The following is a 115,343-nucleotide window of genomic DNA, read 5'->3' on the forward strand; positions in this document are numbered from 1 at the left end:
GGCTGGCCAGCAGGTAATGGACCAGCCGGCCCACGGTATGACGGCGGCTGCCCACGGCCTGTGAGCCTGCGTCTACGCTCAAGTCCTTGGCCATCTACTCGGCCCTCCCCTCGTCAATGCTGAGCTCTTCCACGTCGGGACCCTGCCCGCCCTGGGACTGGACGATCTCCTGGTAGGTGGGGCAGTCCTCCATGAGCTGGTCGTGGGTGCCCCGGCCGACGATGCGGCCCCGGTCAAGGACCAGAATCTGGTCGGCCTGGCGGATGGACGCCGCCCTCTGGGCCACAACGATCTGGGTGGCCTGGCGGGTGACCGGCACCAGGGCCTCATGCAGGGCGCGGTCGGTGGTCATGTCCAGGGCGGAGAAGGAGTCGTCGAAGGTGTAGATGCAGGGGTTGCGCAGGATGGCCCTGGCCATGCAGAGCCGCTGCTTCTGTCCACCGGAGAAGTTGGTGCCGCCCTCGGCCACGCGGGCATCCAGGCCTTCGGGGATCTCACGGACGAAGTCCTCGGCCTGGGCGATGCGCAGGGCCTGCCAGATGCGGTCGTCGTCAGCTTCGGGGTCCCCGTAGTGCATGTTGTCGCGGATGGTGCCGGTGAAGAGGGTGGCCTTCTGCGGGACCGGCCCGAAAATCAGAGCCAGCTGGTCGGGGTCGTACTCGCGCACGTCGTGGCCATCCACCAGGACCTGGCCGTCGGTGACGTCGAACATGCGGTTGGCCAGCCGAATGATGGTGGACTTGCCGGATCCCGTGGCTCCGATGATGGCCGTCGTGGTCCCCGGCCGGGCGGTGAATGAGATGTCCGAAAGAACCGGATCCTGGGCGCCCGGGTAGCTGAAGTCCACGTGTTTGAACTCCAGCAGGCCCTGGGGGTGCTCGTTGCGGTAGGGGCGTTCGGGAGCGGCGATCTCGCTGGTGGCCTCCAGGACCTCGTTGATCCTTCGGGCGGCCACAGCGGCCCTGGGCAGCATGACCGACATCATGGCGGCCATCATCAGACCCGACAGGATGATCATCAGGTACTGGATGAAGGCCTGCAGGGCGCCGATCTGCATGGCTCCGGAGTCGATGCGGCGGCCGCCGAACCACATGATGGCCACATTGGACATGTTCAGCAGGAACCACATGAGCGGCACCATCATGCTCATCAGCCGGCCGGTGGAGATCAGGACGCCGTAGACGTCGCGGTTGGCCTTGTCGAAGCGTGCGGCCTCGGTCTTCTCGCGGACGAAGGCGCGGATGACCCGCACGCCGGAGATCTGCTCGCGGACCAGACGGTTGACGGAGTCCAGCATGTTCTGCAGGCGGGTGAACAGGGGTCCCATCCTGCCCATGAGCACCAGGGCCACCAGAAGGATCAGAGGGACGATGACCGCCAGGGACCAGGTCAGGGGGCCGTCCTGGCGCAGGGCCAGAATCAGCCCGCCGATCAGCATGACCGGGGCCTGCAGGATGATCATCAGGGTCTGCATGGTGGTCATCTGCATCTGCTGGACGTCATTGGTAGTGCGGGTGATCAGGGAACCTGCCGAGAAGCGCTCGATCTCGTTGAGGCTGAAGCCCTCCACCGAGGCGAACAGGTCCCTGCGCAGCTCGTAGCCCATCCTCATGGCCAGCCGGGTGGCGCAGTAGACGGCGACCACGTTGGCCACGATCTGGATGGCGGTGATGCCCATCATCTGCCAGCCGATCCTGTAGATGGCATCCTGGTCGCCTACGGCCACGCCCTTGTCGATGATGTCCGCCTGCAGGTTGGGCAGGTAGAGGTTCAAGGCCGTCTGCGCCACCTGAAAGAGCACCAGAACGGCCACCTGAAGCCAGTATGGCCGCAGGTAGCGAGTCCATATCTTGATCACGTCAACATCCTTCACGCATACAAGTCCGCCGCGGTCCCCGGGCAGACAAACCACCACAGTCTATACCCGTGCCCTGGTGAACGAATCGCTATTCCTTGAGCTGATACGGGCGTGTCAGAACGTGTCCGCAGGCAGTGGCGTTCAGACGGCGAAGGCACCCCAGCGTCCGTCACGGTGGACCACGGTCAGATCCAGGCCGAAGAGCTCGCTCAGGCGCGGACCGGTCAGTCCACCCTCCAAGGGGCCCTGGTAGACGATGGTGCCCGGATCCGGGTCGCCGGTGTCTGCGGTGTCGGCAGGACGCCGGCCCATCATGGCTATCCGATCGAAGCCCAGAGGAATCTCCTCAAGCCGGTGGGTGACCAGGATGACCGTGCGGTCCTTGTCCCCCCTGCCGATGTCGCTCAAGGCCCTGAGCACCAGCTCCCGGCCGCCCAGATCCAGCCCGGTGGTCGGCTCGTCCAGGATGAGCAGGTCAGGATTGGCCATCAGCGCCCGGCAAATCAGCACCCGGCCGCGCTCCCCCTCGGAGAGCCGGTACATGCGCTTGCCCTTGAGGTAGGCGATGCCGAACCGGTCCATCAGGGCCAGGGTGGCCTCTTCCTGTTCGGCCGTAAAGGTCTCCCTCCAGCGACCGGTGGTATCGCTGAAAGCTGTCAGCACCACGTCGTAGGGATCCTCCTGGGGGCTGATGGTCTTGGCCAGGCCGGCCGAGGCCAGCCCTATCCGATGCCGGTAGGAGAAGACGTTCACCTTGCCCAGCCGGTTGCCCAAGATCTCCACGCTGCCGGTGCTGGGGAAGCCCCTGGTGCTCATCATGGCCACCAGGGTGGATTTGCCCACGCCGTTGGGCCCGAAGAGCACCCACTTCTGCCCCTGGCCCACTTCAAGGTTGACATCGTTCAGTATGACCCGGCCCTGACGGCGGAATCCCACGTGCTGCATGAGCACGGCCTGCTGTTCTGCCACGCTTTCGGTCATGGTCACAGGGCCGTTCCGTAGGAGTCCAGGCGTGGATTGTCCCGGTTGCCGCCGACCAGGAAAAGCCCCAGCACGCCCAGGCAGAAGACCGCCGCGATGGCGATGGTGGCCCAGATGGGAACGTGGGGCAGCCACATGCAGACCAGGAAGGCCAGGCCGGAACAAATGATCAGGGCCCAAACCAGAATCCGCAGCCACTGGCGCACGCCGCTGGGAGTCCTCAGCAGACGGGGGTTGCGGTCGTTGGGATCCACGGAGTCCTTCTGCACCAGGTCATCGGTGTGCCCGGTGGGCTTCCACTCGGCGCTCTGGCCTGCCTCCAGCCGACGGGAGCGCTCCTGCAAGGCCCGCTCGTCCATCACTCCGGCCCTGCCCTTGGCCGCCATCCTCCGGTCGTCGCTGCCGCCACGGCGGCTCCGCTTGGCCTGCGCCCTACGTTCAGCGCGGTTGGTCATATCCCACTGCCTCCATCCCTTCGATCGGCACCATACTTTTTCATATTAGCGTGGGCGCTGGTCGCCCGCAGGCAGGGTCATGGCGCGCTCATCGGCCCGGATGGGAGCAGGCAGTTCGGTGGCGCCGGTCAGATACCGGTCCACGGCCGCTGCGCAGGAACGGCCCTCGGCCAGGGCCCAGACCACCAGGGACTGGCCACGCCCGGCATCGCCGCAGACGAAGATGCCGTCATGATCGGTGGCATAGTCGGCATCCCGGGCCACGTTCCCGCGTCCGTCCAGCCCTACGCCGGTCTGTCCGGTCAGAGTGGCCGTCTCGGGATGGGCAAAGCCAATGCTGATCAGCACCAGGTCGGCAGGCAGGACCCGCTCGGTGTCGGGATGGGGAATGATTCGGTCCTGATCGTCACGGCTGACGTCCACCACGCGAACCCCGCGCACCCCTCCCTCACGGTCCCGGTCGAAGCCGGTGGGGGCGCTGGTCTGGTCCAGGCTGATCCGGTCATCGGAATCGTCGCCCAGGTATTCCAGGCTGTCCACCGCGTACTCGTAGTGGCCGCCCTCCTCCATGGAAGAGGTGGGATTGTAGAGCCGGGCGTAGGTTGGCCAAGGCCGGTTATCGGGCCTGGATGAGGGCTCTTTGGGCCGGATCTGGAGGACGGTGACCGACTTGGCGCCCTCTCGCAGGGCCGTGCCCAGGCAGTCCGACCCAGTGTCGCCGCCGCCGATGATGATGACGTCCTTGCCGGCGGCATCGATCTTGTTGATGGGCTCGCGGCCCATGAGTTTGCGGGTGGGGTCGGGCAGGAAGTCCATGGCGTAGTGGATGCCCTTGAGCTCCCGTCCGGGCAGGTCCACCCGCCGGGGTTCGGTCGAACCGATGGCCACCACCAGGGCGTCGTAACGGGCCCGCAGCTGATCCCAGCCCAGGTCTCGGCCGATTTCGACGCCGGTGCGGAATCGGGTCCCCTCGGCCTCCATCTGCTCCAGCCGGCGGTCCAGCAGAGACTTCTCCAGCTTGAAGGCGGGAATGCCGTAGCGCAGGAGCCCACCAATGGCATCTGCACGCTCGTAGACCACCACCGTATGACCGGCCCGGGTCAGCTGCTGGGCGCAGGCCAGCCCTGCGGGACCGGACCCGACCACGGCCACGGTCATGTCGGTCAGCCGCTGCGGCGGCCGGGGCTTGACCAAGCCCAGGGACCAGGCCTGGTCGATGATGGTCTGCTCGTCCAGCTTGATGGTGGTGGCCGGCTGATGGATGGAGAGCACGCAGGAGGACTCGCAGGGAGCCGGGCAGATCCGTCCGGTGAACTCGGGGAAGTTGTTGGTCAGGCTCAGCCGTTCGTAGGCCTCCTCCCAGCGGCCCCGGGACAGCAGGTCGTTGAACTCGGGGATCAGGTTGCCCAGGGGGCAGCCGGTCATGCAGAAGGGGGTGCCGCAGTCCATGCAGCGCGCGGCCTGCTCGGCGGTCCAGGGCCCGGGGCCAGTGGATTGATGCACGTCGCGCCAGTCCTTCAGGCGTTCAGCGACCGGTCGCTCGGCGAGCTCGTGCCGGGTGCGTACCTTGAGGAATCCTTTGGGGTCGACCATATCAGTGCGCTCCTTCCATGACCTGGGCGTAGGTGGCGTCCCAGACGCCGGGCGCGTTGAAGTCCACCTGCTCGCGTTCGGCCTCTTCCATGGCCTGCTTCATGGCCAGATAACGGCGGGGGACCAGATGGGTGAACCGGGTCAGCGCGCTCGGCCAGTCCTCCAGCAGGGCGGCCGCAGCCTGAGATCCGGTCAATCGGACATGCTCCCCTATGAGTTCCTTGAGCATGGCCGCCTGGTCCTGGTCGGGCTCCAGGGCCAGCAAGGAGCCGTCATTCCAGGCTTCAGGATTGAGCCGGGAGGCATCCATGTCCAGCAGGTAGGCATCCCCTCCCGAGAAGCCGGCGCCGAAGTTGCGCCCTGTGGGCCCCAAAACCACCACCAGGCCGCCGGTCATGTACTCGCAGCCGTGGTCGCCCAGGCCCTCGACCACGAAGCGACCGCCCCCGTTGCGCACGGCAAAGCGCTCCCCGGCCCGGCCCGCCACGAACATGTCGCCCGAGGTGGCGCCGAATCCGGCTACGTTGCCGCAGATGACGGTCTGGTGCGGATCGAACCTGACGCCCTGGGCGGCGTGGAGAACCAGACGACCACCGGACAGGCCCTTGCCTGCATAGTCGTTGGCCTCGCCGATCACCCGGATGGTCTCGCCCCTGGGGATGAATGCACCAAGGGATTGACCGGCAGAACCGGTCAGCGTGATGTCCACGGTGTCCACAGGCAGGCCGGCTGCGCCGTATTGGCGGGTGATCCTGTAGCCCAGCATGGTGCCTACGCTGCGATTGACGTTGCGTACGGTTGTCTTGATGGCCACCGGCCGACCCTCGTCCAAGGCATCGACGGCCCGGTTGATCAGGTCCACATCCAGGGACTTGTCCAGTTCGTGATCCTGGGCCTGCGTGTGGTGCAGCACCGTGCCCGGGGTGGGGCCAGGCTTGCGCAGGATGGCATCCAGGTCGATGCCCTGGCTCTTCCAGGTGCGCACGGAGGGGTCCCTGCGCAGGCACTCCACGTGGCCGACCGCCTCCTCGAGGCTGGCGAATCCCAGGGAGGCCAGGATCTCCCGCACCTGACGGGCCATGAACATGAAGAAGTTGACCAGGTCCTCGGGCCGACCGGTGAAGCGCGAGCGCAGCTCCGGATCCTGGGTGGCTATGCCCTGGGGGCAGGTGTTCTTATGGCAGGCCCGCATCATGACGCAGCCCTCCACCTGCAGCGCCGTGGTGGCGAAGCCGAACTCCTCGGCCCCCAGCAAGGCGGCTATGACCACATCGCGGCCGGTCTTGAGCTCCCCGTCGCACTGGACCACGATCCGCGAGCGCAGGTCGTTCATGACCAGGGTCTGCTGGGTCTCGGCCAGGCCCAGCTCCCAGGGGGTTCCCGCGTGCTTGATGGCGTTGAGCGGGGCCGCCCCCGTGCCGCCGTCCTGGCCGGAGATGAGGACCACGTCGGCATGACATTTGGCCACGCCTGCGGCCACGGTTCCCACCCCGTGCTCGGAAACCAGCTTGACGTGGATACGAGCCCTGGGGTTGGCCATCTTCAGGTCGTGGATGAGCTGCTTCAAGTCCTCGATGGAGTAGATGTCGTGGTGGGGCGGAGGCGAGATGAGCTCGACCCCGGGTGTGGACCGTCTGACCTGGGCGATCCATGGCGGGACCTTGGCGCCGGGAAGGTGACCGCCCTCCCCCGGCTTGGCTCCCTGGGCCAGCTTGATCTGCAGGTCGGTGGCCGAGACCAGGTAGTCGCTGGTCACCCCGAACCGGGCCGAGGCCACCTGCTTGATGCGGCTGGTCCGAGCCGGGTCTGCAATCCGGTCCGGGGATTCGCCGCCCTCGCCGGAGTTGGACCGGGCTCCCAGCCGATTCATGGCCAGGGCCAAGGTCTCATGGGCCTCCTGGGAGATGGATCCATAGCTCATAGCGCCGGTGGAGAAGCGGGTGACGATGGACTCGGCGGGCTCCACCTGGTCTAGGGGTATGGGTGCCCTGTCGGAGTGCAGCTCCATGAGGCCGCGCAGGGTCATGCCCTGCTTGGCCGCCGCGTTCACATGGTCGGTGTAGGCCCGGAACAGCCCGTAGTCCCCTCGCTTGGTGGACTGCTGGAGCAGGAAGATGGATTCGGGGTCGTTCAGGTGGTCCTCGCCGGTGCGCCGCCAGTGGTAGTTGCCGCCGGTCTCCAGGTCATGCCCCGATCCTGCGGTCCACTCAATGGGGTAGGCCACCCGATGGCGCTGGGCCACCTCGGCGGCGATCTCCTCCAGGCCAATGCCGCCCACCAGGGAGGTGGTGCCGGTGAACCAGCGGTCGATGACCTCCTGGCTCAGCCCGACGGCCTCGAAGAGCTGTGAGCCGCGATAGGACATGATGGTGCTCACGCCCATCTTGCTCATGATCTTCAGGACCCCGGTGCTCAGGGCCCGGACCAGGTTGGCGGAGGCCTTTTCGGCGCTCACATGCAGGTCGCCGCTGTTGGCCAGGTTCTCCACCGACTCCAGGGCCAGGTAGGGGTTGACGCAGGCGGCGCCGTAGGCGATCAGCAGGGCCACATGGTGGACCTCGCGCACATCGCCGGCCTCCACTGCCAGGGAGACCTGGGTACGGGTGTGCCGACGAAGCAGGTGGTGCTGGACGGCCCCGGTCAGCAGCAGGGAGGGTATGGGTCCCCAGATGTGGTTGGAATCCCGGTCAGAGAGGACAAGCACATTGCAGCCCTCCTCGATGGCCTGGTCCACCTCCCCTTCAATGGCCTCCAGACGTTCCTCAAGGGCCTTGCCACCGCCGGCCACCTGGTAGAGGCCGCGGATCAGACGGGGGCGGAAACGGCCTTCCAGGACCGGTGCCCGGTCCAGTCGCTTGATCTGCGCCATCTGGACGGAGTCCACCACAGGCAGGTCGATGTGGATCTTCCAGGCGTGCTCGGGGGTGTCCTCCAGCAGGTTGGGCTCGGGGCCGATGGCCGAGGCGATGCTGGTGACCAGCTCCTCGCGCTCCCAGTCCAGGGGCGGGTTGGTGACCTGGGCGAACTTCTGGGTGAAGTAGTCGAAGAGCATGCGCGAGCGGCGCGAGAGCACGGCGATGGGCGCGTCATTGCCCATGGACCCGATGGGCTCGCTGCCGGTTTCGGCCATGGGCCCCAGCAGCATGGTCAGGTCCTCCCGGGTGTAGCCGAAGGCCTGCTGCCGGCGATGGACCGAGATGCGCGAGTAATTGACATGCTCGCGCTCGGGCAGGTCGTCCAGGCGGACGGTCCGTTCGGCGACCCACTTCCTGTAGGGGTGCAGACCGGCCAGCTGGCGCTTGATCTCGCTGTCGGGCACGATCCGGCCCTCTTTGGTGTCGGCCAGAAACATGCGTCCCGGCTCCAGCCTGCCCTTGGCGACGATGGACTCCTGGGGCGTATCCTCCAGGACGCCGGCCTCGGAGGCCAGGACCAGGTGGCCGTCCTCGGTCAGCTGCCAGCGGCCTGGGCGCAGGCCATTGCGGTCCAGCTGGGCGCCCACCAGGGTTCCGTCGGTGAAGACGATGGCCGCCGGGCCGTCCCAGGGCTCGATCAGGGCGTCGTTGTACTGATAGAAGGCCCTCAGGTCGGGATCCATGTCCGGATCCTGCTGCCAGGCCGGAGGCATCATCATGGAGACGGCGTGGGGCAGGGACCGCCCGGCCAGGTGGAGCAGCTCCAGGGTCTCGTCGAAGGTGCCCGAGTCCGAGGCTCCAGGGGTGTTGACCGGCAGCAGCGGGGCCATGTCCCCCAACAGCTCCGAGCTCAGCTTTCCCTCGCGGGCCGACATCCAGTTGCGGTTGCCCTGGATGGTGTTGATCTCCCCGTTGTGGGCGATCATCCTGAAGGGCTGGGCCAGGGGCCAGGAGGGGAAGGTGTTGGTGGAGAAGCGGGAGTGGACGATGGCCAGGCGCGCCTTCATGGCCGGATCGCCCAGATCGAGGAAGAAGCCCTGCAGCTGCTTGGTGGTCAGCATGCCCTTGTAGGTGATGGTCCGGCAGGACAGGGAGGCGAAGTAGACGCCCAGCTCGTGCTCGGCCCGCTTGCGGACCCGGTAGCCCAGCCGCTCCAGATCCAGTCCTCCGCGGCTATCCGGCCCGGCGTCACACAGGATGGGCATGAGGAATCTGGGCATGGAGGCCAGGGCCTGCAGACCCAGTCCGTCCGGGTCGGTGGGCACTGCCCGCCAGGCCAGGACACGCAGACCCTCCTGGCCGGCGATCGAGGCGATGGCCTCCTCCTGGCTGGCAGCCTGTGCCGGGTCCCTGTCCAGGAAGGCCATGCCCGCCAGATAGTGGCCGGTTTCAGGCAGATCCCGGCAGACCCGGGTGCGCATGAACTCGTCAGGCATGGAGAGCATGATTCCGGCCCCGTCGCCGGTGTTGGGCTCGGCTCCCACGGCCCCTCGGTGGTCCAGGTTGACCAGGACGCGGATGCCCTGTTCGACGATCAGCCTTTCATCCCGTCGGTTCAGGGTGGCCACCATGCCGAAACCGCAGGCATCGTGTTCCGTATCAGGGTCGTAGAGCCCTTGCGGGCCGTGGACATGCAGATCGAGAGGGGCCGTGAATGACACCGCAATCACCTCATTCGTGGACGCGGGCGGGGCCGGCATGCTCCACCCTTGAAGAGCCTGGTCATTGGTGAATCAACAGAATAATGCATCCACAGGTGACATCCGTGTAACGTTCCGCGGTGTCTAACGAATTCCTACCGCCTCCAGGACCTGGTCGATGACCAGATCGTTGAGCAGGCGGCCCCGGCGGGTCACCTGGATTCGGTCACGCACGGGCCGCAGGAGCCCCTGATCGACCAGATCCTCGAGGATCTTCGGATCGGCCGGACGACCCGCCTGCCTGGTCAGCCGGTCCAGCCCCAGGCCTTCCGGCAGGCGCAGGGCCAGCATGACCGTCTCCTCCAGGTCCTGCCTGAAGCCCAGAAGCTCCGCATCCTGCCAGGGCACATGTCCGGCATCCATGGCGGCGGCCCAGTCCCTGGGGTGGGCGATGTCCCAGGAGCGAATGGCCCTGGCTCGCCGCTCCCCCAGGCCAGGCTCCGGCGAAAGCCACCAGTGCGCCCCGGAATCGGCCTCCTGCGCTGCCGCTGTTCCTGTGGCCCTGAACCCAGGCGAGACGGTGGACATGGGCTTCTGTTCCCGGGCCTCTTCTGCCGGTACCATGCCTGTGTCCTGGCCTTCCAGAGCACGATAGTGGGAGTGGGCGCCTGGCCCGATGCCAGCCCAGTCCACGTTGTGCCAGTAGCCCAGGTTGTGGCGGCTCTCCTGGCCGGGTCGGGCCCAGTTGGAGATCTCGTACCAGTAGAGGCCTGCCTGGGAAAGCATGTCGTCGGCCATCTCGTACTTGGCCGCTTCGTCATCGTCGTCAGGGGCGGGCAGCTGGCCCCGGCGCACGGCTCGGCCCATCTTGGTGGTGGGTTCCAGGGTCAGGGCATAGGCGGAGACATGGTCCACGCCCAGGTCCAAGGCCGCCTGCAGGCTGGTCCGCCAATCCTCGAGCCGCTCCCCCGGCGTTCCGTAGATCAGGTCCACACTGGCCCTGAGCCCCAAATCCTGGGCAGCGGCCACATCAGTGGTCACATTGGCCGGAGTGTGGGTGCGGTCCAGGGTGGCCAGGACGCTGGGCACCGCTGACTGCATGCCGAAGGACACCCGGTTGATGCCGCCCTTGAGCAGCTGCTCCAGGTAGGCCCGATCCACGGTGTCGGGGTTGGCCTCGGTGGTGACCTCGGCCCCAGGGGACAGCCCCCAAAGGTCGGCCACGGCCTCGACCATGCGCACCAGATCCTGGGCAGGCAGAATGGTGGGTGTGCCTCCGCCGAAGAAGATGGTGGACACGGGCGGCTCTATCAGACCTCGGGAGGTCTGCCAGTCGCGGACCATGCGCATCTCCTGGATGGCCAGGTCGGCGTAGTGCTCCCGGCTGGCGCCCCCGCCCAGGTCCCGGGCCGTGTAGGTGTTGAAGTCGCAGTAGCCGCAGCGGCGCATGCAGAAGGGCACATGGATGTAGACCTGGTAGGATCCCACCCGTTCAGCCCTCCTTCTTGGCGGCGGCCCGGATCTTGTCCTTGGTGTCCCGATCCTGGGTCTGGCCAGTGCTCAGGGCTGCGATGAAGGCCTCCTGGGGCACCTCGACATGTCCCAGCATCTTCATGCGCTTCTTGCCGGCCTTCTGCTTCTCCAGCAGTTTGCGCTTGCGGGTGATGTCGCCCCCGTAGCACTTGGCCAGCACGTCCTTGCGCAGGGCGCTGATGGTCTCCCGGGCGATGATGCGCGACCCTATGGCCGCCTGGATGGGGATCTCGAACTGCTGGCGCGGGATCAGTTTGCGCAGCTTCTTGGTCATCATCACCCCGTAGGCGTAGGCCTTGTCCTTGTGGACGATGGCTGAGAAGGCGTCGATCTTCTCCCCCTGGATGAGGATGTCCACCTTGACCAGGTCGGCGGACTGGGTGCCGTCGGGCTGGTAGTCCAGGCTGGCGTAGCCCTTGGTCCGGCTCTTCAGCTGGTCGAAGAAGTCGAAGACGATCTCGGCCAGGGGCATCTTGTAGTGCATCTCGACGCGCTCGGGGCTCAGGTACTCCATGGTCCCCATCTGCCCGCGATGGTCCTGGCAGAGCTCCATGACCGGTCCGATGAACTCCTTGGGGGTGATGATGTCGGCGCTGACCACGGGTTCCAGAATCCGGCGAACCTTGCCGTCGGGGAACTCGCTGGGGTTGGTCACCGTGTGCTCGCTGCCGTCCTCCATGGTCACCTGATAGGTGACGTTGGGGGCCGTGGCGATCAGGTCCATGCCGAACTCCCTGCTCAGGCGCTCGGTGACGATCTCCATGTGCAGCAGCCCCAGGAAGCCGCAGCGGAAGCCGAAGCCCAGGGCCACCGAGGTCTCCGGCTCGTAGACCAGGGCGGCATCGTTGAGCTTGAGCTTGTCCAGGGCGTCGCGCAGCTCGGGGAACTGGGCGTTGTCGATGGGGAAAAGCCCGGAATAGACCATGGGCTGGGGGTCCTGATAGCCGGGCAGGGGCTCCTTGGCCGGGTTGGCCTCGGTGGTGACCGTGTCGCCCACCTTGGACTGGCTGACGTCCTTGACGCCGGTGATCACGTAGCCGACTTCACCGGCACCCAGGGCCTTGGTGGGGGTCATGTCCGGGCTGATCACCCCCAGCTCGATGGGGTCGTGTACGGTCGCCCGGCCCATCATGCGGATTTTCTGCCGCGCCTTGAGCTCGCCGTCCACCATCCGGATATAGGTGACGATCCCCCGGTAGGAGTCATAGACCGAGTCGAAGATCAGAGCCCGGGCCGGGGCCTTGGGATCCCCCTTGGGGGCCGGCACCTGGTCCACGATGCGGTCCACCAGCTCACGGATCCCCTGGCCGGTCTTGCCCGACACCCGGAGCACCTCGTCCGTGGAGCAGCCGATCAGGTTGGCGATCTCCTCGGCGTGCTTGTCCGGCTCGGCCGAAGGCAGGTCGATCTTGTTGAGGACGGGGATGATGGTCAGGTCATCCTCCAGGGCCATATAGAGGTTGGAGAGGGTCTGCGCCTCGATGCCCTGGGTGGCGTCCACCAGCAGAACCGCGCCCTCGCAGGCCTCCAGGGCACGGGATACCTCGTAGGTGAAGTCCACGTGGCCCGGGGTGTCGATCATGCCCAGGGTGTATTCGACGCCGTCCTTGACCCAGGGCAGGCGAACGGCCTGGGACTTGATGGTGATGCCGCGCTCCTGCTCGATGTCCATCCTGTCCAGGAACCGGTCGTGCATCTCACGCTTGGGCACGATCCCGCTCAGCTGCAGGATCCGGTCGGCCACCGTGGATTTGCCGTGATCGATGTGGGCGATGATGCAGAAGTTGCGGATCAGCGATTGGTCGGTGAATCCTGGTTGGTTCTTGGCTTCCTGCACCGGTCTGCTCTCCTCACGTACGTCTGGTCTAACGATTCTAGACGATGCCCTGGGCCGAAGCGCCCGCCTCTGGCGGATTCTTCTCCCGGTCGGGTGCTACTATGGTGGGTTGTCTGTACAGATACATTCATCGTTTGGAGCAACATTGGCAAACATCAAGTCGCAGAAGAAGCGGGTCATCACCAACGAAAAGGCGCACCTGCGCAACAAGGAGGTCAAGAGCGCAATCAAGACCTCAGTGCGTTCCGTGCGCAAGGCCGTGGATGCCGGTGACAAGGAGGCCGCTCAGGCTGCCTTCCAGGTTGCCGCCCGCCGTCTGGACAAGGCCGCCGGCAAGGGTGTGATTCACCGCAACCAGGCCGCCAACCGCAAGTCCGGTCTGGCCAACGCCGTCAACGCCCTCTGAACCGGGTGCCCAGAAGGGCCGGTGATCCAAGCGCTTGGATCACCGGCCCTTCTTCGTATCCGGTTTCCGGTCGGAATCCTCGTCGGTGTGCTTGATGGTGACACTGATGTTCGACCGGCCACGCATCAGATGACGGATGGCCCTGGCCAGCTGGGCATCGTTGAGCGGCAGCCGGGCCGAGCGCCGGTCCACCGCCCCAGGCACCAGAATGTTGAATTTCACCGAGATGATGCGCAGGACGACCACCAGGGCCACGATGGCCAGGTCCAGGGCCATGTCGACCCGGGCCGGATAGAGCCCATGCTGCTGGGCGCGCGTGGAGGCCAGGGTCAGCATGCAGCCGATCAGGGAAGGCAATGCATACCAATGCTGGTCCTGGATGACCGCAGGCACCTGGTTGAGAAGGATGTCTCGCAGCAGGCCGCCAACCAGGGCCGTGGCCATGCCCATGAAGATGGCCGTCATGCCACCGGTTCCACTCATCAGCGCCTTGGCCGTACCGTTGACGGCAAAGGATCCCAGGGCCATGGCATCAGTGACCAACATGGACCAGGTCATCCTGCTGATTTCAGGATGGGCGACAGCCACCACCAGGCCGGATGCCAGGGTGACGATGACCGAGCCCTTGTCGGTGATGCCGCTGGGCGGCACCTGACCCAGAAGAACGTCTCGGACCACCCCGCCTCCCAGGGCACTGATCCAGGAGACCAGCAGAATGGCGATGATGTCGTAGCCCTTGCGCACAGCAGCCAGGCCGCCTGAAAGCCCGCAGCTGAATATGCCCAGGTACTCGATGACCATGAAGATCAGGTTCCCCTCCAAGGCCGTCTTCATCCTGCCCTGCTCCTCCCGGAATCGTCCCGCACTCAAGTCTGTCTATAGATTAGCCAAGCACAGAGCTGAACAGGCCGGTGATGTGCGCAAGGCCACAAAGATGACGAAAGGCGGCCTGGGGCACCATATCGCCCTAGACCGCCTTCCTTGCAAAACCTGTCAGGCAGGGATAAGGTCAGCGCTCAGCAGACCTTCCACATCCAGTCATGCGGATCCTCGATCTCGCCCAGCTGGATGCCCAGGAGCTCGTTGCGCAGGTCCATGGTGACCTTGCCTGAGCCGCCGTCGGCCACTTGGACGTCGAAGTTCTCGGACTTGAAGCGCCCGATGGGGGTGATGATGGCAGCGGTCCCGCAGGCGAACACCTCGGTGACCTCGCCGGAGCGAATGTCGTCCAGCAGGGTATCCAGGCGGATCATGGTCTCCACCACGTCGCGACCGTGGTCCTGGGCCAGGGCGATCAGGGAGTTCCGGGTGACGCCAGGCAGGATGGTTCCGGTCAGGCTGGGGGTCTCCAGGTGGCCGTCCTTGTGGACGGTGAACATGTTCATGCCGCCCAGCTCCTCCAGGTAGGTCTTGGTGGCCGCGTCGACGAAGCAGACCTGCTCGCAGCCATGCTCGGCGCCGCGGTTCTCACCCAGCAGGGAGGCCGCATAGTTGCCGCCGCACTTGGCGAAGCCGGTGCCGCCGGGGCCGGTGCGGAACCACTTGTCCTCCACCCAGATGCTGACCGGCTTGACTCCGCCGGCGAAGTAGGGTCCCGAGGGCGAGGCGATGACGCAATAGTCCACCGCATGCGGGGCGCGCACACCCAGGAAGGGTTCAGAAGCGAACATGTAGGGGCGCATATAGAGCGTGTACTCACGCCGCCTGGGCACCCAGGCCGCGTCACGGCGGACCAAGGCCGCGACCGATCCCAGAAAGTCATCGGGCTCAAGCGGGGGCAGGGCCAGACGCTTGGCTGAATTGTAGAAGCGCTGGGCGTTGGCATCGGGCCGGAAGAGCCAGATGGAGCCGTCGTCGTGGTAGTAGGCCTTGAGTCCCTCAAAGGCCTCCTGGGCATAGTGGAGCACCGAGGCCCCCGGATCCAGACTGAGCGGTCCGTAGGCCTCAACCCTGCGATCCTTCCAGCCGTCATCCGAAGTCCAACCCATGTGGGTCATATTGTCTGAGAAGAGCTGGCCGAAGGCGGGCTTGTCGATCAGTCGGGCACGCTCCTCGTCAGAGGCGGGATGATCGTTGGGAATGACCTTGAAAGCGTCCGCCAACTCATTGAGTGCCTTCGGGTCGTGATGTGATTGCTCTGCCATTGTCTACCACTTCTTCTTGCTGCTGTATTTGTTTGCTCGGGTGCAAAGCTTATGGCGATGCCCGGTACCCGAACTATCGCATAGGCAGGCCTTGACCTGTTCAGCGCATTTCGCATAGTGACCGTCATAGGCAAAAAGGCCGCAGGATCGTGATGATCCCACGGCCTTAGCAGTAACGAACCTCTGGGTTCACTCGCTCTGGGCGTCGGCCTCCGGAGCAGCTTCCGCATCGACCTGTTCGGTCTCCTCGGTGGGGGTCTCCAGGCTCTCCTCCTTGGGGATCTCGACGGAGACGATGGATTCCTCCATATCGTCGATGATCAGCTCGGAGCCCTCGGGCAGCTTGACATCCTTGGCCAGGATCTTGTCGCCCTCGGACAGGCCCTCCACACTGATGTCGATACGCTCGGGCAGGTTGGACACGTCGGCCCGGACCTGCAGGTTCTGGGTGTCGATCAGGGCCACGGCAGCGCCCTTGGTCTCGCCGCTGACGAAGACGGGCACCTCCACGGTGACCTTCTCGCCGGCGCGGACCTCATAGAAGTCGATGTGCTCCACCTGGCGCTTGACCGGGTTGCGCTGCACGTCCTTGACCACGGCGGTCTTGGTCTGCCCGCCGAAGCTGATGGAGAAGAGGGCGTTGGCGCGGCGCAGGGCCAGAGTGGTCTCGCGCATGGGCAGCTTGATGTAGTCGGGCTGGGCGCCGCCGGCGTAGATGGTGGCGGGGATCTGCTGGGCCACGCGCATGCGGCGTGCCGCCCCCTTGCCGAATTGATCGCGGACTTCGCCCTCGAGCTTAATGGTGTTAGCCATGTTGGCTTCCTTCCTTGTCTGGTTCCTCAAGACCGACCTGGGCCGGTCCTGGCGCATCGCCGCGTCGGATTCCGGACCGCCCATACGGAAAGGCCGCCGATGATCCAGCCGAGTCGATAACGGAGGCCATGAAGCCTCCCTCGCCAAAGCAACGTGCCTACTTTAGCACCCAGCCCGCCCTTCTCCAAGTAGGCGACTATTCTGGACATATCCCGCGATTATTGAAGGAGACAACGTGTCGTTACTAGCATCGGTCAAATCTTTTGTGGCACACCAGGTGGGTCATGGGGAGGGACCGACTGGCGAGGAGGCCGCGGATCCATCAGGTGCCGCCCAAGAAGCCCTCGCCCTGCCCAACACGCATTTCTGGTCAGCTGACTACGCCACCACCACGCGCATGGATCCGGCCTCGGGACTGCTTTCGGCCACCACCGCCGGCATGGGTCCGGTGCCAGACGATATGACCGTCTACGACATCTACGCCGATCGGGCTCGCCGCACCCCCGACCAGCCGGTCCTGCACTTCGTGGAGAACGGCAGCTGGACCTACCGGACCGGCCGGGAGATCCTGCATGACATCAGGACCACCGCCAAGGGCTTCCTGCACTACGGGCTGAAAAAGGGCGATGCCGTGGCCTTCATGTGCCGGACCAGCTACGAGTGGGACATCGTGGATGCCGCCGTCCTGTCCATCGGAGGTGTCATCGCCACCATCTACGACACCGATTCAGCCGAGCAGATCCGATTCATCGTCAACAACTCCGATGCCAGGCTGCTGGTGGTACAGACCGCTGAGATGCGGGCCAAGGCCGAGGGGGCCGACAAGGAGTGCCCCACCCTGGAGCGGATCGCCTGCCTGGAATCCGGGGCCCTGCAGGAGCTGCAGGCCTATGGGGAGTCGGTCAGCGACGCCGAGCTCGACGAACGGATCAACTCCATCCGCAAGACCGACCTCTGCTCCATCGTCTATACCTCCGGTTCCACTGCGGCGCCCAAGGGTGTGGAGATGACCCATGAGCACTACTGCCAGCTGGCCAGGAACCTGAACGCCTTCATCCCCAATCTGACCCACGACCCGGATGGATCCATCCTGCTCTTCCTGCCCCAGGCCCACACCTTCGCCCGGGCCATCAGCTACGGGGTGGTCTACGGGACCATGCACGTGTACATCTCCTCCGGACTGGCCACCCTGCTGTCCGACCTGCAGGAGTCCAAGCCCACGGTCATCATCGGCGTGCCCAGGGTCTTCGAGAAGGTCTACAACGCAGCATCCCAGAAGGCCGGACACGGCATCAAGGGCAGAATCTTCAATGGAGCAGCCCGGGCGGCACGCACCTACATGGAGGACATCTCCCGCAAGGGCTGGCCGACCAGGCGCAGCGCCCTGCGGCGAGCTCTCTATGACCCGCTGGTCTATTCTTCGCTGCGCCAGGTCCTGGGCGGGCGGGCCAAGTGGATCGTCTCTGGCGGCGCTCCCCTGGACCCGGAGCTGCTGGGGTTCTTCCGGGGTGCCAATGTGCCGGTCTACGAGGGCTATGGCCTGACCGAGACCACCGCACCCTGCGCCTTCAACCCCCTGGGCACCCCCTACCATCGGGGCTCAGTGGGCATCCCCTTCCCAGGATTCACCATCCGCATCGCCTCAGACGACGAGGTGCAGATCAAGGGCGTCTGCGTATTCCACCGCTACCACAAGAACGAGGAGGCCACTCGAGCATCCTTCACTGAGGACGGCTGGTACGCCACAGGCGACCTGGGGCGGCTCTCCCGTGACGGGTTCCTCTTCCTGACCGGACGCAAGAAGGACCTGATCATCACGGCCGGCGGCAAGAACGTCTCCCCCAGGCCCATCGAGGAGGTTATCGAGCGTTCCGAGATCGTCTCCCAGGCCCTGGTTCTGGGCGACAAGCGGCCCTTCATCTCGGCCCTGGTCACCCTGAACGAGTCCGCTCTGCGGCCCTGGCTGGCCTCCAAGGGACTGGACCGTAACATGTCCCTGCAGGAGGCGGCCCAGAACGCCGTGGTCCGGGCCGAGGTCCAGGAGTATGTGGACCGGGCCAACGAGGGCGTCTCCCGTGCCGAATCGGTGCGCAAGTTCATCATCCTGCCCGAGGAGTTCACCCAGGACAACGGGCTGATGACACCTTCCATGAAGGTGATCCGGCCCAAGGTTATCGAGCGCTACGCCGACCTGCTGAACACCCGGATGTACACGGCCAAGCGCACCCCGGCACCCCGCCGCTGAGCAGGATCAGAACCCCAGGCGCTCCAGCTGCTTGGGGTCGGTCTGCCAGTTGCGGGCCACCTTGACATGCAGATCCAGCCGGACCTTGCGGCCCATGGTCCGGTTGACTGCGGTGCGCAGCTTCTTTTTCACCCGCACCAGATGCTCGGCCCCCCGTCCAATGACGATGGGCTTCTGGGAGTCGCGCTCTACATAAATCCCTATATGGATGGTGTCACGCCCGCCCTGTGGATCCGGATCGATGGACTCCACGCGAACGGCCAGGGAGTGGGGCAACTCGTCGTTGAGCTCCTCCAGGTAGGCTCCGCGGACCAGCTCGGCGATCATGTCTTCGGGACGTTCCTCGGTCAGCTGGTCGTCAGGGTAGAGCTGAGGGCCCTCGGGCATGGCATCCATCAACACCTGGGCCACCTCGTCCACGTTGTCAGCTTCCAAGGCGCTGACCGGAACAATCTGGGAGAAGTCGGCAAAGGCACCTATCTCCAGGAGCTTGTCCACCAATTGACCCTTGCTCAGCTGGTCAATCTTGGTCACCACGGCGATCAAAGGCTTTCGCCAGGTCCACTGGCCATCCTTGTCCTTGTGGGCGAAATCGGAGCGCAACCGGCTGAGAATGCGGCGATCGCCGGGGCCAATGGCCTGGTCGGCAGGCAGCAGGAATGCAATGGCATCGACATCCGATAGAGAGGCTTCCACCACGTCGTTGAGTCGCTGGCCCAGCAGGGTGCGCGGACGGTGGATGCCCGGGGTGTCCACCAGAACCACCTGGGCCTCGGGACGGGTCATGATCCCCCGGATGGCCTTGCGGGTGGTCTCCGGCCGGGAGGAGGCGATGGCGATGGGCCTGCCCACCAAGGCGTTCATCAGGGTGGACTTGCCCACATTGGGTCGGCCCACTACTGCCACGAACCCCGATCGGTGGGCCGGCGCCTTGGCATCGCTCTGTTCTTCCTTGGTCATGAATTCTCCTGACTGTCCTGCTCGGGTTGATCCCCGTCGGTCTGTTCGTCTTCCTGCTGCGCACCGTCCTCCAGGGCGATGCTGGATCCGTTGGCCGGCTCGACCACGATGGTCGCGATCTTCTTGCGGCGGCCGACTGCTTCGCCAGCGGTCAATCTTATGCCCCGGGTCACCGCCGATGAGCCTGAGACCGGCACGGAGCCCAGCAGCTTGGTCAGCAGGCCATAGACCGTGTCCACATCGTCCTCGTCGATGGTGATCTCGTAGAGCTCCTCCAGGTCGGTGATGGGCGTGCGGACCGGCAGTTGCCAGGTGTGCGGGCCGATCTGTTTGGGCTCATCGTGCTGGACCCGGTCGTGCTCGTCCTCCAGCTCGCCCACGATCTGCTCAATGGCATCCTCTATGGTGACCAGACCGGCGATGCCCCCGTACTCGTCCACGACCACGGCCAGGTGGTGGCGGGAGCGCTGCATGTAGTGGAAGAGGTCGTCCACCGGCTTGGATTCAGGTACCAGAACCGGCCGGCGAATGATGGAGGCGACTGATCTGTCGCCCTTGCGGCTGAAGGCCAGGGCGCGGACCACATCCTTCAAGTAGACGATGCCGACCAGGTCATCCACATCGTCGCCAATGGCGGGAATGCGTGAGAATCCCGACCGGGAGAAGAGCTTCAGGGCCGAATCCAGGCTGGCATCCTTGGAGATGCAGATCATGTCGGTGCGGGGAACCATGATCTCGCGCGTCAGCGTGGTCGACAGGGTCAACACGTTCTTCAGCATCTCGGAGATCTCGGGATCGAAGGCACCGGCCTCCACCAGTTGGTCGACCATGGCTCGACCCTGCTCGATCTGGATCTTCTCCAGCTCCTCGTCGTCGGAAAGGTCACCGCGATGGTTTTTGCGGGCACTGGCCTGGGCCTGCCGTCGGCGCTTGAAAGGCGTCAGAAGAACAGCCAGCCCGACCAGGCGAACGTGCTTGAGCAGTGCTTCCATGGGCTGGCGGGAGCGGCCATGAGGACCCAGGGTGACGGAGACGGCGGCCACCAGGATGGCCATGACCACACCGCACAGCAGTTGCTCCCAGAGGGGCAGGCCGCCAAGGGCAGCCATGCAGGCCACCAGGACGCCGACCAGGATGTCGCAGATGATGCGGACGTAGGCACAGGCACTGCCCGTCACCTGCCGCTGGGAGATCAGACTCTGGGCCCGATGAATGCGATCGATCCGCTTCATCCTGGAGAACTGGCTGAGCTCCTGGTCGGTCTGCAGGCCCAGGATCAGATTGTTGAGACTGGATCGGGTCACCCGGTTGAGCGCCCCCTGGGCCTCGGCCAGCGCCAGGGAGAGCACGACCAAGGCAATGGCGACCAGGATCATGACCACCAAGAGGGCAATGGTCCGCTCACTCATGGGATCTGCCTCTCCGGTGGGCATCACGGCCGTACCGTTCATAGATCTCCAGAGCGTTGGTGGCCCCGGCCGGCAGCCCGGCATCCGCAATGGGCCCCTGTCGCAGGGCCAGGAAGGTCAGCAGCAGCTGGCGTTGCAGACCGAACATCTGCTCCTCCTGCTCCCTGCTGGTGTGGTCGTAACCCAGCAGATGCAGGGTGCCGTGGATGGCCAGCAGCAGCATCTCCTCCATGGTGGAATGACCGGCTGCCAGGGCCTGCTGTGCCGCCACCCAGGGGCAGATGACGATGTCGCCCAGGATGCCCTCCTGCCGATGGTTCTCGTCCCCGGGGCGCAGCTCGTCCATGGGGAAGCTCATGACATCGGTAGGACCGGCCAGATTCATCCAGCGCTCGTGCAGCACCGCCATGGGCTCCGGGTCGTTGAAGATGATGGTCATGTCGGACTGGGTGCTCACCCGCATCTGGTCCAGCACCCATACTCCCAGGTCGGAGAAGGTCTTGGCGTCGATCAGCCACTGGGTCTCGTTGGTCACTTCTACGCTCATGCCTGCTCCCGTCTCCGTCTGCGGGCTTGATCGGCGCGGTCGTAGGCCCGGACAATCCGCCCGACCAGCTGATTGCGCACCACATCGGCCGCCTGCAGGTGTACGAAGGCAATATCGTCGATGCCGTGCAGCACCTGTTCGATGGTGGCCAGACCGGACGCAGGCCCGCCCAGATCCACCTGGGTGACGTCGCCGGTGATGACCATCTTGGTGTTGAAGCCCAGACGGGTCAGGAACATCTTCATCTGCCTGCGGGTGGTGTTCTGCGCCTCATCCAGGATGACGAAGGCATCGTTCAGGGTGCGTCCGCGCATGTAGGCCAGCGGGGCCACCTCAATGGTCTCATCGGCCAGAAGGCGGTGGAGCCGCGAGGTGCCCAGCATGTCGGCCAGGGCATCGTAAAGGGGCCGCAGGTATGGGTCCACCTTCTCATTGAGGGTGCCAGGCAGAAAGCCCAAGCTCTCCCCCGCCTCCACGGCAGGCCTGGTCAGAATGATGCGCCCGATGCGTCCGGCCCGGAATTCCTGAACCGCCTTGGCGACCGCTAGATAGGTCTTGCCGGTGCCTGCCGGTCCGATGCCGAAGGTGATGGTATGCGTTTCAATGGCGGCCACGTAGGCGGACTGGCCAGCGGTCTTGGGCCTGATCGGGCCCTTGGAGGCCTGGGTCAAGGGGCGGCGACGAAGAGCAGCAGGAGCTGCCTGGCGGGGTTGGTCAATGCCTTCCAGGGCGTTATCTCCCTCCGAGTCTGCAACAGCTGTCTCATGATAATTGCGGTCTGCAGGAGCATTATCCACAAAAGTATCGCTTGTCGTATTGCGATCCTGAGATTCGTGGCTTACATAGGTTTGGTCTGCCGTATTGATGCCTATAATTTTCTGGTCTTCTGGACGGGAGTAATCGGTTGCGTCGGCGGTCCCCAAGCGTCGGTGGTCCAGTATTCGTCCCACCTGATCGGCATCCAGGGGAACTTGATCGGCGGTCTGCATGAGTTCGGACAGCAGGTCACGGATCTGGGCCGCCTGCACGTCGCCCTGCCGATCCCGGGCCCTCAGCATGATCCGGTTGCCCCGAACCAGGATGGAGACCGCCGGGAAGGCGCGCTCGATCCTTTCGATGACTGCATCCTCCGGCCCCAGCACCTGAACCGGGTCGATCCCCTCCGGAATCTCCAGGGTTCGCGTAGTTACCGCCACGGATTCCCTTCCTGCACGACGACGATGGTGAACACGGGCCTCACTCAGGCAACACCTGTCCGGTCAGGACGTGGGCGTGGACATGGAAGACCGATTGGCCGGCATCCTCCCCCGTGTTGAAGATCAGTCGGTAGGCTCCGTGGAAATCCTGGTCGGCGATCTGCTGCGCCACCTGGACGATGTGGGCCAGGGTGTCTGGGTCGGCCTTGGCCAATTCGGCCACCGACGCGTAGTGGCGGCGCGGGACGATCAGGACATGGACGGCGGCCTTGGGATTGGCATCCTTGAAAGCGTAGACGGTCTCATCCTCATAGACCTTTTCGCTGGGAACCTCCCCTGCCACGATTCTGCAGAAAATGCAGTCCTCCTGCCGATCGTCATCGCTCATGACCACTCCTTATTCTTTGCCGACATTGCTGTTTTTGATCTTTTCGCTGTTTTCCATCTTATTGTCGAGGTTGTATATTGTGCGCGACTTCATGCGCTGGGCTCAGGGACTTCCGACTGCCAACGACCCAGCATGTCCGACAGCAGGGTCAAGGCCACTGGTCCGGCCAGGGCAGCCCGGAGGATGTTGCCCCCCAACCGAACCGCTAAGGCCCCCTCCCTCATCATGGTCTGGACCTCCTGATCGGCAATCCCGCCCTCTGGGCCCACAACCACGGCGATCGACGAGTTCTCTGGCAGCTTGTCTACGCGTTTGCGGACCGCATCCCATTCGAGGTCGGCATCCTGGTGCAGTATCAGGACCATGCTTCCCTGGTCGGTCGCCTTCCGGCACCAGGAGGCCAGGCCATGGCTGTCCATCTTATTGAGCAGTCGAGGACGGTAGGCCCTCCGGCTCTGCTCGGTCGCGGCATCCAAGGCGGACTGCCAGTGCCGGTCGTTGCGGCCCGGCCTCCATTTGGCTATAGACCGGTCAGCCTGCCAGGGCATGACCTGATCGACTCCGATCTGGGTGGCCATGTCGATGGCCTGCTCGTCCCTGCCGCCCTTGGCCAAGGCCTGGACCAGAATCAATTCATTCTCGGGAGGTGCCTGCCGCCCTACTGCGGTGACCTCCACCAGGCCGGTCGAAGCATCCCTGACCAGGGCGCTGATGCGTAGGCCACCCCCGTCAGAGAGATCCAGCTGGTCCCCGTTCTTCAGCCTCATGGAGCCCAGGGCATGACGACGGATGTGCTCGGGCAGGGTCAGGCGCCAGCCAGTGTGGAGCTCATCGGTGGCCAGCGGGGAATCATCGTGGTCGGGATCCAGCAGGAAGAGGGGTGCAGTCATGGTGTTAGGCTACAGCCCGCCGCCGAAAAGCACTCCCCGTAACGACACGCTCCCACAATCGCCCAGTGCGCAATGCCGCCTGAGATGCTATGATTATCTCCGTTGCGATTACGCACCTGTCCGGGTGGCGGAATGGTAGACGCGCTAGCTTGAGGTGCTAGTGCCTATATATATACAGGCGTACGGGTTCAACTCCCGTTCCGGACACTCGATTCCACGTCGTTGGGGACTACGGGGATCTCCATCCTGCTCACATATTCATCGAAGTCATTGGACTCATATTCGCCGATGAGGCAGAACTCCAAGGGATCCCCGTCCACACGGTAGCCCATGGTCTTCAGATCTTCCAGCATCTTGCCATGGATCTGTCTGCAGCGGGCGAAACTGCCCACAAAGGTGCAAGAGGCATAGGTGCCGGCTGGCAGATCATAATCACCACTGAACCCCGGATCGGGGCAGTAGAGCAGGATGGCCTTGGGCGGGAACCAGCCCTTGACCGGGCGTGAAGCATCCACTTGATAGCAGGTCAGCGTATTGAGGATCTGCAACGTCTCATGGTGCAGTGCCGTGTAGTGGGCGAATGCAAAGGGGATCCGGTCATAGTCGATCATGTGATCAGACACCAAAGCGCAATGACGCAGGGGACGGTGGACGATGACGGTCCGTGCCGGGGATATGGAGGTCATGGCCTGCGCATACTTCTGCAGGCTGCTCAAGAGGCCTCGCTTGATGGAGGCCAAATATCGCATCTGGCTGTCCACGTGTTCCACTTCCTCGTCAATCAAGGACAGTGTGGCATCGAAGGTGCGATTGTCCAAGTAGTGTCCGATGCGGTCCAGACTGAAATCCAGCTTCCGAAGGGCCTGAATGACGTTGAGCCGAGCGAAGTCATCTGGTCCGTAGAGTCGATAGCCGTTGGCCGGATTGCGCCGTGGTACCACTAGCCCGATCTGCTCATAGTAATACAGGGTCTCAGTGGTGATGTCATACAAGCGCGCCGTCTGACGGATAGTGTAGCCCTCCTCCGCCAGGCTTGCTGTTTCGTCATCCTTGACCTCCATAAGTACCTCCTGCAAGGGTCTGGTCCGACCCTAAGGTTTTTCATGCCCCTCTCACCTTGACCTTTTATGGACGTAATCCATCATATCAGCCTGGAAACCTTGCTCTGCCAAGGTTTTGCCCCCTGTCTGCATCTTCAGATTCAAACGTCCGCAATGACAATTTGCTCGATTTGACCCTCGTCTCACACCAGGCCATAGGGTGAAATTCATCCAGGGTCGACGGGGACACAACCGCCGACCGGGCACTACCTCGCGGAAAGGATAATCATGCCAACCGTCACCACAGAATTTGGCACCTACCACGGCATCACCACTCCACAGGGGACCGTTGCCTACCTCGGCATCCCCTACGCCAAGCCTCCCGTCGGCGCACGACGCTGGAAGGCCCCTGAACATCTGGATCCTGAGCACCGGGACTACGACTGCACTCACTATGGTGACTCCGCCCTGCAGAAGTACGATCCCGTCATGTATGCCTCCCGCCGTCAGCAGAGCGAAAACTGCCTGAGCCTGAACGTCTGGGTTGGTCATGAGGGCGCCCAAAAGCTGCCCGTCATGGTCTTCATCCACGGCGGCGCGTATGTGGAGGGCGGTTCGTCCGACCCCATGTATGACGGAAGCAACTTCACCAAGCGCAACGATGTTGTCTATGTCACCATCAACTACCGGGTCAACCTCTTCGGGTACATGAACCTGGCGGGGCTGCCCGGAGGCGACGAATACCGGCAGTCAGGCTATCTAGGGCTCATGGACCAGGTGGCTGCCCTGCAGTGGGTCCAGGAGAACATCGCTGCCTTCGGCGGAGATCCTGACCGGGTCACCCTCTTTGGCGAATCCTGCGGTTCGGGCTCCACCATGCTGCTGACCGTCGCACCAGCCGCCAAGGGACTCTTCCAAAGGGCCATTGGCGAATCCGGCCCCATCCAGCTCTACAACACCCCGGAATCCACGGCTCCCTATGCCCAGGAATTCATGGAGATGATGGGCTGCAAGACTGCCCAGGAGCTGGCGGCCCTGCCCGTCGGCGACATCATGATGAAGTTCACCGGAGATTTCTTCGCCAAGCATATCCATGAGATCTCGTTGATCTTCGCTCCCACCACCGACGGCGACTACCTTCCGGCCAAGCCTCTCCAGGCATTCAAGGACGGTGCCGCCAAGGACGTGGAGATCATGCTGGGCTGCAACGCCGACGAGTTCGCTTACTGGAAGCTCTACTTCAAGGACTTCGCCAACGAAATGCCCGACTTCTGGCACCACCAGGCCATTTTCCACTTTGACGGCAAGCTGGACTCCGAGCGCTACGAGAAGCTTTGGGAGCAGGCTCACCCCGGAGAAGACCCCGCCGAGCGCTACCTGGAGTACACCAACCAGATCGGCTTCAGGGTTGGCACCAACCTCATGTGCGAGTACCAGTCCAAGTACAACACCGTCTACCAGTACCTGTTCACCTACGCCTCCAAGATCCCCGGCATGGGCTCCTGCCATGCCATTGAGCTGCCCTTCGTGCTGCATAACACCCAGCGGCCCGACCTGCCCGAGACCTTGACCGGCGAGGTGCCGCCCATGCACCTGTCTGATGAGATGAACGACGCCTGGTGCTCCTTCGCCACCACCGGCCGTCCTGTCAGCGGCGCCGGGGATGCCTGGGAGTCCTACAGCGTCGACCATCCAGACACCATGGTCATCGACGAGAACGGCTGGAACCTGCGCCGCGACGTCAACAAGGAGAACATCGACCTGCTTCGGCCGGCATTCGAGGAGTGCCTGCTGGACGGAGACCGTCACTAGGCCGCCTGTTCCACGTAAATCGTGGAGGGAGAGAACATGAATACTCGAAAATCATCCAATTACCGCTGGGTCATCGCGGCCGTGGTCTGCCTGATCGGCATTCTGTCCAACTACATGCAGTACCAGATATCCGCCCTTGCGGTCTACCTGATGCCCATGCTGCACATCGACCAGGCCGGATTCTCGACCCTGCTGCTCATGCCCATGCTGACCGCAGTATTCCTCAGCATCCCCATGGGCACCATCGGTGACCGTGTCGGCCCCAAGAAGGTAGTGCTGACCGGTCTGGCCATCGCCGTGGTCGGCGCCTACATCAGGACCTTCGGCCTCAACTTCCCCTTGCAGATGCTCTCGATGTTCCTGTTGGGGGCTGGCATCGCTGCCCTGAACGCCAACCTGGTCAAGATCTTCAGCGTCTGGTTCGGCGATCAGACGCAGATCGCCATGGGATTCTTCTACGGCTCGGCCGGCATCGGGGTCATCCTGGCCCAGATGGTTGCTCCCCGGTTCTCGGTGCGCAACTCCTATCTGAGCGCAGCCATCATCCTGACCGTGGCAAGCCTGCTCTGGGTCTTCCTGATTCGTGACGCACCTGAAGGAGTGCAGCTGCCGCCAGCCACCGATTCTCCGCTCAAGTACTTCAATGTCGCGGCAAGGAGCCGCAATGTCTGGCTGATCGCCCTCTGCTACGGCTGCTCCATGGCCGCGTCCACTGCCTTCGCTGGATTCATTCCCCAGACGCTGATCAACAACAACGGCTTCAACAAGACCTCAGCCGGTCTGGTTGCCTCTGCAGCTGCCTTGGGATCCATCGCAGGATCCATCATCGGACCCATGATCAGCTCTCGTCTGGGCAAGTGGAAGGGCTACCTTTTCGCCACCATTCTGGTGGGTACTGCACTCATGGTCTACTTCTGGGCAGTGGTGCTTATGCTGAAGAAGGCCCCGGTCGTGGGTCTGCTCTGCTGCATCATGTTTGTTTCGGGCGCCTTCGGTGCCATAAACGGCCCCATCGTCCAGGCTATGCCCTTCGCCCTGCCTGAGATTCGCGGCAAGTACGCGGGCAGCGCCGGCGGTCTGGTCAGCACTGTTGGCCTGCTCTGCGCCTTCCTGCTGCCCATCATCATCTCCTCGGTCAGCAAGGGCAACTACGTGCTCAACCTGGGACTGGAAAGCATGATCTTCCTGCTCTCCGATGTCTTCGTTCTGCTCCTGCCCGAGCTCGGCCCTCAAGGCGAGATCGCCAAGCGCATCGCTGCCTCCGACCGTCAGGCTGCAGAAGAGAAGAAGTGATAGCTCAGCAGAGTTGAAACTCCGACTGCCTGAGGCGGCGCGACCGGTTGTTTTCGGTTGCGCCGCCTATGCTGTTGTCAGAACGAGAAGGAGGAGCGGCAGGCGTGCTCAGGGTGAAAATCGACTCCATAGAGGATGACAGAATCGAGGCCTACACCAGGCTGACCGAGCCTCAGCTGCGCAATCGTCTGGAGCCCGCCAAGGGCTTGTTCATCGCCGAGTCCCCCAAGGTCATCGCCCGCGCCCTGGATGCCGGGGTGGAGCCCATCTCCTTCCTGGTGGAAGAGCCCTGGCTAGAGGGGATGCGCTCCATGTTCGACCAGGTGGACGCAGCCTTCGGACCCAACGTTCCCGTCTACGTAGCCAGCCCCGCACAGCTGAAGACCATCACCGGCTACCGGTTGCATCGGGGCGCACTGGCCGCCATGAGACGCTGGCCCCTGCCAACCGTGGAGCAGATCTGCCGCTCAGCAAGGCGGGTGGCCGTCATGGAGAATATTGTTGATCACACCAACATCGGCGCCCTGATGCGTTCGGCAGCAGCCCTCCAGGTGGATGCCGTCCTGGTCACCCCATCCTGCTCCGACCCTCTTTACCGCAGGGCCGCACGGGTCTCCATGGGCACGGTCTTTCAGGTTCCATGGACCAGGATTGGCGGCGACGACGTCCACGCCTGGCCCGACCAGGGCATGAAACAGCTGCATGATCTGGGCTTCACTACGGCGGCCATGGCCCTGAACCGGAATGCCATCAGCCTGGATGAGCTGACAAAGCGTCTAGAACCCGGGCCCGACCAGATCGATCGCCTGGCCCTGATATTCGGTACCGAAGGCGACGGGCTGAGCCACAGGACCATCGCCCGTGCGGATTTGACCGTGCGCATCCCCATGAGCCACGACGTGGACAGTCTGAATGTAGCTGCCTCAAGCGCCGTGGCCTTCTACGCAACCAGACCCGAACACGCTAGCTGATCCCAGCCAGCTGACTGAGTTAGCCAACCGACTGAGCCCTCTGCTGCGTAGCAAATCCCTGCCGCCCTGAGTCTTTTCACTGCCTGGCTCAATGCCGGGTGAACCTGACGCAATCAGCTCTCTCGGGAGACAGCCTGCGAATCCTCATGAATGTAGTCGTCGGGGTCAATGGTCCCCCGCCAGCGGCCGATGGCCTTGAGACCGTGGTACATGACCAGCGTGGCCACAGAGCCAATAGCGATGCCGTTGAAGCTGACCCCGGCCACCGCGAAGGTGAAGTCCGCGATGCCCACGATCATGACGACGGCGCCCACGGTCATGTTGACGGACTTGCCGAAGTCCACCTTGTTCTCCACCCAGATGCGGATGCCCAGCATGCCGATCATGCCGTAGAGCATGGTGGTGACCCCGCCCAGAACGCCGGTGGGGATGGTGTTGATGATGGCCCCGAACTTGGGGCAGAGGGAGAGCAGGAAGGCGAAGATGGCGGCGCACCAGTAGGCGGCCGTGGAGTAGACCTTGGTGGCGGCCATGACGCCGATGTTCTCCGCGTAGGTGGTGGTGCCCGAGCCTCCGCCCAGTCCGGCCAGCGTAGTGCCCAGGCCGTCGGCCATCAGGGCGGTGCCGATCTGGTCGTCATAATCGCGGCCGGTCATCAGGGCTACAGACTTGACGTGACCGATGTTCTCGGCCACCAGGACCAGCACCACAGGGATGAACATGGCCAGGACAGACGGGTCGGCCTGAGGGGTGTGGAAGTGTGGCAGACCGAACCAGGCGGCCTTTTCCACAGCTGCAAAGTCGACCTGGCCCTGGGTGACTGCGAAAATGTAGCCGACGATAACGCCCAAAAGGATGTTGAGTCGGCCGATCAGACCCTTGAAAAGCACGGCTATCAGCATGACGGCCACCAGGGTGACCAGGGCGGTCAGCGGGGCCGACTTGAAGTTCTTCCAGGCCGAGGGGGCCAAGTTGAAGCCGATGATGGCCACGATGGCACCGTTGACCACCGGGGGCATGATCAGATCAATCCATCGCGAACCGGCGAAGTGGACGATCAGGCCGATCAGGAAGAGCAAAGCACCGGTGACCATGATCCCGAAGGAGGCCACAGCCAGGCCCTTGTGGGCAGTGGTCACTGCCAGGACCGGGGCGATGAAGCCGAAGGAGCTGCCCAGATAGGAGGGCAGACGGTTGCGGTTGATCAGCAGGAAGAGGGCCGTGGACATGGCCGTGAAGAAGAGGGTGGTAGAGGGGTCGAATCCGGTCAGAATGGGAACCAGGAAGGTGGAGCCGAACATGGCGATAACGTGCTGGGCGCCGATGCCAGCCGTACGTGGCCATGTGAGTCGCTCATCGGGTTCCACAACCTCGCCCGGAGCCAATGTTTTCCCGTCGCCGTGCAGTTTCCAGCCCATGGACAATGCCATTTCACTGTGCTTTCTCTCGTGCGCCGTGCCGGTCACGGCGGACCGGAATCATCAGTATATTCGCACGGGAGGACCCGAAATGGGCTAGAGGAAGGAATGCCTCACTGATAGGTAGGCATGTTCTCGAAGTTGAAGCCGATGGCGGCCAGCTGCTCGCGACCCTCAGGGGTGATCATGTCCAGGGTCCAGCGCGGCGACCAGGTCCAGTCGATGCGGAACTCCTCGACCAGGCCCGCCAGGACGCTGGCGCACTGGTCCTCGATCAGGTCAGTCAGCGGGCAGGCCGGCGTGGTCAGGGTCATGGTGATGATGGCCCGTCCCAGTTCGTCGATTTCTATGCCATAGACCAGCCCCAGGTCGACCACGTCAATGCCCAGCTCGGGATCGATGACCTGGTGCAGGGCCTCCCTGACATCCTCCGCGGTGGCCCGGCCGATGTCGTCGACAGCCTTGAGAGGGATGGCCTCTTCAGCGGCGGCCTCGGTATCAGCGGCATTTTGATCCGCAGCTTTCTCGCTATTGGCGGCCGGCTCGCTGGCCGAGGATTCGTCACTCGAGCTCTGATCTGCATCGGACTTCTTGTCCGCCTGGCCGTCGACCTGACGCATGGAACCGCCTTCGGCCGACTTCAGCACCGTTTCCGCGCCCAGGGGATTGCTGGCCAGGGCCTGTGCCGTGCCGGGATCGCTGATGGCCCTGCCCACCGAGGCCAGGATGGAGTCCTGGGGCTCGGGTACCAGATTCGTATTGCCGCTCATGCCTGCTCCTCCTTCTCACCTTTGTCGCCCTCTCGCCCAGCTGACAGGGCCTGGGCCACCGAGGCCTTCATGCCCTCCCAGCCCAGCAGGGCGCACTTGATTCGCATAGGATACTTGGACACGCCCTGGAAGACCATGGCATCACCGAGAGCGTCCTGCGCCTGCTCGTCCTCGATTCCAGCGCCACGCGATTCCATAAGCTTGCGGAAGTCTGCAGCCAGATCCATGGCATGGTCAACGGTCTGCCCCTGGACCAGATCCACCATGATGGACAGGCTGGCCTGGCTGATGGAGCAGCCTGAACCCTGCCAGACGATTCGCTGGATGAGGTCGGGACCTCCCTGCTCGCCAGGCGCCACTTCCACATGAATGGTGGCCTGATCCCCGCAGGTGGGATTGAACTGGTGGGACTCGGCAGCCAGGCAGGCCTCGTGCTCCACTCTGATGGTCACACCGTCGCCGTCAGAGTCTTCTCCCCCATCAGCCTGATCCCCTACACGCCCGTGAGGATCCCGGGCTGCGTCCAGGATCACCTCCTGGTACATCTGCTCCAGTTCTTCGTCATCCATCCCGAAATCCGCCATGTCCTCAAACCTACCAGTATGTCTTTGCCAAATCCGTCTATGCGCTGCCGGTGAAGACCCTCAGGCTACCCGGAAGAACTTGCGGACCCCGGCGACGGCTTCCAGCAGGGCATCCGTGTCGGCCACGGTATTGTAGACGCCGGTCGAGGCCCGGTTGGAGGCCATCAGGCCGAAGTGCCGATGGACCGGCTGAGCGCAGTGGTGGCCTACGCGGATGGCAATGCCGCGCGAATCCACATACTGGCCCACGTCATGGGGATGGACCCCATGCACATCGAAGGCGATTGTGCCGATCCGGTCCTCTGGAGTGGTCGGCCCGAGGATGCGTACCCCGTCCAGCTCCCCCAGCCTCAACAGACCAGTGGTGATGGCTTTCTCGTGTTCGGCGATGTTCTCCATGCCCAGATCCATCAGCCAATCGGCAGCTGCGCCAGCACCGATCATCTGTGCCACCGGCTGGGTGCCGGCCTCGAACCGGGCCGGAGGATCCATGTAGCTGGCTGGACGGTCCAGATAGGCCAGCTCCACCATGGATCCGCCGAACGATGCCGGGGGCAGAGCCTCAAGCAGTTCACGGCGACCATAGAGGAAGCCCACGCCGGTGGGGCCATACATCTTGTGAGCACTCCAGGCAGCGAAGTCCACATCCATGGCATGCAGGTCCACAGGCAGGTGAGGCACCGACTGGCAAACGTCCAGCACCACCAGGGCGCCCACCTGATGGGCACGGCGGACGATGGGCTTGATGTCAGTGATGGCGCCGGTCACATTGCTGACGTGGGTGACGGCGACCACCTTGGTCCGCTCGGTGATGACCTGGTCAGCGGTATCGGCCAGAACACGGCCTTCCGGGTCCAGATCGAAATACTTAAGGACGGCTCCGGTCCGGTAGCAGAGCTCCTGGAAGGGCAGGAGGACCGAGTGGTGCTCGGCCTTGCTGACCACGACTTCATCCCCCGGCTTCAGGGCGAATCGACGTGCCGCCTTGCCTCCACGACCCAGGCTGGCGTTGCCGAAAGCGGTGGCCAACAGGTTCAGAGCAGCCGTGGCCCCGGCGGTGACGACGATCTCCTCGCCGCCTTCCTGGCCCTCTGCGCCGACCAGGGCGGCCACGCGTGAGCGCGCATGCTCAAAGGCCACAGTGCTGCGGGCGGCCAATTCGTGCGCGCCCCGATGCACCCCGGCGTTGTCCTTCAGGTAGAAGTCCCGAACGGCATCGATGACCGCCAGGGGCTTCTGGGCAGTGGCAGCCGAATCCAGATAGACCAGGGGGTGGCCATGCACCTGCTGGTCCAGAATCGGAAACTGCTGCCGAATGCTGTCATCAATGACCATTGCGGACCTCTTCTCTTATCCTCAGGCCAGGGCTGATTCCGAGTCGGCGCCCTCGGGCAGGTACTGGTCGTACCCGGTCTCCTCCAGGGTGTCGGCCAGCTCGGGGCCGCCGGTCTTCACAAAGCGGCCGTCGGCGAAAACGTGGACGATGTCGGGCTTGATGTACTTGAGGATCCTGGTGTAGTGGGTGACCATGAGCACGCCCATGCCGGTGTTCTCCTTGGCCCTGTTGACCCCCTCGGAGACGATGCGCAGGGCGTCCACGTCCAGCCCGGAGTCGGTTTCGTCCAGGACGGCGAACTTGGGCTTGAGCAGCTCCAGCTGCAGAACCTCGGCCCGCTTCTTCTCGCCGCCCGAGAAGCCCTCGTTGACGGAGCGCCGGGCGAACTTGGGATCCATGCGCAGCCGCTTCATGGCATCATTCAGGTCCTTGGTCCACTGGCGGATGGCCGGGGCCTTGCCGTCGACTTCGGTCTTGGCCGTACGCAGGAAGTTGGTCATGGACACGCCAGGTACCTCGACCGGGTACTGCATGGCCAGGAAGAGCCCGGCCTTGGCCCGCTCGTCCGGGGTCATCTTGAGCAGATCCTGCCCATCCAGCAGGGCCTGGCCCGAATCCACCTCGTACTTGGGATGGCCGGCCAAAGTATAGGCCAGGGTGGACTTGCCCGACCCGTTGGGCCCCATGATGGCGTGAGTCTCGCCGGAGTTGACGGTCAGCGTGGCCCCCTTGAGGATCTGCTTGCGACCCTCCTTGGTCTCCACTGAGACGTGCAGATCCTTGATTTCCAATGTGGACATGTCAGTTCTCCTCCAAAACGTGCTGCATCTCTTGATCCTCGCCGGCCGCCAGCCTGCGGTCGATGACCCCCATCAGGTGCCCGGAGACGCTGGGGACGTCGATCTCCTCCACCAGTTCGCCGAAGAAGCCTCGGACCACCAGCTTGCGGGCCTCCTGCTCGGGGATGCCGCGGGACTGCAGGTAGAAGAGCTCCTCGTCGTCGAAGCGTCCGACCGAACTGGCATGGCCCGCCCCGATGATGTCGCCGTTCTCGATTTCCAGGTTGGGCTCGGAATCAGCGATGGCCCCGGGGGTGAGCACCAGGTTGCGGTTGAGCTCGTAGGAGTCGGTTCCGGGCGCAGTCGGCTGAATGAGCGCGTTGCCCACCCAGGTGGTGTGCGCGCCGATGCCGTCCAGGGCCCCCTTGTAGACCACACGGGACTTGCAGTTGGGATGGTTGTGCACCACCATGGTCCGGTGTTCCATGTGCTGGCCGGGATCGACGAAGTAGATGCCTAGCATGTTCAGGTCGCCCTGCTCGCCACCGAAGTCCTGGTCCATGCGCAGCCGTACGACATCGCCGCCAAGGCTGACCACCGAGTGGCGCAGGGAGGCCTCGGCTCCCAGGTGGATGCGGTGGTTGCCTATGTGCTTGCTGCCCTTGTCCCACTCCTGAATGAAGGTGGTCGACATCTGCGAATTGTCACCGATGTCGATTTCAACCCCCTCGGCCAGACGTGCCTGCCCCTGGTGCTCGACCACCAGATCGGCCTTGGTGCCCGCTTCGGCCTTGATGACCAGGTGGAAGGCATCCAGTTCGGGGCCGCCGCCGTTGACACGGACCAGCACAGGCTGATCCAGGGTGCCCTTGAGGTTCACCACCGTCGCCTGCTTGCCGCTGGCCCACTCCACAGCGGCCGCTCGGTCGCTGGGCTTGAGGACGGTGCCGCAGGGGGCCTGATCCATGGGAACCTGGCTGAAGCTGACCTGATCTGCAGGCGGTTCAGACCCGTCGATCATGGTGACTGAGACCTTGGTCAGGCCGCTGGGCTGGAAGACGGTGAAGAACTCCTCCATCCGGTCGATGGGGGTGAACCGCCAGTCATCCTGCTTGCGGGTGGGCATGGGGAAGTCGTCAGGGTTGAAGGAGCGGGGCTCCTTGTCGGCGCTGGACGGCATGGTGGCCGGGAAAGCATAGGGATCCTTGGGATCCGCATGCGGAATGGTTATTTCGCTGTTTTGTGACATCAGCCTACCGAACCCTCCATCTGCAATTCGACCAAGCGGTTGAGCTCCAACGCGTACTCCATGGGCAGCTGCCGGGAGATGGGTTCTACGAACCCGCGCACGATCATGCCCATGGCCTCCTTCTCCTCCAGGCCACGGCTCATCAGGTAGAAGAGCTGGTCCTCGGAAACCTTGGAGACGGTGGCCTCGTGGGCCATGGAGACGTCATCCTCGCGGACGTCCACGTGCGGGTAGGTGTCCGAGCGGGAGTAGTCGTCCACCAGCAGGGCGTCGCAGACCACCGAGGAGGAGGACTTCTCGGCTCCCTTGATGATCTTGACCAGGCCCCGGTATGCGGCCCTTCCCCCGTTGCGGGAGATCGACTTGGAGACGATGGTGGAGGAGGTATGGGGTGCCAGGTGGATCATTTTGGCGCCCGTGTCCTGGTACTGTCCCTTGCCGGCGAAGCCCAGGGAGAGGGTCTCGGCCTTGGCGTAAGGCTCAGCCAGGATGCAGGCCGGGTACTTCATGGTCGCCTTGGACCCGATGTTGCCGTCCACCCACTCCATGGTGCCGCCCTCGCGCACGTAGGCGCGCTGGGTGACCAGGTTGTAGACGTTGTTGGACCAGTTCTGGACCGTGGTGTAGCGCACGCGAGCGTGGGGCTCGACCACGATCTCCACGTTGGCCGCATGCAGGGAGTCGGTGGAGTAGATGGGGGCCGTGCAGCCCTCCACGTAATGGACGTAGGAGCCCTCGTCGGCGATGATCAGCGTGCGCTCGAACTGGCCCATGTTGGGCGTGTTGATGCGGAAGTAGGCCTGCAGGGGGATGTCCACATGGACGCCCTTGGGCACGTATACGAAGGAGCCGCCCGACCAGGCCGCCGTGTTCAGGGCGGCGAACTTGTTGTCGTCCGGGGGAATGACCGTGGCGAAGTACTTGCGGAAGAGGTCCGGGTACTCTTTCAGGGCCGTGTCCGTATCCAGGAAGATGACCCCCTGTTTGCGCAGATCGTCGCGGATGGAGTTGTAGATGACCTCGGACTCGTACTGGGCGGCCACGCCGGAGACCAGCCGCTTCTTCTCAGCCTCGGGGATGCCCAGCCGGTCATAGGTGGTGCGGATGTCGTCGGGCAGGTCCTTCCAGTCCTTGGCCTGCTCCTTCAGCGGCTTGACATAGTACTTGAAGTCGTCGGCATCGAACCCGCTGAGATCCACGCCCCACTTGGGCATAGGCTTCTCCATGAAGGCCCGATAGCCCTTGAGACGCATCTGCAGCATCCAGTCAGGCTCGCCCTTATCGGCCGAGATGGCCCGGACCACGTCCTCGTCGATGCCCTTGTGGGCGTTGCGCCCGGCATCGTCGGAGTCGTGCCAGCCATAGGTATAGTCGCCGAACTCGGAGATGATCTGGTCGTCTTGTTTGATTTTCTCTTCATTGACGCGGGAGCGGTCGGCCACGTACTGGCTCATTTCCACATCCCGCGATGTGTCTGTCCGCTGCGAGGTGCTGTCCACGAGCTGAGACCTCCTAACACACGCACGGCCGCCATATGCGGCCGCTCACACCATTACAGAATAACCAGGACAGTAGTAAACCGCCAGACCTGGGCTTACGCTCTCTAAGGAATCCAGCCGACCCTCTTGACAAAGCCGTCGATACGGACGATCGCCCGCTTCCCTGCGAGGGGGAAACGAGCGATCATACCGAAAATGTTCGAAAAGGATCGGCCTCAGGCCGCCTCCTGGCCTCCGTGCTCCAGGCTGGCCTTGACCAGGCCGGCGAAGAGGGGGTGCGGCTTGGTGGGCCGGGACTTGAACTCGGGATGAGCTTGGGTGCCCACATAGAAGGGGTGCTGGTCCTGGGAGAGCTCCACGAACTCGGTCAGCTGCCCGTCCGGGCTGGTGCCCGAGATGTGCAGGCCCGCCTTGTCCAGCCGCTCCTTGTAGGCCACGTTGACCTCGTAGCGGTGGCGGTGACGCTCGGAGATCTCGGTGGAGCCGTAGAGCCGGGCCACCAGGGAGTCGGGCTTGAGCACTGCCGGGTAGGCGCCAAGCCGCATGGTGTGGCCCATATCGCCATGGCCGGCCACGATGTCCTTCTGCTCCTCCATGGTGGCGATGACCGGGTTCTCGCAGTCAGGCTCGAACTCCGAGGAGTTGGCGTCCTCCAGACCCAGGACATGGCGGGCGAACTCGATGACCATGGACTGCAGGCCCAGGCAGAGGCCCAAGGCAGGCAGGCCGGTCTCACGGGCATAGCGCAGGGCGCCGATCTTGCCTTCGATGCCGCGGATGCCGAAACCTCCGGGGACCACGATGCCGTCCACGCCCTCCAGGGCCTTGCGGGCGCCATCCATGGTCTCGCAGGTGTCGGCCGCCACCAGCTTGACCTGGACCTGGGACCGGTTGGCGAAACCGCCGGCCTTCAGCGCCTCGATGACCGACAGGTAGGCGTCGGGCAGGTCGATGTACTTGCCCACGATGGCGATGGCCACCTTGGTGCGGGGGTTGTGGACCCGGTCCAGCAGGTCCTCCCACTCGTTCCAATCGACATCGTGGAAGGGCAGCCCCAGCTTGCGCACCACGTAGGTATCCAGACCCTCCTTATAGAGGATCTTGGGCACGTCGTAGATGCTGGGCGCATCCACGCAGTTGACCACGCCCTCGGCATCCACGTCGCACATCAGGGAGATCTTGTCCTTGATGGCCTGGTTGAGCGGCCGGTCCGAGCGCAACACCAGGGCGTCGGGGGCGATGCCCAGCTGGCGCAGGGCCATGACCGAGTGCTGGGTGGGCTTGGTCTTGAGCTCGTGGGCGGCGGCCACATAGGGCACCAGGGAGACATGGACGAACATGCAGTTGTCCGGGCCGATATCCCGACGCACCTCGCGGGCGGCCTCCATGAATGGCTGGGACTCGATGTCGCCCACGGTCCCGCCGATCTCGGTGATGATCACGTCCACGTCGTCGCTGGCCTGGGCCCGCATGCGGCTCTTGATCTCGTTGGTCACGTGGGGAATGACCTGGACGCACTGGCCCAGGTACTCCCCCGCCCGTTCCTTGCGCAGGACGGACTGGTAGATCTGGCCGGTGGTCACGTTGGCTTTCTGGGAGAGGAAGACATCGGTGAAGCGCTCATAGTGGCCGATGTCCAAGTCGGTTTCGGCCCCGTCCTCGGTCACGTAGACCTCGCCGTGTTGGAAGGGGTTCATGGTCCCCGGATCGACGTTGATGTAGGGATCCAGCTTCTGTTGAAGAACGCGGATTCCGCGGCTTCTCAGCAGTCGGCCCAGAGATGATGCGGTCAGCCCCTTGCCCAGTGAAGAGACCACGCCGCCGGTGACGAAAATGTGTTTGGTGATATGCCCTTGCGAATTTCCATGTTCTCTGACCATGGAACTTCAGCCTATCAGGCAGGAGCGACCAGAAACCGGCCAACACTCGAGGAGGAGGGACGGATTCAGGGGCGGCTCGGATGCAGGTGGTCGGCCAGGTAGCGGCCGGTCACCGAATCCGGGTTGCGGGCCACGGATTCGGGGTCGCCCTGTGCCACGATGCTCCCGCCTCGATCGCCGCCCCCCGGGCCCATATCGACCACATGGTCGGCGTTGGCGATCATGTCCAGATCATGCTCGATGAAGACCACGGTGGCCCCCTTGCTGACCAGGCGCTCCAGCACGCCGATCAGGACGCGCACATCCAAGGGATGCAGGCCGGTGGTCGGCTCGTCCAAAACGAACATGGAACCATTCTGCTTGCGGCCCAGTTCGTTGGACAGCTTCAGCCGCTGGGCCTCCCCGCCGGACAGGGAGGGGGTGTCCTCCCCCAGGGTCAGGTAATCCAGACCCAGGTCCTTTAAGGTCTGCAAGCCTCGGCGGATGGCCGTGTACTCGCGGCCCTGTGCGAAGACCTCCAGAGCCCGGCCCACCTCCATGGCCAGCAGATCAGGCAGGCTCAGCGGCTCCGGGTGTGCCGGCGTCGACAGGCGGTAGTGCTCGGCCTCCGGACGGTACCGACGACCCTGGCAGCTGGGGCAGGTGATGGGGATGTCGGGCAGGAACTGCACGTCCAGGCTGATCTGCCCGGTGCCGTCGCACTGGGGGCAGCGCAGGGATCCGGTGTTGTAGGAGAATGCCGAGATCCCCAGCTTGTCCTTTTTCGCCTGGTCAGTGGCCGCGAAGAGGCGGCGCAGCCGGTCCATCAGCCCCGAGTAGGTGGCCACCGTGGAGCGCACATTGATGCCGATGGGCGAGGAGTCCACCAAGCGGACCCTGTCGATGCCGGCCGGATCCAGACTGTGTACATGCTTGGGCATGGGGTCGCCCTGGATGCGGGCCTGCAGGGCCGGGACCAGAGACTCCAGGATCATGGTGGTCTTGCCGGAGCCGGATACACCGGTCACCGCCGTCATGCATCCACGCGGAATGGCCAGGTCCAGAGGATGGACCGTGTGAATGGGTCCTGACTGCATGCGGATCCAGTCACGCTCTGCAGGCATGGGATGCCGATCCCGAACCAAAACGGGCTCGCTGCCATCCAAAAAACCGGCGATGCGCGAGTCCTGATCAGCGGCGATTCGCTCAGGAGCCCCCTGGGCCAGGATCCTGCCGCCGCGCTCCCCTGCTCCGGGACCCATTTCGATCAGATAGTCGGCTGATTGCAACACCTTGACATCATGGTCGACGAAAACCACCGAATTGCCGTCGGCCAGCAGGTCGCGCATGACCCCTATCAGCCCCTCCAGGTTGGCAGGATGCAGACCGGTCGAGGGCTCGTCCAGCACATAGAGCACACCGGTGGTCTCATTGCGGACAGCCCTGGCCAACTGGGCCCGCTGCCGCTCCCCGGTAGACAGCGAGGCGCTGGAGCGGTCCAGGGTCAGGTAGCTCAGTCCCAGCTGGATCAACCGCCTGCCCATCTCATCCAATGTCTTGCAGAGGGCCGAGGCCATGGGCCGCATGGGCTCAGGCAGCGTGGGCGGCAGCTGCCGACCCCAGTCCAGCACCCGATCCAGGGGCCAGGAGGTGACCTCGGCCAGATTGTCCCCGTTGATCTGAGGCAGACGCGCCCGTTGGTTGAGTCGGGTGCCCTGGCAGTCCGGGCAGGTCCGTTCGGTCAGGAACTTGGCCACCTTGGCCAGACGCTTGTCGTCGTTGGCCCTCTTGAGTTCCTCGGTCACGGTCAGCCGTGCGTTGCGGAAGGTGAAGTCCAGCTCGTGGACACCCTTGATCGACGTAATGGTGATGTGCTTCTTCTCGGCCGGCCCCTCGAAGACGATCTTCCGCTCCCGATCGGTCAGATCCCGCCAGGGCACGTCGGTGCGTACTCCGAACTCGCGCACAATGTCGGGCTGGACGTTGAAGCCGAAGGTCCGCCAGGGCACCACGGCCCCCTGATCGATGGTCAGGCTGTCGTCGGGAACCAGGGTGGCGTCGTCCACCTCGCGCACGGTTCCGGTCCCCTGGCAGGTAGGGCAAGCACCCAAGGAATTGAAGGCTAGTTCCTCGGCGCTGGGAGGCTCCACCTTAGCGCCGCAGATCGGGCAGATGATAGGCATCTCGGCCGCCACAGCCAGGGTGGGCTCCTGGCGATGGCCATTGGGGCAGACATGGCTGGCCAGCCGGGAGAACATCAGCCTGAGCACGTTGAGCAGTTCCGTGGCGGTGCCGAAGGTGGAGCGCATGCCGCCCACGCCCGGCCGCTGACGCAGAGCTAAAGCCGGAGGCAGGAAGCGCACCGAATCAACCTGAGGACGCTGGGCCTGGGTCATCCGCCTCCTGGTGTAGGTGGACAGGGATTCCAGGTAGCGCCGGGACCCCTCGGCGTAGAGGACCCCCAGAGCCAGGGACGACTTGCCGGAGCCCGAGACCCCGGCGATGCCTACCAGGTGATTCAGAGGGATGTCGACATCCAGGTTGCGCAGGTTGTGGACCCGGGCGCCGCGGACAAGGACGGCCTTGGGCGGTGCGGAGAGTTTCTTGCCGGTCTCCCCGCTGTCGCTCATGCGTTCTCCAGCAGGTGGGCCACAGCTTCCAGGGCCAGCCGGTAGCCGTAGAAGCCCATGCCGGTAATGGTGCCGGTGGCCACCGGCGATATGACGCTGCGTCGGCGGAAGGCCTCCCGGGATGAGGGATTGGAAATATGGACCTCCATCAGCGGCAGCCCTGCCTGGGTGACCTGGACGGCGGCATCGGCAAGCCCATAGCTGTAGTGGGTGAAGGCTGCTGGGTTGAGCACCACCGCGCTGCCCTGATCCACGGCCTGATGCATCCAGCGGATGACCTGGCCCTCGTCGTCCGATTGCAGCACCTGAACATCCAGGCCCAGCTGCTTACCCCAGTCTTCGCAGTCACGGGTCAGCGTCGCTAGATCCTGACGACCGTAGACATCAGGGTCGCGCACACCCAGCCGACCCAGGTTGGGTCCGTTGACCACCAGAACCGTCTGCCTGCCCTTGTCGGCATCCGCCATCTGTCATTCCTCCTTGCGTATGGCCTGGAAGGCCTCCTTGAGCGCCGAGACCGGCGGGTCGTCCAGGTGGGTGGGTTTGCCCAAACCATCAAGAATGATAAACCGCAACTTGTTGCCACGGGCCTTTTTGTCCCGATGCATGAGGGCCAGCACCTGGCCGAAGTCCCCCCCATTCCACCAAGTCCTCAGACCCAGGGAGGACAGCAGCTTCCTGTGGTAATCGACCGCTTCCTGATCCAAGTGGCCGGTGATCCTGGCCAGCTCGGCTGCAAAGACCATGCCCACGGACACTGCCTGGCCATGCCGCCAGGTGAAGTGTTCGATCTTCTCGATGGCGTGGCCCAGGGTGTGCCCATAGTTGAGGAACTCCCGCAGGCCGGACTCCTTGAGGTCCACTGAGACGTGCCGGGCCTTGACCTCTACGGTACGTTCGATCAGATCCTGGACCACCGTGCCCAGCCACTGGTCGGACTCCTGACCGTCGAAGGCACGCAGGGATTCGGCCCGCTCCTCCAGCTCACGCAGGATGCCGCCGTCCATGATGAACCCGGACTTGGCCACCTCGCCCAGCCCCTCTACAAAGATCTCATTGGGCAGGGTCCGCAGGGTCCGCAGATCAGCCAGGACGCCGGCAGGGGTGTAGAAGCTGCCGACCAGATTCTTGCCCTGCTCCAGGTTGATGCCGGTTTTGCCGCCGGTGGAGGCATCGACCATGGCCAGCAGGGAGGTGGGGCAGTTCACATAGCGGATGCCCCGCATCCAGGTGGCGGCAATGAACCCGGCCTGGTCTGTGGCCGCTCCACCGCCCAGTCCCACCACCGCGTCAGAACGGGTGAAGCCCTCGGTGGCCAAGCGCTCCCAGATGCCCTGGCTGACCTGGATGGTCTTGCCGGCCTCCGCGTCGGGAATGGTCAGATCCACTACCTGGTAACCGGCTTGTCGAAGCAGGGCCCGGGCATGGTCGGAATGACGCTGGACAGGCTGGGTGTGGATCAGGGCCACACGCATGGTCTGGTCGCCAAGCAGCTCATGCAGCCGCCCGGTCACGCCTGCACCGATCCTCACATCGTAGGGGTCGGGACCGCTGACGTGGACCACCCGCTCAGTCAAGGCATCCGCCAGCCGTCTGGCCAGGGCTCGAGGGGTGGTGTTCCTGGATTTGAGAGTGATGGTGGCCAGCTCCTGGTAGACGCTGCGACGCTCACGGTAGAGAGCCATCCAGCGCTCCGATGCGCCGCCGCGGAGTAAGGGACGATGATCCGACCGAGCTGCTCGGCTGACCCCCTCCTCGGGGTCTACCTGCAGGTAGACCACAGCGCCGCCTGCCCGCCGATAGTCCTGCAAGGCCTGGAAGACCTCGGTGCTCATGGGTGCGCCTCCACCCAGGGACAGGATGCCGCCGGAAAAGTCCTTCAAGAGGTCCAGGACCGCCCTGGTCTCCATGCCGCGGAAAGCCTGCTCGCCCTGAGTATCGAAGATCTCGCTGACCGATCGGCCTGCTTCCTCCTCGATGCACTGGTCCGTATCCCGGAAGGGCGCCTTGATCAGGGCAGCCGTCTCCCTGCCCAGACGGGTCTTGCCCGCACCGGGCATGCCGATGACGACGGCCTTGGGCATGCTGCTGCTTTCAATCATGCAAGTCCGCCCCTCACCGCAGATGCTCGGGCCAGGACTGGAGGTAGGCCTGGGCGTTGCGCCGAACCTCGTCGAGCGAGTCGCCGCCGAACTTCTCCAAGGCGAACCGTGCCAGGGTCAGGTTCATCATGGCTTCGCCGATCACTGCGGCGGCGGGCACGGCGGTCACGTCGGAACGTTGATGGATGGCCTGGGCAGGCTGGCCGGTGGCCACATCCACCGTGCGCAGGGCCCGAGGCACCGAAGAGATGGGCTTCATGGCGGCCCTGACCCTGATGGGCTGGCCGTTGGAGGTGCCGCCCTCCAGGCCTCCAGCGTGGTTGCTGAGCCTGCGGATGGTGCCGTCAAGACCGGGCTCCATTTCGTCATGGGCCTGTGATCCGGGGCGGTCAGCCTCGCTGAAGCCATCGCCGATCTCCACGCCCTTGATGGCCTGAATGCCCATGAAGGCGCTGGCCAGGGCAGCGTCCAGGCGGCGATCATCCTCCACATAGGTGCCCAGACCTGCCGGCACACCATAGGCAATGACCTCGAAGACCCCTCCAGCGGTGTCGCCGTCCTTCTTGATCTGGTCGATCCTGGCCATCATCCGCTTCTCGGCGTCCTTATCCAAGGTCCTGACCGGCGAGGCATCCAGAGCAGGTCCGTCCTCAGGGCCGGGCGTGGCCTCATGCCCCTCCAGGCCGACCCCGGCTATGGAGATGACATGGGAGACGGTCCGTATGCCCAGAGCCTGCTGCAGGAAGTCGGCAGCCACCGATCCCAGGGCCACCCGGGAGGCGGTCTCCCTGGCCGAGGAGCGCTCAAGGACTGGGCGCGCATCCGTGAACCCGTACTTGCGCATGCCGGTCAGATCGGCGTGGCCGGGCCTGGGCCTGGTCAGCGGGGCGTTGCGGCCGGTCGCCGGGGGTTCCTGGTCGGCAGGCAGCTCGTCCACGCTCATGATCCGCTCCCACTTGGGCCACTCCGTATTGCCGATTTCGATGGCCACCGGAGAGCCGAGCGTCCGTCCATGCCTGACCCCGGTCAGCAGCCGAACCTTGTCCTGCTCAAAGCCCATCCTGGCCCCACGGCCATAGCCCAGCCGACGACGGGCCAGGGCTGATTCGATGTCCTTGGTGGACACGGCAACCCCGGCGGGCAGACCTTCCATCATGGCCACCAGGGCCTCTCCGTGGGATTCCCCTGCCGTCTGCCAGCGCAACATATTCAAGCTCCTCGTTCGTTCCTCGTTTGCCAGGTTAGGGCTACGTATGATTATCTTAGAAGATGGTCTACCTCATCCCAGCGCCGGGACTGCTGACTGCCCTCCTCCTGGCCCTGATCGACATCCGCTCCCGGCGAGTCCCACGTCTTCTCGTGCTCTTGGGACTGGTGCTGCAGACGGTGACCCTGCTGGTCTTTTCGCTGATCCGAGCTCAGCCGATGCTGCTGGTGCAGTGCCTGCTGCTGACGCTGGCCTCTGCAGGCCTTCAGCTCCTGCTGGCCCTGATCCGACCCGGCGCCCTGGGACTGGGCGATGTGACGGCCACTGGTCTGGTGGCCCTGAGCCTGTCGGTTCTGGGATGGGCGACGATCCTGGTCTGGTGGGCGATGATGGGGCTGCTGGGACTGATTGCCTTGGCCCTGGCCTGGTTGGCTCGTCGCCGCGGACCGGTCAGAACGCACAATCCCCTCTCGCTGGCCTACGTCCCAGTCATCCTTGCTGCGGCAGTAGTAGCCCTGATCATTGACACCGTCTAGGCAATTGCAATCCAAGCGCAAGGCGCTAGTCGTTATGCTCGTTGTGCCGAGATTCCCAGGCCTTGTATTCCTTCACGTCGCGGTTGAACTGATCCTGGTTGTCGCTGAACCTGGTCTCCCCCGTGTCCAAGTTGACAGTCACGAAATAGAGCCAGTTGCCCGACTCCGGGTGCATGGCCGCCTGGATGGCCTCGTCCCCCGGGCTGCCGATGGGGCCTGGAGGCAGGCCCTGGTGGACCCTGGTGTTGTAGGGGTCGTCAGCGTTCTGCAGCATGGCATCGGTCAGCTTCAAGGCCGAGACATTGTTGGAGTAGGCCACAGTGCTGTCCATGCCCAAGGGCATCCCCTTGGCCAGGCGGTTGTCGATGACCCTTGCCACCTTGCCGTAGTATTCCGATTTGTTGACCTCGGCTTCGGTAATCGAGGCTGTATTCAGGATGGTCTGCCGTTCCTGACCTCCGGGTACGCCCAGCTGATCCAGATGCTCAATACGCTTGGAGACCAGGTTGGTCAGGATGGCCTTGGCCGACCCGGCCTTGCGCACATCGTACTCACCGGGCTGCAGCCAGCCCTCAAAGTCTCCCTGGGCCTCCGGGGGCAGAATCCCCTCACCCTTGGCTTGAACCAAGGCATCGAATTCGCCCTGCGGAACCCCAGAAAGCTGAGCGGCCCTGGCAATCACATCACGCACCCGCTCACCGGCCCGCACCTGCAGGAAGCCTCCGGCCTTGTTCCGGTCGGTCAGAATGGCCACGACATCGGAGGCCTTCATCCGCAGACGCAGATCGAAGGTGCCGGGCACCAGCCTGGACTCGGATTGGGCGCTGGTGATGGCGTGCAAAAAGGCCTCAGTGGACTTGACCACTCCAGCCTTGACCAGGTGAGCACCGACCTGATCAGCCCCCTGTCCGCTCTCGATCGTGAACTCCACCGGCGCTCCGCCAGGGCCGGGATAATCCGGAGCGACCTCCTTGGTGGCTACGATCCTAGGAGCTCCGTGGCGCAGCCCGCCCACCAGAATCACCGCGCAGGAGGCAGCAACCACCACGGCCAAAGCAATGAGGAGAACCATAATCCGCTGACGGCGCTTGCGGCGTTCACGCCGACGACGCATCTCACGACGCGAACGAGGAGGGCGCGGCGGCAAAGCGGAGACCGGGGCTTGCCCATCGGCCACCCACTGGACCTTATCCTGGAAGAATTCCTGCATGTCGTCGGCCAATTACCACTCCTTGTCGGCACGTTGGTTGTCCAGGGCCGACTGCAGCAGCACAACAGCGGACTGCTGATCGACCACAGGACGATGTCTTCGCCCGTCCACGCGGGCATCGTATAGCTGACGATGGGCGCTGACGGTCGTCAGTCGTTCGTCTCGCAATACTACACTGGGCAGTTGCTCAGGGGCAACGCCAGAATCTTGTGCAGCCTCCTGCAGGCGACCGGTCAGGGCACGCACCCAACGGGCTGCCTTTTTGGCGCTGCGACCAGCCTGACCGCTCAGAAGCAGAGGGTATCCGACTACGACCCTGGACACGCTTTTGTCCAGGATCAGGTCTTCCACCTGGTCCAGGGCCTGGAAGTAGTCGCCCTGAACCCTGATGTTGCCAGCGGGAAAGGCCAGGGTCAGCTCCGGGTCCGACAGGGCCAGGCCCACCCTGGCTTCCCCAAGATCCACCCCCAGCCATACGGCTGTATGTGATCGCACGGGAAGCTCAGCCCTCTCGGACCTGATCACTCAGGGCTTGCAAGGCCCGATCAATGGCCGAGGCATCCTGACCGCCGCCCTGGGCGAAATCAGGCTTGCCTCCTCCGCCGCCTCCCAGGACCTTGGAGGCTGTCCTGACCAGGTCGCCTGCCCTGAGGCCGCGATCACGGGCCGCCTGATTGGTGGCTACGAAGATGACCGGCTTCTCATCCTCGCTGACACCGGCCAGGGCGACCACAACCGGGTATTCCTCGCCCATGCGGGCCCGCAGGTCGGTCACCGTCTTGCGCAGGGCATCCACAGAACCGAAACGGCCCATATTCCGGGATGCGATCTTGACATCTTCCGGGGCATGCAGGGCCTGGTTGGCCAGTTCGGGCACAGCCTGGGCCATCTGCTGCTCATAGGTGGCCGCCAGTCGGCGGTCAGACTCCTTGAGCTTGGCCAGCAGGGCCGAGATTCTGGATTCCAGCTCATCGGGGCGGGCGTTGAGCTTGTCTGAGAGCTGTGAGACCAAGGCGTGCTCGCGGGCGTTGTATTCGTAAGCCCCCTGGCCCACTACAGCATCAACGCGACGAACGCCGGTGCCCACCGAGGCCTCGGACATGATGGAGACCGCGCCGATCTTGCCCACGTGATCCACATGGGTTCCCCCGCAGAGCTCCCGGCTCCAGCCGTCCTCGCCTATGGAGACCACACGGACCACATCGCCGTACTTCTCCCCGAACAGGTGCATGGCACCCAGGGCGATAGCGTCGTCGTACTTCATCTCCTGAGCGGTCACAGCCAGGTTGTCACGCAGGCGATCGTTGACACGGGATTCCACCGCATCCATGGCCTGGCGGCTTGGGGCCTGCGACCACTGGAAGTCAAAACGCAGCCTATTGGGCGCATCCTCGGAGCCGCGCTGTGTGGCCTGGGGGCCCAGCTCCTCGCGCAGGGCCTTGTGGACCATGTGCGTAGCGGTGTGCGAACGCGCAATGGCCCCACGCCGGTTCCGGTCAATGGTGGCCGTAACCTTGGCCTGCAGGGTCAACGTTCCCTCGGTCAGCCGGCAGCGGTGGACGGTCAGCCCCTTGACGGGGTTCTGCACATCGTCCACCTCCAGGACGGCCCCGTCGTCGGTCAGGATCTCACCCTGGTCGGCCAGCTGGCCACCGGCCTCGGCGTAGAAGGGCGAGCGGTCCAAAATCACCTCAACCTGAGCAGGTGCCTTGACGGCCGGAACCGCGCCCTTGCCCTCCTGAATGATGCCCAGGACGGTCGAGCGGCTGGAAAAGTCGGTGTAGCCCAGGAAGACCTGAGGCTCGTCCAGTGTCTTGCGCATATCGTCGTAGACGCTCAGATCCACGTTGTGCCGCTTCTTCATGGCATCGGCGCGGGCCCTGGACTTCTGCTCGTTCATGAGCTTTCGGAATTCGTCCTGATCCACCTTGACGCCCTGCTCGGCAGCCATCTCCAGGGTCAGCTCGATGGGGAACCCATACGTGTCATGCAGGGTAAAGGCATCCTTGCCGGAGACTTCTGGATCACCCTTGTCTTTCTTGGCCTTGTTGACGGCTGTGTCCAGGATGGTGGTTCCCTTGTCCAGAGTCCGGCGGAAGGCCAGCTCCTCGCCGTAGGCCGATTCGGCCACTTCGGAGAAGGTGTCGTTGAGCTCTGGGTAGCTGGGGGCCATGGCCTCCTTGGAGACCGGGAAGAGCTGGGGCAGGACCTCCTGGTCCACGCCCAGCATCTTCATGGAGCGGATGGTCCGGCGCAGCAGACGGCGCAGCACGTAGCCACGGCCGACGTTGCTGGGGCGGACGCCGTCGCTCATGATCATCAGGGCCGAGCGGACATGGTCGGCCACCACACGGAAGCGCACGTCATCCTGGGCATCGTCGCCGTAGTGCCGACCAGACAGGCTCTCGGCAGCCTGGATGACGGGGTAGACCTCGTCAGTCTCGTAGATGTTCTGCTTGCCTTGAAGCAGGTAGGCCAGGCGCTCCAGGCCGGCGCCGGTGTCGATGTTCTTGTGCTCCAGCTCCCCCACGATGTGCAGGTCGGTCTTGGAGCGGACATTGTCCACCTCGTAGTTTTCGAAGACCAGATCCCAGATCTCGATGTATCGGTTCTCGTCTGCCGAGGGGCCGCCCTCCTTGCCATAGGCAGGGCCGCGGTCCACGTAAATTTCGGAGCAGGGGCCGCCGGGGCCGGGGCCGCCAGTGGTCCAGAAGTTGTCCTCCATGCCCAGGATCTCCATGTGCTCGGGGTCGAAGCCCTCGTTCTTCCACAGGGAGCGGGCCTCCTCATCGTCGGTGTAGGTGGTCACCCAGATCGTTTCGGGATCGAAGCCGTAGCCGCCCTGGTCCTGGGGCTTGGTCAGCAGGTCCCAGGCGTAGTGGATGGCCTCCTCCTTGAAGTAGTCCCCGAAGGAGAAGTTGCCCAGCATCTGGAAGAAGGTGCCGTGACGGGTGGTCTTGCCCACCTCATCGATGTCCAGGGTGCGCACGCACTTCTGGTTGCTGGCCATCCGGCTCTTGGGCGGGGTCTGCTCCCCCAGCAGATAGGGGATGAAGGGAACCATGCCGGCGATTGTGAAGAGCGTGGTGGGATTGGGCGAGATCAGGGAGGCGGAGGGAACCACCAGATGATCCTTGTCCTGGAAATAATCGAGGAAACGCTTGGCGATTTCCGATGTGCGCATGCTGCTTCTGCTCCTTCAGACCCGATGAACGCCGAGGGGATAACGGGTCGTCCAAATGACTCGGTTGTCCGGGGTGCGAACAGGTCGCCCGCACTCCGGACTCTTAGCTGAATATGGTGATTTTACACCGGCCAGGCGCATCTGTCCTGGCCTGTCCGCCCCAGGCTCAGCCCTGGAAACGGTCCAGATAGCGGCGGTCCAGCTCGTCCTGCCGCTGGTGCATGGTCTGGGTGAACTGACGCACCAGGCCGGACAGGGTCCGTGAGGCCACCTGGTCCTGGTCCTCGCCCAGCACGAATTCCCTTGCACGCTTAGGGGTATTGGCCCTGACATAGGCCTCGGCCTTGGTCACCAGGACCACGCCTGCCGTGACGCCCAGCCCCATCCAGAAGATCCGTTTGAACATCAGCGGGTCCTCCCCTCGTTCCCTTGGCCGTCATTGGCCTTTTGTGCGGTGGTATTTGGTGCGGTGGAGGGCTTGGATTCGGCGCTGTTGCGGCCGCCAGAAAGGAATGACGAGATCGTCTTGCGCAGGGCATAGAGGAAGGCTGCCACTTTGATGACCGGCTTGCCCAGCATGGATCCGTACAGGTCGGTCAGGGCGCCGACGTTGCCTGCCGTGGTCGAGGCCGCTGCGGAGATGCGATTGACGTCGGTCAGGGTCTGGTTGAGCTGGGTGACCGTGCTGGTGGACTCATCCAGGGTGGGCACGACATGGTCGCCCGCCTGCTTGATGGTCTGCGCCAGCTGGTCGAAGAGCTTCCCCAGACGAATCAGGGGATAGATCAGAAACCCCGCCAGGATAGCGAAGGCAATGGCCGCTATCAGGCCGGCAATCTGTCCTACGTCCATCTGCTACCTCTCTTCCATAGGTACGATACTGGGGACAAGGCTAGCACGCGCCATCTATCAGCCCAAGGCCATGACCGGCCGGTTGAAGCCGGTTCAGCGGTTGAAGGACTGAACCTGCAGGGCACGCTCAAAGGGGGCCTCCGTATCGAAATCGAATATGGTGACGCTGCCGTTGCTCGGGCGGCTGCTGGTGTCATAACGCCCGCCGCCGAATCGGTTGACCAGACTGAGCAGGGTGTTGCCGTGCGAGATCAGCAGGACACGGTCGCCATCTTGCAGATGCGGGTCGGCGGCAATCAGTGCGAATCCGCCGGCAATGCGCGTCCAGTACTCGCTGTCGGACTCCGCATCACCGAAGGGATCGGCCTCCTTGAGGAAATCCCTGGTAGCCGCAAGGCCGAACTGATCCACAATCTGCTGGTAGGTGCCCGCCCCATAAGGCGCGCCTGCAGCCCACCAGGCCATAGCCATGTCCTGCCCCTCGAAGTAGCCGTAGAACTGCTCGCGGAAGTGGCTGTCGCTGACCGGCTCAGGCTTCTTCTCCGACTGGTTCTGGGCCAGGATCCTGCGGACTGTCTCCTGGGCGCGGGTGGTGTCCGAGCAGTAGGCGGCCGCAAAGCTCACCTTGCTCAATTTTTGGCCCGCACGGTCGGCGTCCTCCAGCCCCGATGCAGTCAGCGGCGAGTTGGACCAGCCTTGAAGACGGTTGTAGCGGTTGAAATAAGTCTGCCCATGGCGGACGGCATACAGATGGAGCAACATGCTCCCATTATCCCACCCACAATCCGGCAGGGGTGGCAGATCCTGGCATGCAAAGGGCCCCGGACGAACCGGGGCCCCAAAGTCGCAGGCGGTCAGCGAGCGTAGAACTCGACCACGTACTGGATGTTGATCTGAACCGGGATCTCCTCCGGCTCGGGCTTGCGGACCAGGCTGGCCTTCAGGGAGGCCAGGTCCACGTCCAGGTAGCCGGGGACTGCGGGCAGCACATCCCGGTGAACGCCTTCGGCGGCGATCTGGAAGGGTACCATGGTCTGGCTCTTGGGCTTGACCTGGATGGTCTGGCCGGGCTTGACCCTGTAGGAGGGGCGGTCCACGATGTTGCCGTCGACCAGGATGTGGCGGTGAACCACGTACTGGCGGGCCTGGGCGGTGGTGCGGGCGATGCCGGCGCGCAGGACCAGGTTGTCCAGGCGGCACTCCAGTTCGCGAAGCATGGCGGCACCGGTCTGGCCGGACTCATGGGTGCCCCGCTCGTAGGCGGCACGCAGCTGCTTCTCGGAAACGCCGTACTGGGCGCGCAGCCTCTGCTTCTCGCGCAGACGGACGGCGTAGTCGGACTCGGTGCGACGACGGCTGCGGCCGTGCTCGCCGGGGCCATAGGGGCGCTTCTCGAACAGGCGCTGGGCCTTGGGGGTCAGGGCGATGCCCAGAGCGCGGGACAGGCGGACCTGGCGACGCGCACGCTGAATGTTAGTCATTGATGCAATCCTTACTTGCTTCTGTCGTTATCTGAACGAAGACGGCCGGAACCGTCGAGTCAGGCCTCTCCAATGCTTCACCGTGCCAAGCACGAACGACCTTGCGGCCGCCGACCCATTGATGGGCTGAGACTCCAGATAGATCCGCGCACAAATACGCAAACCAAGTGTTTATTAAACCACATGAGCCAGACCTGGGAGCACATGTATGTTATGGTATATTCATACCAACGGTCGGTATGATATTGATCCAAGGCATGCAGACTCCCCCCAACCGATCAACAACGACCCATCTCAGCGATCTGAAAGGAAGACAACCATGGCCCGCAACGCACATCCAGAGCTGACACAGGAGAGAATCGTCGAAGCCGCCACCGAACTCTTCACCAGCCAGGGCTACGACAAAACCAGCATGCAGGACATTATCAATGCAACCGGCGGCTTGAGCAAGGGGGCCGTCTACCACCATTTCCGATCCAAGGAAGACCTCTTCGACGCTGTGGCCGACAGGTTGATGAACACCATGAGCGAGGAGACCAGCAAGACCAATGCCGGGTCGAAGCAAGGCACGGCATTGGAACAGCTGCAGTCGCTCTTCTTTCCTGAGCGAGCGCGCAAGAGACTGAAGGCCGCGGACCTGATGTTCCGTAAATTCAACCCAAAGGCCAATCCCAAGATGATCGGCATGGAATTTACCGCCTTGGTGGATGAGCGGAACGACTTTGTCAACCTGATCAAAGAGGGCAATCAGGACGGCTCAATGCATGTAGAGCATATAGAACAAACCGCGGAGATTTTCCGGTTGCTGGCCAACATGTGGCTGCTGCCCTTCTTTCGCCGGGGAACACAGGCTGGGCTGCGCACCAGAGCAGCTTGCTTTTTCTCAATCATGCAAGGCTTGGGCATCCCCCTGGAGGACCAGGGATTCTCCGACCTGCTCGCATCCTTCGGCACCGACGCCCAAGGCGAAGCCGGGATATGAGCTCGCCCGATCAGGCCCAAACCTCAAGCAAAGGACTGCTGACACCGCCATTCATTGCTCTTCTGACGACTGAGATTCTCTCAAGCCTAGGGCAGACATGCTTGGTCTTCGCCCTTCCGCTTCATTTGCTGAACATTTCAGGATCAGCATCCCTCTATGGCATGGCCTCCGCTATGGCCGTCCTTCCATCCATACTCCTGACGCCTCTGGGCGGAGCTCTGGCCGACCGGCTGCACAAGCAGTCCACCATGGCAGTGCTGGACATTCTGTCAGCGTTGACTGCCTTCTTATATATCCTGATCAGTCACAAGATCGACCCGGTTTTTTTGAATGTGACCTGCATGATGCTGGTGAATGCCTACAGGGCCTGTTACAGCCCAACGGTGCAAGCAGCCCTCCACTGCCTGGTAGACAGCAAAGACCTGACCCGCGCATCGGCCCTGGTTTCCCAGGCGATCTCCCTGGTGGGAATGATCGGACCGGTATTGGCTGGCATGGTCATGGGATTCTTCGGAATCATGCAGGTAGTCGGGGTTTCCGCCCTGGCCTGCCTTCTGTCGGCTGCCTGGATCAGGATCGCCGTCAGAATTCCCGAACCAGCACAAAGCCACTTCCAAGGCCCAAAAGCACGGGTGAGCCGTCTGGTCGCTGACACGAAAGAGGCTGCACAATTTCTGGTCAGGCATGGCAACCTCAAAGTAGTCATAGGACTCAGTCTGGCGGCCAACTTGATATTTGCCTCCTACGTCAACGTGGCCCTGCCCTATATGGTCACTCGCACGCTGGGCCTGAGCAATGCCATGCAGGGGCTGGCCGAAGGAATACTTGCCTGCGGAAGCCTGCTTGGAGCCATTCTGGTAACCATCCGTCCAGCCTGGTTCCATCTGCGACGGATACCCATGTTGCTCTCGGGCAGCGCCCTGGTTCTCCTTCCCATTGCAGCAGAACTGCTCATGCATTTGCCTACACATGTCCTCTTCGCACTGGTAACCGGGTGCATGGCTCTGGCTGCGGGAATGGTGCAGACGGTCAACATCACTTCCCTGTCCTATGAACAGATTCACACCCCCGCAAGGCTGATAGGCAAGGTAATAGGACTGACCAACAGCTTGTGCATGTGCGCGATCCCGCTGAGACAGGCCGCCTTCGGCCCGCTGATCGACCACAGCCCTATGACCCTGATCATCACTGGGGTGGTCATGGTGACACTGCTGACATGTCTAATCGCCAGGCTGGCCATGAAACCGGACGAATAGTCAGCGAGGCGAAGGCCTTTTGAATGCCGCGCCGGCGCTTTTTCGTCATTGATGACCAAGGATCCGTCACTTAGCGACGTAGACACAAAAGTATCTCAATAAGGCTGATGGCCTTAATTTGCTGAGGGCACTTTATTGCATATCTTCTGAGTGAAGGCCTTGCGGCGTTCAGGTGTATCAACCTTCGAGTCGATGCGGCCCAGAATGCTGGCCCCTGTGAATTTGATACCGCAGAATTTCAGGATGGAGTACTTCCATCGGGTCACGGTGGAGCCATACATCTTGGAGACGAAGGCCGGCCCATGGCTGCTGCTGATAATTTGCGCGGTCTTGCCTTTAAGCAGCCCCTCCGATTTAAGGCTGCTCTCATATCGGTAGGCGAATTGGGGCGTGAGTACCCTATCCAGCCAGCCCTTGAGGATGGCCGGTTCGCCCGCCCACCAAATGGGGAAGACGAAGACCAGATGATCGGTTCGTGCAACCATGTTTTGATAACGCTTAGGCGCTGATTCGTCCTCCATGTGCTTGGCATAGCCGTAGCGAAGCACTGGGTCAAAGTCTTCCTGGCTAAGGTCGATCATTTCGACCGTGTGGCCCTTACGCCGGGCAGCTTGTGCATAAGCCTGGGCGTTGGTATGGCTAAAACTACCTCCATAGGGTGATCCTTGAATAACGAGTATGTTCATATCATTTACTTCTTCAGTTGTGCTGCATTTGGTTTGGCTCTATTATCCAAAATTATTTTATATTCGGTAGATTACCGAAAGCAAAACCGTTGACAGAAAGATGATATGAATGCGGAAAAACTACCCGATCATACTGGGGTCGGAGCTGACAGGAGCGACCAGGGTGGCCCGGGTGCGTGTCAGGCGTGAGACCATAAGGCCGACACAGGCATAAGCCAGCGCGAACAAGGCAACCACGGTCAGCGGAAGGCCCCAGGAGGCCAAGCCTGCTGCGCTCGAATCCATGATTGATTGGACTGCAGTGTTGTACCACCAGCCCGGCGTCAGTTTGCCGATCGTCTGCATGACCGGAGGCAGGGGGCCGCCGGAACTTGACCCTGAGGTGAACATAACCACCAGGCCGAAGGTGACCCCGACGGAGTTTATGAGCGAAGAAGAAGGATTGAACTGAGCAAGCATGAATCCAAAGGATGCCGCCGATACAGCGAATACCAGCATGGCGAAAAAGCTCAGCAGCACCCTCCCCCAGCCAAGCGAAGCCAAGGACACCCCCGATGCCGCCATGCTGAAGGCAACGAGTGCCACATAGTATGTCCAGGAGATGCCTGCCAGAATGAGGGCTGCCATGAGCTCCTGTCCATTCAGGCTGCTTGACCGCTCTGGAGAGGCAAGCAGGCGTCGATGTCGGTCGGGAGAACTGAAGGCTCCGAAGAGCGTGGCAACGCAGACCGTCAGCGCTGTCATCAAGGGAAAAGCGGCCAGGCCGACTGTCGTAGCGAAGCCTTTCAACAAAGCTCCATGGTTATCAGTCTTGGGGCTGGCATGGATGCCCACATGCGGCTGGTTGCCGGCATAATGTGCCACTGCATAGGCAGCCGCATCCTTGACCGCCGCAGATGAATGCAGCTCCATCGAACCTTTTTGGCCTAGACCCGTAAGCAAGGCAGTACGAAGAGCATCAAAATAACTGTCCACCTGCAATTGTGCCAGACTGCCGCGGCTGGAATTATAGGAGGCAGCCGTTTCAACTTTAGGAAAACTCGGTGTCTTACCGCCGCTGTGAGCTTGGGCAGCAGTGTCGTCAAGCGCATCAAGGAACCGGTTGCCATATCCGGCTGGGATGATAACGGTCAAATCGCTTTTACCGGATACATTGGCGTCCTGCAGGGCTTGAGGCTCATCTTTGACTGTCACCAATTGGGCCGACTTGCCCAGATACTGCTTCAGACCCTGGCCCATCGCGCAACCAGCCTGGTTATCGCAGTCCCGGTTGATGACGACTATTTTCGCCTGCGCAGGTTCGAAGCGACCAACCGAGCTTGAGGTATTGGCACGTACCGCGGCCTGCATGTTCGTGGAACCGATGACAATCATGATCAGGCTCATGCCCACCAAATACAGGAGGAGGTAGAACTTATGCGCCCAGATGACGCGCAGTGCTGTTTTACAAGTATTCATACCGTTGTTTCCTTAGGAGCAGACCACAGATGGCCAGGAAGATGGCAGCCATAGTGACCAGAATGCCGCAGGTACGGGCGAAGGGTGCCAGGCTGTCGTAGTAGACGATGTCGTAAAAAAGGTTGGAGACTTGCTTGACCGGGTTGATCAGGTGAAGGATCGGAGCATGCTCCTGGATGGCGTTGTTCAGGTCCATGGCCAGGCTGCCGTAGAGGCCGATAAAGGCACTCAGGGTGCAGTCGATGCCTATGACCAGGCCAACCTTCGTCTCGGTGGGGAGTTTGGGAATCGCGCCCACCATAGAGCCGAAAGCAGTGGCCATAAAGGTGCCTACGGCGATAGCTATGAGGGCTATCGGGTCACGACCACCGGTTTGCACGCCGCAGACTGTGCGGACGAAGATGTAGGCAACCAGTAGGCTGACTGCGGAGAAGAGCCAGGAGGCCAGGAAGGCGCCCGCTGCCTGCCGCCACTTGGGGCTGGGAGAACTGGCTCGTCGGGCTCCCAAGGCTGAAAGGTTGGGCTGAGTCTTGGCTATCATCTCGGCAGCGGTGCTGGCACCGATGAGGCAGGCCATGGCGAGCACGGCGAAGAAGTAGGGCGCGGTCATAGAAGGGTGGATGTGCGTCAGGCGGATTTGCTTGGTGTAGGTCTGTCCGCCGGATTGCAGCAGAACTTGATTGCTTGGTGAGGCAATGGCTGCCCTTGCGAAGTTGGCTTGGTTGAAACTGCCCAACGAGGCGGACAGAATGGAGACCGCTATGCCTTCTGAGGCGGTTGCATCGGATTGGATGCTGGCGGCTTCGCGGTCGGACAGGACCATGTTGACCAGTCCGTCAGAGCTCGCGTACAGGTAACCAATATCCTTTCGGCTATCCAGACGCGTGTTCGCTTCGGCTTTGGTAGCTACTGTCGTCGGGATAAGCAGCTGAGTGTCATCGGACCCGGCCTTGGGCTTCTTTGATAGTGATGAAACCAACTCATCAGTACCTGGGCTGGCTTTCCAGTTGGCGTCCGAAACTATGGCGAAATGCTGTGCCTCGGCAGTGTAACCGTCTTGCAGGTTGCTCATGATGCCCAGCATCAGAGCGGCCAGAATGACCGGGAAGGCCAGAACCCAGAAGAGGGAGGAGGTGTTGCGTATCGAGGTTTTGACGTTGATCAGAAATGAGTTCCACATGGATAGGTGCTCCTTACGGCAATTGAGCCTGGGGACCGCGCTCAGTCGCGCAGTTCCTTGCCGGTCAGTTCCAGGAACACGTCGTTCAGGGATGGCGGACGGCTGGTCAGGTGGCCGTAGCTGGTCTGGGTGGATTCCAGGACCGTCAGCACATCCTGCAGGTTGTGCTCGCCCTGCCGGCAGTGGATGACCAGCTCCTTGCCGTCATAGTCGACGGACTGGGCCAGGGGCAGGGCACGAATCTGGGCCAGAGTGGAGTCCTGAAGATCCAGGGTCTCGACGGTGACCTGCTCGCCGGCCTGGACCATGCCCTTGAGCTCCTCGGCAGTGCCCAGGGCGATCTGTCGGCCGTGGTCCATGATCATGATCCGTGTACAGATCTGCTCCACCTCCTCCATGTAATGGCTGGTGTACACCACGGTGGCCCCCTGGGTATTCAGCCGTTCGATGCCCTCCAGGATGGCGTTGCGGCTCTGGGGGTCAACAGCGACGGTTGGCTCGTCGAAGAAGATGAGGTCGGGCTGATGGGCGATGCCGCAGGCGATGTTGAGCCTGCGCAGCAGACCGCCAGACAGTTTGCCGGGTCGGAACTTGCGGAATTCGCCCAGCCCCACAAAATCAATGGCCTGCTCGACCAGATCCCTGCGGTCGGCCTTCCTGGGCACGTAGAGGGAGCAGAAATAGTCGATGTTCTCCTGCACGCTCAGTTCGTTGAAGACGGCCACATTCTGTGGAACCACGCCGATATGACTTTTGAGGTCGTAGGAGGTCGGGGTCATCTCCTGCCCGAATATGCGAACCGTCCCCGACTCAAAGCTGAGCAGGGCCAGGATGCAGTTGATGGCGGTTGACTTGCCTGAACCATTGGGGCCAAGCAGTCCGAATACTTCACCTCGGCTGACTTCCATATCGAAGTGGTCCAAGGCCACCATGTCACCGTAGCGCTTCACCAATGCGCTGACCTGCAAGGCCGGCTCTTGCTCACCTGAACTGTTCATGATTCCATCATCCCAGCCAGGGCTGGCCCGACACCGTGACAGCCGTCATCAATGTTGTGGATGCTCAAACCAAAACTTATGACATTTGTCATGGGTGGTCCTGCCTGCGCCTAGGCTCAGGAACGGGTAGCCCGACAATTACTATTTGAGGCAATAGGCAAACAGGGCGAGGAGACATTCATGGGCAGGATAGCTGGCTGGCTGGTCCTGCTTGGTCTGGGGACCTTGTGCGGATCATGGTATGGTTCAGGGTTTTCAGGAACCCTGATCGCCGGCCTCCTGGCCTCGGTAGCCGCAGGAGCCCTGTGTGAATGGCTGCTGCCATCGCCAGGCTCCATCTGGGGCGGTGCTCTGGTGTCGCTTTTGGCAACGTTCATTCCAGACTGGATTTTCTTCTTGCCGGCCCTGGCCTTCGAAGCAGGGGTCGGACTCGGAAGCACCGTCCCGGCTACCGGATCAGCCGGCATGAACAACTCCCAGGCCAAGAACGCTGGGCTGGGCCGGCCCAGGTTGATCCTGGCCTTGCTGCCGGCTTTCTTTTGGCTGATACCCGCCATGGTCGACCTAATACTGTTTACAGACCTCGCCCAACGCTATGCTCTGCTGGCTTTGCTGATCTCAACACTGGCACAAGCCGGCGGACTGGCATGTGCACACTTGGCCGTGGCTAAGGGTCGTGTCTGGCAGATTGAAGACACCGAGCGCTACCGGATTCGCCAACTGCACGGCCGCATCAACGACTTGGACGAAGAGCGGGCCCAGGCGACCCGGATGGCGCACTTATCCGAGCGGACCCGGATCGCTCGGGATATTCATGACAATGTGGGCCACCTGCTCACCCGAGCCATCATGCAGATCCAGGCTGGCCGTGTGGTTGCGCAAAGCAAGGGCAATCAGAGTACCGAGCGGATACTGGATGATGTCGGCAAGACCCTGGACGAGGCCATGACCACAATCCGCCGTTCGGTGCATGACTTGGAGGATGAAGGCACCGACTTCGCATCCCAGATGGAGGATGCCAGCTCCGAGGCTTCTATGGGGCGGTTGCAGGTCGATCTGAACAACGGCATCGAGACAGCTCCTGCGCCAGTGTGCCGCTGCCTGGCCACCATCGTCCGCGAGGCCCTTACCAACACGGTCCGCCATTCTTCGGCGAGTTCAGCGCAGGTCATTCTGCGCGACCTTCCAGCCTTCTGGCAGATGGTGGTGCAGGACGACGGCGGCATTCAGCAATCGCAGCCTGACAGCTCACACCCAAAGGAGCCAGAGCTCCAGCGGGGCATGGGGCTAGCCGATATGGAAGCCAGGGCCAGAGCCTTGGGCGGCACGGCCAACAGCGGTCCCAACCGACAAGGATGGAAGGTTTTCGTATCCTTGCCTAAGGAACCCTGGTCCGACCACGGCGCAGCTGAGCATGTAGAAGATAAGAAGGTCATGGCATGAAAGTCGCTATCGCTGATGACGATCCGATCGTCTGCTCGTCCTTATCAACGATTTTGACGGCAACCGGTACTGCAGATGTGCTCTGGACCGCCAATGACGGACAATCAGCCCTCGAGAGTTTTCAGACAGCTGGCGGAAGGCCTGACGTGCTCCTGCTCGATGTGCAGATGCCTGGCATGGACGGCCTGGAGGCGGCGGAGCACATCCTCGCCATGGATTCGACTGCCCGGGTGCTCTTTCTGACCACCTTTGCAGACAAGGAGTATATTTCCCGCGCACTGGCCTTGGGTGCCAAGGGTTATGTGATCAAGCAGGACGTGGCCTCAGTGGTGCCGGCCCTCCAAGCCGTCATGGCCGGTCAGACGGTTCTTGGAGCTGAAGCTGTTGCCAACCTGTCGCTTGGCGAACAGGAGGAGCAGGCGCAAAAGGATACAAAGGATACAGCTGAGTCTGTTCCCCGGCGCTTCCAAACCCTGACTGACCGCGAACGTGAAATCGTCGCTCTGGTGGCCGACGGCCTCGACAACCAGGCCATCGCCAGGCGGCTCTACCTGAGCGAGGGCACCATCCGCAATCACATCTCAGCCATCCTGGCCAAGACCAACCTGGCAAACCGCACCCAGCTCGCTGTAGAATGGCTGTCCTCACAAGAGTCGTGAGCATACAGTTTTTGGAGTCTCGATCCTTTAGAGCTTTTCGATCGGCGCCAAGCGCAGCATCAGCCTCTTGGTCCCCTCGGAACCGAAGTCTACGGTCAGAACCGAGTTATGCCCCTTGTCCTGAATATCGACTACCTTGCCCAGGCCATACTGGTCATGGGCCACCCTGTCACCCAGGGAGAAGTCCTGAATGGACAGTCCGTTCGACTTGGGCTGGGCCGAGGCCCTGCCAGCGTGTGAGGTTGACGACGAGCTTGTCGTGCTCCGCCGGGTCGTGACCCTTCCATTTCTGGAGGAGCTACGAGAGCCATATCCTGATGATCCGAACGAGCGCTGTGAGGAGGTCCGCGAGCGCCCGTATCCATTGCGTGCCGAACCAAAGCCGGAGCCGAACCCGCCGAATGAACGATGACCGAATGCGCGACCGTCGCTTTCATCCTCGAAGCCGCCGAATTCGTCTTCGTCGTCACCCAGGTCCCAGCCTGCGCGCATCCGCTCGTTGCCGGCCTGCCTACGCTTCCAGTCGATCAGTTCGTCAGGGATGTCGTCGAGGAACTGGCTGGGCAGCATCTCGTTGACCTGCCCCCACTGTGAGCGGACGGCCGCCCGGGTCAGGTAGAGACGCCTCTTGGCACGGGTCACGCCCACATAGGCCAGTCGACGCTCCTCCTGCATCTCATCGGTATCCTCAAGGCAGCGAGCGTGCGGGAAGGTTCCCTGTTCCATGCCGGTCAGGAAGACCACCGGATACTCCAGGCCCTTGGCCGTATGCAGGGTCATCAGCGTCACCTTGCCCGAGTCGTCGCCCAAGCCTGGTAGCTGGTCCGAGTCGGCTACCAGTGCCGTGGTCTCCAGGAAGCCCGCCAGCGTAGCGTCGGGAGTCTTCTGCTCAAATTCGGCGGCCACGGACTGCAGCTGGCCAAGGTTCTCCAGCCTGGAGGCATCCTGCGGATCGACCGACTTGCGCAGCTCGTCCAGCATGCCGGACTCCTCCAGAACCTTCTCAACAATCTGAGACGGCTTGGTATCGTGTTCTGCGGCGAAGTCGGTCAGGGAGGTAATCAGATCCCTGAAGGCCTTCATCCGCTTGACCATCAGAGTGGAGGCACCGGGCACCTCCTCGATATGCTGCACCCCCTCCCAGAAGGAGACCTGATGCAGATCCCCATAGGAGGTCGCAGCGGCCTCGGCACGTGCGGCCAGGCCGCGTTTGGGCACGTTGAGTATCCGCCGCATGTTCACATCGTCCTGGGGATTGGCGATGGCGTGCAGGTAGGCCAGGGCGTCCTTGATCTCCTTGCGCTCGTAGAAGCGGGTCCCGCCCACCAGCTGATACGGCAGGCCGGCGTTGATCAACCCCTCCTCCAGGGCGCGGGACTGGGCGTTGGCCCGGTACATGATGGCCATGTCGGAGTATGGAATGCCCTCCTCGCTGCGCAGCCGGGCGATCTCGGTGGCGATCCAGGCGGCCTCCTGCTGGGCATTGTCGGCGGCATAGCCCACGATGGGCTCCCCCTTGCCCAGGGCTGTCCAGAGCTTCTTGGGCTTGCGGCCCTCGTTCTTGACGATGATGGCATTGGCAGCGTCAAGTATGGTCTGGGTGGAGCGGTAGTTCTGCTCCAGAAGGATGGTCCGGGCTCCGGGGAAATCCTTCTCGAAGTCCCTGATGTTGCTGATGTCAGCCCCTCGGAAGGCATAGATGGACTGATCCGAATCGCCCACCACGGTGATCCAGGCCTGGTCCTGCTTGTCGGCATCGGCACCGGCCAGCTCGCGCATGAGCACATACTGGGCATGGTTGGTGTCCTGGTACTCGTCCACCAGCACGTAGCGGAATCGATGGTGGTAATACTGGGCCACCATTGGGGACTGCTGGAGCAGCTGGACCGTGCGTACGATCAGATCGTCGAAGTCGACCGCGTTGGCCTGAGCCAGCCGATGCTCGTACTCGGCGTAGACCACGGAGTAGAGCTCCTCCTCGTTGCCGAAGCGGGCGGTGATCTGCTGGCCGCGCTGCCCGGGCCGGTAGTCAGGGGCGTACTCCTGCAGCTGTGTGCGCCAATCCTGCAGGTTGTTCTTGTAGTCGGAGATGTGGCTCAGAATGTTTCTGGGGGTGTATCGCTTCAGATCGATGTTGAGATCCTTGCCGATCAGTTTGATCAGGCGTTCGGAATCGGCCGTGTCATAGATGGTGAAGCCTGATCGCAGGCCGATCTCCTTGCCATCCCGCCTCAGGATGCGCACGCAGGCCGAGTGGAAGGTGGACACCCACATGCGGTCGGCCACGGGCCCGATCAGCCTGCGCAGACGTTCACGCATCTCGGAGGCCGCCTTGTTGGTGAAGGTGATGGCCAGAATCTGGCTGGGCCAGGCGCCGAACTGACTGAGGATCCAGGCGATTCTGCGGGTCAGCACCCTGGTTTTGCCCGAGCCTGCGCCTGCTCCGATCAGCAGGGCCGGGCCCTGGTATTGAACCGCCTCGGCCTGTCGATCGTTGAGCCCCTTGAGCAGCTCCTTGGCGCTGCGCTGGATCAAGTCCGGTTCCTCGTTCACAAGCCACCTCTTGCCATCTGGTCTCGGTCACCGTCTCAGGCCGGATGGCGCACACCCGGCAGACAACTATTTCTACCACAAAGCGGTGTCATCGATCTTGGCTCATGGGTTAGCCGGCAGACGTACCAGCAGACATAAAAGACCCCGTCCGCCTTGAGAATAGGGAAAGCGAACGGGGTTTCGTCGGGGAAGTCGAGATGACCCAGTCAGTTGCGCACTTGGTCCTTGGCGTTGTTGACAGCCTCGGTGGCGCCCTGCTCAGCCTTGGCCTTGCCGACCTTGGCATCGGCCTTGGCCTGGTCCATCTTGTCGGAGGCGGCGTCCTTGGCGTCGCCCATCTTGTCCTGGGCAGCGTCCTTGGCGTCGCCCATCTTATCGGCAACGGCGTCCTTGGCATCGGATGCCTTGTCCATAACGGTGTCTTTTACATCGCCAGCGACATCGGAAATCTTCTCGCCGGCAGACTTCATGGCATCCTTTGCATCATCCAGAATCCCCATATGGTCCTCCTTAGGTCCTTGAACGCACCGTGACGATGCGTGACCATTGCGGTCAATTTTCACTGTAACAGTCAGGGCCTTGAATCCGCGGATTGACGGGCTGACACGCCAGGAAGACACTCCAATCCGCTGGAGGTGAAACCTGGCGGACCAGGGCAGCCGGGCCACAGTCCCAGAACCGGGTTATCTTGGTGTCTATCCGTCGGGACCATAGGGGCCCCGCATTCATGACGACAAGGACGATGACATGCAGGAACTTGAGGAGCGAATCCGCCGCCAGGGCACGGTCAAGCCTGGCAATGTACTCAAGGTGGACGCCTTCCTCAACCATCAGTGCGACGTGCGGCTCTTCGACCACATGGGCGCTGAATGGGCCCGCCTGTTCGCTGGACACCAGATCGACAAGATTCTGACCATCGAGGCATCCGGCATCGGCATCGCCTGCCTGGCCGCCCGCCACTTCGGGGACGTGCCGGTGGTCTTCGCCAAGAAGACCCAGTCCATCAACCTTGACGGCGACCAGTACACGGCCCGCATCTACTCCTTCACCAAGCAGCGTGAGTACCCCGTCATCGTGGCCAAGCGCTTCCTCAAGGAGGGCGAGCATGTGCTGATCCTTGACGACTTCCTGGCCAAGGGCAACGCCCTGCACGGTCTGATCGACATCTGCCACGATGCCAAGGTCGTCATCGAGGGCATCGGCATCGCCGTGGAGAAGGGCTTCCAGGAGGGCGGCCGCACCCTGCGCAAAGAGGGCTACAACCTCAAGTCCCTGGCCATCGTGGAAAGCATGGACCCGGACCAGGGCACCATCACCTTTGCTCAGAATACCGACTGAGCAGGTCGGCGCCCTGTCCGGGTCGCATAAACAATGGACTCAGTCCACCTGATGCTCGCTAGTGCCGCCCTCCAGAATGGTCTTCACGTCGTTCAGGGAGATGTTGACCATGGCGTTCACGGCGGCATCGGTGTAGAAGCCGATGTGGGGCGAGACCTCCACATTGGGCATGGCCTTGAGGGTCTCCAGGGCCTGGTTGTCGACCTTGGTTCCGCTCAAATCCTTTTCGAAGATGCCGGCCTCCCCCTCGATGGTGTCGATGGCGGCACCGGCGATGGACTTGGTCTGCAGGGCCTTGATCAGTGCCGGGGTGTCCACAATGGGACCGCGGGCCGCGTTGATCAGGAAGGCCGAGGGCTTCATGGCATCCAAGGCCTGCGCGTTGATCAGATGGTGGGTGGTCTCGTCCAGCGGCGTATGAACGGTGACGATGTCGGCCCGCTTCAGAAGCGTGGGCAGATCCACGTAATCCAGGGTGTCCGCCAGCTCGGGGCGGTGGACCGGATCGTTGGCGATGACGGTGGAGCCCAGGGCCCGGAAGATCCTGGCCACTGCCGATCCGATCTTGCCGGCTCCGATGATCCCCACGGTCAGGTTGTGGATCTCATGGGCCTGAAGCCCATCCCAGGTATAGTCGTCCTTGGCCTCGCGAGCGCTGGCCTCCCCCAGATGCCGGACCAGGCGCATGACCTGGGCCAGGACCAGTTCGGAGACCGACCGGGGCGAGTAGGCAGGCACGTTGGTGACGACCAGCCCGTTCTCCCGAGCGGCCTGCAGGTTGACGATGTCATAGCCGGTGATCCGCAGGGTCAGCTGCTTGAGGCCATAGTCCTTGAGCCGCTGGTAGAGCTCGGGCTCGGGCAGGGCCGCGTGCTGCTGGATGACGATGCCGTCGTATCCCTTGATCATGTCCACGGTCTTCATCCCCAGATCGTGGTCAGTGGTATCTACCTGAATGTCATTGGCTTGCGCCCAGGCCTGAATGGCCTCCTGCTCGTCAGGGCGTACTGAATACATGAGAATGCTAGTCATTTTCTAGTCCTTGGTAACTGTCTTCGTTGATGGTTGTCAGATGGTGGCTGTCGGATGGATCGCCGGTTGGGTCAGCCGCGATTTTGAGCGCGCATATAGTCGCCGATCCGCTCCACGGCGGTATGCAGATCCTCCATGGAGGCGGCATAGGAGATGCGGACGTAGCCTTCTCCCCCGGGCCCGAAGCTGGCTCCGGGGATTACCGCCACCTTGGCCTTACGAGCCAGGTCGTAGACGAAGCTCCAGCTGTCGCGCATGCCCTCGGGCAGTCGGGCGAAGATATAGAAGGCGCCCTTGGGATCGATCACATCCAGACCGACCTCGGGCAAGGCCTTGACCAGATAGTCCCGCCGCTTGCGGTAGGCCTCGCGCATCGGATCCGTGTCATTCATCCCCTTGGTCAGAGCCTCCTGGGCCGCATACTGGGCATTGGTGGTCACGGAAGTGATGCTGAACTCGTTGACCTTGCTGATCTGGTCAATGACATCGGCCGGGCCAGCGGCGACGCCGACCCGCCATCCAGTCATGGCATGGGATTTGGAAACCCCGCCAAGCACGACCGTCTGCTCGGGCAGGATGGTGCCCATGGACACATGGGTGCCCTGGTAGGTCAACTCGGCGTAGATCTCATCGCTGAGCACAAAGAAGCCGTGCTTGCGCGCCACTTGAGCCAGAGCCTCCAGATCCTCTCGGGCATAGGTCACCCCGGTGGGGTTGGTCGGATAGTTGAGCACCAGGGCCTTGACCGGACCATCGCTGTTTTCGATGGCGGCCTCCAGCTTGTCCGGCTTGAGAATGAAGCCGTCATCGGAGGTGTCGACGAAGACGGTCCTGGAACCGCTCAGCTGGGCAATGGGGATGTAGAGCGGAAAGATGGGCGTGGGCAGGATGACCGTATCCCCCGGGTTGATCATGGCGGTCAGGCCCGAGAAGATGCCCCCGGTGGCTCCGGCTGTAATTACTATTTGCGTGTCAGGGTCGTAGTCCAGCCCGTACTTGGCCTGAAGATAGTCGGCCGCAGCCTTGCGAAGGCTGGGCATACCGCGACTTTCGGTGTAATGACTGCGGTTGTCCTGGATGGCCTGAATGCCCGCCTGCTTGACGTGCTCAGGGGTGAAGAAGTCCGGCTCCCCCAAAGTCAGCTTCACGATGCCGTCTATTCCGGCGATCTCCTTGTTGAACTCGAGAATGTCGCTCGGCGCCAGAGCTTTGACCCTGGCATTCATATGATCCGCCAATGTCATTGGCTTGTCCTTTCCCATGCGGTTACTACAACCATTGTCGCTGGTGCTGCCCTACCGACTATGCGGTGACGATGCACGGGAAATGCTGTCGACGACTGCAGGGCCGGTGGGTTCCGATCCGTGCAACCGTTCCTACAAGGCACGCGGCGTCACAGATCGAATCCGTGCCACCAATAGGTAAATCGTGTGCCCTGCATGCTGAAACCTCCTGCGGAATCTACAATCAGCATTAGCAATTAGCGTACAGCGAAATTTCAGCAATCCAAAAAGGCGACCATTATTTGACCAAGCCATTGCGTGATTATGGACACGATAGGCATCTGAAGAGCCACACCAGACGGCGTAACCCCCTTAATTGCAGAGACCCGCTCATTCCTCAAGCAGACGCATGGCAGCCTGGGAATCCGTAATCAGCACGTTGGCATAGCCGCCGAGAAGCGCCGCACGCATGGATGCGATCTTGGAAGGCCCTCCCGCCACCAATATGGAGCATGGCTTCTTGCGCAACCGATCAAGCTGTATCCCCACCGTTCTCGCGTCAATGCCATCATCCGCGATGGAGCCGTCGGCAGCGATGAACCGTGAAAGCACATCGCCGACAGCCTTATGCTGCAGCATGGTGATCTCTCTGCGGGAGAGATATCCCAGTTTGAAAAGCATGGCATCGTCACGAACGGTTCCGCAGGTGAACACGGCGATATCGGTCCGTTCCCCCTGACGAACAATCTCGTCTATGAAACGATCCTTGAGCACAATGTCCCGAGTCAAGGCATTGTCGAAAATGACCGGCAAGGGCAGCACAGTAGTGGTGGTGCCGAAGGCCATGCCGAATTTCAGGGCGATATCCGCGGCATAGTTATTGAAATCGGACGCGGAGACACTCCCCTTCAGCTGCACCACCGATACATCCTTGTGCTCATTGGGCCGCAGATGATCGGCTACGGCCTTGAGGGTTCTCCCCCAACTGATGCCCAGCCGGTCGTGATCGCCGACGATCTCAGCCAGGTAATCTGCTGTAACCGTGCCCAGCTTGTCCCTGATGGCATCTTCATCGCCGGTCGAGTCATAGGCCAGTCTGACCTCGCGCAGGCCGAAAGCCACCTTGAGCTTTCTGGCCAGGGACTGCAGATCAGCCTGGGGATCAGTGATGAGCACGCGGACCAGCCCCTCCTGCCTGGCGAATGCCAGAAGACGCGAAACCGTGGGACGGGAAACGTTCAACCTGCGCGCGATGGCGCTCTGCCCTAGGCCTTCCTCGTAGTACCAGTGGCAGACCGTGACCGCTTGATTCCTGTGCTGTTCATCGTCGATCATGAACCTTCCCTTTCTCCCAGTCGTGTGGAACCAGCATGCCAAAGAGCTTCACGGCCTGCCGGCGATTGAGCATCCATTTTTGAACATATGTTCATCTTAGCATTTTACTTCTGTGCATTCACTGTTACAGTGAGGCCCACAAGGAGGTAACAACCATGCAGATCAACCGCCTCATCGATCACACACTGCTCAAGCCGGACGCAACGCTGGCGCAGATCGACAAGGTCATCGACGAAGCTTTGGACAACCATTTCTATTCGGTCATGGTCAATCCCTACTGGGTTTCCCACGTCCATGAGCGGGTCAAGGGGTCGGATGTCCTGACTGCCTGCGTCATCGGCTTCCCCTTGGGCGCCAACACCACGGCAACTAAGGTCGCCGAAACCCAGGAAGCCATCGCGAACGGTGCCGATGAACTGGATATGGTGATCAACATCGGCGAAATGGCAGGTGGCCGGGAAGACCTGGTTGCCAAGGACATTCGTGCTGTCGTCGAAGCCGTCCACCAGGCAGGAAAAGTAGTCAAGGTCATCATCGAGACTGCCCTGCTCAGCGATGAGCAGATCGCAAGGGCCAGCACGCTGGTGGCCGACGCAGGCGCCGACTTCGTCAAAACATCCACCGGATTCGCCAGCCGTGGCGCCAGTGTGCACGACATTGAAGTCATCAAAGAAGCAGTCAAGGGAAGAATCCACATCAAAGCCGCCGGCGGCATTCACACCCGGCAGGAGGCCGAGGCTCTGATCAAGGCAGGTGCCGAACGATTGGGCACCAGCTCCAGCATGGCCATCATCGGCAAGGCCTGACTTCGGCATCCGGGGGCCAGCCCCCGGGCCGACTCTTATATTCTCGGCGGACACAACGCAGCGGCCGCCGAATGCAAACCCAAGGAGGGGTTCATGCAATCGCCAACCTTTCATCTGTTCAAACTGCACGCACAGGAATTGGATGATGGATACCTGGACAGGACGCCCATGCTCCAGTACATCCTCCTCTCATGCCTATTCCCCCTTTGGGGAGCAGCCGCCAGTCTCAATGACATACTCATAACCCAATTCAAAACCATCTTCACGCTGTCCAATGTTGCCAGCGCCTTTGTGCAGACGGCCTTCTATCTGGGATACTTTCTGATTGCCATACCGGCTTCGCTTATCATCAAGAAGACCTCATACAAGGTCGCCATCATGATCGGCCTTTCCCTGTATACCATCGGATGCTCGATCTTCTTCCCCGCCTCGCGCATGGCCACCTATGGCTTCTTCCTGATCGCCCTGTTCGCCTTGGCCTGCGGCTTGAGCTTCCTGGAGACCTCGGCCAACACCTTCAGCTCACTAATGGGCCCGAAGAAGTATTCCACCCTGCGGCTGAACATCTCTGAAACCTTTTACCCCTTGGGTGCCATAGCCGGCATACTGCTGGGTAAATATCTGATCTTCGGTGCCGGCCAAAGCCTGGAAAGGCAGATGAAGGGACTTCACGGACAGGCCCGCATCGCCTTCGGCGAGCGCGCTCTTCAACATACGCTGCTGCCCTACAAGTACATCATCTTCGTCCTCTTGGTCGCCCTGGTGCTCTTCGCACTGACGCAATTCCCCTCAGGCAAGCCCAAGGTGGATCCGACCAAACAGCAGCCTCAGGCGCGCATCGGTGAAACTCTGGTCTATCTTGCGCACAATCGCCGCTTCCTTTGGGGCATTTTCACCGAGTTCATGTATGTGGGCATGCAGACGGCCGTGTGGTCCTTCACCATCAGGCTGGCCATGGAGCTCAATTCCTCGATCAACGAGCGCTCGGCATCGACCTTCATGGTCTACAGCTATGCGGCCTTCTTCATAGGCAAGGTGATCGCCAACTTCATGATGAAGTCCATGCACCCCTCCCGGGTCCTGCAGTGGTTCTCGGCATTCGGATTGGCTGCCCTGGTCTACATCCTCCTCGTGCGCAACATGAGCGCCGTCTATGCGGCCATCATCGTCTCGGGCCTGTTCGGACCCTGCTGGGCCACCATCTACTCCCAGACTTTGGATACGGTGACCGACAAACGCCACACGGAAACAGCGGGAGCCATCATCGTCATGTCCATCGTGGGCGGGGCCTTCATCCCTGTAGCGCAGGGATTCGTCGCGGATATCTCGAACATGTCCCTGTCCTTCCTCGTCGATGTGGTCTGCTTCGCGGTCGTCTGCGTCTATTCCACAGCAAAGATGCGCGCTTTCAAGGCTGAAGGCGCTGAGAAAAACCAATGAAAGGAAAACCAATCATGCAACAACTTCACCTCAATCATGACATGTTCAGCCCGGCCGAATTCACCCTCTATCAGGACGATGATTTCAAAGCCGTCACCTTCACCTACCCGTCAGGAGTTGAAGCGCTCCGCATGGAGAACTCCCGCGGCCAGCTCACCGTCCTGCCCTATATGGGCCTGATCATCTGGGATGCGGTCTTCGACTCCATCAGCCTGAAGATGAAGGACATGTTCTCGCAGCCCCTGCCCGGCACCGCCATAGCAGATACCTACGGCTGCTTCCAGTTCACGTCAGGGCTCCTTGGCGGCGGAACCCCGGCCCCGGAGGACGACTACCAACTCCACGGCGAGGCTCCGACCAGCCGCATGGACAGTGCCTGGCTGGAATTCGGAGATGGAACCATGTCAATACATGGGCAATTCGAATATGTCAAAGGGTTCGGCGACCACTACCTGAGTAGGCCATCCGTAACATTGCACACGGATTCCGGTCTTTTCGACATCGGCCTGGAGGTCACCAACCTCTCCAACTACCAGACCATGCCTCTGCAATACATGTGCCATATGAACTATGCCTACGTGCATGACGGGCATATGGAGCAGAACGTGCCTGACGAGGCTTTCCGTCTGCGCCAGACCGTTCCCGCCCATGTCCATCCCACCCCGCAGTGGCTGGCCTACAACGAAGAGCTCAAGGCCAGCGGTGATCTGATCAACGACCTGAACGACGAGAGCCACTACGATCCTGAAATCGTCTTCTTCTCCCAGAATCTGACCAAGTTTACCGATATGGCCGAGTTCCGGCTCCATTTGAAAGCCGAACACAACTTCCTGACACGGTTCAGCACGGAACAATTCCCCATCGTCACCCGCTGGATCCTGTACAACGCCGATCAGCAGGTAGCAGCCTTTGCACTGCCCGGCACCAGCACACCCGAGGGCCGCGCCGCCGCTGAGAAGGCAGGCACCCTGATCCACCTGAAGCCCCAGGAAACACGCTCATTCCTGGTAACCACCGGCCTGGAAAGGTAAAGAACATTATGGCTGACATCACCGTCATCGGCTCCAATATGTATGAGCTGACCACCTTTGTCGATCGCATGCCGGTGGAAGGGGAGACTGTGGAAGCTCCTGAATTCGAGATGGGATTCGGCGGCAAGGGGGCCAACCAGGCCATCGCCGCCGCCCGCCTGGGTTCACAGGTCAACTTCATCACCATGGTCGGCAGGGACGAATTCGGCAGACAGCAGCTGGAGAACTATCGCAGCAACGGCATCAGGGCCGATGGGATCGGCATCGCCGATGGAAGCAGCGGCGTGGCGCCGATCTTTGTGGACACCAGCGGCGACAATCGGATCCTGATCGTCAAAGGCGCCAACAAGCAGCTCACACCTGCTGCCCTGGACGATAAAAAAGACCTGATCGAGGGGTCGAAACTGGTCGTTCTCCAACAGGAGATCGCCTTGGAGACCAACTATCATGCCATCGAACTGGCAGAGGAGTACGGCGTGCCTGTCCTGCTGAATCCTGCGCCAGCCAATGATGATCTGAACATCGACTACGTTTCCAGGGTGGCCTTCTTCGCGCCGAATGAGACCGAGCTGGCCACGCTCACTGGAATGCCCACAGGGACATTGGACGAGATCAAGGCCGCAGCACGGAACTTGGTCAGGCGTGGGGTGGGCAACCTGATTGTCACCATGGGCGGCAAGGGCGCCCTATGGGTCAGCGCTGACCAGGAGCTGCTGGTGCCTGCGGTCACGGTTGAAGCCGTGGATACCACTGGCGCCGGCGATGCCTTCATCGGCTCTTTCGCCCACTACTACACGCAGGGCGAGGATGTGCCAACCGCTCTGAGCCATGCCAACAGATACGCCGCAATCAGCGTTACACGCCGCGGCACCCAGAAGGCTTATCCAACAGCTGCCGAGCTGAACGACCTTCTGCTGGAAAGGGTACAGGCATAAGGTATTCGCTATGGTCGCATTGCCAGGCGTGGACGGGTAGACCGCCCTCGTCTGGCTTTTTTATGTCCTTGCAACGAAATGCTGTCATATACTGTGCCTCAAAGCAAAGCAGGAGCCACGATTCACAGACACCAGCCAGAAGGGGTGATAAGTATGACCAATCGAGTGGCGCTGGTCACTGGAGCCACCAGCGGCATCGGGTATGAAACCGCTGGCCTGCTCGCCGATCATGGATACCAGGTATATGCGGCAGGACGACGAGTCGAACGATTGAAGCCACTGGCCGACAAGGGGGTGACGGCCGTACAGATGGACCTGACCGATTCCGCCTCGATTGAGAAGGCCGTCGCACGAATTCTGCAGAAGGAGAAGCGGGTCGACCTGCTGGTCAACAATGCCGGCTACGGCTCATATGGCCCGGTCGAGCAGGTCTCCATTGACGAGGTCCGTCGACAATTCGAAGTCAACCTCTTCGGCCTCGCCCGATTGACCCAGCTGGTACTGCCCGCCATGCGCCGAGCCGGACGCGGCCGGATCGTCAACACCTCATCCATGGCTGGCCGGATGGTCACCTATATGGGTGCCTGGTACCATGCCACCAAGTACGCCCTAGAGGCCTTCAGCGACGCTTTACGCATGGAAACCCGCCCCTTCGGCATCGACGTGGTCCTGATCGAGCCTGGAGCCATCGCCACCAACTGGGGCGCAATCGCCGCCGACCATCTTCAGAAGGTCACTCGCAAGAGCGCCTATCAACAGTCAGGGTTCCAAGCTGCTGCTGGATTGCGCAAGCTTTACTCCAGCAGGCATTTGACCCGACCATCAACCATTGCCAAGGCCATCGTCCGTGCTTCGACTGTACGCCATCCCCGCCCACGCTACCTTCTGGGCTTTGGAGCCAAACCTCTGGTCGCCCTTCATGCCCTGCTCCCCACCCGTGCCTGGGACTACTTGATGATTCATGCCAAAGACCTTTAGACGATAAACAAGGTATCAGAACAATACTCCATAGCAGCTGAATGCTTGCAAAGAGGTTTGGATTCGAAGAAATCAAGACTCGCCAAGCCCTGCGGAGTGAAAAGGACAGTTGGCAAAGGATGCTGTCGCACAGAAGCAACATAGTTACAACAGTATCCCTTGCTAATTGTCTTGATGCTAAATCCTCAAGCCTCCAAAGCTCGCGCTCCCAGGAGTGCCTGCTCGGCCGCCATAGGGACGCGTCCCAATCCATCCAGACCGACATTGAGCAGGTAGTTGATGCCGTACTTGTTCAGATGGGCCTTGTAATCGTGAATGGTCTGCGGGCTCTTCCAATTTTGGTCATGGTAGGAGAATCCCCAGGAATCGTTGATGGTCCCGGCGGTCTCGTAGAGGCCAAGCTTTGAGGGCTTGAACCCTTCGATCGAGTTGTAGTCAACATTGCCGTCCGAGGCGGCCTTGTCGCTGGCGTCCGAATCTTCAGGAATCTCGTTGTCCCCTAGAGAGACGTAGTCGTAGCGGCCGTTGCCCAGCCTGGAATTGATCAGGCAGTCGGGCTGCAGACGCTTGACCGTATCGTAAATGGTCTGGCTCTGCTCGTCGCTGAGGGTCATGGGAACATCAAACCAGGCAACCGATATCTCCCCATAGTTGCTCATGATCTCTTCGATCTGCGGCATGATCTTGTGCTTGAACGCACGGTCGTAGTTCTTCTCCCCTGTGAAGTCCCAGCTGTTGTCCCAGGTGGTGCCCGCCGTCTCGATGTCGTTCGAAAGGTATCCGCCGCCATCCGGTTCATGCCAGTCCAGATCCTGCGAATAGTAGAGACCAAATCGCAGGCCAGCCTTGCGGCAGGCCAAAGACAGCTCGCCGATCACATCCCGGTGGAAAGGCGTCGCGTCATAGACATTGTAAGGATCCACCAGAGACCGGTACATGGCGAAGCCGTCGTGATGCTTTGTGGTGACGACCAGATACTGCATGCCGCAGCGCTTGGCCAGGTCAACTATGGCATCCGCGTCGAAATAAATGGGGTTGAAGGCCTGGGTCAGGCGTTCGTACTCCTTGTTGGGGATCTGGAGCTTGGATTGGATCCATTCCGCATAGTTGCTTGACGACTTCCCCTGGTACTCACCTCCCAGGAGTGAATAGAGACCCCAGTGAATCATCATGCCGTACTTGGCCTGCTTGAACCATTCCACGGTATCGCTCATTATTTACCTCTGTTTCTGTTGATTGACACGAATTGCCATGACCAACCTCAGATGGTCAGCTTGTCCTTCTTGACGACGAAGGCATCGTAAAGGGCCAGGATCACGTAGCAGACCCCTGCGCACATGATCATGAAACCTGGGTCATTCTTGCCAAGCACCCCGCCCAGAGCCTGGAAGAAGTAAGGAGCCACCAGGGAGCCGATGTTGATGCCGATCAGGATGATCGAAGTGGTCAGGTTCATGGAGCCCTTGGGCGAATAGGCCACCATGCGTGCCGTCAGGGCCGGGTTGATGATGCCGTTGCAGAACCCTGCCACCAGGACCAGAACCAGCAAGATCGGAATGGAGTTGGTGAAGGGCATGGCGATCATGACCACTGCTGTCAGCACCTCGAAGATGAAGACGGTGTATCGTCCGCACCACTTGGCGAGCTGTTCGAAGGCGATGCCGGAGATGATCGAACAGAGCACCAGGAAGCCGAAGATCCTGGTGGCATCAGCTGCAGAGCCTATATGTGAATCGACCATATGGCTGGCCAGCTTCAGGGAGATGGCCGAATAGAAAAGGCAGACGAAGAGGAAGAGAATGGCCAGCTGGATGACGCCGCCGTTGGTGGACGGCTTGATGGAGGTGTCCTCCTCGACCTCCTTGCCGTCCTCCACAATGACACGATCAAGCCGCTTGGGGACAAAAAGGGAGACGAGGACAATGGGCACGATCAGAAAGAGGAAGACCAGATAGGTGGCATGCCAGGAGATGTTGATCAGGAACCCTGCAATGAAGAGCATGATCGAGTCGCCGATGGCGCCGACGGAGTTCCTCCATCCCAGAAGCCTGTTCCTGATTTTCTCAGGGAAGACATCGGTGATGTAGGAGACGCTCAGCGGGGTGAAGATACCCATGCCCACGCCGAACATGGCTCGCGACAGGAATATGGCCGGATAATTGTAGAAGAATGCTGGAATGACGCCAAAGACCAAGGAGACTATCAACCCCAGAAGGACCGTGTACTTCTTGCCCAGCTTGTTGGATATCAGGCCGCTGACCACAGTTCCCAGCAGGACGCCACCTGTGGGGATGACGACCAGCAGCTCGACGTTGGCCTCCGAGATGTTGGAAAAGTACTGCTTCATCAACGGGATAGTCCCTGAGACGGCATTGGAAACCGACATCAGGAACGATATGGACAAGATGCCCAGCATCAAAATCGGTGAACTGGTGTTCACCTGTTGCTCTTTTGACTCCATGAAAGTCCCTTCCTCGGAACTGTCATCGCATGCCCTTCGCGATGGCGAGCGATTGATTCACTCATGTACTGCAAACAACTCAATTCCATGGACCGTCTTGGTCCTCAACTATTTCAAGAGACAATAGTTTGTTAATAGTATATATCAAATTGGAAACTGTACATGCCGAAGATGGTGCGTCAGGCCGAATCGGCCGGATCCGCCATCCAGCGATCACCAAACGAATTGTTGGAACTCGGCCTTTTGAATCAGCCTTAAGTGATGTACGCAAAAGCTAACGCCGATAAAGCAATTGGAACGCTGGCAAGACATTCCGAAACAAAAGTATCTTTATTAATTATCATTGACAGAAGATATAAGGCAGAGGACATCGTTGCTGTCTGCATGCGGGCGAGGTAAGCCCGCTACTGACGGCTGTCCCCTCAGGTGCATGGTCCAGCAGCTCGATCATTCATCGACCGGCTGAGGTCTCGCCTGCTCTTCTGCTTTAAAACAGTTTCTGTGCTCCACCCAAGAGCAGTCAACGACCATACCAACAGAAAGAACCAAGGAAATGAGTGATTCATCCTCACAGATAGTCAGCCACGATCAATCCACATGGGCCTCTATTGCTACATGGCGGATGGCCTATGAAGGGATAGTCAAGTCAAGTTCCGGTCTTGAGGAGGGTGGCCAGGCGGGCGATGCTGTCGAGGCGCTGATCCGAGAGGTTGAGGCCAACCCCGATTACACCTCCGTCGGTTATGGAGCTTTGCCCAACCGGGAAGGTGAGATGGAGATGGACGCCGCCTTCATGGACGGGAACAGCATGGCAATGGGCGCTGTGGCCGGCATCCAGCATGTACTCCACCCCATATCCGTGGCCAGGCAGCTGAGTCGACGCCATACCAGCAGCTTTCTGGTCGGGCAGGGGGCGACCCGTTACGCCCAGGTCAGCGGGTTCGAAATGCGCAATATGCTGACGGACAGGGCCAGAGAGCGCTGGGAGCTGGAAGCCGCCAAGACCACAACACCGGAGTCTGCCGGTCCCTATCGAGGGCACGATACGGTCGGGACCATCTCCTTGGATGCGCACGGTTCGATGGCTGCCGGCACATCAACATCGGGGCTCTTCATGAAGGAACCCGGCAGAGTAGGCGATTCTCCCCTACCCGGCTCGGGATTTTATGTGGACAGCGCCATCGGAGGGGCGGCCGCCACCGGGCTGGGAGAAGACATCATGAAAGGGTGCCTCTCCTACCGGATCGTCGCCCTGATGGGAAGCGGCTTGAGCCCGCAGGAAGCCTGCGATTCCGCAGTCTACGAATTTGACGACCTCCTGAGGAACCGCTACGGCAAGGTCGGCGAGATCTCAATGATCGCTCTCAACAAGAGAGGTGAATGGGGGGTCGCCACAAACGTGGAATTCACCTTCTGTACAGCCAGGAAGGGCGAGCAGATACGCATACTCATGGCCAATCCGGATGGCAAGGGCGGAACACGAATCGAACCAGTAACTAAGGAATGGCTGCAGGAATACGAACGCTCATTGAAGGCGCCCCTCAAATGACCGCTTATCATTCTTGACTGATTAGTCAACTAATGCTATCTTAGTGAGCATGGGCCGCAAGAGAAGTTTCGATGATGATGAGGTACTTGCCCGTGCCCGCGAGGCTTTCCTGGAGCATGGCTATGAGGGAACGTCGATTGATGCTCTCGTCAAGGCCACGGGTCTGCTCCGGGGCAGTCTCTACGGTGCCTTCGGCAGCAAGCGTGGCATGTTCGTGGCTGCGTTACGTGATGCAACGGATTCTGAGTCGGGCGATTCAGGAGTGCTCAATCTGGTATTGGTGGCACTCATGGAGCTGTCAGATCATGATCTTGAGGTTCGTGGGCTGGTCAGGGATTACCTTGCGAAGCTGTCCAGCTCGGGATCTGATGATACTAATGCTGCGGCCCTTGATATCGCCACGCTCCTTGGCGAGACGCTGCTGCAGCGTGCACATATTCGTTTGCAGCCTGATGACGAAAGAAGATAAGTCATGAACAACAAGGTGGCAATTGTCGGGCGGACGCTGGAGGTTGAACCGCAGGGCTTGGATAAGATGTGGTCGTTCAAGGGGAAACTGGTGGTGCCGCTTGAGCACGTTCGGGGTGCAAGCGAGGATCCGGGCATTCTCGATGATGCCAAGGGGCTGCGTTCGCCCGGCCTTCATGTTCCCGGTAAATGGGCCGGCACATACATTGAACACGGGGAAAAGACATTCTGGAATGTCACCCGACCGGAAAGCCCCATCGTCATCCAACTCAAGGACGAGCACTATGATCGGCTGGTGCTCGGGGTGGAACATCCCCGCGAGCTGGTTGACCGGATCAACGCGGCCATCGCCAAACAGTAAACGACGAGTTGCAGCACCCGAGCTCTTCTATTGGCTATCGGCGGTCGAGTGGTTAGAAGCCGACAGAATGGGCCGACAAGTCATATGTCGATACTGGCTTTGACGTATTGCCGTATGACTTGTCGGCCCAGATGCTCACTCCCACTCGATGGTTGCCGGAGGCTTCGAGGTGCAGTCCAGAACCACGCGGTTGATGCCTGGGCACTCGTTGGTAATGCGCGTGGAGATGGTGGCCAGCACGTCGTAGGGCAGACGCGTCCAGTCAGCGGTCATGGCATCCTCAGAAGAGACCGGACGCAGCACGATCGGCGAACCATAGGTACGCTCGTCGCCCTGCACACCTACTGAATGCACATTGGCCAGCAACACCACCGGGCACTGCCAGATCTGCCGATCCAGCCCAGCCTTGGACAACTCTTCGCGGGCGATGGCGTCGGCCTCGCGCAGGGTCTCCAAACGTTCACGGGTGATCTCGCCGATGATGCGGATGCCCAGACCGGGGCCCGGGAAGGGCTGACGCCAGACGATCTGGTCAGGCAGGCCCAGTTCGGTGCCGATGGCCCGGACCTCGTCCTTGAAGAGGGTGCGCAAGGGCTCGATCAGCTTGAACTTGACGTCCTTGGGCAGACCACCCACATTGTGGTGGGACTTGATATTGGCCGCTCCGTCTCCGCCGCCCGACTCGACCACGTCAGGGTAGAGCGTGCCCTGCACCAGGAACTTGACCTCCTTGCCGGTCTTGCCGGCCTCCTCAATCACCTGCCGCTGGGCCTTTTCAAAGGTGCGGATGAACTTCTCCCCGATGATTTTGCGCTTGCGCTCAGGCTCGGAAACGCCCTTGAGAGCGGTCAGGAAGTCCTGCGAGGCATCCACGGCAATCAGCTTGATACCCGTGGCGGCCACAAAATCATGCTTGACCTGTTCGGCCTCCCCCTTACGCAGCAGGCCATGATCCACGAAGACGCAGGTCAGCTGGTCGCCGACGGCCCTGTGGACCAAGGCAGCTGCTACGGCTGAATCGACGCCGCCCGACAGGCCGCAGATGACCTGGTCGTCACCCACCGTGCGACGGATCTTCTCCACCTGCTGCTCGATGATGCCTGAGGCGTTCCAATCCGACGGCAGTCCGGCGCACTGGTGCAGGAAGCGGTCGATCAGGTCCTGCCCCAGAGGGGTGTTGGTCACCTCGGGATGCCACTGGACCCCGTACAGCCCCCGGGATGGATCCTGCATGGCCGCCACCGGGGCACCCTCGGTATGCGCCAAAACCTCAAAGCCATCGGGCGCTCGATTGACGGCGACGCCATGGCTCATCCATACATCCTGCTGCGCGGGCGAATCCTGCAGTATTCCCTTGGCGCTGTCGATGAAGGCCTCGGTCTTGCCATACTCCCCCAGGGCCGCCTTGTCCACCTCGCCACCCAGCTCATGGGCCATGACCTGGAAGCCGTAGCAGATGCCCAGCACAGGCACCCCCGCCTCGAAAATCCTCTTGTCGATAGTTGGCGCCCCGTCCACGTAGACGGAGGCTGGGCCGCCGGAAAGGATGACCGCCTTGGGATCCTTGGCTAGTATCTGGTCCAGGCTCATCGAATGAGGCACCAGCTCAGAGTAGACCCCCGCCTCCCTGACTCGACGAGCGATCAGCTGGGCGTACTGCGCACCGAAATCGACCACCAGGACGGGACCCTGTGCCATAAGACTCCTTATATATACGTATGCTGTGTCTGCCATGGATGCCCGAGAGCGACGATTCAACGCTCGCGAACAAGTCCAGTATGGTTGCAGTTTTCGACAATGCTACCGTCATTGAGCCCTGATCGGCACCCCCGGCGAAAATTCCTGTCTGCAAGCAGACAATTCCCTCGCATTTTCTCACAAGAGCGAACACACACTGCAAGAAAACGTTCAGAAAAGTCTGCTCGTTCACGTACCATGTAGGCATTGGGTACGGACCCGACAGATGCCTGAAATGACACTGCGCAAGCCCGTAACCGAGGTAAATAAACAATCGCACTATAGTGCAGGAGTACACATGACGAATCCTGTTATCGGCACCCCTTGGGCGAAGCTGGAGACCCCAATCGCCGAGGAGACCCTCGAGGCCGTCGACAAGTATTGGCGGGCGGCCAACTATCTTTCCATCGGACAGATTTATCTTCGCAGCAACCCCCTGATGAAGGAGCCCTTCACTCGGGAGGATGTCAAGCACCGTCTGGTCGGTCACTGGGGCACCACCCCCGGCCTGAACTTCCTGCTGGGCCATATCAACCGTCTGATCGCCGACCATCAGCAGAACACCGTGATCATCATGGGCCCCGGCCACGGCGGCCCCGCCGGCACCTCGCAGTCCTACCTGGATGGCACCTACAGCGAGTACTACCCCAAGATCACCAACGATGAGGCTGGCCTGCAGAAGTTCTTCCGCCAGTTCTCCTACCCGGGCGGCATCCCCTCCCACTTCGCGCCTGAGACCCCCGGGTCCATCCACGAGGGCGGCGAGCTGGGCTATGCCCTCTCCCACGCCTACGGCGCCATCATGAACAACCCCAGCCTCTTCGTGCCCTGCATCGTGGGCGACGGCGAGGCCGAGACCGGCCCTCTGGCCACCGGCTGGCAGTCCAACAAGCTGGTCAACCCGCGCACCGACGGCATCGTCCTGCCCATCCTGCACCTGAACGGCTACAAGATCGCCAACCCGACCATCCTCTCGCGCATCTCCGACGAGGAGCTGCATGAGTACTTCCATGGCATGGGTTATGAGCCCTTCGAGTTCGTTGCAGGGTTCGACGACGAGGACCATCTGTCCATCCACCGTCGCTTCGCCGACATGCTGGAGACCGTCTTCGACAAGATCTGCGACATCAAGGCCCGGGCCGAAACCGACGACATGACCCGTCCCTTCTACCCCATGATCATCTTCCGCACCCCCAAGGGCTGGACCTGCCCCAAGTTCATCGACGGCAAGAAGACCGAGGGATCCTGGCGCGCCCACCAGGTGCCGCTGACCTCCGCCCGCGACACCGAGGCCCACTTCCAGATCCTCAAGAACTGGCTGGCCTCCTACAAGCCCCAGGAGCTGTTCGACGAGAAGGGCACCCTGCGTCCCGAGGTCACCAGCTTCATGCCCAAGGGCGACCTGCGCATCGGCGAGAACCCCAACGCCAACGGCGGCCGGCTGCTCAAGCCGCTTGAGCTGCCTGACATCCACGACTACGAGATCGACGTCAAGAAGCACGGCCACGGCTGGGGCGCCACCGAGGCCACCCGCGTCCTGGGCTACTACACCCGCGACGTACTGGCCAAGAACCCCACCGACTTCCGCATCTTCGGGCCCGATGAGACGGCTTCCAACCGTCTGGCCGCCGCCTACGAAGTGACCAACAAGCAGTGGGATGCCGACTACCTGTCTGAACTGACCGACGAGCACATGGCCCACACCGGCCAGGTCATCGAGCAGCTCTCCGAGCACCAGATGGAAGGCTTCCTGGAGGGCTACCTGCTGACCGGACGCCACGGCATCTGGAGCTCCTACGAGTCCTTCGTGCACGTCATCGACTCCATGATCAACCAGCACGCCAAGTGGCTGGAGGCCACCGTCCGCGAAATCCCGTGGCGCAAGCCCATCGCCGGCCTGAACCTCCTGGTCACCTCGCACGTCTGGCGTCAGGACCACAACGGGTTCTCCCACCAGGATCCCGGCTTCGTCGACATCCTGCTGAACAAGAACTTCAACAACGATCACGTGGTCAACATCTACTTCCCCGCCGACGCCAACATGCTGCTGAACGTGGGCGAGCGTTGCTACAAGTCGACCAACTGCATCAACGCCATCTTCGCCGGCAAGCAGCCCGCCGCCACCTACCAGAGCGTGGACGAGGCCGCCGCCGAGCTGGAGAAGGGGGCTGCCCGTTGGGATTGGGCCTCCAACGCCAAGGATGCCGAGGATGCTGATGTCGTCATCGCCACCGCGGGCGACATCCCCACCCAGGAGGCCCTGGCCGCCGACGACATGCTGCAGAAGCTGGGCCTCAAGGTTCAGTTCGTCAACGTGGTCGACCTGCTGAAGATCCAGGACACCGAGGAGAACGATCAGGCGCTGTCCGACGAGGAGTTCACCGAGCTCTTCAGCAAGGACAAGCCGGTTCTGTTCGCCTTCCACGCCTACCCCGGCTCCATCTACCGCCTGATCCACGGACGTCCCAACCACGACAACTTCTCCGTGCACGGCTACGAGGAGCAGGGCTCCACCACCACGCCGTTCGACATGGTGCGCGTCAACAACATGGACCGCTGGTGCCTGGCCGCCTCCGCCCTGAAGCTGGTGGACGCCGGCAAGTACGCCGACCAGATCGACAAGTGGACCAAGTTCCGCGACGAGGCCTTCCAGTTCGCCGTGGACAAGGGCTACGACCACCCCGATTACACCGATTGGGTCTGGCCCGATGCCAACCGGGCCGGCCAGGAGACCATCTCCGCCACCGCCGCGACCGCTGGAGACAACGAGTGATACGCTGATCCGACTCTGGAACCGCTCGTCATGCGCAGCCCGCATGACGGGCGGTTTCTGTATACTGGACAAGGTTGTGAACAAAGCAGTCATCAAGGCAACCACGTCCGGACAGGAGAAGACACAGTGAGTCTTGCAAGCATCACCATCATCAGCCCAGAAGCCGCCAACGGCCGCAATGTCGTGGCCTACGGCCTGACCAAGGCCCTGAGCGCCAAAGCCAGAACGGCCGTATTCAGGCCAATCGCCTGCAGGAAGCACCCGTTGACCCCGGAACTGGTTGCAGCCAGCTCATTCCCCGACACGGATCCGGAGATCTGCCGTGGCAAGTGCCCTGGGCACGCCACTGAGGACCCTATGCAGACCCGGGCCGATGTCCTCAATGCCTATGACGGTCTGGTGGAGGCCACCCATCCCGAGCGCGTCCTGATCGTGGGCAGCGATGCCTCAAAGCTCTTCGACCCCGGCCTGTTTGCTCTCAATGCACAGATCGCCGCCGACCTGAGGTCTCCGGTCATGCTGGCCGTCTGCACCATCGGCAGGGAACCCGGCCAGGTCATGAAGACCGTGGCTGCCTGCCGCAGGACCATCGAGGACCAGGGAGCCGTGCTTGCCGGGATCTTCATCACCGGATGCCGGTCTGAGCAGAAGGCGCCTCTTGCTCAGGCCTTCCAAGAGTATGATCTGCCGACCTGGACCGTCTCCAAGATGGACTTCGACACGGATACGTCCGCCGATCAGGCCCGCCAGGCCACCAGCCAGACATTCCAGCAGGAGGTGGATGTCGACCAGGTGCTGAAGGCCGCCGACGCCGCCAGCCCCAAGGCCACCACGCCGGTAGCCTTCCAGAACGATCTGCTGGCCAAGGCCAAGGCCAACAGGAAGACCATAGTCCTGCCCGAAGGCGGCGAGGACCGCATCATCAAGGCGGCCGACTACCTGCTGGCCCGCAACATTGTCGACCTGATCATCGTGGGCGACAAGGATTCCATTCTGGCCCGCGGCAAGGAGCTTGGCCTCAACAACCTGGACAAGGCCTCCTTCCAGCCCATGGACGACGAGCAGGTGCTGGCACCCATGGTCGATCGCCTCTGCCAGCTGCGCGCCAAGAAGGGCATGACCCCGGAGCAGGCGCGCAAGCAGCTGGCCGATCCCTCCTACTTCGGCACCATGCTGGTAGTGCTGGGCAAGGCCGACGGCCTGGTGTCCGGCTCGATCAACTCAACCGCCAACACGGTCCGCCCAGCCCTGCAGGTGATCAAGACCAAGCCGGGCGCATCTCTGGTATCCGGAGCCTTCCTCATGTGCTTCCCCGACCATGTGGCGGTCTTCGCGGACTGTGCCATCAACCTCAACCCATCGTCCGAGCAGCTGGCCGACATCGCCATCCAGTCGGCCCAAACCGCTCGCTCCTTCGGCGTGGACCCGCGCGTGGGCATGCTCTCCTACTCCACCCTGGGATCAGGCAAGGGCCCGGATGTGGACCTGGTTGAAGAGGCCACCCGCCTGGCCAAGGAGAAGGCGCCGGACCTGCCCATCGTAGGCCCCATCCAGTTCGACGCGGCCTGGTCCCCCACTGTGGCGGCCACCAAGGCCAAGGGTGATCCGGTCGCCGGGAAGGTCAATGTCTTCGTCTTCCCCAGCCTGAGCGCCGGCAACATCGGCTACAAGGCCGTACAGCGCACCTCGGGCGCCTTGGCCATCGGACCGGTCCTGCAGGGCCTCAACAAGCCGGTCAACGACCTCTCCCGCGGTGCCTTGGTTGCTGACATCATCAACACCGTGGCCCTGACTGCCGTCGAAGCCCAGGACTGATCGCCGTCGCTACAAGGTCTATATAAATATATAAATCTCTGGGGGGCTGCGCTGGATCCTATCTCCAAAACGGATCCAACGCAGTCCCGAAACTATGTCAGCCTGGCTATATACCGCGGCTTGTAAGGGCCGACGAGTAATCTTGAAGACTGATTGAGGAGCGCAGGCTCTATACAAGCACATCAGGAGGATGCCCCAATGGCGAAAACCGTCCTAGTCATCAATTCGGGTTCAAGCTCGATCAAGTACCAGCTGGTCGATCTGGAGACCAGCCAGAGCCTGGCCTCGGGTCTGGTCGAGAAGATCGGCGAGCCCACCGACGGCCACTACAAGCACGAGGTCAACGGCGAGAAGCATGAGCTTGAAGAGCCCATCCACGACCATGAGACTGGACTCAAGCGCGTTCTGGGCTTCTTCAAGGAGTATGGCCCTGATCTGGACAAGGCCGGCATCATCGCCGTGGGCCACCGCGTCGTCCAGGGTGGAGCCATCTTCCCCAAGCCTGCCCTCCTGACGCAGAAGACTCTAAGCCAGGTCAAGGATCTGGCCGTGCTGGCCCCCCTGCACAACGGACCCGAGGCTGAAGGCGCCGAGGTCATGAGCCGGCTGATGCCGCAGACCCCCCAGGTCTTCGTCTTCGATTCCTCCTTCTTCTTCGAACTGCCCAAGAAGGCGTCCACCTACGCCCTCAACAAGGACATCGCCAAGCAGTACCACATCCGTCGCTACGGCGCCCATGGCACCAGCCACCAGTATGTTGGCCAGCTGGTTCCCGGCCTGCTGGGCAAGCCTGCAGAGGGTCTGCGGCAGATCGTCCTGCACATCGGCAACGGGGCTTCCGCTTCGGCGCAGGTCTCCGGGCATCCCGTCGAGACCTCCATGGGCCTGACCCCTCTGGAGGGCCTGGTCATGGGCGGACGCACCGGCGACATCGACCCTGCCGTTGTCTTCCACCTGATCCGCAACGCCCACATGAGCGTTGACGAGCTGGACACCCTCTTCAACAAGCGCTCCGGCATGACCGGCCTGACCGGCCACGGCGACATGCGCGAGGTCCACAAGCTGATCGCCGAGGGCGACGAGGATGCCAAGCTGGCCCTGGACATCTACGTTCACCGCATTGTCGGCTACATCGGCAACTACACGGCCCAGATGGGCGGCCTGGATGCCATTACCTTCACGGCCGGCGTGGGCGAAAACGATGAAATCGTGCGCCGTCGGGTCATCGAGCAGCTGGCGCCCTTCGGCGTGAAGCTGGACCAGGAGAAGAACGACCAGCGGTCCAAGGAGGCCCGGATCATCTCCGCTCCTGACAGCACGGTCGCCGTCTGCGTCATCCCCACCAACGAGGAGCTCTCCATCGCCCGCCAGGCCGAGGTCGTCGCCAGCCAGGGCGATGCCTACGGCAACAAGTTCCAGGCCTGACCGTTAACCGGACCTGTCCCCTCAATCTGATTGATGATTGAATGAGGGATGATTGAGTTCAAGGTTTGGTTCTAGGAACCTGGTCCTAAGAGCAGAAAAAGGCCGGTGACCACGGCAATGCATGTGGTCACCGACCTTTTTCTATATATCGTTTGGGTCAGTCCCCCAAAGCCGCCAATGCCTCCTTGTGCAGAAGACCGTTGCTGGCCAGACCATTGCCACCCCATGGACCCGGGTTGCCTGCCAGGTCGGTAAAGCTCCCGCCTGCCTCGGTCACGATGGGGACCAGGGCACCCATGTCGTAGAGGTCCAGCTCCGGTTCGGCCGCCAGATCGATGGCACCCTGGGCCAGGAGCATGTACTGCCAGAAGTCGCCGAATCCGCGCAGACGCCAGATCCGGTCAGTCAGGTCGAGAAGCCGCTCCCGGCGGCCTATGGCCTTCCACCCTGTCAGCGACGACAAGGACATGGAAGCGTCTTCCATCCGATCCACTCTTGATACGTGGATGGCCTTGGGGGCCTCGCCCTGGCGCACCATGTAGGCTCCCTGACCTCGCGCGGCATACCAGCGGGTGCCCAGCATGGGGGCCGAGACCGCACCGACCACCATCTGATGGTCTGCCTCCAAGCCGATCAGGGTCGCCCAGACCGGTACTCCGCGCACATAGTTCTTGGTCCCGTCAATCGGATCGATGATCCACCGTCTGCCGTTGGACTCCTGCTTTCCCAGCTCCTCGGCGTAAATGGTGTCATTCGGCCTTGCTTGGGCCAGCACACGACGAATCACCGCCTCCGCCTCTTTGTCAGCCTGGGTGACCGGGGTATTGTCCGACTTGCGTACCACGTGAAGATCCGGCGACTTGAAGTAGCCCATGGTGACCTGATCCGCCTGGTCGGCCATGGCGATGGCCAGATCCAGATCATCCTGCCAGTTCTGCCTTTCAGCCTCGATGCTCATCACACGGCTCCTTCCGCTCAAATCGCTGTAGCTCAGCCTTGACCCTCGTCTGCTAGCATCCGCTTCCACATACCCGGGAAGTCAGGCATGGTCTTGGCTGTGGTGCCGATGTTGCGTACTCGGATGCCAGGTATCCTGAGTCCAATCATGGCAGCAAAAGTGGCCATGCGATGGTCGGCATAAGTCTCCATGACGGCCCCGTGCAGACGCTGAACAGGCACGGGCTCGATGGCCAGGCCATCATCCAGTTCGCCGGCCTGACCGCCTATTCTGGTGATTTCGGTGGCCAATGCCTTCAGCCGATTGGTCTCATGACCACGCAGGTGGCCAATGCCGTGCAGGCGGCTGGGCCCATCGGCAAAGACCAGGATTGCTGCAACCGAAGGCACGATCTCCCCCGCCGGAGAAAGGTCGAAGTCGCCGAGTCCATGAATGACTTCCCCCCCGGTCACCCGACAGGTGGCGCTACCCTGCCCATCAGGAACCATGTCTACCTTCGCGCCCATAGTCTTCAGATACCCGGGCAGCAAGCCACCTGGCTGTGTGGTCCGTTCTGGCCAGTTGGGCACACTGACTTGCCCGCCTCCTATCACGGCCGCCCCCAGAAAGGGGGCCGCATTCGACAGGTCGGGCTCCACCTGAACCTGATCAGGCAGCCGTGTCCCTGCAGTCCCTCTGCCTTCAACGCTCCACCTGCAGCGGTCGGGATTGGCCTGGACCCGGACTCCAGCCTGACGCAGGTCCTCAACGGTCATCGCGATATGCGGAAGACTAGGCAGATGCTGACCAGAGTGGACGATGGTCATAGTGCCCTCAGCCCTGGCCGCCAGCAGCAGGAGGCCGGAAATGAACTGCGAGGAAGCCGAGGAGTCTATGGTCACCTCCCTGCCCACCAGGCGATCCGGCGGTGTGAGCACAAAGGGCAGGAAGCCCTCCTGGCCCAGGTACTCGATCCTGGCTCCCATCTGGGTCAGCCCCTCCAGCAGAGGTCTCATGGGACGGCGATAGGCCTGCTCGTCTCCGTCGAATCGTGTGGGGCCATCAGCCAGCATGGCCAGGCTAGGCACGAAGCGCATGACGGTTCCAGCCAGTCCGCAGTCCACACGAGCGCCGCCACGGAAGCGCCCGCCTGCCGGTGGAATGACGGTCACATTCGTAGCCTTGCTCAGGTCAACCCGACAGTCCACGCCGAGGGCCTCCAGGGCCCTGATCATCAGGTCCGTATCACGCGACCTGAGCAGACCAGTCAGCCTGACCGAACGGCTTCCCAAGGCTGCGAGAATCAGATACCTGTTCGAGAGGGACTTGCTCCCCGGTATGGTCACCGTTGCATCCAAGGGGCCATCAGCCTGCGGCGCCGCCCATGTCTCTTCCACTGTCATGGTCACCATGGTAACCGCAGGCGCAGAGCTGTTCCCGCTCCCTGCTCACCCCTAGAGGTCCAGTGGGGACCCGACCCTGTGCTATATTGATACATTGTGCCCATACGGTGATACTGATGGGCGCCGGGCTATAGCGCAGCTTGGTAGCGCGCCTGCTTTGGGTGCAGGATGTCGCCGGTTCAAATCCGGCTAGCCCGACTTTTGCTTTCGTCCCATTTCGGGAGTCGGATCCTTGGCATTCATGCCCAGCAATCCCACAGAAAAAATCGTCAGAGCAAGAAGGCCCGTCAGGCCTGCATACATGGACATGGTGATGGCGATGCCGACCAGATTACCCAGCGTCAGAAAGACCATCTGCCCCAGAGGTGCTCCGATCATCATGACAGTCTGGACCACTCCCATAGTTGCGGCCAAGTGGTCCTCGGCCACCGTGCTGATGAGCATGGTCATGAACCTAGGGTTGATCTTGCCCAGAAGATAGTTCATGGCCAGGAGCGGGAGGAACAGCAGGGCAGGAATGTGCAGCCATACCAGGTTGATCCCTACCATGGCGGCTGCGGCCATGACTCCGGTCAGCAGATGGGCCATGGGCAACCGCTTGAGCGGATCTGCGGCAAGGAGTGCGCCGAGAATGAGTCCTAGGGAGGAGATGCCGTTGACGGCGGCTATGGTCGTGCCGTAGCTTCCCCACCAGACCTCGGGCATGGAGATAAGCCCCAGGTTGAGCAGGGGCTGCAGGGCCGTCCCCAGAAGGTTGACCATGCATCCGAAACCCACCATCAGAACCAGAAAGGCGGAGTGGCGGAGCTCCCCCAAGATCACATGAAGGCTGGATGCTAGTCCCACATGCTTGCCCACAGGTGAGCCATTGACTGAGACCTCCGCCCTGGTGAATTTCTGATAGCCAACAGCCACGAGGATCCCCGCCAGAAGGAAGGTGAGGGCGTTGATCAGCGCAAATACAGCGAATCTGTTGCCCAGGAGGGCAATCAACACTGCGCCTCCGCCTGCACTGATGACAGCCGCGACGCTGGAGGTAGCAGAGGTGATTGAAGTCGCCTGGTGAAGCTGGCTAGGCAGGACCAGATGTTTAAGTACCGGCATCCATAGACTGCCTGCATACCCCTCGAGCATGGAAGACGCCATGTCCATGGCTATCAGCAGCACAAAGACGGGCAGGCTCTTGGACCTGCCGATCATTATGGCAATAACCAGATAGATACACACTTGAATCAGCTTGATCACCACTTGCATCCGCGTCTTGTGCACGGTCCTGTCGGCCAGGTATCCGGTCAGGATGGCTGTCAGGGCTGGAGCCACCCAGGCCATTGAGGCTATGGAGACAGCCAGTCCAGCAAAGGGCATGGTCTGGGCATAGACAATGAAGACGATGTTGAAGAGCTCGCCTCCGACCGTATTCAACAGACTGGCCAGAACCATGGTCACAAAAGGCTTGTTCTTCAGAAGCTCCTGCATGGTCAGCCGTCGATCAGGGCAGTTCGATCTTCATGAGGGTCCGATGAAGCAGCCACCAGGCCGGCAGGGAGGCCAGAAAGATGATCAGAAGCAGCAGAGCAGACAGTAGCGGGGATTGGGAGAGCAAGTTGCCCACTACAGCGTCCAGCAGGAGCAGGACCGCGAACATGATGGGCAGCGAACGCTTCCAGAAGCCTATAGAGAGGGCGATGCCAACCAACCCCACCAGTCCGGCAAGGCTGGTAACCAGCATGAGGAGAACCTGTTCAAGCAGACTGCTTGGCGAGCCCGTTCCAAGCGAACCCACAAGACGGTCGATCAGTAGCATGACGGTCAGGGTGATGGCCGTACCAGCCAAGTAGGAGAGCGCAGTGAAGAGGCCGACGAAGATCAACTTGGCCAGCAGGATTCGGCTTCGCGATATGGGGAATGAGAGGGTGAGCGCCAGGTTCCTCCCCGTATAGGGCTCAATGAAGACGAGGTTGCAGAGGGCAGCAGCCACCAGGGAGAAGCCCACCAGAAGGATGACCATGGCCATCTGCAGCACGAAGGCCAGGCTTGACAACCGAGGATCTGACCGTCCGCTAGTGTGGCCAATGGCCAGGAACATGCCTCCGATGGCCAAGGCTGCGGCCACTACTGCCAGCCCTCCGAAGATGCAGGGCCATAGCCTGGTCTTTTTCAGTTCTAATTTCAGCAGCGTCTTCATATCAGCCCTCCATGGCCTTGACCAGGGTTCGCTCGGCGACCTCCTGGCCCTGATTGAGGAGCTCCGGCACGCTGGCCCGCAGGCTGACTCTGCCGTCCGCCACGACCATCACGTGGTCGGCCGTGCGCAACACTTCGGAGAGAATGTGGCTGGAAAAGAGGATTGCACTCCCCTGGGCTGCCAGGCTGCGCAGGCTATCTCGCAGCTGTCCGATGGCCACAGGGTCCAGTCCGTTGAGCGGCTCGTCCAGTAGGTAAAGGTCAGGATGATGGCCCATGCACCTGGCCAAGGCCAGCCTCTGCCTCATGCCCATGGAATACCTGCCGACAGGCGTGGTTGAATCGGCAGCCAAACCGACCTTGTCCAAAAGTTGGCTGATCCCGGTGGGTCCGGCATCCCTATGCTCCCGGTCTGCCAATGCCAGGTAGGTCAGGTCAATCTCAAGATTTTCCCTAGCGCTGAGGGACTCATAAAAGACCGGCTCGTTGATGAACACTCCCATCCTGGCCAGATTGCCCGGGTAGTCTTCGCTCAGAGGCCTCCCCAGAAAACAGACTCTGCCGCCGACAGGCCTCTGCATTCCGGTCAGGATCTTCAACAGCGTGGACTTGCCAGCCCCGTTGGCACCTAGCAAGCCCAGAATCTCGCCCTGCCCCAGGGTCAAATCCAGTCCGGACAGCACCTCCCTGCCTTCAAACACTTGGACAATTCCGTCCGCCTTCAGCACCTGCATAAAACTCCTTTCAAAAATACCGATGGTATGTTTAGTGGAAACAAAAACCATTACTCGTTGAGTGCCCGAATCTTGCTAGTAGACAGAGCCCTCTTGGCCTTAAGATATCTATCGGCTCTAAGAGACCCCTTGATCCTGATTCTTGTCAGATTCCTCTTGCGTGGACTCCCCACTGGTGGCAGTCAAAGGATTGCTCTTCAGATGTGCGTGCAAATGCACGGCCGCACGAATAACCCGATCATCGACGACAGGCGCCCCTATTCCCTTGAGCATATCCGCCAAGAGGGAGAACTTGGAGACCACCTGGTCCCGGGTCATGGTCGAGAATCGAATCCCTATCCACATGTTGAGCAGGATGTAGAGCACCTGGGCCAGATCCTCAGGATTGCAGGGGGCGATGGAGCCGTCTTCCACACCTTCACGGACATAAGGAGTGATCACATCCACAATCCTGTCCATGGATTTCAAGTACATCTGGCCTACCATGCGGGGGCTCTTCAGCAGGGTTCTGGCGGAAAAGGTGACATCGAGACGCGAGTATGCCGACAGGGAGGCAATCAGCTCGTTGCGCAGCTTGTCCAGCCCGGTTTCGCCCGGCCAGTCCCCCAGCCAGTCTCCCTGGGAGGAGGACGAGGCCATACGCTCGGTAACCGCGTGGAAAATAGCCGTCTTGGAGGGAAAATGGTAGTAGACCGCCCCCTTGGTCATGCCGCCCAGGCCGTCGACGATGTCCTGGATGCTGGTTCCGTCGTAGCCCTTTTCCAGGAAGAGCCGCTGGGCTACATCGAGGATCTGATTGCGATGTCCTTCGGGATCCTTCGGCGTGCCCATGCAGTGCTCCTCTTCCTGTCAGCGCAACAATGCCTGATCATTCTGACCTGACCATCTTTTCTGACAAGAACCTATCATACCACCGGTATGTTCTACTCGCCCAATCACAGGCGTTGATGCCTGGGACCTTAATCCTTCTGCAGGCGACGGATGGCCTCATGCTGAATGGCCACCACTGCCTTGGCATCGGCGACTCCCGCTGCACAAAGCTCCTGCCAGGAGACCCAGGCCGACTGGATATGCTCGCCCGGGTCGAAGTCGGTGGATCCTTGATGCCAGCGACGCAGATGCATGACCACGATGTGGCCGAGCTCGTCGCTCATCCCCAGAGAGGAGTAGACATCGGGAGCAGCATCGATCCAACCGTCCTCCGGATCCAGGCGGCTTTCTGAGCCCGGCGCACCCTCAGGCCCGGGCACCAGACCGGTCTCCTCACGCAGCTCGCGCAGGACGGCCTTGACGGGGCTCTCCCCTGGATCGATGAAGCCGGCCGGCAGGCCGAAGACATAGGCCTGGGCACCCACCCGGTACTCGCGGGTCAGCAGATAGGCATCGGCAGCGCAGTCGTGTACCAGCATGACCACGCAGGGGTCGTGACGGATGAGCTGCCGATCGATGGTTTCCTTGGAACCATCACGCCGAAACATGGCCACCCGCTGCTGGTCGATAACGAATATCGGGCCGCGGAAGACCTCCCTGTCATCCATCAGCTCGGGAGCGCGGGTCATATCGATGCCCTTGGGCCCCTGGCCATCGCGGCCGTCCAGCCTGGCGGCCAATCGTGCCTGCAAATCCTGCGCTTCATCGCTCATGAAATCACTCCTCCTCAACCATCAATCCTCAGCCGTCAACGCACCACCATGGTCCAAGGGTCTGTGACGATTGATGAGACCTCCACCTGTGGACGAACACCAGTAGCCATCTCCAGGGCCCTGGCAATGTCTCCCTTGGCGTAGCGGAACCAGAGGCTCTCAATTGCCGAGTGCGGGGTGTTGATCAGCATGGGTCTGGGCTGATTGGGCCGACCGGCCATCCTGGCCTCATAGAGGGCCTGCTGGTAGGCATCCGTGGCAGGATGATGGCGCAGATCGCTGGTGATGTAGACATCGGCCCCCGTGGACCGGACCAGGTCGAACTCGGAGTCCCCTGAGCCAGGCAACAGAGCGACCGTGGAGACCATGGCCTCGGACGGACCGACCGCCTGAACACCCAGAGCCGTCCTGGGCAGGAGGCCCGCCACGGTCTGGACCAGATCCTCAAATGGCATGGGCGTGGGAAGCCGGCCCCAACGACCCAGGCCTACCCGAATTCCCTGTTCGGCGTGCAGGTCACGGTTTGAGAGCGGCTGAGGGGCCAGCGGTCGTGCATCCTGCAGGTCCAGGGCATCGGCAGCCGCCTGGGCCACACCACGGTAGGCGGCATCAGCGTTGGTATGCCCCACCCAGAGCCCACAGTGACCCTCAACCAGTCTGGTTATCATATCCCCGCGGAAGTCCAGGCCGGAAACCTGGTGGACCGACCTGAAGAAGAGCGGATGGTGGGTGATCAGCAGGTCGGCCTTGTGGTCCAGAGCCTCCTGAACCACATCGGGCCGAGGGTCTACGGCGCACCAAATCCGCCTGACCGGCCAGGACGGATCCCCCGCCACCAGACCCGGATAATCCCAGTCCTCCGCGTAGTCCAGAGGGTAGAGCCCCTCCAGCAGATCCACAACCTGGCCCAGGGGCACTGAAGGCCTCTGAACCTCATCCTGTTCATCAGGCATGACGATCCCTCCTCGGATCCTGCTGGGCCCAGGGCACCCCACGGCAGGTCAGTGAGCAGCCAGCTCCCAGTCCTGGCCTATGCCGGTGGACACGTCCAGGGGCACGGCCAATTCAACGGCATGTTCCATGGAATCCTTGACCAGCTTGGTGGCCTTGTCGGTCTCTCCGGGAGCGATCTCCACCACCAATTCATCGTGGATCTGCAGGGAGATGCGACTCTTCAGCCCCTGATCGGACAAGGCACGGCTGGCCTTGATCATGGCGATCTTCATGATGTCGGCCGCCGACCCCTGGATGGGCGCATTCAGGGCGGCCCGCTCAGCAGCCTCACGGGTTGGACGACGCTTGGAGCGCAGCCCAGGGAAGTAGCGCCGCCGACCGAACATGGTCTCGGTGTAACCCTTCTCACGGGCATCGGCCACCAGGGACTCCAGGTACTCATGAACCTTGCCGAAGGTGGCGAAGTACTTGGCGCGCAGCACGTCAGCCGCAGCCGGGCTGATCTTAAGCTGCTGGGCCAGGCCGTAGGTGCTCAGTCCATAGGCCAGGCCGTAGCTCATGGCCTTCACATGGGAGCGCTGGTCCCCGGTGACCTCCTCCATGGGAATGTCGTAGACCAGGCTGGCCACGTACCGGTGGAAGTCGGCACCCGACTTGAAAGCATCGATCAGGGCCTGATCCCCGGAAAGATGGGCCATGATCCGCAGCTCCACCTGGGAGTAGTCCGAAGAGAGCAGCGCCTCGTAGCCGCTGCCAGGCACAAAGGCCGAGCGGATCTCGCGGCCCCTGGCATCACGGTTGGGGATGTTCTGGAGGTTGGGATCCACCGAGCTCAGCCGGCCAGTAGCGGCCACGGTCTGCTCGTAGGTGGTGTGCAGCCTTCCATCCCGAGGATTGACAGCCTCGCGCAGGGTCTGCACAATCTGCTTGAGCTTGTTGGTCTCCCTGTGCTTGAGCAGGGCGCCCAGAAAGTCGTTGGCCCGCTCGTTGTTGACCGACTTGATGTACAGGTCCTGCAGAACCGAGACATTGGTCGAGTAGGAACCGGTCTTGGTCCTGTGGGTGGGCACCAGGCCCATGTCGTCGAAAAGCACCTTGCTCAGCTGCTTGGGGCTCTGCAGGTTGACACGGCTGCCGGCCCTGTCCCAGGCGATTTCCTGAGCCTGGCGGGCTTCAGCGGCGAACCGGTCGTGCATCTCCTTCAGGCGGGCATCGTCCACCTTGGCGCCTTCGGTCTCCATCTGCGCCAGGACTGCCGAGGTGGGCAACTCTATGGTGCGTAGCAGGCCGTACTGGTGACGCTCGTCCATCAGCTCCTGCAGCCGCTCGGAGACCATCATGACGTACTGCGCCTGGCGCAGAATCCGGGTCCCCCGCCTACGTTCGTCCTCGTCCTCTCGCCCGTCCAGGGCCAAGGCCCCCTGGGTAGCCTCGGGCTCCTCCTCTACGGGGATGGCCAGGAAATGGGCGACGGCCTGCTCCAGGTTGTCGGCATGAAAATCAGGCTCAGCCAGATAGCCTGCCAGCTTGGTGTCGAACAAGGGCAGGGGCATGTGCAACCCCTGGCTCTCCAAGAGGTGCAGGTGCTCCTTGTAGCCATGGACCACGCAGGTGCCGATCCGCTGGTCGATCAGCTCCTGGATGGCCCCACGCATGTCTTGGTCAATATCTTCGGCCATGAGGACCAGACCATGGCCGTCCATGGAGAGAATGGCCAGCTCCTCCAGGCCATAGTCGCCGTGCTTGGCCCAGCCGATGGCGTGGAGAACCCAGTGCTCCTTCATGGCCTCGCTGCAGCACATGGCATGCTGGTCGGAGTCGCCGATGTCCTTGATTTTGTCCAGGGAATCGGCCATGGCCTTGACATGATCCGCCGAGCGCTGGCAAAGGGCCTTGTCCGGCAGGTGCTTCTCGCACCAATCCCGCAGCTGGTCGCCGGACTCCGCCTTATCACGCTCGGGCTGGACGAACTCCTCCTGCTTGTTGCTGACATCAACCAGTGCCGAGGCTGGAGAATAATCGTAATCGGCTACCGTGTTGAATCCGCGCAGGATCTTCTTGCGGGTCTGAGGGCCGAACTGCAACTGCTCGAAGATGGGCAGCACCTGATCCGTATGGATGGTGCCAAAACGCAGATCTTCCACCTTCACACCCAGGTCTAGGTCGCGCACCAGGGCGTTGACCTTCCGGTTGAGCCGCACCTGGTTGGCGTTCTCCGCCAGGGCCTGACCCTTCTTGCCGCCGATCTCATCGGCGTGCTCCAGGATGGAATCCAGCGATCCGTACTTGTTGATCCACTTGGCGGCATAACCGTCGCCCACGCCCGGCACGCCAGGGATGTTGTCGGCGCCCTCGCCGCGCATGGCGGCCAGATCGGGATACTGCTCCGGGGTCACCTTGTAACGATCCATGATGGCCTGGGGGGTCATGTGCTTGAGGTTCTTGAAGTGGTGGCCGGGGTAGAGCACGGTGATGTCGTTGTCCACCAGCTGGAAGGCATCCCTGTCGCCCGACAGAACCAGGGTCTTGAACCCGGCCTGCTCCCCCATGGTGGCCAGTGTGCCGATGATGTCATCGCCCTCGTAGCCGGGCTTTTCGATATAGGTGATGCCCAGGCCCTTGAGCAGGTCCTGGATCAGCGGCAGCTGGCTGAGCAGTTCCTTGGGGGCGGCCTCACGGGTGCCCTTGTACTGGGGCAGCATGGCATTGCGGAAGGTGCCGCCCTTGACGTCAAAGGCCACGCCCATATGGGTGGGCTTCTCCTTGGCCATGACATCCGCCAGCATGGTGGCAAATCCCCACACCGCATTGGTGGGCTGCCCGGTCGAGGTGGTGAAACTCTCGACCGGAAGGGCATAGAAGGCCCGGAAGGCCAGCGAATGTCCATCGACGACCAGCAGGGTGCGGCCGTCCTTGTCCTGCTTCTTCGTCTGGTCTTCCATGGGAGGGCTAACGGTCGTTCTGGTTGGCCACGTTGTTGATGACCACGTCGGCCACCTCCTGCATGGTCAGCCTGCGGTCCATGGAGGTCTTCTGGATCCAGCGGAAGGCCTCGGACTCGGTCATCCCCATGCTCTCCATGAGCAGGCCCTTGGCCCGATCCACCCGCTTGCGGGCCTCGAAGCGGGCCTTCATGTCGGTGACCTCGTCCTTCAGGGCGTTGATCTGGTCGAAGCGTGAGATAGCTACCTCAAGGGCCGGCAGCAGCTTTTCAGGAGCGAAAGGCTTGACCACGTAGGCCATGGCTCCAGCATCAGCCGCCTTCTCAACCAGGCTCTGCTGGGAGAACGCCGTCAGCATAACCACCGGGGCCAGGTTCTCCTTGCCGATCTCAGTGGCGGCGGTAATGCCGTCAGTGCCGGGCATCTTCACATCCATGACCACCACGTCAGGCCTCAGCTCGCGAGTCAGATCAATGGCCTCCTGGCCGCTGGCCGCCTGGCCGACCACGTCATAGCCGGCATCCTCGAGAGCTTCGACGGTATCGAGCCTGATCAAAGCCTCGTCCTCCGCCACAACCACGGTCCGCCCTTCGGGGGAATCGCTGCGGTTCTTACTCTCTGAAGCCACTTTCAACCTCATTTCCTGAAAGTCCATCCGAGCTTCAGCGGAAACCGATGAGAGACGGATGGGGTTCGCTTTATCGTGCCCCCGGTGAGACTCGAACTCACACTGCACGGATTTTGAGGCCGTTTCCTCTACCAATTGGGATACGGGGGCTTTTCGTTACCACAGAGAATCTACCATACTTTGGCGACGACGCAAGGTTATTCGTGTTGAATCTGCCTTAGAATGAAGACAGGTATGTATACAGGCACATCAGCAGTCGAAGGAGAGCATGATGACCACTCAGATCTATCGACGGTTCGATCCTTGGCGCACCTCCCCCGTCCAGGAGAAGGCCCGCAAGCAGATTATGGACAGCCACTACTTCAGCGTCGACAGGGTCACCTTTGAATCCAGCGACAATCAGACCTTCGATCGCAGCATCGTCAGCGAGAAGCATGGAGACACCATCGCCGTCCTGGCCATCACCGACGACGGAAGGATACCGCTGGTCGAGCAGTACCGTCTGCCCACCCACCGCTGGACCCTTGAGCTGCCGGCCGGGCATCCGCTCAACGACAAGGAAGCCCCCATCGATGTGGCCACCAGGCGGTTGCGCGAGGAGGCCGGATACAAGGCTGCCTCCTTTAACCAGTTCGCTAGGTTCATCAATACTCCCAGCTTCTCCACCCAGCACACCACGCTCTTCTACGCGGAGGGCCTGACCCCGGTCCAGCCGGCCAGCCTGGCACCAGAGACCCCGCACCAGAACGTGCGACTCTTCACCGTGGATGAGGCCTACGACATGGTGATTGCAGGGACCATACTGGACGCCAAAACCACCATCGCCATCCTGCGGGCCAAAATCGGACTTTCCGACCTGCACTGACGCACAGATCTGGAGCTACTGCATGTTTTCACAGGTTGACATATCTGGTTGAGACCGGCACCTTCAGACAAGGAACCGGTGGCCTCTCCCCCCTGCATTTACCAACGGGGAAAGACCACCGGTTCACTGCTTCATCAGCATCTTGGGAATCTCAGGGTCCGCCTGACTGACTCAATCGACAGTCAGGCGGCAAATCTGAGAATCACTCGTTGGAGCCCACGGTGTGGACGTAGATGCAGTCGGTGTTGCCCGGCTCATGCTCGCCCTGGGCGCAGCTGAGCACCACCAGGCAGTCGCCGTCGGAGACCTTGCCCTGCTTCTTCAAGGTGGAGTCCACGAAGTTCATCAGGTCTGCGCGATTGAAGTCGTGGTAGTCCTGCCCGCAGAGGAACGCCTCGGTGCCCCAGCTCAAGGCCAGCCAATGATAGGTGTGCTCATTGGTGGTCAGTGCATAGATGGGGGCAGCCGGACGCTCGCGGGAGATCCGGTGCACGGTGTTGCCCGTCTGGGTGAAGGCCACGATGGCCTTGGCGTTGATCTTGTCGGCCAGATCCACGGCGGCGGAGGAGACGGCGCCAGAGTTGGACATATCCAGGTTGTGCATGGCCGGGATACGGTCGAAGCCGTGCGTGGTGGCGTAGTCGGAGATCCGGGCCATGGTGGACACCGTGGTGTCAGGGTATTCGCCCACGGCGGTCTCATTGGAGGTCATGGTGGCATCGGCGCCGTCAAGAACGGCATTGGCGCAGTCGGAGGCCTCAGCGCGGCTGGGGATGGGCGAATGCACCATGGAGCCCAGGACCTCGGTGGCGACGATGACCGGCTTGGCGTACTGACGGGCCAGCTCGATGCAGCGCTTGGTCACCAGTGGGACCTGCTCGAAGGGCATCTCCACAGCCATATCGCCGCGGGCCACCATGATGCCGTCAAAGGCCTTGACGATCTCCTCCAGGTTCTCAACAGCCTGGGGCTTCTCGATCTTGGCCACGATGGGGATGCGGCGACCCTCCTCGTCCATGATCTCGTGGGCGCGGTCGATGTCGGTGGCGAAGCGGACGAAGGACATGGCGATGATGTCGGCGCCGGTGCGGATGCCCCAACGCAGGTCCTCCTCGTCCTTGGGGGTCAACGCCGGCAGACTCACAGCCACGCCAGGCAGGTTGATGCCCTTGTGGGAGGAGACAGAACCGGCCACGACCACCTTGGTGTAGACCTGGTTGCCCTCGACCTTGGTGACCTCCAGGCGGACCTTGCCGTCGTCAATCAGGATGGGATCGCCGGGGTGGCAGTCCCCGGGCAGACCCTTGAAGGTGGTGGAGGTCATGTGCTCGTCACCCTCGACATCGTCGGTGGTGATGATGAACTCCTGACCCTCCTTGAGATTGACCTTGTCTTCGCCCTGCTCATTCTTCTTGAACCAGCCACAGCGAATCTTGGGACCTTGCAGATCGACCAGGGCCGCCACGTTTCGTCCAGTCTCCTTGCTGGCCTGACGAACGTTGTTGTAAACCTTGAGGTGATCTTCAGGGGTGCCGTGTGACCGGTTGAGCCTGGCCACATCCATGCCGGCATTGACCAGCTTGGTGATGTTCTCCAGAGACTCCGAAGCCGGCCCGATGGTGTCGACGATCTTGGCTTTGCGCATATGCTACCTGCCTGTTCTTTTTCCTGTTTACCGTTCTATTGTACAGACTCGGCCTGATGGAAACCACTATTTCCCGTTAGCGCTAACACCCCTTGTGATTCAAAGGTTTGTTTATTGGTTTTTCCCCTGCGAGGCTGTTGCAAGGGACTGGCGACGGCTCTTGAGCACTGAAGCCAAAGCCGCGATGCCTACGGCCAGGACGATGACCAGCAGGGATGCCCAGGTCGGAATATCAGGAACGGCTGTCAGGGGGTGCCCGCCGTTGATGAAAGGCAAGGTGTTGCCGTGCAGAGCCTCCAGGATCAGCTTGACGCCGATGAAGGCCAGGACCACAGCCAGCCCCAGGGGCAGATACTCCAGCTTGTCCAGCAGGGATCCCAGCAGGAAGTAGAGCTGCTGAAGGCCCAGCAGGGCAAAGACATTGGAGGTGAAGACGATGAAGGGATCCTTGGTCAGTCCGAAGATGGCCGGAATGGAGTCAAAGGCGAACATGACATCGGTGGTGCCGATGGCCAGGAAGACCACCAGCATGGGCGTGAAATAGCGCTTGCCCTCGAAGGTGGTCCGCAGACGCTCACCATCGTAATGGCTGGTGATAGGGATGACCCGGCGCAGGGCCCTGATCAGCCCGTTCTCGTGGTACTCCTCCTGCTTGCCCCGGCTGGAGACCATGTTCCAGGCGGTATAGAGCAGGAAGAAGCCGAAGATGAAGAAGACCCAGGTGAAGCGGGTGATCAGCGCCGTCCCGGCCAGGATGAAGACGCCGCGCAGCAGCAGGGCGATGGTGATGCCGACGCTGAGCACATAGCGCTGAAGCTGCAGGGGCACGGCGAAATTGCTCATGATGATGACGAAGACGAAGAGGTTGTCGATGCTGAGCGAGTATTCGGTCAGCCAGCCCGAATAGAACTCGATGGCCGGCTTGGATCCGGCCACCTTCCAGATCAAAGCACCAAAAATCAGAGCCATGACCACGAAGAAGCCGATGTGCCTGACGCACTCGCCGGTCGAAGGCACGTGCGGCCTACGCCCGATCACCAGAAGATCGACCACGAAGAAGACGGCCAGCACAACCAGGCTCACAACCATGAACGGCAGAGGTGTCTCGGACATACCACCAGACTCTAGCGGCAAGATATGACGTGCTCGTCTCCCCCGTCTGCCCGTAGGACATCCTCACAGGCAGCGGTCTGCAAGTCGGGCCTGTGATGCTCTTGCCTCCACATCACAGGCCCGACTTACGTATTGGTCTGCTTACTTTTTGGCCTCGGTCATCTGACGCAGCTCCTTCTTCAGATCCTTGATTTCGTCGCGCAGACGGGCTGCAAGCTCGAACTGCAGCTGTTGCGCAGCCGTGTGCATCTGGTCGCTCAGCTGACGGATCAGGTCGGCAAGGTCCTGCGCCGGCAGACCGGCCTGGAGGATCTCCTGATGCCGCTTGTCAGCCTCGTCCTTGTCATAGAGGGGCACGCCCAGGTGGGAGTTGCCGGCCTTGTTGGCGTTGCGGTAGCCGCCCGCCAGCAGGGTCTGGGTGTCCACGTCTTCCTTGGCCAGCATGTCGTTGACGTCGCTGATTTTCTTGATCAGCGGCTTGGGGTCCACGCCGTGCTCCTTGTTGTAGGCGATCTGCTTGGCCCGGCGACGGTTGGTCTCGCTGATGGCCTTGTCCATGGAGTCGGTGACCTCGTCCGCGTACATGATGACCTTGCCGGACACGTTCCTGGCCGCACGGCCGATGGTCTGGATCAGGGAGCGGTAGGAGCGCAGGAAGCCCTCCTTGTCCGCATCCAGAATAGCCACCAGGGAGACCTCGGGCAGGTCCAGCCCCTCGCGCAGGAGGTTGATGCCCACAATGACGTCGATCTTGCCCTCGCGCAGCTCCCGCAGGAGCTCCACCCGCCGCAGGGTGTCCACGTCCGAATGCAGATACTCCACCTTGATGTCGCGCTCCAGCAGGTAGTCGGTCAGATCCTCGGCCATCTTCTTGGTCAGCGTGGTCACCAGAACACGCTCGTGACGATCCACCCGGGCCTTGATCTCGTCCAGGAGGTCGTCCACCTGGCCCTTGACCGGCCTGACCTCCACCTCGGGATCCAGAAGGCCTGTGGGTCGGATGACCTGCTCCACCACCCCGTCGGACAGGCCCATCTCATAGTCGCCCGGCGTAGCCGACAGGTAGACGGTCTGGCCCACCTTGTCCAGAAACTCGGGCCACTTGAGCGGACGGTTGTCCATGGCCGAGGGCAGACGGAAGCCGTGCTCGACCAGGGTCCGCTTGCGGCTGGCATCCCCCTCGTACATGGCTCCGATCTGGGGAACCGTCACATGGGACTCGTCGATGACCAACAGGAAGTCGTCGGGGAAGAAGTCCAGCAGGGTATGGGGCGGGGAACCGGGTTCGCGCCCGTCGAAGTGGCGGGAATAGTTCTCCACTCCAGAGCAGGTGCCGATCTGGGTGAGCATCTCCAGGTCGTAGGTGGTGCGCATGGTCAGCCTCTGGGCCTCCAGCTCCTTGCCCTGCTTGCGCAGCTGGCCCACACGCCAGTCCAGCTCCTCCTTGATGGTCTTCAGGGCGCGCTCCATCCGCTCGGGACCGGCCACATAGTGGGAGGCGGGGAAGATGTGCACGGAGGTCTCATGGGCGATCTCGTCTCCGGTCAGCGGGTGCAGTGTGGAGATGCGGTCGATCTCGTCCCCGAAGAATTCGATGCGGACGGCCAGCTCCTCATAGACGGGGATGATCTCGACTGTGTCGCCGCGCACGCGGAAGGTGCCACGGGTGAAGGCGATGTCGTTGCGCTTGTACTGCATGTCCACGAACTTGCGCAGCAGGTCGTCGCGGTTGATCCGGTCACCCTCGTGCAGGAAGAGCATGCGTCCGGCGTATTCCTCGGGCGTGCCCAAGCCGTAGATGCAGGAGACGGTGGCCACCACCACACAGTCGCGCCTGGTCAGCAGGTTGGCCGTGGCGGCGTGCCGGAGCCGCTCCACGTCGTCGTTGATGTTCGAGTCCTTCTCGATATAGGTATCCGTTTGAGGGATGTAGGCCTCGGGCTGGTAGTAGTCGTAGTAGGAGACGAAGTAGGAGACCGCGTTGTCGGGCATGAGCTCGCGGAACTCGGCGCAGAGCTGGGCGGCCAGGGTCTTGTTGGGCTCCAGAATCAGAGTGGGCCGCTGCAGGCGCTCGATCAGCCAGGCCGTGGTCGCGGTCTTGCCGGTGCCGGTGGCGCCCATGAGCACCACGTCGTTCTCGCCGTTCTCGATCCGAGTGGCCAGCTCCTCGATGGCCTCTGGCTGGTCGCCGGAGGGCTTGTAGGGAGACTTGACCACGAAGGGCTTGTCGGTCCGCTCAATGTTGAACCCCATGAAACTCCCTTCCAGGATGCGTCATTCGCCAAGGCCCCTCAGTCGCTGTGCGAGGACCCCTGGGCCAAGGATTTCAGCTCTTCATATATTCTATCAACAGACTCGAACATTTGTTCGATAGGCTGGGATCCGTCCACCAACAGATCGGCCTGGGCGCGTCGCGAACTGCTGCTGGTCTGGGAACCGATGCGCTCAACAGCCTGGCTTGGCGTCATATGCCGCTGATTCACCATACGCGCAATCCTCACCTGGCTTGGGGCCTCCACCAGCAGGACCCTGTCGAAATGAAAAGGAATGGCTGAGCCCACCTCGGTCAGCAGGGGCACCTCATGGACCACCACCTCGGAGCCCTCCAGCCAGGGCTGCTCGGCCTTGGCGGCCAGCTCATAGACCAGCGGATGGATGATGTCGTCCAGGTCCTCGCGGTCCCGGTCGGCCGCCGGGCCGCCGAAGACCCGTGCCGCCAGGGCTGACCTGTCCACGCCCCCCTGGCCGTCCCCACAGTCTGTGCCAAACCGATCCAGGACCGGCCCTACGCCGGGTCCGCCCGGGGCAATGACCTCATGGGAGAGCCGGTCGTAGTCGATGACCTTGGCTCCGTCCTGAGCCAGCCGAGCCGCCACCGTGCTCTTGCCAGCCGCTATCCCGCCAGTCAACCCCACACGTATCATCCTGACCTCCCGCATATCCTTTACGACAGCAGATACAAATGGAGGGGCCCGACCGAGGCCGGACCCCTCCATTCACCGCTAAATGCTCACTTCTTTTCCTTGAGCAGCTGCTCGCGCAGGGCGGCCAGCTGGTCGTCGGAGGCCAAGGTGCCCTCGGAGCTGGACTCCGAGCTGTAGTTGGTGGTCTCCTCGGAGTTCTGACGGCGGGAGCGCGAACCGGAGGCAGGCGCCTGGGAGGACCGGCTGTCCTCGGCGGCCGAAGCCTCGGCGTTCTCCAGCTCCTTGGCCACGAAGGCCTTGTGCTGCTCCCAGAGGTCGTGGGCGGCCGCATACTGGGACTCCCACTCCTCCCGCTGCTTCTCGTAGCCGGCGATCCACTCGTTGCTCTCGGGGTCGAAGCCCTCGGGGTACTTGTAGTTGCCCTCCTCGTCGTACTCGGCGGGCATGCCGTAGATGGCCGGATCGAAGTCCTCGGAGGTCGGGTCGACGGAGTCGTCGGCCTGCTTGAGGGACAGGGAGATGCGGCGGCGATCCAAGTCAACGTCGATGACCTTGACGAAGATCTCCTCGCCCTGCTTGACCACGGTCTCGGGGTTCTCCACGTGACGATTGGCCAGCTCGGAGATGTGGACCAGGCCCTCGATGCCGTCCTCGACGGAAACGAAGACACCGAACTGCACGATCTTGGTGACCTTGCCCTTGACGATCTGTCCGGGCACGTGGGTCCGGGCGAAGCGCTGCCAGGGATCTTCCTGGGTGGCCTTGAGGGACAGCGAGATGCGCTCGCGGTCCATATCGACATCCAGCACCTCGACGGTGACCTTGTCGCCCACCTTGACGACCTCGCTGGGGTGATCGATGTGCTTCCAGGAGAGCTCGGAGACGTGGATCAGGCCGTCCACACCGCCCAGGTCGACGAAGGCGCCGAAGTTGACGATGGAGCTGACCGTGCCCTCGCGGATCTGGCCCTTCTTGAGCTGGGCCATGAAGGTCTCGCGCACCTCGGACTGGGTCTCCTCCAGGTACTGGCGGCGGGAGAGGACCACATTGTTGCGGTTCTTGTCCAGCTCCAGGATCTTGGCCTTGATCTTCTGCCCGATGTAGGGAGACAGGTCGCGCACGCGGCGCATCTCGACCAGGGATGCGGGCAGGAAGCCGCGCAGGCCGATGTCGACGATGAGCCCGCCCTTGACGGCCTCGATGACGGTGCCCTCAACGACGCCGTCAGCCTCCTTGATCTTCTCGATGTCGCCCCAGGCGCGCTCGTACTGGGCACGCTTCTTGGACAGGATCAGGCGGCCTTCCTTGTCCTCCTTGGTGACGACCAGGGCCTCGATGGTGTCACCGACCTGGACCACATCGTCGGGATCGACATCCTTCTTGATGGAAAGCTCGCGGGAGGGAATCACGCCCTCGGTCTTGTAGCCGATGTCCAGCAGAACCTCGTCATGGTCGATCTTAACGACCGTCCCCTCGACCAGATCCCCATCGTCGAAGTTCTTGATGGTGGAATCGACTGCCTTGATGAAGTCTTCCTCGGACCCGATGTCATTGACCGCGACCTGGGGGACTTCCTTCTTGTTCTCTGCCATTAATGAAATTGTTTCTTGTATAGTTGGTGGATATTTTTTCCGTATTGAGTTATGCGTTCCCGCCGGCAGGCGCGAACATTCTCCATGATAGGAGACACTGCGGTCATTGTCGCCGGGAGACCTCGGGCGTGTCGCAGACAGGGATTCCGGCGGCTCGCTCAGCCGATTCGACCACATTGACCAGGAGCATGGCCCGGGTCATGGGCCCCACCCCGCCGGGATTGGGCGTATAAGCGGCTGCAGACAGCCTGGCGGCCGGATCGATGTCGCCCTTGATCCGCCAGCGCCCCTCCTGCTGGTCCCAGATCCGGGAGACGCCTACATCCACCAGGACGGCACCCTGGCGAACCTGGTCCGGACCAACCAGCCCGGCTCGGCCCACGGCCGCGATGATCACGTCAGCCCTGCGCAGATGGGCGTCAATGTCCTTGGTGCGGGTATGGCAGAGGGTCACGGTGGCATCCACCCCGCGGTTGGTCAGGAGCAGACCGATGGTGCGGCCCACGGTCAATCCTCGGCCCAGCACGCAGACCTCCTTGCCGGCCAGGTCAATCCCGTAATGGTCCAGCAGGTACAGGATCCCTCGCGGGGTGCAGGGCAGGGGGGTCCGCACCTGGCCATCGGTATGCAGGACCAGCTGGCCCAGGCTGTAAGGATGCATGCCGTCGGCGTCCTTGGCCGGATCGATGCGATCGATGATCTCGGTGGGATCCACGCCCTCGGGCAGGGGCAGCTGGACGATGTAGCCGGTGCATTCAGGATCCTGGTTGAACTGATCCACCGCAGCAAGAATCCGCTCCTTGCCGGCATCGGCGGGCAGATCAATCCTGATCGACCTGATGCCCACCTGGCTGCAGTCCCGATGCTTGCCCTCTACGTATTTGACTGAACCGGGGTCATCCCCCACCAGGATGGTCCCCAGCCCAGGAGTGCGTCCCATGGCCGTCAGCCTCGCCACGCGAGCGCGCAGGTCCTCCTTGAGTTCCGCAGCCGCCGCCTTGCCGTCCAGTTTCACTGCAGTCAATACATCTCCATCATTCAAGCGGGCGCAAACCCTTGTCGAAGTCGTCTGGGCCAGACTAGCGCAGATTCCTCCCCGACCGGAAGCTCCGTCCAAGGGCCGGGACGGGAGGACTCGACTGCTGAAGTTGCGTGCTGTCCCCTCCCCAGCGATAATGAGAATCATGCTCAATAAGAGCAGGTTCACCTTGTGAGCCCTTGCAGGAAAGGAAGCCATGGATACGGACACGGACAGCACATCCACGCAGGCCTGCATCGTCTTCGACCATGCCGCCATCCGCCGATCCGGGCGGCTGATCTGGTCTGAAGGAACCTTCGCCATCCCCTCGGGAACCGTGACCGCCATCGTAGGCACCAACGGCACGGGCAAGACCAGCATGATGCAGGCCGAACTGGGTCTGCTCCCCCTGGACGCCGGCAGTCTGCAGGTCCTGGGGCAAGCGGCCGGCCAGGCCAACGACCGCATCGGCTACGTACCCCAGAGCTACACCTCGGATATCGACTCCAACCTGACCGCCGAGCAATCCGTCCTGCTGGGACTGACCGGCACCCGGTTCGGCATTCACCCCGTCACCCGGCAGGACCGCGAGCGCGCCAGAGAGGCCATGCGCTTCGTCGGCGTGGAGGACAGGGCCCACCTGCGCTTGTCCCAGCTCTCCGGCGGTCTGCGACAGCGGGTGGCCATCGCCCAGGCCCTGGTCTGCGATCCTGATCTGCTCATGCTTGACGAGCCCCTGGCCAATCTGGACCTGGCCGGGCAGCGCGCCACCGTCCACCTGCTGGCCCAGCTCAACAGCCGTCTGGGCATGTCCATCCAGGTGGTGGCCCACGACCTGAACATGCTGCTGCCTGTGCTGACCGGGGCGGTCTACCTGCTGGACGGGCACCCTCATTACGCCCGCATGGACGACGTGCTGGACTCGGACCTGCTCACCCACCTCTACGGCACCAAGGTGGAGGTGGTCACCACTCCCCAGGGGGACATGTTCGTGGCCCCCGACATGGACGAGCCGATCGGACCCGTCCACAATCGCTACCAACCCAGCCAGGTGGCCCGCCTGCACGGGACGGACCGGGAAAGGAACTCATGACCACGCCAGTCTTCGACCCCCATTGGACGGAGATCCTCGCCGCCCCCTTCATGCGCAATGCCATGGTGGCCGGATTGTGCATCGCCGTGGCCGCCGGAGCCATGGGCTACTTCACCATCGCCAGACATTCCACCTTCGCCGCCCACGCCCTGGCCCACATCGGTCTGCCCGGGGCCACAGGGGCCGTCCTGCTGGGGCTGCCGGTCTCTGCCGGCATGGGCCTGTTCGCCCTGGGCGGGGCGCTGGTCATCGGAGCCCTGGGCAAGCGGGCCTCCCAGCGGGAGATCGCCACGGGCACGGTCCTGGCCTTCGCCACCGGCCTGGGGCTCTTCTTCGCCAGGATGTCCAGTTCGGCCTCCCAGCAGATGCAGGCCATCCTCTTCGGATCCATCCTGACCATCACCCGGGGCCAGGTCGTTGGCTTCATCATCTTCGATGCAATCCTGCTGATCCTGCTGGCCCTGATCTACCGGCCCCTGCTCTTCAGCTCCCTGGATGAGCAGGTGGCCCAGGCCCGTGGCGTGCCCATCGGGCTGATGAACCTGACCTTCATGGCCATCATGGCCGGGGTCATCACCATCGCCGTGCCGGCAGTGGGAACCCTGCTCATCTTCGCCCTGGTCGTCACCCCGGCGGCCACGGCCAACATCCTGGTGGCCTCTCCCCTGCGGGCCATGCTCCTGTCGGGACTGATCTGCCTGGCTTCCATCTGGGGAGGCCTGGTGATTTCGGCCATGGTTCCCGCTCCTCCAAGCTTCGTCATCGTGACCCTGTCCACCCTCTTCTGGGCTCTGGCCAAGGGGTGGGCGGCCCTGCGCGCCTGATGCCGGTCAGTCCACCATGGCGGTGGCCATGACGGCGATGCCCTCGTCGTGACCGGTGAAACCCATGCCATCGGTAGTGGTAGCGGTCAACCGAACCGGTGCACCAACAGCCTGGCTCATGGCCTGCTGGGCCAGGTGACGACGGGAGGAAATTCTGGGACGCTGTCCGACGATGACCAGGGAGGCGTTGAGCAGCCTGCGACCGTGCCCATGCAGGCAGTCCATGGTCTTTGCCAGCATGTCCGCCCCATGCATGCCCGCTCCGGGGGACTGTGATCCCAGGCCGAACAGGGTGCCGATATCGCCCAGATCGGCGGATGACAGGATGGCATCAATCAGGGCATGGGCGGCGGCATCGCCATCAGAATCGCCCAACAGGCCAGGAGTTCCATCATTCCAGGACAGGCAGGCCAGCCAGAGAGGACGCTCACCGGTTGGATCAAAGCGATGGGCGTCAAAGCCCAGTCCAATGCTTGGATGGCCCATGACCGGATCCGGTCTCAGCGCTTGGCCTTGGTCTTGCCCTTGCCCTTGGTCTTGGCGGCCTCCTGGGCCACCCGCGCCAGGGTCTTGGAAGCCGGCTCCTTGGGGGACTTGGTATGGTGCTTGTCGTCGCCGGGCATGGGCTCCGCATAGCCCAGGTTGACGTCCAGCAGACGCTGGGCCTCGTCCTCGTCCAGCTTCTCTGACAGGGCGATCTCGGAGGTCAGGATCTTGCGGGCCTTGATCAGCATCCGCTTCTCGCCCGCCGACAGCCCGTGCTCGTCCACGTCACGCTGGGAGAGGTCGCGCACCACCTCGGCGATCTTGTTGACCTCGCCGGTGGCGATCTTCTCCACGTTCAGCTTGTAGCGGCGGGACCAGTTCATCTCCTTCTCCTCCACCACCGGGGTGCGCAGGATCTCGAAGACCTTGGCCACCGCCTTGGCGTCGACGATGTCTCTGACGCCCACCTTGGCCGCGTTCTCGACGGGGACGTTGATGACCAGCCCGTCCGAGGAGAGCACGGACAGCTGCAGGTACTTGCGGGTGACGCCCTTGACGGTCCGTTCGGTGATGGCGTCCACCCTGGCGGCCCCATGACGCGGATAGACGACCATGTCACCGACCTTGTAACCCATATGCCCTCCAGAACGAGTCGAGAAAATACCATATAATAATGCCATTGCGCATGGACTTGTTGATGGGCGCCCTGGGACGACGCGATTCTCCGCGAGCACACTTCCCCTGGAGGCTCTGAAGACTATTCTGGAAGAAACGACGGTGGTGGAACGAATGCCGACAAGGCTCCACCCCGCATGACGAGCATCGTTTTGCGGATCAGTGATCGAAGACAGAGGTAGGCATGATCAGAAACACAAGCCGCTACACTACACCCAGCACCATCCTGGTGGTTGAGGACGAACCCACCCTGGCCACTGCCATAGCCCAGCGCATCACCGCCGAAGGGTGGACGGCCCGGGTGGCATCGGACGGTGCCAGCGCCGTGCAGGCCGCCTCCCAGATCAAGCCCGACCTGGTCATCATGGACATCATGCTGCCCGTCATGGACGGACTGGAGGCCACCAAGCGGATCGTGGCCGAGCGGCCGGTGCCGGTGCTGATTCTGACCGCCCGGGACGACGAGGCCGACAAGGTGACCGGTCTGGGCGCCGGCGCCGACGACTACATGACCAAGCCCTTCTCCATGCGCGAGCTGATCGCCCGCTGCAAGGCCCTCCTGCGCCGGGTGGAGCGGGCCAAGGTCATCGCCAAGAACTCCGAGAACGAGAAGGTGCTGGACTTCGGATCCCTGGTCATCGACCCGGCCCAGCGCATCGTGACCCTGCGCGGGGAGCAGATCCACCTGACCCCCACCGAATTCGACCTGCTGGCCACGCTGGCCCGTCGGCCCAAGTCCGTGCTCACCCGCGAAAAGCTGCTGGAGGAGGTCTGGGACTGGGTGGATGCCTCGGGCACCAGGACGGTGGACTCCCACGTCAAGGCCCTGCGCCACAAGCTGGGTTCGCAGATGATCCGCACCGTGCATGGCGTGGGCTACGCCTTCGAGCCGCCCGAGGATCAGGATCAGGACCAGCGGTAGCAGCCGCGGATGCACGCCATGAGCAAGGACGGCAAAAGCCGGCGCAAGGGGCCCAGTCTGAGTGCGCGGGTGGACCGCGAACGGCCCATTGGATCCTTCGCCTCATTGAAGGTGGAGCTGAGTGTCCTGATCATCATCTCCACAGCCATCGCCTTCGTCATGGCCTGGTTCCTGCTGAAGATGGGCTGGAGCGGCTGGATCGCCATGCCGCTGACCCTGGTGGTGGCCCTGGGGATCACCTACTTCTTCTCCCGAGGGCTCACCGCTCCCCTGCGGCAGATGCGGGATGCGGCGGAGGCCATGGCCGACGGTGACTATACGGTCCGGGTCCACGCCACCACGACCAGCCATGACGAGGTCGGGCTCCTGGCCCAGTCCTTCAACGAGATGGCCGAGGAGCTCCAGCACGCCGACCAGATGCGCCGGGACATGGTGGCCAATGTCAGCCACGAGCTGCGCACCCCCGTCTCGGCCCTGCAGGCCATGGTGGAGAACATGGCGGACGGGGTGACCGAGCCCACGCCAGCCAACCTGGAGGGGATCCTGGAGCAGACCCACCGCCTGTCCGACCTGATCGCCTTCCTGCTGGACCTGTCGAGGATGGAGGCCGGGGCCGCCAGCCTGCAGATCGAGGACTTCGACTTCGGGGACTTCATCGACGAGACCCTCCAGCCCCTGGCCATAGCCGACGCCGGGCACGCTCACGACATCCAGGTGGACCTGGAGAAGGGCCTGAGAATGGAGGGCGACCAGGACCGGCTGCGTCAGCTTTTCACCAACGTCATCAGCAACGCCCTGAAGCACTCGGCCGACGGCACCACGGTGCTGATCCAGGCCCACGAGGACCGGCAGCAGGAGACCATAGTCACCAACGTGGTCAACTTCGGCTCGCAGATACCCCCCGAGGCCCGTACCGATATCTTCCGGCGCTTCGTCAAGGGCAAGGCCGGCCCGGGCACGGAGTCAGGCGGCACCGGGCTGGGGCTGTCCATCGCCCGCTGGGCGGCCCAGTTGCATGGAGGCCAGGTGCAGGTGGTGGACGATCCGCGCGGAGCGGACTTCGAGATCACCCTGCCCAGATATCACCGCGACCCCGACGAGGATGAGGGGGACGGGGACGGCTCCGGCGGGCCCGACGCGCCGCATTGACGGGGAGGCGCACTTCGGCTCATAATGAAATCGAACATTTGTTCGAATGCCATCGAGTTCGAGGTGTGCCATGGTCGCTACCATCCATGGGTCGCCGGAGGCGGCCCCTGCTTCCCTGCCGGAGTGCCGGGTCGATGCCCTGAGTCCCTTCCGAGGGCACCCCAGCCCTGTCCCCCAGGCCCTGGAGGCCGTCCACGCCGGCTTCCCCTCAGTGGCCCAGGACTACTTCAGCGGCGACTTCAGCTTCGACCAGAACGTCATCGTCCACCCCGACTCCACCTTCATCATCCATGTGGCCGGCGATTCCATGACCGGAGCCGGCATCTTCGACGGGGACCTGTTGGTGGTCGACCGGTCACTGGAGCCACGCGAGGGGGACATCGTCATCGCCATCCTGGACGACGAGCTGCTGGTCAAGCGGCTGGCCAGACGCAAGGGACGGACCATGCTGCGGGCCGAGAACCCCGACTACCCCGACTTCCTGCCCCAGGAGGGCGAGGAACTAGTCATCTGGGGGGTGGTCATCGGCAACTACCACTGGCAGCGGGTGGACACCAAGGGCGAATCCCGGAGCGGCTCTCCCCTGCCCCAGGTCACCTATCCCGGACATACCCCGCACGGACGCAGGCGCACGGGAAGCCAGGGCCGGAAACCCGCCTATCCTTCCACGGGCTGGGGGTCGGCATGAGCGCGCAGAGACCGGCCCAGCCGGCACCCGGGACCGCTCTGACAGGCCGGGTGGTCCTGGCTGATGCCAACTCTTTCTTTGCCTCATGTGAGGCCGTCTTCGACCCCTCCCTGGCTGATCGCCCGGTGGTTGTGCTGTCCAACAACGACGGCTGCGTGGTGGCCCGCAACCGCCCGGCCAAGGCCCTGGGCATCACCAACGGCACACCCTGGTTCACCATTCGCGACCGGGCCCTGCAGGACGGGGTGGTGGCCCGCAGCTCCAACTATGAGCTCTATGCCAGCCTCTCAAGGCGCATGATGGCCATCATGGCCCATTTCCTGCCCAACCAGGAGATCTACTCCATCGACGAGTGCTTCATGGACAGCATCTGGAACGACAAGCGCACCGTCGAGATCTGCCGGGAGCTGCGCGCCGCGGTCCTGCGATGCACCGGCATTCCCGTCAGCGTGGGTGTGGCGCCTACCAAGACCCTGGCCAAGGTGGCCAACCACTGGGCCAAGGACCATCCCTCGACCGAGGGGATCACCCTCTGGAGCCAGGTGGAGTCCCAGTATGGCGACAAGGCTCTGGCATCAGTGCCCATCGACCAGGTCTGGGGAGTGGGCCGACGGCTGACCGGCAGGCTCATGGGCATGGGCATCACCACCGCCCTGGATCTGCGCGATGCCGATCCCTCCCTGATCCGGCATCGGTTCTCCGTCATGCTGCAGCGCACCGTCCTGGAGTTGAGGGGACGACCCTGCATCGAGCCCGAGGCGGATGCCGCCAGGGGCGTGCGCACCGATCAGATTCTGTGCTCGCGCATGTTCTCCCACCCCATTGAGGGCTACGCCACCCTGGCCCAGGCGCTGAGCATCTACGCCCAGAAGGCCTGCCGCCGTCTGCGTCGACAGCACGGCCTGTGCGGCAGGGTGCGGGTCTTCTGCTCCACCAGCCCCTATGCGCCCCAGCAGTTCTGCTCAGCTGGCCGGACCGTCGTCCTGGAGGATCCCAGCGACGACCCGCTGGTCATCGCCGGCGCAGCCAGCCGGGCGCTCAAGGGCCGAGTGGATCCCCACGCCCGCTGGATCCGGGCCGGGGTGGTTCTGCTGGACCTGACCGATGCCGACCACTTCCACACCTTGGAAGGACTGGACGCAGCCCGGGACACCCATGGTCTGGGGGACGTCCTGGAGGACGCCACCCGTCGTTTCGGCCCCTTCCGCGTGGGCGTAGGCTACGGAGGCATCCGCGGCCAGGGCCGGGGCGACGAGGATACGGGGGCCGACTGGGCCATGAACCGGGGCATGCTCTCCCCCAGGGCCACCACTCGCTGGGACGAGATGGCCGTGGCCCAGGCCCGCTAGCGGTCCTCATGGCCTGGAGGAACGGCCGCCAGAGCCAGGGCAGCCAGCGGCAGGGCGCCCACCGTCTCCAGGGCTCGAGCGCACTGGCGGATGGTGGATCCCGTGGTGATGATGTCGTCCACCACCAAGACAGGATGACCGGCCAGCCGTGAGGGATCCGCAACCGCAATCCGGCCTGCCAGCCGATGCGAGCGGTTCCGACGGCCGCCCGCCTGAACAGACTTGGTTCTCACGGAGTTCATGATCAGAGCCGATTCCACCTGGGCAGCCAGACCATGCCGCTGCAGGGCCTGGGCCAGGGACAGGAGGATCGGCTGCAGATGAACCCTCCCCCGCCTTCGCAGAGAGGCGAGGGAGGAGGGGGCGGGAACCACCAGAATGGCCCTGGCAGGCTTGGGCCGGAGCAGAGGATCGATCAGCCTGGACAGGGCTGGAGCCAGATCGGCCATGACCTGGCCCAGCGGCCTGTCCAAGGGCCGGTTGTCATGATCCTTCCAGGACAGAATGATCCGCCTGACAGCTCCGCGATATGGAGCGCAGGCCAGGGCCAGACCTGTGGCATAGGCGGGGGCGGGCCTCGACAGGGGCCGGAAGAGCAAGGATCTGCAACTGGGGCAGAGCAGAAGGTCAGGGCGGTCACAGCCGGCGCAGGCTCGAGGAGCCACCAGGTCCAGGGCCGAGTCCGCCATGGCTGAGGCGACAGCACAAGCAGCCTGACGGAGTCGATCAAATGCCAATGAAGGGTTGCGCATACCGCCCAGCCAACCCCAATACGCAGAGGATAGGCAAGCAGATCAGGGCCATGTGCATGAACATGCTGTCTGTTCACAGAATAGACTGCGGACAGGTTCAGACCAGATCGGCCTCCATGGCCTGAATCAGGTCCAGGGCATCGGCCGGATCGTGCACACGCAGAGCCATGGCCCCCGCCAGGGCCGCCGGATAATCGTTGCCGTCAGGATCCATCCGGTCGCCCACGAAAGCGATATCGCCGACATTCACACCCAGTATCCTGGCCAGGGAGGTCACGGCGTAGGCCTTGTCAATGCCCTTGGCCGAGATGTCCACGCTAGTGGAGCCGCCTGAACGCACCTGCAGGTTGGGCAGATCGGCGGCCACGGCCCGGGCCAGGGCATCCTTGCGGCTGTTGTCCGGATCCCAGGCCTCCTTGGCTTCTACGGGGGCCTGCTGACCCAGGGCGGAGAAGGTTATCTGGCTGCCGCGATCCTCGATGCGCGGCCCCCAGACCTGCTCCTCCCAGTCGCCCAGCTGCTTGGCCCTGCGCTCCAGGCTGGCCTCGGCGGCCTGCCGGTCCTGGGCGCTCAGGTCGTGGGCGTAGACGCAATCCCAGCTTCCATCCTGCCAGCGGTAGTAGCGGGTGCCGCTGGTGGGCATCAGATGCAGTTGGCCGAAACGGGTATCGTCAGGCAGGGCATCCAGCACCTGGTCGCGGAACTGGCTGAACCGCCCGCCAGAGACGATGGCTACGGGCCGAAGCCGGGTCAGGGCGGCGAAATGGACGGCCATGGTCTGATCCATGCGGGTCTTGGACAGCGCCAGGGTATTGTCCAGATCGAAGGCCAAGACCCGTGCCCGTGCGCAGATGGACCCTATGTCTTGGCTGCCCCACCAGGCCACGCTCACCGCACCGTCCTCCGCCATGATTGCTCCCATCCGCTTGTCGATCATCGCTCCATGCTACAAGACACCCTGAATCGAAACTGTCACTGAGCTGAGGGGCTAAGGTGAGTGTCATGATCAACGATCAGCCGCCTTGGTCCCGCAGCGTCTATCGGGACAGTCATGGCCGGGGGATTCGTCGTCCCACCTTCGGCACCCGCCTGCCCCGCTATCGCACCAGGTGCGGGATCTTCGACGATCTGACCGCGGCCCAGATCCGGCGGCTGGGCGCCGGCTGGCCCCAACTGGTCAAGCCTGTTCAATTCGCGGTCGAGGACGTGCCGCCCTCCGACCCCACCCCTTGGGAGGACAGGGCTGACCTCTTCTCACGCAGTTTCCCGGCAGGTCGCG

General features: G+C 62.3%; 99 protein-coding genes and 3 tRNA genes (2 of these 102 cut by a window edge). 32 read left to right on the forward strand and 70 right to left on the reverse strand.

The features are described from left to right. From H3T92_RS00230 to lepA, 8 genes are all read right to left on the reverse strand, one after another. A protein-coding gene (locus H3T92_RS00230) for an ABC transporter ATP-binding protein (protein WP_144085609.1) crosses the window boundary here: on the reverse strand, positions 1-94 show its start. Its footprint begins 1,853 nt before the window's first position; the window shows 94 of its 1,947 coding nt (coding positions 1-94); its start codon is at positions 92-94; its stop codon lies beyond the left edge, outside the window. Beyond that, positions 95-1,858: an ABC transporter ATP-binding protein gene (locus H3T92_RS00235; RefSeq protein ID WP_144085610.1), complete on the reverse strand. Its 1,764-nt coding sequence runs from the start codon at positions 1,856-1,858 to the stop codon at positions 95-97. A 141-nt stretch (positions 1,859-1,999) separates the two neighbouring features. Then, positions 2,000-2,839 carry an ABC transporter ATP-binding protein gene (locus H3T92_RS00240; RefSeq protein WP_144085611.1) on the reverse strand — a complete coding sequence of 280 codons (840 nt, stop codon included), beginning with the start codon at positions 2,837-2,839 and terminating at the stop codon, positions 2,000-2,002. Positions 2,840-2,841: 2 nt separating this feature from the next. After that, complete coding sequence (locus H3T92_RS00245; RefSeq protein WP_144085612.1) at positions 2,842-3,294, reverse strand: DUF2975 domain-containing protein; 453 nt, start codon at positions 3,292-3,294, stop codon at positions 2,842-2,844. A 45-nt stretch (positions 3,295-3,339) separates the two neighbouring features. Beyond that, a complete protein-coding gene (locus tag H3T92_RS00250) occupies positions 3,340-4,887 on the reverse strand; it encodes a glutamate synthase subunit beta (protein WP_198189219.1) in 1,548 nt (515 codons plus the stop codon). Position 4,888: 1 nt separating this feature from the next. Beyond that, positions 4,889-9,463 (reverse strand): glutamate synthase large subunit, encoded by a 4,575-nt coding sequence (gene gltB, locus H3T92_RS00255; protein WP_198189220.1) that lies wholly within the window; start codon positions 9,461-9,463, stop codon positions 4,889-4,891. Between the two features lie 123 nt (positions 9,464-9,586). Further along, on the reverse strand, positions 9,587-10,930 hold the full coding sequence (hemW, locus tag H3T92_RS00260; protein ID WP_144085615.1) for a radical SAM family heme chaperone HemW: 1,344 nt from the start codon (positions 10,928-10,930) through the stop codon (positions 9,587-9,589). Between the two features lie 4 nt (positions 10,931-10,934). After that, entirely contained in the window at positions 10,935-12,812 is a 1,878-nt protein-coding gene (lepA, locus tag H3T92_RS00265; protein WP_198189221.1) for a translation elongation factor 4, read from the reverse strand. A 145-nt stretch (positions 12,813-12,957) separates the two neighbouring features. On the opposite strand from lepA, the gene rpsT reads away from it, so the two are divergent. Then, a complete protein-coding gene (gene rpsT / locus H3T92_RS00270; RefSeq protein WP_024627969.1) occupies positions 12,958-13,218 on the forward strand; it encodes a 30S ribosomal protein S20 in 261 nt (86 codons plus the stop codon). A gap of 39 nt (positions 13,219-13,257) precedes the next feature. Here the strand turns inward: rpsT and H3T92_RS00275 are convergent, their stop codons facing one another. From H3T92_RS00275 to H3T92_RS00285, 3 genes are all read right to left on the reverse strand, one after another. After that, a complete protein-coding gene (locus H3T92_RS00275; RefSeq protein ID WP_198189222.1) occupies positions 13,258-14,052 on the reverse strand; it encodes a trimeric intracellular cation channel family protein in 795 nt (264 codons plus the stop codon). 182 nt (positions 14,053-14,234) lie between these two features. Next, positions 14,235-15,362: a branched-chain amino acid aminotransferase gene (locus tag H3T92_RS00280; protein WP_144085617.1), complete on the reverse strand. Its 1,128-nt coding sequence runs from the start codon at positions 15,360-15,362 to the stop codon at positions 14,235-14,237. 189 nt (positions 15,363-15,551) lie between these two features. Next, a complete protein-coding gene (locus tag H3T92_RS00285) occupies positions 15,552-16,175 on the reverse strand; it encodes a 50S ribosomal protein L25/general stress protein Ctc (RefSeq protein WP_144085618.1) in 624 nt (207 codons plus the stop codon). A 235-nt stretch (positions 16,176-16,410) separates the two neighbouring features. On the opposite strand from H3T92_RS00285, the gene H3T92_RS00290 reads away from it, so the two are divergent. Then, on the forward strand, positions 16,411-18,420 hold the full coding sequence (locus H3T92_RS00290; protein WP_144085619.1) for an AMP-dependent synthetase/ligase: 2,010 nt from the start codon (positions 16,411-16,413) through the stop codon (positions 18,418-18,420). A 6-nt stretch (positions 18,421-18,426) separates the two neighbouring features. Here H3T92_RS00290 and era read toward each other — a convergent pair whose 3' ends face one another. From era to H3T92_RS00320, 6 genes are all read right to left on the reverse strand, one after another. Next, a complete protein-coding gene (gene era / locus H3T92_RS00295) occupies positions 18,427-19,380 on the reverse strand; it encodes a GTPase Era (RefSeq protein WP_144085620.1) in 954 nt (317 codons plus the stop codon). After that, positions 19,377-20,789, reverse strand: coding sequence for a hemolysin family protein (locus H3T92_RS00300; protein WP_144085621.1), 1,413 nt, complete (start codon positions 20,787-20,789; stop codon positions 19,377-19,379). The genes era and H3T92_RS00300 overlap by 4 nt, the downstream gene beginning before the upstream one ends. Next, positions 20,782-21,336, reverse strand: a complete 555-nt coding sequence (ybeY, locus tag H3T92_RS00305; RefSeq protein WP_144085622.1) for an rRNA maturation RNase YbeY — start codon at positions 21,334-21,336, stop codon at positions 20,782-20,784. Before ybeY ends, H3T92_RS00300 begins: the two co-directional genes overlap by 8 nt. Beyond that, positions 21,333-22,532: a PhoH family protein gene (locus H3T92_RS00310; RefSeq protein WP_144085623.1), complete on the reverse strand. Its 1,200-nt coding sequence runs from the start codon at positions 22,530-22,532 to the stop codon at positions 21,333-21,335. The genes ybeY and H3T92_RS00310 overlap by 4 nt, the downstream gene beginning before the upstream one ends. Positions 22,533-22,572: 40 nt before the next feature. Next, positions 22,573-22,920 (reverse strand): histidine triad nucleotide-binding protein, encoded by a 348-nt coding sequence (locus tag H3T92_RS00315; protein WP_144085624.1) that lies wholly within the window; start codon positions 22,918-22,920, stop codon positions 22,573-22,575. An 89-nt stretch (positions 22,921-23,009) separates the two neighbouring features. After that, positions 23,010-23,810, reverse strand: coding sequence for a 16S rRNA (uracil(1498)-N(3))-methyltransferase (locus tag H3T92_RS00320; RefSeq protein WP_144085625.1), 801 nt, complete (start codon positions 23,808-23,810; stop codon positions 23,010-23,012). A 118-nt stretch (positions 23,811-23,928) separates the two neighbouring features. Here H3T92_RS00320 and H3T92_RS00325 point away from each other — a divergent pair. Next, positions 23,929-24,017 (forward strand) — tRNA-Leu (locus H3T92_RS00325). On the opposite strand, the gene H3T92_RS00330 is transcribed toward H3T92_RS00325, so the two are convergent. Next, the gene (locus H3T92_RS00330; protein ID WP_144085626.1) at positions 23,999-24,871 is read right to left on the reverse strand and encodes a MerR family transcriptional regulator; all 873 of its coding nucleotides are present in this window, start codon (positions 24,869-24,871) and stop codon (positions 23,999-24,001) included. The genes H3T92_RS00325 and H3T92_RS00330 overlap by 19 nt on opposite strands. A 267-nt stretch (positions 24,872-25,138) precedes the next feature. On the opposite strand from H3T92_RS00330, the gene H3T92_RS00335 reads away from it, so the two are divergent. From H3T92_RS00335 to H3T92_RS00345, 3 genes are all read left to right on the forward strand, one after another. Next, positions 25,139-26,662 (forward strand): carboxylesterase/lipase family protein, encoded by a 1,524-nt coding sequence (locus H3T92_RS00335; RefSeq protein WP_144085627.1) that lies wholly within the window; start codon positions 25,139-25,141, stop codon positions 26,660-26,662. A gap of 36 nt (positions 26,663-26,698) precedes the next feature. Continuing rightward, positions 26,699-27,955, forward strand: coding sequence for an MFS transporter (locus tag H3T92_RS00340; protein WP_144085628.1), 1,257 nt, complete (start codon positions 26,699-26,701; stop codon positions 27,953-27,955). A 68-nt stretch (positions 27,956-28,023) separates the two neighbouring features. Next, entirely contained in the window at positions 28,024-28,926 is a 903-nt protein-coding gene (locus tag H3T92_RS00345) for a TrmH family RNA methyltransferase (RefSeq protein ID WP_232345816.1), read from the forward strand. Positions 28,927-29,039: 113 nt separating this feature from the next. Here H3T92_RS00345 and H3T92_RS00350 read toward each other — a convergent pair whose 3' ends face one another. From H3T92_RS00350 to aroC, 12 genes are all read right to left on the reverse strand, one after another. Further along, the gene (locus H3T92_RS00350; RefSeq protein WP_101432432.1) at positions 29,040-30,356 is read right to left on the reverse strand and encodes a uracil-xanthine permease family protein; all 1,317 of its coding nucleotides are present in this window, start codon (positions 30,354-30,356) and stop codon (positions 29,040-29,042) included. 101 nt (positions 30,357-30,457) lie between these two features. Beyond that, on the reverse strand, positions 30,458-31,114 hold the full coding sequence (locus tag H3T92_RS00355; RefSeq protein ID WP_144085630.1) for a metal-sulfur cluster assembly factor: 657 nt from the start codon (positions 31,112-31,114) through the stop codon (positions 30,458-30,460). Next, positions 31,111-31,698 (reverse strand): Fe-S cluster assembly sulfur transfer protein SufU, encoded by a 588-nt coding sequence (gene sufU / locus H3T92_RS00360; RefSeq protein ID WP_144085631.1) that lies wholly within the window; start codon positions 31,696-31,698, stop codon positions 31,111-31,113. The genes H3T92_RS00355 and sufU overlap by 4 nt, the downstream gene beginning before the upstream one ends. A gap of 60 nt (positions 31,699-31,758) precedes the next feature. After that, the gene (locus tag H3T92_RS00365) at positions 31,759-33,033 is read right to left on the reverse strand and encodes a SufS family cysteine desulfurase (protein ID WP_144085632.1); all 1,275 of its coding nucleotides are present in this window, start codon (positions 33,031-33,033) and stop codon (positions 31,759-31,761) included. Between the two features lie 21 nt (positions 33,034-33,054). Next, the gene (gene sufC, locus H3T92_RS00370; RefSeq protein WP_144085633.1) at positions 33,055-33,834 is read right to left on the reverse strand and encodes a Fe-S cluster assembly ATPase SufC; all 780 of its coding nucleotides are present in this window, start codon (positions 33,832-33,834) and stop codon (positions 33,055-33,057) included. Position 33,835: 1 nt separating this feature from the next. After that, complete coding sequence (gene sufD / locus H3T92_RS00375) at positions 33,836-35,062, reverse strand: Fe-S cluster assembly protein SufD (protein WP_144085634.1); 1,227 nt, start codon at positions 35,060-35,062, stop codon at positions 33,836-33,838. After that, positions 35,062-36,516 carry a Fe-S cluster assembly protein SufB gene (gene sufB / locus H3T92_RS00380; RefSeq protein WP_180335444.1) on the reverse strand — a complete coding sequence of 485 codons (1,455 nt, stop codon included), beginning with the start codon at positions 36,514-36,516 and terminating at the stop codon, positions 35,062-35,064. The genes sufD and sufB overlap by 1 nt, the downstream gene beginning before the upstream one ends. A 260-nt stretch (positions 36,517-36,776) precedes the next feature. Then, a complete protein-coding gene (locus H3T92_RS00385) occupies positions 36,777-38,441 on the reverse strand; it encodes a CTP synthase (RefSeq protein ID WP_144085635.1) in 1,665 nt (554 codons plus the stop codon). Positions 38,442-38,506: 65 nt separating this feature from the next. Beyond that, a complete protein-coding gene (locus H3T92_RS00390; protein ID WP_144085636.1) occupies positions 38,507-41,050 on the reverse strand; it encodes an excinuclease ABC subunit UvrA in 2,544 nt (847 codons plus the stop codon). Beyond that, positions 41,047-41,517 carry a type II 3-dehydroquinate dehydratase gene (aroQ, locus tag H3T92_RS00395; protein ID WP_144085637.1) on the reverse strand — a complete coding sequence of 157 codons (471 nt, stop codon included), beginning with the start codon at positions 41,515-41,517 and terminating at the stop codon, positions 41,047-41,049. The genes H3T92_RS00390 and aroQ overlap by 4 nt, the downstream gene beginning before the upstream one ends. A 3-nt stretch (positions 41,518-41,520) precedes the next feature. Next, positions 41,521-43,152 (reverse strand): bifunctional shikimate kinase/3-dehydroquinate synthase, encoded by a 1,632-nt coding sequence (locus tag H3T92_RS00400; protein WP_144085638.1) that lies wholly within the window; start codon positions 43,150-43,152, stop codon positions 41,521-41,523. Between the two features lie 13 nt (positions 43,153-43,165). Next, complete coding sequence (aroC, locus tag H3T92_RS00405; protein ID WP_144085639.1) at positions 43,166-44,359, reverse strand: chorismate synthase; 1,194 nt, start codon at positions 44,357-44,359, stop codon at positions 43,166-43,168. A gap of 62 nt (positions 44,360-44,421) precedes the next feature. Between aroC and H3T92_RS00410 the strand changes: the two genes are divergently transcribed. Next, a complete protein-coding gene (locus H3T92_RS00410; RefSeq protein WP_198189223.1) occupies positions 44,422-44,895 on the forward strand; it encodes a peptidase A24 in 474 nt (157 codons plus the stop codon). A gap of 25 nt (positions 44,896-44,920) precedes the next feature. On the opposite strand, the gene mltG is transcribed toward H3T92_RS00410, so the two are convergent. The 7 genes from mltG to rpsD all read right to left on the reverse strand — a co-directional run bounded on the left by mltG (position 44,921) and on the right by rpsD (position 51,622). Continuing rightward, positions 44,921-46,117 (reverse strand): endolytic transglycosylase MltG, encoded by a 1,197-nt coding sequence (mltG, locus tag H3T92_RS00415; RefSeq protein WP_198189224.1) that lies wholly within the window; start codon positions 46,115-46,117, stop codon positions 44,921-44,923. Further along, positions 46,118-46,600, reverse strand: coding sequence for a Holliday junction resolvase RuvX (gene ruvX, locus H3T92_RS00420; RefSeq protein ID WP_144085642.1), 483 nt, complete (start codon positions 46,598-46,600; stop codon positions 46,118-46,120). It abuts the gene before it with no gap. 7 nt (positions 46,601-46,607) lie between these two features. Then, the gene (gene alaS / locus H3T92_RS00425; RefSeq protein ID WP_144085643.1) at positions 46,608-49,289 is read right to left on the reverse strand and encodes an alanine--tRNA ligase; all 2,682 of its coding nucleotides are present in this window, start codon (positions 49,287-49,289) and stop codon (positions 46,608-46,610) included. 166 nt (positions 49,290-49,455) lie between these two features. Then, entirely contained in the window at positions 49,456-49,695 is a 240-nt protein-coding gene (locus H3T92_RS00430) for a hypothetical protein (protein WP_024627396.1), read from the reverse strand. Beyond that, entirely contained in the window at positions 49,695-50,141 is a 447-nt protein-coding gene (locus tag H3T92_RS00435; RefSeq protein ID WP_144085644.1) for a DUF948 domain-containing protein, read from the reverse strand. The genes H3T92_RS00430 and H3T92_RS00435 overlap by 1 nt, the downstream gene beginning before the upstream one ends. A gap of 93 nt (positions 50,142-50,234) precedes the next feature. Next, positions 50,235-50,903 carry a histidine phosphatase family protein gene (locus tag H3T92_RS00440; protein WP_144085645.1) on the reverse strand — a complete coding sequence of 223 codons (669 nt, stop codon included), beginning with the start codon at positions 50,901-50,903 and terminating at the stop codon, positions 50,235-50,237. 92 nt (positions 50,904-50,995) lie between these two features. Next, positions 50,996-51,622 (reverse strand): 30S ribosomal protein S4, encoded by a 627-nt coding sequence (gene rpsD, locus H3T92_RS00445; protein ID WP_015021916.1) that lies wholly within the window; start codon positions 51,620-51,622, stop codon positions 50,996-50,998. A gap of 319 nt (positions 51,623-51,941) precedes the next feature. Here rpsD and H3T92_RS00450 point away from each other — a divergent pair, with 319 nt between their 5' ends. Together H3T92_RS00450 and H3T92_RS00455 are read left to right on the forward strand one after the other, a co-directional pair. After that, complete coding sequence (locus H3T92_RS00450) at positions 51,942-52,604, forward strand: TetR/AcrR family transcriptional regulator (protein WP_186279404.1); 663 nt, start codon at positions 51,942-51,944, stop codon at positions 52,602-52,604. Further along, positions 52,601-53,860, forward strand: coding sequence for an MFS transporter (locus tag H3T92_RS00455; protein ID WP_144085647.1), 1,260 nt, complete (start codon positions 52,601-52,603; stop codon positions 53,858-53,860). Before H3T92_RS00450 ends, H3T92_RS00455 begins: the two co-directional genes overlap by 4 nt. Before the next feature lie 113 nt (positions 53,861-53,973). On the opposite strand, the gene H3T92_RS00460 is transcribed toward H3T92_RS00455, so the two are convergent. From H3T92_RS00460 to H3T92_RS00475, 4 genes are all read right to left on the reverse strand, one after another. After that, positions 53,974-54,546, reverse strand: coding sequence for an NAD(P)H-dependent oxidoreductase (locus tag H3T92_RS00460; protein ID WP_144085648.1), 573 nt, complete (start codon positions 54,544-54,546; stop codon positions 53,974-53,976). Between the two features lie 120 nt (positions 54,547-54,666). Continuing rightward, positions 54,667-56,004 carry an ABC transporter permease gene (locus H3T92_RS00465; protein WP_144085649.1) on the reverse strand — a complete coding sequence of 446 codons (1,338 nt, stop codon included), beginning with the start codon at positions 56,002-56,004 and terminating at the stop codon, positions 54,667-54,669. After that, positions 55,991-57,184, reverse strand: a complete 1,194-nt coding sequence (locus H3T92_RS00470) for an ABC transporter permease (protein ID WP_144085650.1) — start codon at positions 57,182-57,184, stop codon at positions 55,991-55,993. The genes H3T92_RS00465 and H3T92_RS00470 overlap by 14 nt, the downstream gene beginning before the upstream one ends. 41 nt (positions 57,185-57,225) lie before the next feature. Continuing rightward, positions 57,226-58,182 carry an ABC transporter ATP-binding protein gene (locus H3T92_RS00475; protein ID WP_144085651.1) on the reverse strand — a complete coding sequence of 319 codons (957 nt, stop codon included), beginning with the start codon at positions 58,180-58,182 and terminating at the stop codon, positions 57,226-57,228. Between the two features lie 180 nt (positions 58,183-58,362). On the opposite strand from H3T92_RS00475, the gene H3T92_RS00480 reads away from it, so the two are divergent. Further along, entirely contained in the window at positions 58,363-59,625 is a 1,263-nt protein-coding gene (locus H3T92_RS00480) for a sensor histidine kinase (protein WP_198189225.1), read from the forward strand. Continuing rightward, the gene (locus H3T92_RS00485; protein WP_144085653.1) at positions 59,622-60,284 is read left to right on the forward strand and encodes a response regulator transcription factor; all 663 of its coding nucleotides are present in this window, start codon (positions 59,622-59,624) and stop codon (positions 60,282-60,284) included. Before H3T92_RS00480 ends, H3T92_RS00485 begins: the two co-directional genes overlap by 4 nt. 27 nt (positions 60,285-60,311) lie before the next feature. On the opposite strand, the gene H3T92_RS00490 is transcribed toward H3T92_RS00485, so the two are convergent. Together H3T92_RS00490 and H3T92_RS00495 are read right to left on the reverse strand one after the other, a co-directional pair. Further along, a complete protein-coding gene (locus tag H3T92_RS00490) occupies positions 60,312-62,837 on the reverse strand; it encodes a UvrD-helicase domain-containing protein (RefSeq protein ID WP_144085654.1) in 2,526 nt (841 codons plus the stop codon). Between the two features lie 206 nt (positions 62,838-63,043). Next, positions 63,044-63,337, reverse strand: a complete 294-nt coding sequence (locus tag H3T92_RS00495) for a hypothetical protein (RefSeq protein ID WP_045924523.1) — start codon at positions 63,335-63,337, stop codon at positions 63,044-63,046. 247 nt (positions 63,338-63,584) lie between these two features. Between H3T92_RS00495 and H3T92_RS00500 the strand changes: the two genes are divergently transcribed. Further along, on the forward strand, positions 63,585-64,175 hold the full coding sequence (locus H3T92_RS00500; RefSeq protein ID WP_144085655.1) for a xanthine phosphoribosyltransferase: 591 nt from the start codon (positions 63,585-63,587) through the stop codon (positions 64,173-64,175). Between the two features lie 39 nt (positions 64,176-64,214). Here H3T92_RS00500 and H3T92_RS00505 read toward each other — a convergent pair whose 3' ends face one another. From H3T92_RS00505 to H3T92_RS00515, 3 genes are all read right to left on the reverse strand, one after another. Further along, positions 64,215-65,207, reverse strand: coding sequence for a D-2-hydroxyacid dehydrogenase (locus tag H3T92_RS00505; RefSeq protein ID WP_144085656.1), 993 nt, complete (start codon positions 65,205-65,207; stop codon positions 64,215-64,217). 71 nt (positions 65,208-65,278) lie between these two features. Further along, a complete protein-coding gene (locus tag H3T92_RS00510; RefSeq protein WP_144085657.1) occupies positions 65,279-66,451 on the reverse strand; it encodes an aminotransferase class I/II-fold pyridoxal phosphate-dependent enzyme in 1,173 nt (390 codons plus the stop codon). Between the two features lie 369 nt (positions 66,452-66,820). After that, complete coding sequence (locus H3T92_RS00515; protein WP_198189226.1) at positions 66,821-67,765, reverse strand: sugar-binding transcriptional regulator; 945 nt, start codon at positions 67,763-67,765, stop codon at positions 66,821-66,823. Positions 67,766-67,920: 155 nt separating this feature from the next. On the opposite strand from H3T92_RS00515, the gene deoC reads away from it, so the two are divergent. From deoC to H3T92_RS00540, 5 genes are all read left to right on the forward strand, one after another. Continuing rightward, complete coding sequence (gene deoC, locus H3T92_RS00520; protein ID WP_198189227.1) at positions 67,921-68,571, forward strand: deoxyribose-phosphate aldolase; 651 nt, start codon at positions 67,921-67,923, stop codon at positions 68,569-68,571. Positions 68,572-68,664: 93 nt separating this feature from the next. Next, the gene (gene fucP, locus H3T92_RS00525; RefSeq protein WP_198189228.1) at positions 68,665-70,011 is read left to right on the forward strand and encodes an L-fucose:H+ symporter permease; all 1,347 of its coding nucleotides are present in this window, start codon (positions 68,665-68,667) and stop codon (positions 70,009-70,011) included. Between the two features lie 14 nt (positions 70,012-70,025). Beyond that, positions 70,026-71,042: an aldose 1-epimerase family protein gene (locus tag H3T92_RS00530; RefSeq protein ID WP_198189229.1), complete on the forward strand. Its 1,017-nt coding sequence runs from the start codon at positions 70,026-70,028 to the stop codon at positions 71,040-71,042. An 8-nt stretch (positions 71,043-71,050) separates the two neighbouring features. Continuing rightward, a complete protein-coding gene (rbsK, locus tag H3T92_RS00535) occupies positions 71,051-71,977 on the forward strand; it encodes a ribokinase (protein WP_144085662.1) in 927 nt (308 codons plus the stop codon). Positions 71,978-72,130: 153 nt separating this feature from the next. Next, positions 72,131-72,955, forward strand: coding sequence for an oxidoreductase (locus H3T92_RS00540; protein WP_144085663.1), 825 nt, complete (start codon positions 72,131-72,133; stop codon positions 72,953-72,955). Positions 72,956-73,140: 185 nt separating this feature from the next. On the opposite strand, the gene H3T92_RS00545 is transcribed toward H3T92_RS00540, so the two are convergent. Together H3T92_RS00545 and H3T92_RS00550 are read right to left on the reverse strand one after the other, a co-directional pair. Next, the gene (locus H3T92_RS00545) at positions 73,141-74,169 is read right to left on the reverse strand and encodes an alpha-L-fucosidase (protein WP_144085664.1); all 1,029 of its coding nucleotides are present in this window, start codon (positions 74,167-74,169) and stop codon (positions 73,141-73,143) included. Between the two features lie 47 nt (positions 74,170-74,216). Further along, positions 74,217-75,416: an MFS transporter gene (locus tag H3T92_RS00550; RefSeq protein WP_144085665.1), complete on the reverse strand. Its 1,200-nt coding sequence runs from the start codon at positions 75,414-75,416 to the stop codon at positions 74,217-74,219. A gap of 553 nt (positions 75,417-75,969) precedes the next feature. Between H3T92_RS00550 and H3T92_RS00555 the strand changes: the two genes are divergently transcribed. The 3 genes from H3T92_RS00555 to H3T92_RS00565 are packed head-to-tail and all read left to right on the forward strand — an operon-like array spanning position 75,970 to position 77,794. After that, positions 75,970-76,965 carry a N(4)-(beta-N-acetylglucosaminyl)-L-asparaginase gene (locus H3T92_RS00555; protein ID WP_144085666.1) on the forward strand — a complete coding sequence of 332 codons (996 nt, stop codon included), beginning with the start codon at positions 75,970-75,972 and terminating at the stop codon, positions 76,963-76,965. Between the two features lie 49 nt (positions 76,966-77,014). After that, on the forward strand, positions 77,015-77,434 hold the full coding sequence (locus tag H3T92_RS00560; RefSeq protein WP_144085667.1) for a helix-turn-helix domain-containing protein: 420 nt from the start codon (positions 77,015-77,017) through the stop codon (positions 77,432-77,434). Between the two features lie 3 nt (positions 77,435-77,437). Beyond that, positions 77,438-77,794, forward strand: a complete 357-nt coding sequence (locus H3T92_RS00565) for a hypothetical protein (RefSeq protein WP_144085668.1) — start codon at positions 77,438-77,440, stop codon at positions 77,792-77,794. 135 nt (positions 77,795-77,929) lie between these two features. On the opposite strand, the gene guaA is transcribed toward H3T92_RS00565, so the two are convergent. After that, positions 77,930-79,492, reverse strand: coding sequence for a glutamine-hydrolyzing GMP synthase (gene guaA, locus H3T92_RS00570; RefSeq protein ID WP_198189230.1), 1,563 nt, complete (start codon positions 79,490-79,492; stop codon positions 77,930-77,932). Positions 79,493-79,829: 337 nt separating this feature from the next. Here guaA and H3T92_RS00575 point away from each other — a divergent pair, with 337 nt between their 5' ends. From H3T92_RS00575 to H3T92_RS00585, 3 genes are all read left to right on the forward strand, one after another. After that, positions 79,830-82,304 carry a phosphoketolase gene (locus tag H3T92_RS00575; protein WP_144085670.1) on the forward strand — a complete coding sequence of 825 codons (2,475 nt, stop codon included), beginning with the start codon at positions 79,830-79,832 and terminating at the stop codon, positions 82,302-82,304. 126 nt (positions 82,305-82,430) lie between these two features. Then, positions 82,431-84,119: a phosphate acetyltransferase gene (pta, locus tag H3T92_RS00580; protein WP_144085671.1), complete on the forward strand. Its 1,689-nt coding sequence runs from the start codon at positions 82,431-82,433 to the stop codon at positions 84,117-84,119. A gap of 198 nt (positions 84,120-84,317) precedes the next feature. After that, positions 84,318-85,544 carry an acetate/propionate family kinase gene (locus H3T92_RS00585; protein WP_144085672.1) on the forward strand — a complete coding sequence of 409 codons (1,227 nt, stop codon included), beginning with the start codon at positions 84,318-84,320 and terminating at the stop codon, positions 85,542-85,544. Positions 85,545-85,701: 157 nt separating this feature from the next. On the opposite strand, the gene hisN is transcribed toward H3T92_RS00585, so the two are convergent. Beyond that, the gene (hisN, locus tag H3T92_RS00590) at positions 85,702-86,502 is read right to left on the reverse strand and encodes a histidinol-phosphatase (RefSeq protein WP_144085673.1); all 801 of its coding nucleotides are present in this window, start codon (positions 86,500-86,502) and stop codon (positions 85,702-85,704) included. Between the two features lie 32 nt (positions 86,503-86,534). Next, entirely contained in the window at positions 86,535-87,893 is a 1,359-nt protein-coding gene (aroA, locus tag H3T92_RS00595; protein ID WP_144085674.1) for a 3-phosphoshikimate 1-carboxyvinyltransferase, read from the reverse strand. Between the two features lie 115 nt (positions 87,894-88,008). On the opposite strand from aroA, the gene H3T92_RS00600 reads away from it, so the two are divergent. Further along, positions 88,009-88,082, forward strand: a tRNA-Pro gene (locus H3T92_RS00600). Here the strand turns inward: H3T92_RS00600 and H3T92_RS00605 are convergent. The 9 genes from H3T92_RS00605 to H3T92_RS00645 form a co-directional block, all read right to left on the reverse strand. After that, positions 88,074-89,360, reverse strand: a complete 1,287-nt coding sequence (locus H3T92_RS00605; RefSeq protein ID WP_198189231.1) for an MFS transporter — start codon at positions 89,358-89,360, stop codon at positions 88,074-88,076. The genes H3T92_RS00600 and H3T92_RS00605 overlap by 9 nt on opposite strands. A gap of 13 nt (positions 89,361-89,373) precedes the next feature. Then, entirely contained in the window at positions 89,374-90,069 is a 696-nt protein-coding gene (locus H3T92_RS00610) for an ABC transporter permease (RefSeq protein WP_144085676.1), read from the reverse strand. A gap of 1 nt (position 90,070) precedes the next feature. Next, on the reverse strand, positions 90,071-90,802 hold the full coding sequence (locus H3T92_RS00615) for an ABC transporter ATP-binding protein (protein WP_186279406.1): 732 nt from the start codon (positions 90,800-90,802) through the stop codon (positions 90,071-90,073). A gap of 117 nt (positions 90,803-90,919) precedes the next feature. Continuing rightward, a complete protein-coding gene (locus tag H3T92_RS00620; protein ID WP_144085678.1) occupies positions 90,920-91,633 on the reverse strand; it encodes a TetR/AcrR family transcriptional regulator in 714 nt (237 codons plus the stop codon). 128 nt (positions 91,634-91,761) lie between these two features. Continuing rightward, the gene (locus H3T92_RS00625) at positions 91,762-92,445 is read right to left on the reverse strand and encodes an NUDIX hydrolase (RefSeq protein ID WP_144085679.1); all 684 of its coding nucleotides are present in this window, start codon (positions 92,443-92,445) and stop codon (positions 91,762-91,764) included. A 35-nt stretch (positions 92,446-92,480) separates the two neighbouring features. Beyond that, positions 92,481-93,398, reverse strand: coding sequence for a Nif3-like dinuclear metal center hexameric protein (locus tag H3T92_RS00630; protein ID WP_144085680.1), 918 nt, complete (start codon positions 93,396-93,398; stop codon positions 92,481-92,483). Between the two features lie 48 nt (positions 93,399-93,446). Then, a complete protein-coding gene (polA, locus tag H3T92_RS00635) occupies positions 93,447-96,341 on the reverse strand; it encodes a DNA polymerase I (RefSeq protein WP_144085681.1) in 2,895 nt (964 codons plus the stop codon). 7 nt (positions 96,342-96,348) lie between these two features. Next, a complete protein-coding gene (locus H3T92_RS00640) occupies positions 96,349-96,981 on the reverse strand; it encodes an ANTAR domain-containing response regulator (protein WP_197071164.1) in 633 nt (210 codons plus the stop codon). A gap of 64 nt (positions 96,982-97,045) precedes the next feature. After that, positions 97,046-97,119, reverse strand: a tRNA-Leu gene (locus H3T92_RS00645). A 121-nt stretch (positions 97,120-97,240) separates the two neighbouring features. Here H3T92_RS00645 and H3T92_RS00650 point away from each other — a divergent pair. Continuing rightward, the gene (locus tag H3T92_RS00650; protein ID WP_024627356.1) at positions 97,241-97,834 is read left to right on the forward strand and encodes an NUDIX domain-containing protein; all 594 of its coding nucleotides are present in this window, start codon (positions 97,241-97,243) and stop codon (positions 97,832-97,834) included. A gap of 202 nt (positions 97,835-98,036) precedes the next feature. Here H3T92_RS00650 and pyk read toward each other — a convergent pair whose 3' ends face one another. From pyk to H3T92_RS00680, 6 genes are all read right to left on the reverse strand, one after another. Then, on the reverse strand, positions 98,037-99,479 hold the full coding sequence (gene pyk, locus H3T92_RS00655) for a pyruvate kinase (RefSeq protein ID WP_144085682.1): 1,443 nt from the start codon (positions 99,477-99,479) through the stop codon (positions 98,037-98,039). Between the two features lie 111 nt (positions 99,480-99,590). Then, entirely contained in the window at positions 99,591-100,592 is a 1,002-nt protein-coding gene (locus tag H3T92_RS00660) for a TerC family protein (protein WP_144085683.1), read from the reverse strand. Between the two features lie 141 nt (positions 100,593-100,733). After that, complete coding sequence (uvrB, locus tag H3T92_RS00665) at positions 100,734-102,845, reverse strand: excinuclease ABC subunit UvrB (RefSeq protein WP_101432488.1); 2,112 nt, start codon at positions 102,843-102,845, stop codon at positions 100,734-100,736. Positions 102,846-102,883: 38 nt separating this feature from the next. Then, on the reverse strand, positions 102,884-103,531 hold the full coding sequence (gene coaE, locus H3T92_RS00670; RefSeq protein ID WP_232341979.1) for a dephospho-CoA kinase: 648 nt from the start codon (positions 103,529-103,531) through the stop codon (positions 102,884-102,886). A 71-nt stretch (positions 103,532-103,602) separates the two neighbouring features. Next, on the reverse strand, positions 103,603-105,108 hold the full coding sequence (gene rpsA, locus H3T92_RS00675) for a 30S ribosomal protein S1 (RefSeq protein WP_144085684.1): 1,506 nt from the start codon (positions 105,106-105,108) through the stop codon (positions 103,603-103,605). A gap of 103 nt (positions 105,109-105,211) precedes the next feature. Then, positions 105,212-106,132 carry a bifunctional methylenetetrahydrofolate dehydrogenase/methenyltetrahydrofolate cyclohydrolase gene (locus H3T92_RS00680; protein ID WP_144085685.1) on the reverse strand — a complete coding sequence of 307 codons (921 nt, stop codon included), beginning with the start codon at positions 106,130-106,132 and terminating at the stop codon, positions 105,212-105,214. A gap of 211 nt (positions 106,133-106,343) precedes the next feature. On the opposite strand from H3T92_RS00680, the gene H3T92_RS00685 reads away from it, so the two are divergent. Beyond that, a complete protein-coding gene (locus tag H3T92_RS00685) occupies positions 106,344-107,219 on the forward strand; it encodes an ABC transporter ATP-binding protein (RefSeq protein ID WP_144085686.1) in 876 nt (291 codons plus the stop codon). Then, the gene (locus tag H3T92_RS00690) at positions 107,216-108,043 is read left to right on the forward strand and encodes a metal ABC transporter permease (RefSeq protein ID WP_045924561.1); all 828 of its coding nucleotides are present in this window, start codon (positions 107,216-107,218) and stop codon (positions 108,041-108,043) included. The genes H3T92_RS00685 and H3T92_RS00690 overlap by 4 nt, the downstream gene beginning before the upstream one ends. A 6-nt stretch (positions 108,044-108,049) precedes the next feature. Here the strand turns inward: H3T92_RS00690 and H3T92_RS00695 are convergent, their stop codons facing one another. Together H3T92_RS00695 and H3T92_RS00700 are read right to left on the reverse strand one after the other, a co-directional pair. Further along, positions 108,050-108,529: a 2-C-methyl-D-erythritol 2,4-cyclodiphosphate synthase gene (locus H3T92_RS00695; protein WP_144085687.1), complete on the reverse strand. Its 480-nt coding sequence runs from the start codon at positions 108,527-108,529 to the stop codon at positions 108,050-108,052. 14 nt (positions 108,530-108,543) lie between these two features. After that, the gene (locus tag H3T92_RS00700; protein ID WP_024627346.1) at positions 108,544-109,164 is read right to left on the reverse strand and encodes a CarD family transcriptional regulator; all 621 of its coding nucleotides are present in this window, start codon (positions 109,162-109,164) and stop codon (positions 108,544-108,546) included. 224 nt (positions 109,165-109,388) lie between these two features. On the opposite strand from H3T92_RS00700, the gene H3T92_RS00705 reads away from it, so the two are divergent. The 4 genes from H3T92_RS00705 to H3T92_RS00720 all read left to right on the forward strand — a co-directional run bounded on the left by H3T92_RS00705 (position 109,389) and on the right by H3T92_RS00720 (position 113,312). Next, positions 109,389-110,126, forward strand: coding sequence for a response regulator transcription factor (locus tag H3T92_RS00705; protein ID WP_101432493.1), 738 nt, complete (start codon positions 109,389-109,391; stop codon positions 110,124-110,126). An 18-nt stretch (positions 110,127-110,144) separates the two neighbouring features. Further along, positions 110,145-111,275 (forward strand): sensor histidine kinase, encoded by a 1,131-nt coding sequence (locus H3T92_RS00710; RefSeq protein ID WP_144085688.1) that lies wholly within the window; start codon positions 110,145-110,147, stop codon positions 111,273-111,275. A gap of 70 nt (positions 111,276-111,345) precedes the next feature. Next, complete coding sequence (locus tag H3T92_RS00715; protein ID WP_144085689.1) at positions 111,346-111,963, forward strand: LexA family protein; 618 nt, start codon at positions 111,346-111,348, stop codon at positions 111,961-111,963. Next, complete coding sequence (locus H3T92_RS00720; RefSeq protein ID WP_144085690.1) at positions 111,960-113,312, forward strand: Y-family DNA polymerase; 1,353 nt, start codon at positions 111,960-111,962, stop codon at positions 113,310-113,312. Before H3T92_RS00715 ends, H3T92_RS00720 begins: the two co-directional genes overlap by 4 nt. Here H3T92_RS00720 and H3T92_RS00725 read toward each other — a convergent pair. Both H3T92_RS00725 and H3T92_RS00730 read right to left on the reverse strand, forming a co-directional pair. Continuing rightward, positions 113,309-114,001 (reverse strand): ComF family protein, encoded by a 693-nt coding sequence (locus H3T92_RS00725; protein ID WP_186279407.1) that lies wholly within the window; start codon positions 113,999-114,001, stop codon positions 113,309-113,311. The two genes, H3T92_RS00720 and H3T92_RS00725, sit on opposite strands and share 4 nt — an antisense overlap. 160 nt (positions 114,002-114,161) lie before the next feature. Beyond that, positions 114,162-115,001, reverse strand: coding sequence for an HAD-IIB family hydrolase (locus tag H3T92_RS00730; RefSeq protein WP_415873702.1), 840 nt, complete (start codon positions 114,999-115,001; stop codon positions 114,162-114,164). Positions 115,002-115,066: 65 nt separating this feature from the next. On the opposite strand from H3T92_RS00730, the gene H3T92_RS00735 reads away from it, so the two are divergent. After that, on the forward strand, positions 115,067-115,343 hold the 5' portion of the coding sequence (locus tag H3T92_RS00735) for a metallopeptidase family protein (protein WP_144085692.1). The gene runs 158 nt beyond the window's last position; only the first 277 of its 435 coding nucleotides appear in the window; its start codon is at positions 115,067-115,069; its stop codon lies beyond the right edge, outside the window.

The organism is Bifidobacterium sp. W8112, from assembly GCF_016101425.1.
GTDB classification, from domain to species: domain Bacteria; phylum Actinomycetota; class Actinomycetes; order Actinomycetales; family Bifidobacteriaceae; genus Bombiscardovia; species Bombiscardovia apousia.

Bases quoted from the DNA above. Each gene is read 5' to 3' on its own strand.
- H3T92_RS00240 (WP_144085611.1), bottom strand. From the start codon at position 2,839: ATGACCGAAAGCGTGGCAGAACAGCAGGCCGTGCTCATGCAGCACGTG.
- H3T92_RS00245 (WP_144085612.1), bottom strand. From the start codon at position 3,294: ATGACCAACCGCGCTGAACGTAGGGCGCAGGCCAAGCGGAGCCGCCGT.
- H3T92_RS00250 (WP_198189219.1), bottom strand. From the start codon at position 4,887: ATGGTCGACCCCAAAGGATTCCTCAAGGTACGCACCCGGCACGAGCTC.
- H3T92_RS00275 (WP_198189222.1), bottom strand. From the start codon at position 14,052: ATGAAGACGGCCTTGGAGGGGAACCTGATCTTCATGGTCATCGAGTAC.
- H3T92_RS00280 (WP_144085617.1), bottom strand. From the start codon at position 15,362: ATGGCAGAGCAATCACATCACGACCCGAAGGCACTCAATGAGTTGGCG.
- H3T92_RS00285 (WP_144085618.1), bottom strand. From the start codon at position 16,175: ATGGCTAACACCATTAAGCTCGAGGGCGAAGTCCGCGATCAATTCGGC.
- era (WP_144085620.1), bottom strand. From the start codon at position 19,380: ATGACCAAGGAAGAACAGAGCGATGCCAAGGCGCCGGCCCACCGATCG.
- H3T92_RS00300 (WP_144085621.1), bottom strand. From the start codon at position 20,789: ATGAGTGAGCGGACCATTGCCCTCTTGGTGGTCATGATCCTGGTCGCC.
- ybeY (WP_144085622.1), bottom strand. From the start codon at position 21,336: ATGAGCGTAGAAGTGACCAACGAGACCCAGTGGCTGATCGACGCCAAG.
- H3T92_RS00315 (WP_144085624.1), bottom strand. From the start codon at position 22,920: ATGAGCGATGACGATCGGCAGGAGGACTGCATTTTCTGCAGAATCGTG.
- H3T92_RS00320 (WP_144085625.1), bottom strand. From the start codon at position 23,810: ATGACTGCACCCCTCTTCCTGCTGGATCCCGACCACGATGATTCCCCG.
- H3T92_RS00330 (WP_144085626.1), bottom strand. From the start codon at position 24,871: ATGGAGGTCAAGGATGACGAAACAGCAAGCCTGGCGGAGGAGGGCTAC.
- H3T92_RS00335 (WP_144085627.1), top strand. From the start codon at position 25,139: ATGCCAACCGTCACCACAGAATTTGGCACCTACCACGGCATCACCACT.
- H3T92_RS00340 (WP_144085628.1), top strand. From the start codon at position 26,699: ATGAATACTCGAAAATCATCCAATTACCGCTGGGTCATCGCGGCCGTG.
- H3T92_RS00345 (WP_232345816.1), top strand. From the start codon at position 28,024: ATGCTGTTGTCAGAACGAGAAGGAGGAGCGGCAGGCGTGCTCAGGGTG.
- H3T92_RS00350 (WP_101432432.1), bottom strand. From the start codon at position 30,356: ATGGCATTGTCCATGGGCTGGAAACTGCACGGCGACGGGAAAACATTG.
- H3T92_RS00355 (WP_144085630.1), bottom strand. From the start codon at position 31,114: ATGAGCGGCAATACGAATCTGGTACCCGAGCCCCAGGACTCCATCCTG.
- sufU (WP_144085631.1), bottom strand. From the start codon at position 31,698: ATGGCGGATTTCGGGATGGATGACGAAGAACTGGAGCAGATGTACCAG.
- H3T92_RS00365 (WP_144085632.1), bottom strand. From the start codon at position 33,033: ATGGTCATTGATGACAGCATTCGGCAGCAGTTTCCGATTCTGGACCAG.
- sufC (WP_144085633.1), bottom strand. From the start codon at position 33,834: ATGTCCACATTGGAAATCAAGGATCTGCACGTCTCAGTGGAGACCAAG.
- sufD (WP_144085634.1), bottom strand. From the start codon at position 35,062: ATGTCACAAAACAGCGAAATAACCATTCCGCATGCGGATCCCAAGGAT.
- sufB (WP_180335444.1), bottom strand. From the start codon at position 36,516: ATGAGCCAGTACGTGGCCGACCGCTCCCGCGTCAATGAAGAGAAAATC.
- H3T92_RS00385 (WP_144085635.1), bottom strand. From the start codon at position 38,441: ATGGTCAGAGAACATGGAAATTCGCAAGGGCATATCACCAAACACATT.
- H3T92_RS00390 (WP_144085636.1), bottom strand. From the start codon at position 41,050: ATGAGCGACAGCGGGGAGACCGGCAAGAAACTCTCCGCACCGCCCAAG.
- aroQ (WP_144085637.1), bottom strand. From the start codon at position 41,517: ATGGCGGATGCCGACAAGGGCAGGCAGACGGTTCTGGTGGTCAACGGA.
- H3T92_RS00400 (WP_144085638.1), bottom strand. From the start codon at position 43,152: ATGATTGAAAGCAGCAGCATGCCCAAGGCCGTCGTCATCGGCATGCCC.
- aroC (WP_144085639.1), bottom strand. From the start codon at position 44,359: ATGTTGCGCTGGCAGACGGCAGGGGAATCCCACGGAGAGGCCCTGGTG.
- H3T92_RS00410 (WP_198189223.1), top strand. From the start codon at position 44,422: ATGGTCTACCTCATCCCAGCGCCGGGACTGCTGACTGCCCTCCTCCTG.
- alaS (WP_144085643.1), bottom strand. From the start codon at position 49,289: ATGCGCACATCGGAAATCGCCAAGCGTTTCCTCGATTATTTCCAGGAC.
- H3T92_RS00430 (WP_024627396.1), bottom strand. From the start codon at position 49,695: ATGTTCAAACGGATCTTCTGGATGGGGCTGGGCGTCACGGCAGGCGTG.
- H3T92_RS00435 (WP_144085644.1), bottom strand. From the start codon at position 50,141: ATGGACGTAGGACAGATTGCCGGCCTGATAGCGGCCATTGCCTTCGCT.
- H3T92_RS00440 (WP_144085645.1), bottom strand. From the start codon at position 50,903: ATGTTGCTCCATCTGTATGCCGTCCGCCATGGGCAGACTTATTTCAAC.
- rpsD (WP_015021916.1), bottom strand. From the start codon at position 51,622: ATGACTAACATTCAGCGTGCGCGTCGCCAGGTCCGCCTGTCCCGCGCT.
- H3T92_RS00450 (WP_186279404.1), top strand. From the start codon at position 51,942: ATGGCCCGCAACGCACATCCAGAGCTGACACAGGAGAGAATCGTCGAA.
- H3T92_RS00455 (WP_144085647.1), top strand. From the start codon at position 52,601: ATGAGCTCGCCCGATCAGGCCCAAACCTCAAGCAAAGGACTGCTGACA.
- H3T92_RS00460 (WP_144085648.1), bottom strand. From the start codon at position 54,546: ATGAACATACTCGTTATTCAAGGATCACCCTATGGAGGTAGTTTTAGC.
- H3T92_RS00465 (WP_144085649.1), bottom strand. From the start codon at position 56,004: ATGAATACTTGTAAAACAGCACTGCGCGTCATCTGGGCGCATAAGTTC.
- H3T92_RS00470 (WP_144085650.1), bottom strand. From the start codon at position 57,184: ATGTGGAACTCATTTCTGATCAACGTCAAAACCTCGATACGCAACACC.
- H3T92_RS00475 (WP_144085651.1), bottom strand. From the start codon at position 58,182: ATGAACAGTTCAGGTGAGCAAGAGCCGGCCTTGCAGGTCAGCGCATTG.
- H3T92_RS00480 (WP_198189225.1), top strand. From the start codon at position 58,363: ATGGGCAGGATAGCTGGCTGGCTGGTCCTGCTTGGTCTGGGGACCTTG.
- H3T92_RS00485 (WP_144085653.1), top strand. From the start codon at position 59,622: ATGAAAGTCGCTATCGCTGATGACGATCCGATCGTCTGCTCGTCCTTA.
- H3T92_RS00495 (WP_045924523.1), bottom strand. From the start codon at position 63,337: ATGGGGATTCTGGATGATGCAAAGGATGCCATGAAGTCTGCCGGCGAG.
- H3T92_RS00500 (WP_144085655.1), top strand. From the start codon at position 63,585: ATGCAGGAACTTGAGGAGCGAATCCGCCGCCAGGGCACGGTCAAGCCT.
- H3T92_RS00505 (WP_144085656.1), bottom strand. From the start codon at position 65,207: ATGACTAGCATTCTCATGTATTCAGTACGCCCTGACGAGCAGGAGGCC.
- H3T92_RS00510 (WP_144085657.1), bottom strand. From the start codon at position 66,451: ATGACATTGGCGGATCATATGAATGCCAGGGTCAAAGCTCTGGCGCCG.
- H3T92_RS00515 (WP_198189226.1), bottom strand. From the start codon at position 67,765: ATGATCGACGATGAACAGCACAGGAATCAAGCGGTCACGGTCTGCCAC.
- deoC (WP_198189227.1), top strand. From the start codon at position 67,921: ATGCAGATCAACCGCCTCATCGATCACACACTGCTCAAGCCGGACGCA.
- fucP (WP_198189228.1), top strand. From the start codon at position 68,665: ATGCAATCGCCAACCTTTCATCTGTTCAAACTGCACGCACAGGAATTG.
- H3T92_RS00530 (WP_198189229.1), top strand. From the start codon at position 70,026: ATGCAACAACTTCACCTCAATCATGACATGTTCAGCCCGGCCGAATTC.
- rbsK (WP_144085662.1), top strand. From the start codon at position 71,051: ATGGCTGACATCACCGTCATCGGCTCCAATATGTATGAGCTGACCACC.
- H3T92_RS00540 (WP_144085663.1), top strand. From the start codon at position 72,131: ATGACCAATCGAGTGGCGCTGGTCACTGGAGCCACCAGCGGCATCGGG.
- H3T92_RS00545 (WP_144085664.1), bottom strand. From the start codon at position 74,169: ATGAGCGATACCGTGGAATGGTTCAAGCAGGCCAAGTACGGCATGATG.
- H3T92_RS00550 (WP_144085665.1), bottom strand. From the start codon at position 75,416: ATGGAGTCAAAAGAGCAACAGGTGAACACCAGTTCACCGATTTTGATG.
- H3T92_RS00555 (WP_144085666.1), top strand. From the start codon at position 75,970: ATGAGTGATTCATCCTCACAGATAGTCAGCCACGATCAATCCACATGG.
- H3T92_RS00560 (WP_144085667.1), top strand. From the start codon at position 77,015: ATGGGCCGCAAGAGAAGTTTCGATGATGATGAGGTACTTGCCCGTGCC.
- H3T92_RS00565 (WP_144085668.1), top strand. From the start codon at position 77,438: ATGAACAACAAGGTGGCAATTGTCGGGCGGACGCTGGAGGTTGAACCG.
- guaA (WP_198189230.1), bottom strand. From the start codon at position 79,492: ATGGCACAGGGTCCCGTCCTGGTGGTCGATTTCGGTGCGCAGTACGCC.
- H3T92_RS00575 (WP_144085670.1), top strand. From the start codon at position 79,830: ATGACGAATCCTGTTATCGGCACCCCTTGGGCGAAGCTGGAGACCCCA.
- H3T92_RS00585 (WP_144085672.1), top strand. From the start codon at position 84,318: ATGGCGAAAACCGTCCTAGTCATCAATTCGGGTTCAAGCTCGATCAAG.
- hisN (WP_144085673.1), bottom strand. From the start codon at position 86,502: ATGAGCATCGAGGCTGAAAGGCAGAACTGGCAGGATGATCTGGATCTG.
- aroA (WP_144085674.1), bottom strand. From the start codon at position 87,893: ATGGTGACCATGACAGTGGAAGAGACATGGGCGGCGCCGCAGGCTGAT.
- H3T92_RS00605 (WP_198189231.1), bottom strand. From the start codon at position 89,360: ATGCAGGAGCTTCTGAAGAACAAGCCTTTTGTGACCATGGTTCTGGCC.
- H3T92_RS00610 (WP_144085676.1), bottom strand. From the start codon at position 90,069: ATGAAGACGCTGCTGAAATTAGAACTGAAAAAGACCAGGCTATGGCCC.
- H3T92_RS00615 (WP_186279406.1), bottom strand. From the start codon at position 90,802: ATGCAGGTGCTGAAGGCGGACGGAATTGTCCAAGTGTTTGAAGGCAGG.
- H3T92_RS00620 (WP_144085678.1), bottom strand. From the start codon at position 91,633: ATGGGCACGCCGAAGGATCCCGAAGGACATCGCAATCAGATCCTCGAT.
- H3T92_RS00625 (WP_144085679.1), bottom strand. From the start codon at position 92,445: ATGAGCGATGAAGCGCAGGATTTGCAGGCACGATTGGCCGCCAGGCTG.
- H3T92_RS00630 (WP_144085680.1), bottom strand. From the start codon at position 93,398: ATGCCTGATGAACAGGATGAGGTTCAGAGGCCTTCAGTGCCCCTGGGC.
- polA (WP_144085681.1), bottom strand. From the start codon at position 96,341: ATGGAAGACCAGACGAAGAAGCAGGACAAGGACGGCCGCACCCTGCTG.
- H3T92_RS00640 (WP_197071164.1), bottom strand. From the start codon at position 96,981: ATGAGGTTGAAAGTGGCTTCAGAGAGTAAGAACCGCAGCGATTCCCCC.
- H3T92_RS00650 (WP_024627356.1), top strand. From the start codon at position 97,241: ATGACCACTCAGATCTATCGACGGTTCGATCCTTGGCGCACCTCCCCC.
- pyk (WP_144085682.1), bottom strand. From the start codon at position 99,479: ATGCGCAAAGCCAAGATCGTCGACACCATCGGGCCGGCTTCGGAGTCT.
- H3T92_RS00660 (WP_144085683.1), bottom strand. From the start codon at position 100,592: ATGTCCGAGACACCTCTGCCGTTCATGGTTGTGAGCCTGGTTGTGCTG.
- uvrB (WP_101432488.1), bottom strand. From the start codon at position 102,845: ATGGGGTTCAACATTGAGCGGACCGACAAGCCCTTCGTGGTCAAGTCT.
- coaE (WP_232341979.1), bottom strand. From the start codon at position 103,531: ATGCGGGAGGTCAGGATGATACGTGTGGGGTTGACTGGCGGGATAGCG.
- rpsA (WP_144085684.1), bottom strand. From the start codon at position 105,108: ATGGCAGAGAACAAGAAGGAAGTCCCCCAGGTCGCGGTCAATGACATC.
- H3T92_RS00685 (WP_144085686.1), top strand. From the start codon at position 106,344: ATGGATACGGACACGGACAGCACATCCACGCAGGCCTGCATCGTCTTC.
- H3T92_RS00690 (WP_045924561.1), top strand. From the start codon at position 107,216: ATGACCACGCCAGTCTTCGACCCCCATTGGACGGAGATCCTCGCCGCC.
- H3T92_RS00695 (WP_144085687.1), bottom strand. From the start codon at position 108,529: ATGGGCCATCCAAGCATTGGACTGGGCTTTGACGCCCATCGCTTTGAT.
- H3T92_RS00700 (WP_024627346.1), bottom strand. From the start codon at position 109,164: ATGGGTTACAAGGTCGGTGACATGGTCGTCTATCCGCGTCATGGGGCC.
- H3T92_RS00705 (WP_101432493.1), top strand. From the start codon at position 109,389: ATGATCAGAAACACAAGCCGCTACACTACACCCAGCACCATCCTGGTG.
- H3T92_RS00710 (WP_144085688.1), top strand. From the start codon at position 110,145: ATGAGCAAGGACGGCAAAAGCCGGCGCAAGGGGCCCAGTCTGAGTGCG.
- H3T92_RS00715 (WP_144085689.1), top strand. From the start codon at position 111,346: ATGGTCGCTACCATCCATGGGTCGCCGGAGGCGGCCCCTGCTTCCCTG.
- H3T92_RS00720 (WP_144085690.1), top strand. From the start codon at position 111,960: ATGAGCGCGCAGAGACCGGCCCAGCCGGCACCCGGGACCGCTCTGACA.
- H3T92_RS00725 (WP_186279407.1), bottom strand. From the start codon at position 114,001: ATGGCGGACTCGGCCCTGGACCTGGTGGCTCCTCGAGCCTGCGCCGGC.
- H3T92_RS00730 (WP_415873702.1), bottom strand. From the start codon at position 115,001: ATGATCGACAAGCGGATGGGAGCAATCATGGCGGAGGACGGTGCGGTG.